The sequence below is a fragment of the Gordonia alkaliphila genome, from assembly GCF_039542465.1.
Lineage (GTDB): Bacteria > Actinomycetota > Actinomycetes > Mycobacteriales > Mycobacteriaceae > Gordonia > Gordonia alkaliphila.
This window is the reverse complement of record NZ_BAABIE010000003.1, coordinates 1-112762: the sequence shown is the minus strand read 5'-3', so window position 1 is coordinate 112762 and position 112762 is coordinate 1. Positions and strand designations below refer to the sequence as shown.

Sequence of the window (112762 nt, the reverse complement as noted above, 5' to 3'; positions counted from 1 at the left end):
TCGGCGTCACCGTGATCGCGGTGGACGAGCCGCACTACGGCGACGCGGTGACCCACGTGGCCGACGTCGCCGGCGCCGTCGCCGCGCTCGGCGACCTGGTGGAAGGGGACGCGGTGCTGGTCAAGGGCAGCCGCGTGGCCGCGCTCGAACGCGTCGCGCACGCCCTTTCCTGAAGTTCCCCGCCTTTTCCTGAAGTGCCCCGCTATATGCCAGCGACCGCTGGGAAAGGGGCGGCTACTGCACCGTGAAGGCGATGGCCTGATCGTCGCGGGTGCAGCGGGCCAGTTCGCCGCCGACGGTCGACGGTCCGCAGTCCCAGCCGGACACCGTCTGCGCCTTGCCGGTGGCGATGAGCGGGCTGTACTCCTTGGCGATCGACATGCTGGTCTCGCACGAGACGTCGCCCGCGACGACGCGGACGTGCAGGGCGCCGTCCGGGCCGCCGACGCGACCGCATTCGGAGTCGTCCTTGGCGGTGCTGGTGGTCGAGGGCGCCTTCTTGCTGGGGCCGCCGACCACCGGCACGCTGCGGTCGGCGGGCGGAGTCGCGACGCCGGAGTCGGCGGTCGGTGCCTGCTGCTCGTCGCCGCAGGCCGTCAGGGTCAGGCCCAGGGCGCACGCGAAGAGCGCGGTCGCGGCCAGCTTCGTCGTACGAGTCAGGTTCGTCGCGTTCATGCCTGCCACGCTATGGGAGAATCGGCCGAGTGACCACCAGTGAATTCGTCCGGCGCGCCACCCTCGACGGAACGGCCGGGCGCACCGGCACCATCGTCACCCCGCACGGCGAGATCGCGACGCCGGCCTTCGTGCCGGTCGGCACCAAGGCGACGGTCAAGACGGTGCTGCCCGAATCGGTGGCCGCGCTCGGCGCGCAGGCGGTGCTGGCCAATGCCTATCACCTGTACCTGCAGCCGGGCCCGGAGATCGTCGACCAGGCCGGCGGCCTGGGCGCTTTCATGAACTGGCCGGGGCCCACCTACACCGACAGCGGCGGTTTCCAGGTGATGAGCCTCGGCGTCGGGTTCAAGAAGGTGATCTCGATGGACGTCGAGGGCAAGCAGGACGACACCGCGATCGCGGAGGGCAAGGAACGCCTGGCGAACGTCGACGACGACGGAGTCACCTTCAAATCGCACCTCGACGGCTCGCGACACCGCTTCACCCCGGAGGTGTCGATGCAGATCCAGCACCAGCTGGGCGCCGACATCATCTTCGCCTTCGACGAGCTCACCACGCTGATGAACACCCGCGGCTACCAGGAGGAGTCGCTGGAACGGACCCGACAGTGGGCCATCCGCTGCCTCGCCGAACACAACCGGCTGTCCACCGAACGCTCGCACCGGCCGCAGCAGGCGCTGTGGGGTGTGGTCCAGGGTGCGCAGTACGAGGATCTGCGCCGCAAGGCCACGCGGGACCTCGTCGAGCTCAGCCGGATCGACCGCGAGAACGGCGGCAAGGGCTTCGGCGGCTACGGCATCGGCGGTGCGCTGGAGAAGGCCAATCTCGGCACCATCGTCGGCTGGGTCACCGATGAGCTGCCCGACGACGCCCCGCGGCACCTGCTGGGCATCAGCGAGCCCGACGACATCTTCACCGCCATCGAGAACGGCGCGGACACCTTCGACTGCGTCTCCCCGACGAGGGTGGCGCGCAACGGCGCCATCTACTCGTTCGACGGCCGGTACAACGTCACCAACGCCCGCTACCGCAGTGACTTCTCGCCGCTCGACGCCGAGCTGGACAACTACTCCACCCAGTACACCCGGGCCTACCTGCACCACCTGTTCAAGGCGAAGGAGGGCCTCGGGCCCACCCTGGCGACCCTGCACAATCTGTCGTTCACGGTGACGCTGGTCGACCGTGCCCGTCGCGCCATCGAAGAGGGCAACTACTTCGAGTACCGCGACGCCTTCCTCGCCCGCTACTACGCGGGTACCGCCGCCGCCCGCTAAGCAGCGGGGGCCACGAACGTCCAGGGCGTGCGGGGGAGGGCTTCGGGATCGAAGCGCCGCAACAACTCTCGGGCCGTGACCGGCTCGTCCGGGGCAGCCATCCCCAGCGACGTCGCCATCATGCTCACCACGCGGGGCGCGTCGTAGCCGAGCTCGGCGAGCTGGGCGAGGGTGATCGCGCCGTCGCGCTTGGACAGCCGAATGCCCTTGTCGTTCAGCACCATCGGCACGTGCGCGTACTCGGGGACCGCGTGCCCGAGGCGCTGGGCGAGGTACGCCTGGCGGGGCGCCGACGACAGCAGATCGTCGCCGCGGACCACCTGATCGATGTCGAAGGCGGCGTCGTCGACCACCACGGCCAGGTTGTAGGCGGGCGTGCCGTCGCCGCGGAGCAGTACGAAGTCGTCGACGTCGCCGGTGTAGCCGCCGTGCAACTGATCGTGCACGGTGAAGCCGGTGACGGCGGCGCGCAATCGGATGGCGGCCGGTCGGTCCCGGCGGCGTTCGACGCGTTCGGCCTCGGTGAGGTCCCGGCAGGTTCCCGGGTAGGCGCCCGGCGGTGCGTGCGGGGCCGACGGCGCATCGAGGACCTCCCGGCGCGTGCAGAAGCACTCGAAGGTCTCGCCGGCGGCGGCCAGGCGATCGACCGTGGCTCGGTAGGTCGCGAGGCGGTCCGACTGCGCCACCACCGGCAGCGACCAGTCCAGTCCGAGCGCGGCGAGGTCGGCCAATTGTCGTTGTGTCGCACCGGCTTTCACGCGGTCGAGGTCTTCCATGCGGATCCGGAAGTCGCGTCCGCTGGACCGGGCGAACAGCCAGGCCAGCAGGGCGGTCCGCAGGTTGCCGACGTGCAGATCACCCGACGGGGACGGGGCGAAGCGGCCGGCAGCAGTCATGGCGTTCGAGACTACCGGCCGCCCGCCGGCCGGTGAGTGGGGTCACCATCGGAGGGCGGTCCCCTAGGATCGAGACATCGATGTCCGCAGGCCTCATCGGCGATACCTTCCAGGAGACGGCATGACCTCGTCCACCACCGGACAGACCCAGCAAACAGGCGACGGCGCCACGCCCATCGGCGTGGTCGGCACCGGGGTGATGGGTGCGAGTCTGGCCCGGAACCTGGCGCGGAACGTCGAGGGCTCGGTGGCGGTCTTCGACCTGGACCAGGCCAAGATCGACACGCTGATCGCGACCCATCCGGGCGAGGACCTGGTCGGCTTCTCCGACATGCCCGACTTCGTCGCCGGGCTGTCGTCGCCGCGCGTGATTCTGCTGATGGTGCCCGCGGGCGCTCCGGTCGACGCGGCCGTGGCCTCCCTGACGCCGCTGCTCGACAAGGGCGACATCATCATCGACGGCGGCAACTCGCACTACCCGGACACGCAGCGACGGGTCGCCGGCTGCGCGGCCGACGGCCTCCGGTTCATCGGCATGGGCGTCTCCGGCGGCGAGCAGGGCGCGCTGCTCGGCCCGGCCATGATGGCCGGCGGCGACCCGAGCGTCTGGGCCGACATCAAGGGTCTGCTGGAGCCCATCGCGGCACGCGCCGACGACGGCCAGCCGTGCGTCGCGCTGGTCGGTTCGGGTGCGTCCGGGCACTTCACCAAAATGGTGCACAACGGCATCGAGTACGCCGACCTGCAGCTGATCGCCGAGTCGTACGCGGTGCTGCGCGCCGGTGGCCGCAGCGGCCGCGAGGTGGGCGAGATCTTCGCCGCGTGGAACGCCGGCGAGGGCCGCTCCTACCTGCTGGAGAGCGCCGCGACGGTGCTGGCGCAGGACGATCCGCAGACCGGCGCCGAACTCATCGAGTTGGTGTCCGACCACGCGAAGGGCAAGGGCACCGGCGCCTGGACGGTGATCGCGGCCGCTGAGCAGGGGGTCTCGGTCAGCGTCATCGCCGAAGCGCTGTTCGCGCGGTCGACGTCGTCGGCCACGGCCGAACGCGCCGTCTGGCAGCCCGATGCGGTGTCGACGACGCTGGTCGACGTGCCGGTGGACGTCGTCGAACACGGCTACCTCGCTGCGCGTTCGGTCGCCTACCAGCAGGGTCTGGCCCTGCTGGCGGTCGCCTCCGAGGAGTTCGGCTGGAACGTGGAGCTCTCGCAGGTGGTGCGCATCTGGCGGGCCGGCTGCATCATCCGCGCGCGGTTCCTCGATGCGCTGTCGAAGGCCTACGCCGACAATCCGGGGGCGACGTTGTTCCTGGCGCTGGAGCCGTTCCGCACCGAGCTGATCGAGCGCCTGCCCAGCCTCAGCACGGTCACCACGGCCGCGATGGCCGCGTGCGTGCCGGTCCCGGCGATGGCCGCCGCCCTCAACCACCAGGCGATGCTGATGACCGGCTCGCTGCCGACGGCGCTGGTGCAGTTGCTGCGCGACTTCTTCGGTTCGCACACCTACGAGCGCACCGACGCGCCCGGCCACTTCCACATCGTGTGGGAGGGCGACCGCAGCGAGGTTCGCAGCTGACCGCGGCGCTGAAGAAGACAACGGTGCGCGGGGTCGACGCGCGGCGGTAGCGTGAACGGTGTGGACCTTCCGGTGAACCCGCCCGTCGCCCCCATGCTGGCCAAGGCGGTCGCCGCCGTGCCGACCCAGCCCGACAGCGGGCCGGAGTGGTCGTACGAGCCGAAGTGGGATGGCTTCCGCGGCTTGATCTTTCGCGACGGCGACGAGGTGGTGATCGCCTCGCGCGGCGGCAAGGACCTCGCCCGCTACTTCCCGGAAGTGGTCGAGGCGGCACGCACCGAGTTGCCCGAACGCGTGGTGGTCGACGGCGAGGTGTGCGTGCCGAAGAGCTTCGGCGGCGTGGTCCGCCTGGACTGGGACTCGCTGTCCCAGCGCATTCATCCGGCGGCCTCCCGGGTGGCGAAGCTGTCGCAGGAGACCCCGGCGATCTTCATCGGGTTCGACGCGCTCGCACTCGGCGACCGCAACCTGACCGGCGAGGGCTTCGAGGTCCGTCGGGCGGGACTGCTCGACGCCGTCGGCGGCGGCGGGCCGGGATCGACGCTGCAGGTCAGTCGCGTCACCGCCGATCCGCAGGAGGCACAGGACTGGTTCACCGCGTTCGAAGGCGCCGGCCTGGACGGCGTCGTCGCCAAGCGGCTGGCCGGACTCTACGTGCCGGGCAAGCGCGAGATGGTGAAGGTCAAGCACAAGCGCACCGCCGACTGCGTGGTCCTCGGCTACCGCGTGCACAAGAGCGGCACCGGCCTGGGTTCCATGCTGCTGGGTCTGTACGGCGACGACGGCAACGTCCGCATGGTCGGCGGATCGAGCGCCTTCTCCGACGCCAAACGTGTTGAGCTGCAACAGCTTTTCGAACCCATGCGACTCGACCCGGACGCGGTGGCGCAGGGCGAGGTGAACCGCTGGCGGTCGTCGGAGTCGGGGGAGTGGATCCCGATCCGGCCCGAGCTGGTGGTGGAGGTGGCCTACGACCAGATGGAGAAGGCGCGCTTCCGGCACACGGTGAAGTTCCTGCGGTGGCGCCCCGATCGGGACCCGGAGTCGTGCACGTACGACCAGCTCGAAGTGCCGCTCACCTACGACCTGTACGACGTCCTCGAAGGAGCCTGACATGGCCAAGCCGCCCCCGGAGATGCTCGACGTCGACGGCGTCGAGGTGAAGCTCTCGAACCCGGACAAGATCTACTTCCCCGAGCTGGGCGCGGACGGCGGCCGCAAGCGCGACCTCGTCGACTACTACCGCACGGTGGCCGTCGGCGGTCCGCTGATGACGGCGCTGCACGGCCGGCCCACCTATCTGCAGCGCTTCCCGGACGGGGTGGAGGGCGACCAGATCTACCAGAAGCACCTGACGAAATATCACCCCGAGCACGTGCAGTCCACGCTCATCGTCTTCCCGTCGCGGCGTACCGGGCAGGCGTTCTGTCCGCAGATCCCGGCCGACGCGGTGTGGGCGGCCAACCTCGGGACGGTCACCTTCCACACTTGGCCCACGATCGCGCCGGACAACGACCATCCGGACCAACTGCGCTTGGACCTGGATCCGTTCGGGGACACCGCCTTCGACGACGCGCGCCGCGTCGCGCTCGACCTGCTGCAGCCGCTGCTCGCCGAGCTCGGCATGACCGGCTTCCCGAAGACCTCGGGCAGTCGCGGTGTGCACGTCTACGTGCCGATCGAGCCGGGCTGGGACTTCATCGCCACCCGGCGCGCGGTGATCGCCCTCGCGCGGGAGCTGGAGCGTCGTGCCCCGGACCGCGTCACGAGCTCGTGGTGGAAAGAGGAACGCGGCGACCGGATCTTCATCGACTTCAACCAGAATGCGCGCGACCGCAGCATGGCGTCGCCCTATTCGGTGCGCAAGAGCCCCAACGCGCGGGTCTCCACCCCGCTGACCTGGGACGAGCTGGTGACGGCCGAACCGGACCACTTCACCATCGCCACCGTCCCCGATCTGCTGGAACGGCGCGGCGATCCGTGGTCGGAGATGACGCGGGCCCGGGTCGGGTTGGAGCCGCTGCTGGAGATGGTGGCGCGCGACGACGCCGATGGCCTCGGCGACCTGCCGTACCCGCCCAGCTACCCGAAGATGCCGGGCGAGCCGCCGCGTGTGCAGCCCAGCAAGAAGGTCGCCGAGCACTGGGACGAACAGGGCAACCGGATCGAATAGTCGGTCAAGCGGCGTCGGCGAACTCGGCGGCCCGGCGTCGCAGCAGTGCCCGCGGCGGCAGGCCGCTGTGCGCGGTGAACTCGCGGCTCAGGTGGGCCTGATCGGCGTACCCGCAGGCAGCCGCCGTCTCTGCGAGGGGAACCCCGGCCGACAGCGCGGCCAGCGCGTGGTCGAAACGGAACAGCCGTGCCGCCGCCTTGATACCGAGGCCATACTCGGCGTGGAACGACGCCGTCAGTTTGCGCGCCGACCAGCCGGATTCCTCGACGAGCTGCGCCACGGTCACCCGGCCGCGGGTGGCCGCGAGCCGGGCCCAGACGTGTTCGGCGTCCGGATCGACGGGGACGTCCGGGTGCGGGCCGGACAGTGCGTCCGCCAGCAGAGCGACGGTGACCCGGCGCTGCGCGACAGCCGAGTCGTCGTCGACCGCGTCGGAGGGGAGGTCGGCCAGCGCACCGAGGCCGTCGTGCAAGCGGCGGGCCAGTCCGGGCCGGAGCGCCTCGAGTGGCAGATTCGCCGAGTACACGTCCCCGGCGCGGACGCCGAGCAGGGCGCGGACCGCGTGCGGTGGCAGGGCCAACTGCACCCCGACCTGGCTGCCGTCGTGATGGATCACCACCGGTCGCGGATGCATGCCGCCGACGGCCACGTCGAACGTGCGCGGCGCCTCGGTGTCGGTGCTCAAGGTCAGGCCGCGGCCCAAGTCGACGATGAGGGTGACGGTGGGGGACGGCAGCCCCAGGTGGGTGCCCGGGGCCGCGCCGAGGATCCGGTACGGCGTGATCGTCGTACCGCTCAGCCGGCGTAGGTGCCGAAGCTCCATGCGTTGCCCTCGGGGTCGGTGACGGTGAATCCTCGTGATCCATAGTCCTCGTCTTTGAGGTCTCGGACCAGGGGTGCGCCGAGTTCGCGGGCCGCGGCGTAGACGGCATCCGGGTCGGACACCACCACGTAGACATTGCCGCTGCCCGCTACCGACGGAAAGTCGGGCGCCGCAGAGTGGATCATGACGCGCCCGCCCTCGGGCCAGCGCATCTCCGAGTGCTGCACCTGGCGATCGCCGTCGCCCTCCACCAGGATCCCCGGTTCGAAGCCGAGGCGGGTGAGCCAGGCGCGGGCGGCGAGCGGGTCGTCGTAGGCGAGTCCGGGCCAGATGTTGCGGTCGAGTGCTGTGGTGTCCATGTCTCGAGTCTGCTCCGCGGGCGGGTAGTGGGTATTGAACGAATCGGCACGATCCGATGCTTCTGACGGTGACCGAGATCTCGGTGTGGTGGGCCTTAGGTCCCTGTTTGGCGGGGAGAAAGGTCGGTTAGGCTCAGCTAATGAAGTTCGTTCGTTCTGCGCTCATCAGTCTGCTCGCGATGTGCACCGCTCTGGCCGGTCTCGTGTGGGCATCGCCCGCGCAGGCGGCGCCGTCGGCCGCCATCGATGTCTATCTCGCCGACGGCGTCACCCCGGTGGGCCAGACGCAGCTGCACCCCGGCGACACCGTCGTGGTCAAGGGGCGCGGCTACGACCCGAACGCCAACACCACCGGCGGCCTCCCGGTCCCGGTGCCGCCCGGCGTCCCGCACGGCACCTTCGTCACCTTCGGGTCGTTCGACCAGAACTGGCGCCCGTCGAAGGGGGCGCCCGAGTCGGCGCGCACCACGGACCGCACGCAGACCAAGTGGGCCATCTCCGACGCTGCGCTGAACCAGGTGCCCAATGTGCCCTTCGATATGCGCCGCACGGTGCGCGTGGGCTCGGTGCCGCTGCACCGCGACGGCACCTTCACCGCGAAGATCAAGCTCACCACCCCCAAGGATGCACCGGCCGACGGGCGCTGGGGCATTTACACCTTCGGCGGCGCCGACGCGGTGAACGCGGCGCAGGAGCGTTTCGTCCCGATCAACTACTCCACCGAGCCGGGCCCGAACACGCCGCAGCCCGCGGTGAAGAACCTGGTGTGGGCGTACTCGCCGAACTTCTACTCCACCTTCGTCGAGTCCACGCAGGGCGCGGTGGCCGGTAGCAACGGCGCGGCCGCGGCCAAGGACGGCACGCTGTCGTACGAGCTTGAGTCCAACACCGTGCGCAACGGCAAGGGTGAACTCCGCTACCGCGGCACCGTCGTCGCCTACACGAAGTTCCACCTGTACGAGATCGCGCTGGTGGACCCGATCATCCGGGTCGACGGCACCAAGGCCGTGCTCAGCATGAAAACGTCGACCACTGATCAGAACGGCGTCGACGTGCTGCGTCGCGTCGACATCGCGGATCTGACGCTGACGCGCGCCCAGCTCGCTCGCCTCGCCGACAGCCAGGACGTCGTCGGTATTCCGGCGGCCTTCCGCGGCGGCATCACCCCGACGCTGCTCGCCGGACTGTCGCTGGGGGCCGCATCGCCGGTCAGCATCCTGTTCTGACCCGCTGAGCGCCGATTCGTGCCGCCCCGATACCGCTCCGCGGTGTCGGGGCGGTCTCGTCGGCGCAGGTGGATAAGCTCGGCATCGTGACCACTGAGCCCGAATCTCCGCCGCCGTCGATCGGCCTTCGCGACGCGGACGACGCCAAGGTGACGCCCGCGGTCCGGGCGGCCGCCGCCTGGACCTGGCGCCTGCTGCTGATCGGTGTCGGCGTGGTGGTCTTGGGCTGGCTGTTCAAGCGCTACGAGGACGTCACCTTCCCGATCACTCTGGCGCTGCTGTTCACCGCCATGCTGCGCCCGCTGGTCGAGTGGTCGGTGCGCAAGGGCGTGCCCCGGCTGGTGGCGGTGCTCGGCTGGGTGCTGCTGACCCTGCTCGCGGTCCTCGGGCTGCTGGCGTTCGTGGTGCAGCAAGCCGTTTCCGGCGGGCCCGAACTGGTCTCCGAGTTCACCAGCACGGTCGACGATGTGCGGAACTGGCTGCTCGACAGCCCGCTGCACTTCGACGACGCCCGGCTCAGCGCACTGGCCGGAGAAATGGTGCACTGGGCGCAGTCGCACGAGAGCAGCCTCGCGGTCAGTGCGGTCAGCACCCTCGAGTTCGTGGGCCGGATCGGCACCGGCGTGCTGCTGACCATCTTCCTGCTGATCTTCTTCCTGTACGACGGCCCTCGTATCTGGGGCTACGTCACCCGGCTGGTCCCGTCGGCCAACCGCGACCACGTGCGCGGCGCCACGGCCGCCGGCTTCACGACGCTGGAGTCGTACGTCCGCGCCACCGTCATCGTCGCGGCCGTCGACGCCGTGATCATCGGCATCGCGCTCGCGATTCTGAAGGTGCCGCTCGTCCTCCCACTGGTGGCGGTGATCTTCCTCGGTGCGTTCATCCCGATCGTCGGCTCGTTTGCCGCGGGCACCCTGGCCGTGCTCGTCGCGCTGACCACGCAGGGCTGGCTCAACGCGCTGATCGTGCTGGGCATCCTGGTGTTCGTGATGGCCTTCGAGGGGCACATCCTGCAGCCGTTCGTGCTCGGGCACTCGGTCCGCCTGCACCCGGTCGCGATCATCCTCGCCATCGGCATGGGCCTGATGCTGGCCGGCATCATCGGCGGCCTACTGGCCGTCCCGTTCGTGGCCTTCCTCGACACCGCGCTGCGGTGGCGCCCGGGCAAGACCGAGTACGACGAACCGCGCAAGGACAGCCGCCTCACCGCCTGGGTGCGCCGCGTGATCCTCCGCGGCTGGCGCTCGCCGTCGACCGTCCCCCCGACCCCCGAACCCCCCGCTCCCACCCCCGCCTAACCCCGCAGCTCGGCGCGCGTGTCGCGACCCTATTTGCGGGTCGCACGCGGAGCGAGGCGGGATTAGGGTCGCGACGTGCGAGTTCGCCGTCGAGTGCAACATGCCCCACAGTCCATCGGGCGTGTCGCGACCCTGTTTACGGGTCGCGCGCGGGGCTCGGGGAGCGAGGCGAGAGCAGGGTCGCGACTTGGCTGGGAAGGGGCTTGGGGGACGTGCCGGGTGGGGTTTTTGGGGGCGACGGGGTGCGGCTGAGGGGGTGAGGCGAGGGGCGGAGGATAGGGGACTCCGTCGCTTCGCTCCTCCTCGAATCGCTCTGCCCGTAGATGCAGATTGCCCCCACCCTCATTCTTCGGGCGGGGGCAATCTGCATGGCGGAGGATAGGGGAACCGTCGCTGCGCTCCTCCCGAATCCGCTCTGTTCGATGCGCAAAAACACGTTGGCCCCCCACCTTCGTTCCTCAGGTGGGGGCCAACGTGTTTGGCGGAGGATAGGGGATTCGAACCCCTGAGGGCTATTAACCCAACCCGCGTTCCAGGCGAGCGCCATAGGCCACTAGGCGAATCCTCCAGCGGTGATGATCGTAACGGGTGGCCGGGTATGAACTCAAAACGAGGCCCGCTACACTGGTCCACGGATCCCGCGCGGCGTGCATCCTGTGAACTCCCCCAGGGCCGGAAGGCAGCAAGGGTCAACGGGCTCTCTCGGGTGCGCGGGGTCCGCTTACTTTTTTAGCGGACACACACTCTGCCTGGTTTTTTTGAAGGGTTCCGGCGTTGAACTTCCACTCGATGAGTGCCGACCAGCTTCGCGACACCCAGGCCGACCTGCAGAAGCGCTACGAGGCGCTCTGTGCCGCCGGACTGTCGCTGAATCTCACTCGCGGTAAGCCCGCCCCCGATCAGCTCGACCTCTCCGAAGAGCTCCTCGCGCTGCCCGGCGTCGGCAACCACACCAGCCCCGACGGCACCGACTGCCGTAACTACGGCGGTGTGGCCGGTCTGCCCGCGCTGCGCGAGATCTTCGGCGAACTGCTCGGCACCGGCGCCGACCGGATTGTCGCCCAGAACAACGCCAGCCTGCAGATCATGCACGACCTCACCGTCTTCGCCCTGCTCGGCGGCACCCCCGACTCCGAGCATCCGTGGTCCAAGCACGACAGCCCGATCAAGTTCCTCTGCCCGGCGCCCGGCTACGACCGCCACTTCGCGATCACCGAGCAGTACGGCATCGAGATGATCACCGTCCCGATGAACCCGGACGGTCCCGACGTCGAGGCCTGCGCCGAACTGGTGGCCGACGACCCGTCGATCAAGGGCATGTGGGTGGTCCCCACCTACTCCAACCCGACCGGCTACTCGGTGAGCGAGGAGGTGGCGCGCGCGCTTGTCGCCATGCCGACCGCCGCCCCCGACTTCCGGATCTACTGGGACAACGCGTACGCGGTGCACACGCTGGTCGAGGAGACGCCGACGCCGCTCCCGATCCTCGACCTCGCCGCCGAAGCCGGACACCCCAACCGCGTGTACGTCTTCGGTTCCACCAGCAAGATCACCTTCGCCGGCGGCGGCGTCGCCTTCTTCGGCTCGTCGCCGGAGAACCTCGACTGGTACACCGGCCACGCGTCGATCGCCACGATCGGTCCCGACAAGCTCAACCAGCTCCGTCACCTGCAGTTCTTCGGCGACGCCGACGGGGTGCGCGCCCACATGGCCCGCCATCGCGCACTGATCGCGCCCAAGTTCGAACTGGTCCTGCAGATCCTCGAAGACCGCCTCGGCGCGTCGAAGATCGCGCACTGGACCGAGCCCGAGGGCGGCTACTTCATCAGCCTCGATGTGATCGACGGCACCGCCGCGCGTACCGTGTCGCTCGCCAAGCAGGCCGGCATCGCGCTGACCGGCGCCGGCGCCACCTTCCCGTACAAGAACGACCCGCACGATCGGAACATCCGGCTGGCCCCGACCTTCCCGCCGATCGACGAACTCGCCACCGCAATGGACGGTGTCGCGACGTGCGCGCTCCTGGCAGCGACGGAGAAGCTGCTCGACCTCGCCTGATCGGGTGACGGAGTGAAACTCGAACGGTCGACGCCGCTGCTGATCGTCTTCGGCGTCCTCGCAGCGCTCGCCGTGTGGGCGCAGCACACGATCATCCCGCTGACGCAGCCGCACTGGGGGCTGTTCGACTACCAATTCGACCTCGACGTCTACCGCGCCGGTGCGCAGGCGGTGCTCGACGGCGACGACCTCTACCGGGTCAAACTGCTCGGCCAGATGGACTTCACCTACGCGCCGATCTCCATCCCGTTCTTCATTCCGCTCGCGCTGCTGTCCACCGGATTCGCGCACGTGCTGTGGAGCGTCGGCGTCCTGGTGGCCCTCTACGGCGTGATCATCCTGGGCTTCCGCAGCCTGGGCCACCAGGTCACGTGGCGTCTGCATCTGATCGCGATCTTCCTCGTCGTCATCTCGACGCTGCTGGAACCGATCCGCACCACCATCTGGTTCGGCCAGATCAACGTCTTCCTCCTGCTCCTGATCCTGTGGGATCTGCTCCGCGGGCCCGACTCCGTGCTGCGCGGCGCCGGCACCGGCCTCGCGGCCGGCATCAAACTGACGCCGCTGCTGTTCGCGGTCTACTTGGTGGCGATCCGCCAGTGGCGGGCCGCGGCGACCCTGGTCGGCGCGTTCGCGGCCACCATCGTCGTCGGGTTCGCGATCATGCCGCGTGCCTCCTGGGCCTACTGGACCGACACGCTCTTCGACTCCGATCGCGTGGCGTCCCCGCAGACCGCGGGCAATCAGTCCATCCGCGGCGCGCTGGCCAATCTGGGCCACACCGATCACCCGAGCACGCTCGCGTGGCTGGCGCTGTCGGCCGTCGTGGCGCTCCTCGGCCTCGGCGCCGCCGTGCTCGCCCACCGGCACGGTTCGGAACTGCTGGCGCTGTCACTGGTCGGCATGACCTCCTGCGCGGTCTCCCCGGTCTCCTGGGGGCACCACTGGGTGTGGCTGCTGCCGCTGCTGATCGTGGCGATCCACCTGGTCCTCACGCTCCCCGGCGTTCTGGGCCGCGGTCTGGTGGCCGCCGCCGCGGGCGGCGGTTTCGCGATCTCGATCGCCTGGCGCCATCACCTGGACCATCCGATCTGGTATGTGAATCGGGCGGTCGACGAGGCCTACCTGACCGGCATGTTCTTCAAGGGTGTCGGCCACTGGTACCGGTTCTTCACCGTGCAGCCCTACAACGTGATTCTGGTGGTCACCGCGGTGGCCGTGATCGTCGTCTACGGCTTCGGTGTGGGCCGATCGACGCCGCCCGCAGACGCTGTCACCGGTCGCCGGTAGGGTTGCTCGCGTGGCTCTCTATCGCACCTACCGACCCGCGACATTCGCCGAGGTCGTCGGCCAGGAGCACGTCACCGATCCGTTGAGTCGTGCCCTCGACAGCGGCCGCATCAACCACGCCTACCTCTTCTCCGGCCCGCGCGGCTGCGGCAAGACGTCGTCGGCGCGTATCCTGGCCCGCTCGCTCAACTGCGAGCAGGGACCGACCTCGACGCCGTGTGGACAGTGCGCGTCGTGTGTGGCACTGGGACCGGGCGGTCCGGGCAACCTCGACGTGGTGGAGCTCGACGCGGCCAGCCACGGCGGCGTCGACGACACCCGCGAACTGCGTGATCGTGCCTTCTACGCGCCCGCCGAATCGCGCTACCGCGTCTTCATCATCGACGAGGCGCACATGGTCTCGTCGGCCGGCTTCAACGCGCTGTTGAAGATCGTCGAAGAGCCGCCCGAGCACCTCATCTTCATCTTCGCGACCACCGAGCCGGAGAAGGTCCTCACCACCATCCGCTCGCGTACGCACCACTACCCGTTCCGGCTGCTCGCGCCGCCGGTGATGCGCGGCCTGCTCGAGAGCATCTGCTCCCGCGAGGGCGCCGTGGTGGCACCCGAGGTGTTCCCGCTGGTCATTCGGGCCGGTGGTGGATCCCCGCGTGACTCGCTGTCGATCCTGGACCAGCTGCTCGCCGGCGCCGGACCGGACGGCGTCACCTACGACCGCGCCCTCAGCCTCCTCGGCGTGACCGACGTGGCGCTGATCGACGGCGCCGTGGATGCACTCGCCGCCGGCGACGGCTCGGCACTGTTCGGCGTGGTGGAACGCGTGGTGGATGCCGGACACGACCCCCGTCGCTTCGCGATCGACCTCCTCGACCGCTTCCGCGACCTCCTGCTGTTGCAGGCGGTGCCCGACGCCGCCGAACGCGGACTCGTCGAAGCGCCCGCCGACCAGGTCACGCGGATGCGTTCGGTCACCGAGTTCCTCGGCATGGCCACGCTCACCCGGTACGCCGAAGTGGCCCACGCGGCCCTCGGCGAGATGCGCGGCACCACCTCGCCGCGCCTGCTCCTCGAAGTGATGTGCGCCCGCCTGCTGCTCCCCGCGGCCAGCGCCGACGACGCCGCGCTGCTGCAGCGACTGGAGACCCTGGAACGACGACCCGCCGCCGCCGGTGCGGCCGCCGTCGCCGCGCCCGCGGCGAGTGGTGCGGCCCCGCTCGCGCCCGGACCGCCGCCGCCCGCGGCGGACGAGCCGCCGTCGCGCTTCGTCCGACCGTCCCAGCGACGCGCCGAAGCCGCGGTCGACGCGGCACCGGCCGCTCCATCGGTGGAAGGGGCGCCCGATGCGCCGAGAGTCGACGTGGTTCCAGCAGCTGCACCGTCGCCTACTGTTTCGCCTGATCCGGTGGCACCTGTGGCGCCGACCCCTGCGCCATCACCTGCGGCACCGTCGATGGAAGATGCGCATGTCGCGCCTGCTCCTGCGGTCGCACCTGGTCCGCCGGTACCTCCGGTGGCTGAGTCCCCGACCCCTGAACCGGCTGCCGACGAATCGCTGGCCGGTGCGCCCGCGACCGGCGAAGCGACCTCGGCCGCGACCCCGACCGCTGCGCGGGTAGACCCTGCCGCGAACGAGCACGCCGAGTCCCCGGTACCCGCCGAATCGGCGCCGGAGCCGACTCCGCGGCCGCTCCGCGAGCCCGCACCCGAGCCTCGCCGCGAACCGGTACTCGAACCGACGCAGGAACTCCGCCGCGAGACCGCGCCGGAGCCGGAGCCGCAACGAGCGCCGGAGCCGGAACTGCGCCGTGAACCCGCACCGGAATCCCGGCCCGAGCCGACGCCGGAGCCGGAATCCCGCCGGGCACCCGCGCCGGAGCCGGAGCCGTACTCCGAGTCGTACGCCTCGCCGGACCCCTACGACGACATCCCGCCGCCGGAGGAGCCCGACTACGACGCTCCGCCCCAAGGCGTGGTGCTGCCGCGCCGCACCGCACCGAGCCGGACCGTCGAGCGGCCCGTCGCACCGACGCCCGCGCCTGCGCCCACGCCGGAACCCGAGCCCGAACCCGAGCCGGAGCCGGAACCCGCGCTGACCGTGCAATCGGTGTCGGCGCGCTGGAACGACATCCGGGCGGCCGTGCGCGAACGCCCCGCGGGCAAGGTTCTGGAGCCGATGCTCTCGGCGGCGACCGTGCAGGCCGTCGGCGACGGCACCGTGGTGCTGGGCCACAACAACCCGCCGCTGGTGGGCCGACTGTCCGACCCCGCTCGCCTGCAGATGTTCGGCGAGATCTTCGCCGAACTCTTCGGCGGCACCTGGGCGGTCCAGGTGATTCATGCGACCGGTCCGGCACCGGCGGCGCAGTCGTCGCGTGCGGCTGCACCGGCGGCTCCGAAGCGGCAGACCTTCGTCCGGCCCAGTCAGCCCGCGCAGGCGGGCGGGCGGGGCGGCGCCGATCACGACGGTCCGCCGCCGCCGGAGGCTCCGCCCGAGCCCGAGGAACCGCGACCGGCCGAGCCGGTGCCGGACGAAGAACTCACCGACGCCGAGCGCGACGAGATGGTCGCGCACGCCCGTCACAGTGCACCCGACGAGCGACTGGACCCCGATCAGGTGGCCCTGGAGATCCTCAAGTCCGAGCTGGGCGCCCGCCCCGTCGACAACGGCAGCTGACCGCCACCGTCGCCGGCGTCTCGATCAGGGCGTCCACCACGGGCGCAGCGGTGTGTTCGGGCGGTGGTCGTCGGTCTTGACGGCGAGCACGTGGTGCAGTTCCACCATCTCCATCTCGAAACCCATCCGGCAGCCGGCCATGTACAGGCCCCACTGGCGGGCCGTGCCTTCGCCCACTTCAGCGACGGCGGCGTCCCAGTTCTCCATCAGGTTCTTGTTCCAGTCGCGCAGCGTCATGGCGTAGTGCTCGCGGAAGTTCTCCTCGTGGAGCACTTCCAGGCCGCCGATGTCCTGCGCCGCGGTGATGATGGTGCCCACCCCGGTCAGCTCGCCGTCCGGGAACACGTAGCGGTCGATGAACGGACGCGCTTTGCTGCGCGCACTGTTGACCGGCCGCGTGATGCAGTGGTTGAGCAGCAGCCCGCCCGGACGCAGTTTGTCGCGCATGAACTCGAAGTACGGCGGGTAGTTGGCGACGCCGATGTGCTCGGTCAGACCGATCGAGCTGACCGCGTCGAAGCCGCCCTCCACCACGTCCCGGTAGTCGCTGTGGCGCACCTCCGCGAACTCGCCCAGACCCTGATCGACGATGCTCTGCTGCGCCCACTTGGCCTGCTCCACCGACAGGGTGACGCCCAAGGCGTGCACGCCGCGTCGTGCGGCGTACCGCACCATGCCACCCCATCCGCAGCCGATGTCGAGGAGCCGATCGCCGGGCTGGAGCGCCAGCTTCTCGAAGATCAGCCGGTACTTGTTCTCCTGCGCCTCCTCGAGGGTGGCGTCGCGGTCGCCGTAGACCGCGCACGTGTAGGTCATGGCCGGGCCGAGCACCATCTCGTAGAAATCGTTGGAGACGTCGTAGTGGTAACCGATGGCGTCGGCGTCCCGCCCGCGGCTGTGGCGCAGCCCTTCGGCGATGCGGCGCCACCGTGGCAACGCCTCCTGCTGCGGCGGCGGGATGAGCTTGAAATGCTCCCGGCCCAACGACTTCGCGATCGCAGCCAGCTGCACCGCACTCGGCTTGCTGAACTTCAGGTCGCCGGCCAGCGCCTGCAACGCCCCGTAGGGGTCGCCGGGGTGACTGCCGATGAGGGCGAGGTCGCCCGACACGTAGGCGCGGGCCAGACCGAGCTCGCCGGGCGCGGTCACCAGGTAGGTGGTACCTCGCGGGGTCAGCAGGTCGAGGCCGTACTCCGCGTCCTCCGGTCCCGCGCTGGAACCGTCGTAGGCGGTGAACCGGATCGCCAAATCCTTGCCGAGGAGAGTGGAGAAGATCTGTGCCAGGTTCATGCGCGCTTCACTGCTTTCTCGTAGAGACTCAGCAGCCGTGCGCGGGGATCGTACTTGTCCTTGAGCGTTCGGTAGGCCGTTGAGCCGTACAGTCGATCGAACTCCTCCTCCGGGTAGAACGACTCAGAGTAGAGAGATTTGTGGCCGCCCAACTCGCTGACCTTGAGCTCGATGCGGCGGTTGGCGTATCCGGGCTCGCCGGGCGTCACCGGCACACCCGACCAGAATCCGACGTTGGTGTAGGCGTGCCCCCGTTGCAGCGGGTACAGCGACCACGGCTGGTCCGGATCGGTGACGGCCTCTGCGGCCGGCGCCTCGTCGTCGAAGGCCAGCTTCAACGGGCACAGCCACACCGGCTCGATCGGGATCTCGTCGAGGAACCAGTTGATGAAGTCGGCGGTGCGTTCGATGGGGACTTCGATGTCCTGCACCACGCGTTCGCTGGGCGGCTCGCCCTTGCGTGCGTTGAGCTTGTCGCCGATGTTCCAGCGGTGGTCGTAGCCGATGAGCTTCCAGTAGAAGCTCGAGCGCAGGTAGCGCTTGGGCCAGAACCGGCGGATCCGCGGGTTCTGGGCGCCGAACGCGCGCGAGCACCAGAACCAGTCGGTGTCCCAGCGCCAGAGGTAGTCGCTGATGGTGAGACGGTCCCGTTTGGGCTCGTCGACGTCGTCGTGCTGGATGGACCGGTAGAAGATCTGGTCGTCGGTGTAGTCGCTCACCGGTCCGGGTTCGTCGGTCTGCCGCCCCAGCACCAGGTAACACTCGTCCCGGGCGAAGACGACGCCGTCGAGGTAGTCGACACGTTCGCCGCGGTAGTCGTGCGAGTCGACGATGGTGATCATCGCGGCCTGCAGGTCCTCGATCGACCGGAATCGCACGTGCCGCAGTTCCACGTAGGGCGGGACCGGTTCCAGGTCGATTTCCAGGCGCACCGAATAGCCGAGGGTGCCGTACGAGTTGGGGAAGCCGTAGAACAGGTCGGCATGTTCGTTGTCCGGCCGTGCGACGACGAGATCGCCTGTGGCACTGAGGATTTCCATCTCGCGCACCGACTCGTGGGGGAGTCCGTTGCGGAACGACGTGCTCTCGATGCCCAGGCCGGTCACCGCGCCGCCGAGGGTGATGGTCTTGAGCTGCGGAACCACCTTCGGGGCCAGCCCGTACGGCAGCGTCGCGGCCACCAGATCCTCGTAGGTGGTCATCCCGGCCACCTGCGCCGTGCGGGTGACGGGATCCACCGAGATCACGCGCTGCAAGCCGGAGACGTCGAGGCCGGGCGCCGAGGTCTCGGCGCGTTTGCGGAACAGGTTCGACGTCTTCTTCGCCAGGCGGACGCCCGCCCCGTCCGGGATCGCGCGGTAGCTCGTCAGCAGGCGTTTCACTCCCCGGTCGAATGCCGCAGTGCCGTACTCGAGTCGCGCAGAAGTCACCCGACCACCGTAGCGCGCGGCTCGGTACCCTGGAGTCGACCCGGTACTAATCGGGTCATTCCCCTGCTAAGTCGCATTTTCGGGTGCGGCACAAGGAGTTTCCGCCGTGGGCCAGGTTTCTGCCACCTCTTCCATCGACATCGCCGCCACCACCGAGCAGGTGCTTGCCGCGGTGTCCGACTACCAGTCGGTGCGCCCCGAGGTCCTCCCCGCGAACTACCGCGACTACCGCGTCGACGCCGGCGGAACCGGCGCGGGCACCGTGGTGCACTGGATCCTGCAGGCCACCGAGAAGCGTTCGCGCGATGTCCTCGCCGACGTCACCGTCAGCACCGACACGGTCACCGAGACCGACCGCAACTCGACGCTGGTCACCGTTTACCGGGTCCGCCCCGCCGGCGCAGGCACCCGCCTGGAGACCACCACCAGCTGGAAGGGCGCCACCGGCATCGGCGGCGTCTTCGAGCGGACCTTCGCGCCCAAGGGCCTGGCCCGGATTCAGGCCGAGCTGCTCGGAAACCTCAAGCGCCATTTGGAAAGCTGAACCGCTGAGCCGACGAGGGCGCCGCCGTACCAAACCGTTGCCGCCGCGCAACGGAGTGGATGCGACGCGCGTGGTGCTGCGGCCGGACCTGTGGCCCGGCCGCACGCCCACCGTCGCCGAGGCACTGCTGGCGACGCCCACGCTCGCCGGGCTGTCGCTCGACGAACTGCGCGCCCAGGCCACCGCCGGTGAGGTGGTCGACCTCGACGGCGCCCCCGTCGACCTGGCCGGCCCGGTCCTGCGCGCCACGCCGATCTACCTGTACCGCGGTCTGCCCGCCGAGTTCGACGTGCCCTTCGACCTGCCGATCCTCCATCAGGACCGGTCCCTGCTGGTGGTGGACAAGCCGCATTTCCTCGCGACGATGCCGCGCGGGCAGCACGTGACGCAGACGGCGCTGGTGCGCCTGCGTCGACTGCTGGGCGAGGATCACCTCGCGCCCGCGCACCGTCTGGACCGGCTCACCGCCGGGGTGCTGCTCTTCACGCGCAAGCCCACCGAGCGCGCCGCGTACCAGTCCCTGTTCGCAGATCGCCTGGTGCACAAGGAGTATCGCGCCCTCGCCGCGGCTTCGCGGCCGGAGCTGGCCGAGGGCGTGCGCATCGAGAATCGCATCGAGAAGACCTCCGGTGACCTGCGTGCGCGAGTGGTCGACGGCCCGGTGAACGCGATCAGCGAGATCACTCTGCTGCGTGTGCGCGACGACGGTTTGGGCGAGTACCGCCTGCTCCCGCACACCGGCCGCACTCACCAGTTGCGCCTGCACATGGCGGGTCTGGGCGTGCCGATCCTCGGCGACCCGCTCTACCCCGACGTCGATCCGGAGCTGGCTTCGGCGCCCGAGCGCGGCGACTTCTCACGGCCACTCCACCTGATCGCGTCGTCGCTCCGGTTCGTCGATCCGATCACCGGCGCGCAGCGGCACTTCACCTCCGACCGGCGCTGACTACGGTGGCGGACATGGCGATCATCGGTTCCTACGAGCACCACCCGGACTTGGGCTGCGAGGCCGTGGTGTTCCTGGACTCCGAGTCCGACGCCTGCTTCCAGATCCAGCGAGACCTGCCGGGTGGGCGCCGCCCGGACGAGCACTGTGTCACCACCGGGGCGAGTGCCCCGGTCTACGGCGGGGTGACGCAGTGGCGGCGCGTCGAGGACCGCTTCGAGTTCGCGCTCAACCGCCGGGCCACGGCGCTGTTCGCCGACGACGTGCTGTCGTTCGAGGTGGAAGCCGCCGCCGGTCAGACCGTCGACGAACTGGCGGCGCAGCTCACCCGGATTCTCGGCTGACCTAACCTGGCAGCATGACCGAGGCCTTCGACCCCCAGCAGCTGCAGGAACGACTCGTCGCCGTGCAGCAGGAGATCATGTCCGCCGAACTGACCGGCCGCAGCAGCGGCGGGGAGGTCACCGTGATCGGCGACGGCGTCGGCAACGTCGCCGCCGTCCGCATCGATCCCGCGCTCGATCGCGACGACCTCGACGGCCTGCAGAACCACATCGTCGACGCGCTCGCCGACCTCGCGCAGCGTCGGGCCGGGCTGGTGGAGCAGAAGATGACCGGGCACTCCAGCGGTTTCGCCGAGCCGGACTTCGGCTTCGGCGGCGACGGGTCCGTCCCGCGGACCCCGGACGGCCTCATCGACCTCGGCTGACACGCGTCGGCTCGGCGCGCGGACCGTCGTCGGTCCCAGCGACTACTCTGGAGGGCGTGACTGACGCATTCGATCCCAGCGCCCTCCTCGGTGGCGGCGGCGAGAACCCGATGGCAGGCCTGCTCGCCCAGGCACAGGAGATGCAGGCCAAGCTGTTGGCCGCACAGCAGGAGATCGCGGCCGCGGTCGTGACCGGACAGGCTGGAAACGGCCTGGTCACGGTGACCGGTAACGGCACCGGCGACGTGACCGGGGTGAACATCTCGCCCGAGGTGGTCGACCCGGAAGACGTCGAGACCCTGCAGGACCTGCTCCTCGGTGCGCTCGCCGACCTCGCGACGAAGCGGGACGCGCTGTCGTCGGAGATGCTCGGCCCGCTGGCCGGCGGCATGCCCGGCCTGGGCTGAAGCGCCACCGGCTGAACCACCACTGTTGAAGGGGCCTGATGTACGAGGGGCCGATCCAGGTACTGATCGACCAGCTGGCGAAACTGCCCGGGCTGGGGCCGAAGGGCGCCCAGCGCATCGCGTTCGCGCTGCTGGCCGGCGACAAGAGCGAGATCGACCGGCTGGTCGCCGCGCTCGGCGAGGTCCGCGACAACGTCGCCTTCTGCGCCGAGTGCGGCAACATCGCCGCCGCGCGACTCTGCCGCATCTGCAGTGACCCACGGCGGGACGCGACCAAGATCTGTGTCGTCGAAGAGCCGAAGGACATCTACGCGATCGAGCGGACCAAGGAGTTCGACGGCCGCTACCACGTGCTCGGCGGCGCCCTGGATCCGCTGTCGGGCATCGGTCCCGACCAGTTGCGGATCCGCGAACTCCTGCAGCGCCTGGCCAACCAGCCCGACGGCGTCGACGTCAGCGAGATCATCATCGCGACCGACCCGAACACCGAGGGCGAGGCGACGGCGACCTATCTGCTGCGCATGCTCAAGGACTTCCCGGGGCTGTCGATGACCCGCCTGGCCTCCGGGCTGCCGATGGGCAGCGACCTGGAGTTCGCCGACGAGCTCACGCTCGGCCGGGCACTGTCCGGGCGCCGTATCCTCGCGTAGCCTGAAACCCGTGTCGAAGAGTCGTACCCATGGCTGACGGCGGGACGAGTGACCTGGTCGCCGCCGCGCACCGGATCGCCGACACCGGCGATGTGGCCAGCGGTATCGTCGCGATCGACGGCCCGTCGGGTGCTGGCAAGAGCACCTTCGCAGACGCTCTGGTCGCCGGCCTCGCCGACCGCGGTCGTCCCGCGGTCCTGATCCGCACCGACGACTACGCCACCTGGGACGACCCCGCCTCGTGGTGGCCCGAGCTGGAACGCGACGTCATCGCACCCTTCCGCCGCAACCATGACGTCGCCTACCGTCCGCGCGTCTGGATCGACGGCGTGCCGCGTCTGGGACCGGTGCAACTGGTCCGCTGGGCGCCGCTGCTGATCGTGGAAGGCGTCACCGCGGCCCGCTCGGCCATCGCCGATCGGCTCGACCGCGCCTTCTGGATCGACGGTCCCGACAGCGCCGCCCGGCTGTCCCGCGCGGTCGGCCGCGACGGCGAGGAGTCCCGACCGCTGCTCGCTGCGTGGCAGCGCTTCGAAGAGGGCTGGTTCGCCGTCGACGGGACGCGCGATCGCTGCGACCTGGTGCTCCGGTAGCACGAAGAACCCGCTTGAAGCCCGTACCGGCGGGTGCCCGCTCGTTTGCTCCCGTAAGCTGTTGCGAGATTCTGAGGGGGAAGTTTGGGGCATATGTTCCGAAATCGATCGGTGTGCGGTGGTGCACCGTGAAATCGAAAGCACTGCTGAGCACCAACGTGCTGCTGGCGATCGCCGGGGTTCTCACCGTCGTCGTCGCGGTGGTGGCGTTCCTGGTTGTCCGTAGCGTCGATTCCGACGAAGCGAAAACAGCGGCACCGTCGACCTCGTCGACCGGCGACGATACCCCGGCGGCAGCCGGGTCGCCGAGTGCGAACGAGGACCCCGCTCCGGCTGGGACCGTACCCGGTGCGCCGGCTGAGGCCGGCGGTCCGATCCCGTCCGGGGCCACTCAGATCAGCACCATCAAGAAGCCGCGATACGGGTCGCCGGTGGCCGTGTTCAAGGTCCCGTCCGGAAACATCGGCTGCGGGATCGAGAGCACCGGCTTGCAGTGCCGGGTGTCCAGCTACAACAAGGACAAGCCGTACGGGCTCGACCGGCAGGGCGGCGCTATCGACACCATCACCATCAAAGGCGGCGTCGCAGACATGTCGTACCACGGTAGCGATGTTCCGCCCTGGGCTGTCGGGGCGTATGGGGCCGACGATCGACTTACTCCGCAAGTGGTCGGCTACGGCCAGACCGTGTACTACGGGCAATACGTGTGTCACTCGGCCGAGGTAGGTCTGACCTGCTGGGACAGCACCTCGGGTGCCGGGGCATTCATGGCGCGGGAGCGCACCGAACTGTTCACCGCCACCCCCGCGTCGTCGACCGGCGCCAACAAGTGCAGCTCGATGACGGGGGAGCAGGCGGTGGCTGCGAACGTCGCGAAGGTCCCGAGGTTCCGAGGCTGGGCGTGGGACCCCCGTCATGCGAGCGTCGAGAACTACGACTCGTGTCTGGCGCTGTCGTGGATCGTACTGCCGATCGAGGGCCCGACAGCGTCGTCGCCGTTCCAGCTCATGCTGTTTCACAACGGTGAGTACATCGGAACCGCGACCGAACGCGCACACGGCTTCGCGCCGAAGGTGACGCGCGTCGACGATTCGACGATCGACGTGGTGTGGACCTGGAAGCGGCCAGGCGAGACCACCGCCGGTGCCACCGGTCGGTCGACGGCTCAATTCCACTGGGATCAGGCGGCCGACAAAGTGGTCATGACCGGCGAAGAACCGGCCTGAGACCGCGCCGATGGGCGGCCGTCGCGAGTTCACCGTCATATAGCGGGCCCCCGTGGTCAATATGACCAAGGTGACCCGCTATATGTCAGTGACCGGGAAAATCAGCGGGCGGCGGCGAGGCGTTCGCGGCGCAGCCGGTCCACCTCGGGCAGTTCCAGCGGTGCCAGGGGGGCGCCGGTCGCCTGTGCCAGGAGGTAGTCGGCCAACTCGGGGTTCCGGGCCAAGAGCGGACCGTGCATGTAGGTGCCGAGAACGCTGCCCTGCACGACGCCCTCGACGCCGCCGCCGAGAGCATTGCCGGTGCCGTGGCGCACGGTGCCGAGCGGACGTGCATCGGCGCCCAAAGATGTTGCGCCGCGGTGGTTCTCGAAGCCGGTCAGCGGCTGGCTGAGGCCGTCGACCAGCGGGGCGGTGACCAGCTCGCCGATGGCGCGCTCGGCCATCGGGGACGTGGTGGCGTCGAAGAGCCCGACGCCGTCGACGCGTTCGCCCGCGGCGGTCTCGTACCAGTGGCCCAGCACCTGGATCGCCGCACAGATGGCGAGCACCGGACGACCGGCCGCGGCGGCGCGCTGCATGCCCGCGTGCTTGGTCAGATGGCGCGTGGCCAGCCGCTGCGCAAAGTCCTCGGCACCGCCGAGGGTGTACACGTCCAGCGAGTCGGGGACGTCGTCGTCGAGGGTGATCTGAACGATCTCGGCCTCGATGCCACGCATCCGGGCGCGTTGCCGGAGCACCAGTGCGTTGCCGCCGTCGCCGTAGGTGCCCATCACGTCGGGCAGCACCAGGCCGATGCGCAGGGTGGATTCACTCATCGGTCGTCCTTTGCCGGGGTGGACGGGAGGGGCGTGGCACCGGCGCGTTCCAGGGCGACGCCGAGGTCGCGGAAGGCCGTGTAGTTGGCGAGCACTTCCACCCGGCCCGGCGGGCAGGAGGCGATGGCCTTGAACGGATCGTCGATCACCACGTGTTCGGCGCCCGCGTAGAGCAGCCGCACGCTCAGGTCGGCGGCCCGTTCGCCGGAGGCGATGACCTTCATGGTCTCGAAGGCTTCGAAGCGGACGTCCCACAGCCACGACAGGTCTTCGCCGTCGGGAACCTGCCCGTTGACGGCGATCACCAGGGAGTCGGCCTCGGTGTCGATCATCGACAGCGCCTCCTGCCAGCCGGCCGGATTCTTGGCGAGCAGGGTGCGGACCCGGTGCTGCCCCAGCTGTACGGAGCCGTAGCGACCGGCCACCTCGCCGACGGTGCCGACGGCAGCGGTCGCGGCGGCCGGATCTGCGCCCATCGCGACGGCGGCGGCGACCGCTTGGGCGGCGTTGCCGCGATTCGCACGGCCCGGCACCGCCAGGGTCATCGGCGCCTGAAAACCGTTGGGACCGTAGAGGTTCTCGTCGTCGTACCACCAGTCCGGAGCGGGCCTGCGGAACTCGGCGTCCCCGGTGGAGTACCAGTCGTCGCCGCGACGCACGATCGGTTCGCCGGTGCGCGGGCAGCTCACCGAGTCGCCCACCCAGCCGGCGCCGGCGGCCACCCAGATCACGGAGGGCGCGTTGAACGCCGCGGAGGTCACCAGGACGTCGTCGCAGTTGGCCACGACGACGGTCTTCGGATGGCGGTCGATACCCGTGCGCAGGCGGCGTTCGATGGCGTTGATCTCACCGACCCGATCGAGCTGGTCGCGAGAGAGGTTCAGCAGGATCAGCACCTGGGGATCGGTGGCGTCACTGACGTGCGGGACGTGCAGCTCGTCCACTTCGAGTGCAGCGATCGGGGCGGTCCGGGCCAGGGACAGGGTGGCGATGATCCCGGCATCCATGTTGGCGCCGTCGGGCTGCGTCGCCACGTCGCCGAGATCGGTGAGCGCGGCCGCGGCCATGCGCGTGGTGGTCGACTTCCCGTTGGTGCCGGTGATCAGCATCGTGCGCTTGCCTGCGGCGAGGCGGGACATGATCTGCGGGTCGATCTTCTCGGCGACGAGGCCGCCGATCATCGAGCCCTTGCCGCGGCCGGCGGCGCGCGAAGCCCAGCGTGCGGAGGCGGCCGCGGCGAGGGCGGCCCGGGTGCGAAGTGGCAGGCGCATACGCAGAAGTCTAGGGCCCGGGGTCCGGCGGTGCTGTCGGCAGCCGCCCCGGACCGCGGTGATAGCGTCGGCGCTGTGAGCCATGCAACAGTCGTCCACCTTTCCGCTTCCGACCGCGTGCAGCGCGGCCTGTTCCGAGCCGCCGGGCGGATTCCTGCCTCGGTGCTCGGCCTGGCGAGTCGGGTCACCCAGGTCAACTCCGCTGGGGAGCGGCTGGCTCCGGAGATGGCGCTGGTGGCGTTGGTGACCAGCAAGGTGCCCGGGATGGCGATGACCGGCCCGCCGCCGGTCGCGGCGCGCAAGAACATGGATGCGTCGGCGGCGTCGTTGGCCGAGACGTTCCCGCCCTTCGCGGTGGAAGAGGACCTGGCCTTCGACGGCCCCGGCGGACGGCTCGAGGCCACCCGCTATCGCGCCGAGCCCGGGGCCGCGCAGGGCCTGATCGTGTACTTCCACGGCGGCGGCTTCGCGCTCGGTTCGCGGCGCAGCCACGACAGTGCGGTCCGCCGCCTCGCGGTGGAATCGGGTGTCGACGTGCTGTCGATCGAGTATCGGCTGGCACCGGAGGACCCGTTCCCGGCCGCGATCGACGATGCGCTCGCCGCCTGGCGCTACGCCGTCGAGCAGGCCCCGACGTGGGGGATCGATCCGACGAACATCGTGGTCGCCGGCGACTCGGCGGGCGGCGCGATGGCGGCAGTGGTGGCCCAGCTGACGCGCGGGGAGGCCGTGGTGCCGAAGCTGCAGCTGCTGATCTACCCGGTCACCGACATGGCCGCCGAGACCGAGTCTCGTCGTGAGTTCAACGAGGGGTACTTCCTCACCGGCGCCGACATGGACTACTACACCGAACGCTATGTGACCGATCCCGCGCAGCTCGCCGACCCTCGTGTGTCCCCGCTGCGCGCCGACGATCTGACCGGCCTGCCGCCGGCCTACGTCGTCGTCGCAGGCTTCGATCCGCTGCGTGACGAGGGCATCGCGTACGCCGAGGCGATGCGCGCGGCCGGGGTGTCGGTGACGCTCGAGCGTGCGGGTTCGATGATTCACGGGTTCGTCAATATGACCCTGATTTCGCCGGACGCACGGGAGTACATGGCGCGCATGGGTGCCGCGGTTACCGATTCGCTGAGCTGACGCCGAGTCAGCGGTCCCGCATCTTCACCGCCAGGTAGGCGGCCGACAGCACGATGCAGATGGTGAAGGTGCCGATCAGCATCGCGTTGGTGGAGACGCCTGACAGTTGATCCAGGAATGAGCCGGATTCCTGCGCGTAACTGCTGTAGGTCGGGTCCGAGACCATCGACCGCCCATACTGCATGAGCGCCAGCACCGTGGCGAACAGCGAGGTCAGGGCGATGCCGAGCAGGATGACTTCGCTGATCAGAGCGGCGGTGCGCTGATTCCGCGACGTGAGCTCGGCCAGTCGTTCGCGGGCTGCGGTTCCTTTCGCCTCGGCGGGTTGCACGACCAGGTCGCTGAACTCCCAGTGGGTGAGGATCTGCGCGATCGCGCTGCGCTCTCCGGGCGAGATCTTCTTGAGCAGCGCCGAGTGTTCCAGGTCGAGCACTCGGAGCCGATTGGCGGACTCGTTGAGCGTGGTGCGCACCGCCGAAACCTCGCGGTGGCGAACGTTGTCGTACGAGCGGCCCAGCGCAACGGAGAGCTCCTCGTCGGCGATCTCGGCGGCGGCGTAGATGTACTGGCAGTAGCGCATCGGACGGATCTCTTGGGAGTCGAGAAGGGAACTCGATCGGGCCTGTGCGATTCGGTAGACGTACCGCATCCAGTTCGCCACCTGGTTTCGGTCGCCGCTGCAGAACTGCGCGATCTCTGCGTCTTCGATGCCCTGGGCGCCGAGCCATTCGGCGACGGACGTGTGCGGCACCACCTCTGCGTCGAGGATCATCGCGCCGGATGTCCAGCGGGGCGAGAGCTGCGCCGTCGCACTGGTCTTCGCCGGGAGTTTAGCGAGGATGCCCGCATCGAAAGCCAGCGAACTGAGGCTGGCCAACAAGAACTGCACGGTGCCGCCGACGCTCTCGAGAACGCGTTCGTGGATGTCGACCAGGTCACCGTTGAGGGCGGTGAAGTCCGGTTCCTCGATGCGCCACACGCATTCGAGGAGTGCGGTGCCGTGGGGATACACGGACAGTCGTAGGTGTTCGACGATGGTGTCGCCCTCGGAGAACACCGAACTCGGCGGTGTCAGATCGAAGACGGCGACCTCGCTGCGGTGCCGGAAGCCGCTGGTCGATTCGGGCTCGAAGTCGCGGTTCTCGGATCCGGCTCGTGGGAAGCGGGCAGCGTCGAGGTTTTTGTTCTTGGGAAACTGGTCGCGGACTTGTCGCCAGCTCGCCTGGTAGTTCGACGGCTGGTACTCACTGCGGCCGAGTTGCTCTCGGTACGGCGTGGCGAAGGGGGATACCGAATAGAAGATCACGAGTCGGCCCCGAACGTCAGGCGGGTGATCGGGGCAACGGCGACCGTCCCTTCGGTGGGACCGGGACCGAACTTGATCAGTGCCTCGCCGTCACCCGGAGTCGGCAAGCCTTTCGGGACGGTGCAGCGGGTCCCCGGTGCGCCCCAAGCGAGGACGGTGACCGCCGTGCCGTCCACGGGCGTGACGACTGCGCCGGCCCCGGTACGGATGGGTGCCGCGCCATCGATGATGCGTGCGGAGTCCAGTCCGCAGTCGCCTCCGCTCGCTTGCGCCGCGAGTAGCGGGTATTTGTCGCCCCTGCGGAAATCTCTGAGGGCGGCATTGATCTTGTCGATGACATCGCTATTGGTCGACTTCGGGAAGATCATATGGAGCGGAGTGGTGTTTGCCACGGTGATTCCGAGTGGTTCGAAATATTTCGGTTCGAGGGTGGCGAATTCGTGAGCGCTTGCGGGGAAGGTTGAAGAATTGAGAATGAACTCGCCCTGTGCGCGGCCCTCGATCACGAAGTCGACCTCTCCGTTCGCGAGCGCCACAAAGGCCTCGTTGGCTGTGAAGTCGGTGTTTCCGAGCCGAATGTTCTGTGCTTTAGTGGCGAATGTCGAGGCGGCGCTAGGCCAATAGTCGTATCCGCTGAGGAAGACGGTGCTCATGGATTTCAGGTCCTCGGCCGTCAAGCGCTGCGCATCGACATGGTCGCGACGATAGAAGACCACGTACTCGACCGAGAAGAAAGGATCCGAGAATCGGTACTTCTCATCGCGCTCGGCGCTCTTCACGATCGGGAAGGCGGTGAATGCTTCGTTGTTCGCCACCCGGCTGTAGGCGATTTCCCAGTTGGTGAACTTCAGGTCGACCTCGTAGCCGGCCGCGCCCAGCGTCGACTTGACCAATTCTCCGGCCGGCCCGCCGTTGTCGGCGTTCGTGAGAGTGGTCGGCCCCCACTGCTCGGTCAGTGCAATCACGCGTCGCGCGGGAAACAGTGCCTCCATGTTTACCCGGGTGATCACCACCAGGCCGATCACCAGTAGCGCCACGATGGGTAGTATGATCGCAATGCGCTTCGCGCGGTCTTTTTCGCGTAGCTCGGCCAGAGTGGGGATTCGTAGCGGAGCCGATGTGTCTGACACGATCGGAATGTACTGTCGGGGGAGGATGGATGTCAATTCAATGGCGTTCATCCCGATGGGTCTCGGGTAGGTGAGCGCCACCCGATTCCGATATGCGGGTGACGGTATGTCGGCGCTCTTTCTCATCGGTGTGGTGGTCCAGTATTTCGGCTACTCGCTCGCGGTCATGTTGGCCGACAGCACACCGATGTGGCTGATCGGCTCCGCCCGTGCATTCTTCTCCGGACTGATCTTTCTCGCTGTCGGACTGGTCCTCGCGCGTCGATCGGCGCGGATGTCGCGCGAGGGGCTGCTGTTGGGGATCGTTGCGTCGGTGATGAACATCGCGTCCTTCGGGGCCGCGGGAACCTTGCCCCTGGGTGTTGCCACTGCCCTCGAGTTCGTGGGGCCGATCGCCCTGGCTGCAGTGGCTGCACGGTCCGCGCGATCGGCGATCATGGTGATGTCCGGACTGGCCGGAGTGGTGGTGTTGTATCTCCGCGTGGGCGTTCCGCAGTTCGCAGACACCGCCGGGCTCGGTCTGCTGCTGGCCCTCGCCTCAGCGGCGCTCTGGGCCACCTATATCCGGCTCGGCCACTCGACGGAATCGGTGCAAGAACGCCTCGTCGGGTTCGGCATCGGTCTGGCACTCGGTGGGGTGAGTACCGGGTTGATCGCGTCCGGGGTCGGCGATGCGTCTCCCTGGACCACGATGACGCTCTCGACGTGGGGACAGTTGGTGGGCATCGCGGTGCTGGCCAGCGTCGTGCCCTACGTGATCGACCTCCTGTGCTTGAAGGTGATGTCGCCGCACACCTTCGCGATCCTCACGGTGACCCTCCCGGCTGTGGCCGCGCTGCTGGGTTGGTTGATTCTCGGACAGACACTCGGGTGGTGGGGGCTGCTCGGGCTCTGTCTGGTGGTGGTGAGCCTGCTGTTGCTGCGCACGGGTGACGGCGCCACCAGCCGTCAGGGCAGCGAGAGATAGACGGCGGTCTCGAGGTCGAGGTAGGCCGACAGCGCGCCGGGGTCGCCGAACGGCAGGATCTGGCTGCCCCAGATACCGGCCACGTCGGCGGAGCGGTCGATCCAGAAGTACAGGTTCGCCAGGCCCGCCCAGCCCAGTGAGCCGGCGCTGCGACCGGTGGGCGCGGGGTCGTCGTTGACCATGAACGAGTACGCCCAGGACTTGCTGAGCCCGGGGAAGAACTCGGTGCTGCGGGCCAGCGCCGGGGACGACGTGGCGAGCGGACCCACTTTCAGTTCGCCCAGCCCGTTCGCGGCGGCCGCCGCGACGGTCTCCGGGCGCAGCACCCGGCCGTGCTCGCCGTCGCCGTCGCGCAGCCACATTCGGAGGAAGCGCGTGAAGTCGGGCATCGTCGTATAGAGGCCGTGCCCGCCCATCTGGATCTCCGGGTCCTGCGGCAGCACGGCGCGCGTGGGCTTGAGGGTGCCGTCCGGGGTGCGCATGTGCACGGTGGCCCGTCGCTCGGCCATCGACGGCGTCATGGTGAAACCGGTGTCGGCCATCCCCAGCGGTGCGAAGATCCGCTCGGCCATCACCTCGCCGAGCCGGCGGCCGCGTACCGCCTCCACCACCAGCCCGGCCCAGTCCATGCTGGTGCCGTAGTTCCACCGGGTGCCCGGGTCGAAGAGCAGCGGGGTCATCAGCGCGGCCTTGGTGGCGCCGGTGATGTCCGGCTGCCCGGTCTCGGCCAGCAGCCGCCCGTACACCTCGGAGAAGAACGCGTAGCCGAATCCGGCGGTGTGCAGCATCAGCATGCGGGTGGTGATCCGGGTCGACGGCGCCCGCAACACCTGACTGCCGTCGTCGGCGAAGCCCTCGATCACCTGCAGCTCATCGAGCTCGGGCAGGTATTCGGCGGCGGGGGCGTCCAGATCGAGCAGTCCGTCCTCCACACACTGCATCACGGCGGTGCCGGTGACCGCCTTGGTGATTGAGTAGCCGGCGAACACCGTGTCGACGGTCATCGGCGCGTCGTCGCCCACCGAGCGCACCCCGGCCACGCCCTCGTACAGCGTGCCGTCGGCCCGCGTCACCGCCGCGACCACGCCCGGCACCCGCGCCTGCGGGTCGTCCGTGGTGGTCGCTCGGCGCAGCAGGTCGTCGAGTGCGGCGGTGCGTGCAGACATCAAAAAGCCTCCGGGGTCGGGCGGGGCGCAAGCGCGGTCATCCGCACTGTATCGCCTATCGCCCGACCCTGGAGGCTGTGATCTGCGGGGCGCTGGGGTCCTACGGGGCCCAGGTGCGGGCGCCCTCGGCGGCCGCTTCGACCTCTGCTTCGCCCGCGACGCGGTGCGCGCGGTTCACCGCGGAGACCACGGCGCGCAGGCTGGCGGTGGTGATCGACGACGCGACGCCGACGCCCCACACGGTCTCACCGTTGATCTCGGTCTCCACGTAGCAGGCCGCGTTGGCGTCGCCGCCCGCGGTGAGCGCGTGCTCGTAGTAGTCCAGGATCCGCACGTCGAAGCCGACGGTGCCCAGGGCGTCGACGAACGCGGCCAGCGGGCCGTTGCCCGAACCGGCGATCTCGCGCTCGGTGCCGTCCACCCGGACCACCGCGGTGATCGAGTCCTTGCCGCCGTCCTCCTCCGCGGCGTCGACCTTCTGGCGCATCCGCTCCAGTGGGGTGATCGGCTCCAGGTATTCCTGGGCGAAGACGTCCCACATCTCCTTCGGGTTCACCTCGCCGCCCTCGCCGTCGGTGATCTTCTGGATCTCGCGGCTGAACTCGATCTGCAGACGACGCGGCAGTTCCATACCGTGGTCGGCCTTCATGATGTACGCGACGCCGCCCTTGCCGGACTGGCTGTTCACGCGGATCACGGCCTCGTAGCTGCGGCCGACGTCCTTCGGGTCGATCGGCAGGTACGGCACCTGCCAGACGATGTCCTCGACGTCGGAGTCCTGCGCGTCGGCGTCGATCTTCATCTGATCCAGGCCCTTGTTGATGGCGTCCTGGTGGCTGCCGGAGAAGGCGGTGAAGACCAGGTCGCCGCCGTACGGGTGGCGCTCGGGCACGTTCAGCTGGTTGCAGTACTCCACGGTGCGACGGATCTCGTCGATGTCGGAGAAGTTGATCTGCGGGTCGACGCCGCGGGAGAACATGTTCATGCCCAGCGTCACCAGGCACACGTTGCCGGTGCGTTCGCCGTTGCCGAACAGGCAGCCCTCGATGCGGTCGGCGCCGGCCATGTAGCCCAGCTCGGCCGCCGCGACGCCTTCACCGCGGTCGTTGTGCGGGTGCAGGCTCAGGATGATCGAGTCGCGACGGGCCAGGTTGCGGCTCATCCACTCGATCGAGTCGGCGTAGACGTTCGGGGTGGTCATCTCCACCGTCGCCGGCAGATTGATGATCAGCGGCTTGTCCGGGGTCGGAGCGATCACCTCGGAGACGGCGTCGCAGACGTCGCGGGCGTAGCTCAGCTCGGTGCCGGTGTAGCTCTCCGGGGAGTACTCGTAGCGCCAGTTGGTGTCCGGGTACTGCTTCTCGGTCTGCAGGCACAGCTTCGCGGCGTCGGTGGCGATCTTGGTGATCGCCTCCTGATCGGCACGGAAGACCACGCGGCGCTGCAGGATCGACGTCGAGTTGTAGAAGTGCACGATCACGTTCGGTGCACCGTCGCATGCCTCGAAGGTGCGCTCGATCAGCTCCTGGCGGGCCTGGGTGAGGACCTGAATGGTCACGTCGGACGGGATGGCGCCGTCTTCGATGATCTCGCGGACGAAGTCGAAGTCGGTCTGGCTGGCCGACGGGAAACCGACCTCGATCTCCTTGTAGCCCATGCGCACCAGCAGGTCGAACATGCGGCGCTTGCGCGCGGGACTCATCGGGTCGATCAGGGCCTGGTTGCCGTCGCGCAGGTCGACGGCGCACCATTGCGGTGCGCGCTCGACCACGGTGTCCGGCCAGGTGCGGTCGGGCAGCGAGATGTGCTCCACCTCGTCGGCGAAGCTGCGATAGCGGTGCACCGGCATCGCAGAGTTGCGCTGCTGGTTGTAGGAGGGCTGGCCCGCCGGGATCGGCCCGTTGGGGGTGACGATGCGGCTTGGGCCGGAGGTGAAGGCGTCTGCTGCTGCCATGAGTGGTCAAGCTCCTTGGGAGTGAAGAAGGGGTTTGACCGGCGCGTCACTAGGCCCGCGACGGAGGGCCGGTCGAATCAGACCCCGCCGCGGCAACCGAGAAGAAGTGCACGCTGCATGGAACTCACCTTACGTCAGTGCCGCGGCCGGGATCAAAAAAGTCTCCGCGCGGAGCCGTACGACGTTCAGGCGAACGGCTCGCCCCATCGCCCGGCGAACGCGATCCGGTCCAGCGGGAGGCGTTCCCGCGGCCACGCGTCACGCTCGCGGATCGCTTGGCTGAGTGTGGTCGGATCGTCGGCGAGGCGCCCGATCGCCAGAATCGCCAACGGCCGGACGTCGTCGGGGATCGCGAACGCCTCGCGGGCCGTCGCCTTGCTGAACCCGGCCATCGGATGGCCGTTGAACCCGAGCGCCTGCGCCTGCAGGATCATCTGGCCCAGCGCGAGCCCCGCATCGACGGCACCGTACGCGTGCTTGTCCGGGTCGTCCGGTTCGTCGGTGGTGCACACGAGGACGAAGGCCGCCGAAGCCGGGGCCCAGGTCGCGTTGCCCTTGTTCAGCGAGTCGGTCAACGCTGCGAAGGTGGCGTCGCCGCGACGTCCGACGACGAACCGGACCGGCTGGATCCGCCCCCACGTCGGGGCCCAGCGCCCGGCCTCCAGGATCGTGGTCAGGTCCTCGTCGTCGATGGCGGCGGCGTCGTCGTAGCCGCGGGCGCTCCAACGGCCGCTGATCAGTGGGTGCATGGGTACCAGGGTTCCAGACGTGCGAAGGGCGCCGGCGTTCAGGCGGTGCCCTTCGGGCTGCGCATCACGTAGGCGACCACCGCGCTCAGCATGAGCAGGGCGACGCCCGCGGCCAGCGCCGCGGCGTGCATGCCGTTGACGAAGGCCTGTTTGGCTGCGTGCGCAGTGGCGCCGCTGGTCTGCTCCAGGGTCTTGCCGAACGAGTCGGCGAAGCGGCCGCCGCCCTGCGCGACGAACACCGCGGTGGCCAGCGAACCGAACAGCGCCAGACCGAGGGCGGTGCCCAGCTCGAAGCTGGTCTCCGAGATTCCGGAGGCGGCGCCCGAATGCGCCGGCGGCACCGAACCGACGACGACGTCGGTCACCAGAGCGAACTGGATGCCGTACCCGGCGCCGGCGACTGCGGTGAACGCCATGAACCACCACAGCGGACTGGACAGATCGAGGGCGACGATCCCCAGATTTCCGAGCGCGGCCAGCAGCAGTGCGCCGGTCAGCGCCCTGGGCACGCCGACCAGGGCGGTCACCCGCTCGGCGCCGATCGAGAACACGGCGATGGTGATCGCCATCGGGAGGCCGGCCAGCGCCGCCACCAACACGTCGCGTCCGACGGCCGATTGCAGATAGACGTTCGTCAGATAGGCCATGCCGGCCTGCGCCATCATGCCGACGAGGGCCACCGCGATGCAGGCGCTGAAGGTCGCGTTGCCGAACAGCCGCAGGTCCACGAGCGGGGCGGGCGTCCGTCGCTGATGGCGGAGGAAGAGGACGATCATCGTCGCGCCGAACAGCCCGATCATCGCGGTACCGGCAGACAGCCCCGTTGCCGCAGCGTTCTTCACTGCGTAGACCACCGGAAGGATGCCGAGCAGTGAGAGCACGACGCCGAGCAGGTCGAAGGGATGGGTCGCGGCGGACTTGTATTCGGGCAGCACAAACGGCGCGAGCAGGAAGAGCGCGGCGAGCACCGGCACGTTGATCAGGAACACGCTGCCCCACCAGAAGTGGTGCAGCAGTGCGCCGCCGGTCACCGGCCCGATCGCGGTGCCGCCGGCGAAGGCAGCGGTCCAGACTCCGATCGCCCGCGCCCGGTCGGCGTTGCGCGGGAACATGTTCGCGATCAGGGCGAGGCTGGCCGGCAGCAGGGTGGAGCCGCCGACGCCCATGAGCGCCCGGGCCGCGATCAAGAAAGCCGCGGACGGCGCGAAGGCGGCGGCCACCGACGCCCCGCCGAACAGCGCGGCCCCCAGGAGCAGGATCCGGCGGCGGCCGATCCGGTCGCCGAGATTGCCCATCGTGATCAGCAGCCCGGCGATCGCGAACCCGTAGACGTCGAGCATCCACAGCTCCTGCGTCGCGGACGGATCAAGGGCCTGCGAGATGGTCGGCATGGCCAGGTACAGGACCGAGAAGTCCATCGACACCAGGATCACCGGCAGCATCAGGACCACCAGGCCGAACCAGGCGCGCCGACCGCTCACCTGTGTCGGCATGGCGTTCTCCGGGGGTCGGTGGCCGTCAGATCGCGTATTGGAAGACGGTCAGCATGTAGGCGCCGAACCAGGCGCTCAGCAACACGATAGGACCCAGCACGGACGCCGCGACACCGGGCCGTTGCCGGGACAGCAGCGCGGCCAGTGGGATCAGCAGGACGAACGCTGGAAGCAGCAGTCGGGCCCGGCTCATCATCAGCCCGCTGGAGAGCAGGATCGACGCCACGACCAGCGCGCCGTACATCATGACCGGCCACGGCAGCCGGACGGCGAAAGACCAGGCGAGCAGGCTGAGGACGCCGAGCATCACCAGGGCGGTGGCCACCTGGGCGAAGTCGTGCGAGGCGGTCAGCGAATCGACGAGGAAACGCCACGCGGCCGCCCCGAAGTCCATCTTGGTGTCCCACCCCTGGGTCTGGATCTCGAACCACCCGGTGAGCGATCCGGTGTTCGCCGCCACCACGCCGAGGTAACCGAGATACCCGAGCGGGGCCATGACGACCGCGGCCCACGCACGCGGTCCGTCGCGCCGGGCGAGGAGGGCGGCCAGCATCACCACGGCGATCACCGCGATCCCGGTCGGCCGGACCAGGCCGATCAGCAGGGCCGCGCCACCGGCGGCGAGCCAGTTCCGCTCCAGCACCCAGACCAGGGCCCAGGCGGCGAGCGCGCAGAACAGGGCCTCGGTGTAGGCGAGGTTGAGGACCACCGACATCGGGGTCGCGGCGAAGAGCACCACCAGGAACAGTCCGGTGCGGCGCGGTTCTCCGTCGGGCCGGGCGCGCTGTGCGCAGAGCGTTCCGAGTCGGGCGACGCCGACCGCGGCCACGGACCCGAACAGCAGGTTGAGGGTGATCGCCGCCGCGAAGACGCTGACGCCGGGCACCTGCGCCAGGACGCCGACGAGCATCGGGTAGCCGGGGAAGAAGGCGTAGGCCGTTTCCGGCGTGTGCAGGCCCTGCGCGTCGGTGAGCGACTCGGGCACGCCGCCGTAACCGTGCTCGGCGATCGCCAGCATCCATTGGCCGTCCCACTTGGTGAGGACGGAGGACAGGGAGAGGTCGTGCCGGGCGGAGAAGAGGGAGAGCACCGCGACCCCGACTCCCCGGACGGCGAGGTAGACGAGCACGAGCACCCCCCAGGGCGGCAGCGTGCGGTGGGCGGGCGCGGCGGTCGGCGTTGCGCTCGTCATCGCATCGATCGTACGCATGCCCGGGTCGACGAACCGGCCCCCGGGCGGTCCGGCCGCGGTCGGTCAGTCGTCGGGCTTCGTCCCGGCCTCGAGCGCGGCGTGGACGGTGTCGTAGACCGGCAGGGAACCGGATCGGTCGACGGCTTCGAGGGCTTCACGGAATTGCGCCACGTCGCGGGCGATCCGCAGGGCCACGCCGCGCGCGCGGAGTTCCTCGGCCAGGTGCACCAGCATCTCGACGGCCGTCACGTCCACGGAGGGCGACGTCTCGGCGTCGATCACGATCGTCGTCGTGTCCGGGTCGACCTGCGCGAGGACGGCGTCGCGCACGTTGTCGGCGTTGGCGAAGAAGATCCCCGCCTCCACCCGGACGACGGAGGTGCCCGGCGGCGATTGCGCGTCGGGGTGGTTCGTCAGATCGACCCAGCGATCGCCGTCCTTGCCCAGTCGCGCGACGTGGGGTCGGGACACGCGGTAGAGCAGCACCAGCAGCGACACGGTGATGCCGATGAACAGTCCGGGCAGAGTGTCGAACACGAGGACGCCGATCATCGCGGCGACGGCGGAGATGAAGTCGACCCGCGTGGCATGACCGTAGATCCCGGCCAACTGCGACGTCCAGACGGCGTAGAGCCGGCGCAGGGCCGCGAAATCGACCAGTTCGACGACCGCGGCGATCACCACGGCGGCGAGGGTGGCCTCGGGGAGCTTCTCGAACAGGCCGGTGAGGAAGAGCAGGGTCACCACGGTGAGTACCGCGACCGTGAGGCCGCTGACCTGCGAGCGGGCGCCGGCCCCGCCGTTGACCGCGGTCTTGGACAGGCTGCCGTTGACGACCATGCCCGAGCACAGTCCGGCGCCGGCGTTCGCCGCGCCCATGCCGAGCAGTTCCCGGTTGGCGTCGATGGTGTATCCGGACTTGGCGGCGTAGGTCTTCGCCGCTCCGAGTCCCTCGGCGAACCCGATGAGCAGCACGCCGAGGGCCGGACCGACCAGGGCGAGGTAATCGCTGAGACCGATGTCGGTGGGCAGTCCGACGTCGGGGAGGCCCGCATCGATGTGGCCGACGACGGCGACGCCGTGCGCGTCGAGGTGCAGAAGGTGTACCGCGACGATCCCGGCGACGACGGCGACCAGCGACCCGGGGAGCAGGGGCAGCCAGCGTTTGAAGGCCAGCACGCCGGCGAGACTGAGGATGCCGATGAGAGCGGTCCGCCAGTCGACGTCGCCGAGCCGGGTGAGCACCGCCCAGAGCTGCCCGAAGAAGTTCCCCGAGCCCTTGTCGACGCCGAGCAGCTTGGGAACCTGTCCGATGATGATGGTCAGGGCGAGGCCGATGATGAAGCCCTTGAGGACCGGCTCGGAGATGAACGCGGCGATGAAACCGGCCCGGAACAGGCCGGCCAGCACGCCGACGATGCCGGTCACCACGGCCAGCGCCGCGCTCATCGCGGCGAAGCGGACGGGGTCGCCGGCCACCATCGGGCCCACGATCGCCGCGGACAGCGCGGCGGTGGCCGACATCGGTCCGACCACCAGGTGACGCGAGCTGCCGAACACCGCGTAGAGCACGAGCGCCGGGACCGCTGCGTACAGGCCGACGACGGCGGGGACTCCGGCGATCGAGGCGTAGGCCAGCGCTTCGGGGACCAGCACCGCCCACACGGTGAGGCCGGCGATCAGGTCCGGACGCAGGTAGCTCTTGCGGTACCGGGGCATCGACGGGAAGAAGACGCGCCCGGTCATTCAGCCGCCCCCGCCGTGCGCGGTGCCGGGCTGCGCCGAGTGCGCATCGTCGGCGGTCTCGTCTTTCTCGTCGTCGGGGACCTTCATGGTCATGAGCGAGCCGGCCCAGCGCGTCGCCGGATCGATGTCGATCAGCAGCGCCTTCGCGAACAGGGTCAGTGGGATCGCGAGGATCGCTCCGAGCGGTCCGATGACCCATGTCCAGAACGCGAGCGACAAGAAGGTGAGAGTCAACGAGAGGTCCACGGCGTCGCCGACGAACTTCGGCTGGATGAACGACTGGATCACGACATTGATGACGCTGTACACCGCGATGACCGCCAGCATCTTCTGCCAGCCGCCGTCGAGCAGTCCGAGCAACGCGGGCGGGAAGAGACCGATGATGAAGCCGATGTTCGGAATGTAGTTGGTGATGAACGAGATCAGCCCCCACAGGATCGGCAGGGGGATGGACATCGCCCAGAGCGCGGCCGAGTCGAGCACGGCGACGATGAGTCCAAAGACGGTCGACACCAGCAGGTAGCTGCGGGTCCCCGAGGCGAAGCTGTGCAGCGCGCCGGTGATGTCTGGGCGGGACCGTCCGACCAGCGCCAGCCGGGCCGGGAAGGACATCGCGTCAGCCGCCATGAACACCAGCAGAATGATGAGGAAGATCAGCGCCGAGGCCACCCCGAGTGTTCCCGAGAGGATGGTGCCGAGTCCGCTCAGCAGGTTGTGGGCGTCCAGTTTGCTGAGCATCGTCTGGGTGTGGTCCGGATCGATGCCGTGATCGTGCAGGAACGCCGTGAACCGGGCGGTGAGATCGTCGAGCCGGTCGGCGTATTCGGGGAGGAGTGTCGCCAGTCGGGCGATCGCGAAGGCCATCGCGAGGAACAGCCCGATCATGATCCCGTAGACCAGGAGAACGGTGACGACGAAGGCCGCCCAGGTGGGCCAGCCGCGCCGGCGCAGATACGCCGGCAGCGGCTGGACGGAGATGGTGAGGACGAGGGCGAGGAACACGGGGCCGACGATCGAGGAGATGGCCTTGACACCGGCGACGGTGACGACGGCTCCGGCGATCCCGAGGAGCACGATCACTCCGCGAGGCATCGCCCATGCGCCCGTCGTCGGAGTCTGCGACATGCCACGAGTATTCGCCGCGGTGCGGGTCGTCCGTATCACCCGACGTGGGTGATACGGGTGGCGGTCGCCTGCGGCACGCTTAGGACCAGACTCGATCCAAGGAGGCGGTCGTGGCCACCCTCATCCCGGTTTCGCAGCGGCGCGACGTGGCCGACATCTCCGACCGCCTCGATCTCGCCGCGGGCGATCGCCAGGCGAAGACCTCGGCGTTCTGGACCATGCTGACGTTGTCCGGGGTGATCGCGGTCTGCGGCATCGCGACCGACAGCACCGCCACCGTCATCGGGGCGATGATCGTGGCGCCGTTGTCGACTCCGATCCTCGGCCTCGGGCTCGGCATCGTGACCGGGCGGTTGGCGTTGGTGCGGGGCAGTGCGGTGACGATTCTCGGCGGCGTCGCGGTGGTGGTCGTGATGGGCGTGCTGATCGCGCAGATCCTTCCGAATCCGGCCGGGGTGCTGTCCAATTCGCAAGTTCTCGGCCGGACCTCGCCGGCCATCGCGGACCTGCTCGCCGCGTTGGCCACGGGGCTCGTGGGTGCGATCGCCATCACCCGGCGGGATGTCGCCGACGTGCTGCCGGGGGTCGCGATCGCCATCTCCCTGGTGCCGCCGCTCGGGGTGGTGGGGGTCTGCCTCGGCTCCGGCGCCTACTCGCTGGCCGTAGGCGCGCTGGTCCTGTTCGCCTCGAATGTGCTCGCGATGGTGGTCACCGGTGTGCTGGTTTTCAGCCTCGCGGGCTATCGCTCCGCGGGCGAGGGCAGGGCAGGAGTCTGGCGGGGACGCCGCATCCAGCTGGTGTTCGCCTGCGCGCTGCTGGTGATCGCGGTTCCGATGACGATCAACTCCCTGAACACGTTGTGGAGCCGCCAGATCGCGGATGCCGCCGATTCCTGGCTTCAGGCGCACGGAGTGTCCGGTCAGGTCACCGGGGTCACGCTGACCGCGAACTCGGCGACGGTGCGGTTGACGGGGCCGGAGCAGCTGCCGCCGGTCGACGAGCTGCAGCGCAGCGTCGACGCTCTGGTTCCGTGGGAACCCCGGCTGGTGGTGGACTACACCGTCGGAGGTCGCAAAGAAGCGGGCTGACCGACGCGACGGACGACGATGTGCCATGCGATACCACCCGCCGAAGGTGATCCGCCCGCGCCGCGATTCCGTAACGTCGGAGGCCCGATGCCAGACCGGTCAGAGCAACGGAGTGGAAAGGATTCTCGAATCATGTCTCACACACCCAAGCCGGTGAGCCGAGTGATAGCCGAACAGAACGCAGCGCTGCTCAGCCAGTTGCCGTTCGGTGATCGGCAGGACTTCGACGATGCGACGCGCGGACTGGTCGCGCGGCGGGAACCCAACGCCGTGACCGCCGAAGACGGCACCGTGCTGTGGGACAACGACACGTACTCGTTCCTGTCCGGGGACGCGCCGGACTCGGTCAATCCGAGCCTGTGGCGGCAGTCGCAGCTGGCGGCCGTCGACGGACTGTTCGAGGTGGTGCCGGGCATCTATCAGGTCCGCGGCATGGATCTTTCGAACATCTCGATCATCGAGGGTGACGAGGGGATCGTCGTCATCGACACCCTCCTGTCGGAGGAGACGGCCGCGGCCGCGCTTGAGCTGTACCGTGCGCACCGGGGCGACCGACCGGTGAAGGCAGTGGTCATCACGCACTCGCACGCTGACCACTTCGGCGGAATCCGCGCCTTCGTCTCCGAGGAGCAGGTCGACTCGGGCGAGGTGAAGATCTTCGCGCCCGAGGGCTTTCTGGAGCACTCGGTGTCGGAGAACGTCTTCGCGGGCACGGCTATGAACCGTCGTGCCGCCTACATGTACGGGGCCGCCCTCGCCCGCGGGCCGAAGGGACAGGTCGGTGCCGGACTCGGCCAGACGCTCTCGGTGGGAACGGTCACTCTGCTTCCCCCGACCGACATCGTCACCACAACCGGCCACACCGAGACGGTCGACGGCGTGGAGATGGTCTTCCAGATGGCTCCGGACACCGAGGCGCCGTCGGAGATGCTGATCTATCTGCCGCAGTTCAAAGCCCTGTGCGCTGCAGAGGACGCCACGCACACCTTTCACAACCTGCTGACCCTGCGCGGCGCGGTGGTGCGTGATCCGCACGGCTGGGCGAAGTACCTCACCGAGACGATCGACTTGTTCGGTGACGAGGTCGAGGTGGTCTTCGCCTCGCATCACTGGCCGACCTGGGACAACGAGCGCGTCGTCGAGTTCTTGCGGACCCAGCGCGATCTGTACGCCTACGTGCACGACCAGACGCTGCGGCTGATGAACAAGGGGCTCACCGGACCCGAGATCGCGGAGGAGATCGAACTGCCGCCCACCCTGGAGAACGCGTGGTCCGCGCGCGGCTACTACGGCTCGCTCAGCCACAACGTGAAGGCCATCTACCAGCGCTATCTCGGGTGGTTCGACGGCAACCCGGCGAGCTTGTGGGAACACACTCCGGTCGAGCAGTCCAAGCGGTACGTGAAGTTCATGGGTGGCGCCGATGCGGTGCTGACGAAGGCGAAGGCGTCGTTCGACGAAGGAGACTTCCGCTGGGTGGCACAGGTGGTGAACCACGTCGTCTTCGCCGAACCCGACAACGCCGCTGCCCGTGATCTGCTGGCCGACGCCTACGAGCAGCTCGGATACGGTGCGGAGAACGGTACGTGGCGCAACTTCTACCTGTCGGGCGCCACCGAGCTTCGTGACGGGCAGTTCGGTACACCGACCGAGACGACGGCGCCTGACGTCATCGGTCAGCTCACCCCGACCATGCTGTTCGATGCGATCGCCATTCAGGTGAACGGCCCGGCCGCCTGGGACGAGAAGCTGTCGATCGACGTCGTTCTGACCGACCTCGACCAGCGCTACCGGCTCCGCCTGGCGAACGGTGTGCTGACCTACACGGCGGCGGCGCAGGCAGAGGGCCCCGATGCCACTCTCACGACCACGAAGGCGGCGTTGCTCGCCCTGGCGGCGGGGCGACTCACTGCAGGAGCACTGACGGAGTCGGGCGCCGAGTTGGCGGGCGATGTGACCGTACTGGAAAGACTGGGCGCCGTTCTGGACCCCGGCGACAAGAACTTCGCGATCGTCACGCCGTAGGAGCGGGAGCGATGCGAGTCATCTGTCTGGGCGGCGACGGGTTCTGTGGCTGGCCGACCGCGCTGCATCTGTCGGCGTCGGGTCACGAGGTCACCGTGGTCGACAACTTCGCTCGCAGGCGCGCCGACGAAGAACTCGGTGCCGGATCACTGACACCGATCGCATCGCTGGAGACCCGGCTCGCCGCCTGGACGGAGGCGACCGGGCTCCGGATCGGATTCTCGTGTGTCGATGTCGCCGCCGACTACGAGTCCCTCGTCGGGCTGCTGACCGAAGCGAAGCCGCACGCAGTAGTGCATTTCGCCGAACAGCGATCGGCGCCGTACTCGATGAAGTCGCCCGCCCATCGTCGTGCCACGATCGACAACAACGTCGATGCCACGCACAACCTGCTCGCCGCGCTCGCCGAGACCAGGCAGGACGTCCACGTGGTGCACCTTGGAACGATGGGCGTCTACGGGTATGAGTCCGTGCCGATGGACATTCCGGAAGGCTATCTGGAGGTCACCTATCCCGACCGGGACGGGCTGCTTCATCACCGGGAGATCCTCTACCCGACACGTCCGGGAAGCGTCTATCATCTGTCGAAGTCGCTGGACCAAGTGATGTTCCAGTTCTACGCGTAGAACGACGGCATCCGGATCACCGATCTGCACCAGGGCATCGTCTGGGGCACACAGACCGACGAGACGTGCCGGGACCCGCGACTGATCAACCGCTTCGACTACGACGGCGACTACGGCACAGTGCTCAACAGGTTCTTGGTGGAGGCCGCGGTGGGTCACCCGCTCACGGTGCACGGCAGCGGTGGACAGACCAGGGCCTTCATCCACATCCGTGACTCGGTTCGCTGCATCCGAATGGCCGTGGAGTCCGGCGATGCCGTCGACGATCGGGTGCGAGTGATGAACCAGATGACTGAGACGCATCGCGTCGCCGATCTGGCGCGGCTGGTCGCCGACGAATTCGGCGCGCAGATCGGTACGGTGATCAACCCTCGTCTGGAAGCGGACGCGAACGAGCTCTCCGCCCGGAACGACAGTCTGCGTCTGCTCGGACTGGATCCGATACCGCTGAGCTCGGGTCTGCTCGCCGACGAGTACGACCTCGCTCTGCGGTACTCCGATCGCGTGGATCGTGATCGCATCCCGTGCCGGTCGTACTGGAACGAGGGTCGCCGAACCGCGGCGGAGGCCGGCCGCACATGACCGAGGGCGCTGATCCGGGCAACTCGGCGGACGGCGCCGAGGACTACTTTCCGGGCGAACGGCGGCGGGTGGTGCCGAAGGCGGCGTGGCTGGTTCTCGCGATCGCGCTGGCGACGCTGCTCGTGCTCTTGGTCAGCCGCCCGTCTTGGTTCACCCACGACATCGACGATCAGAGTCTGCGCGTCCCCGCCGATCGGCACTTCAGCAAGTCACTGGCGACGGCCGGTGATCCTGACGGGATCTGGCTGTCTGACGAGAACCCGTCACGAACCTTCGCCGTGCGACTACCGGTAGACGTCGACACCGATCAGGCCCGGCTCCGACTCGTCGGATCCAGTCGCGTGCCGGACACGAGTACTGCGTTCTTGAGCGTCTCGGTCAACGGCCAGCTGATCGACCGGGCGAAGATCGCGTCCGGGGACGACACCATCGACCGGTACGTGGAGATCCCCGACGGCGCCACAGGTGACGGCGAACTCCGGATCCGGATCTTTGTCGACGGCGAGCGGCACGAGGAGCGCTGTTCGGCGGACCACAGTGCGGGGATGCTGGTCCATCTGGACCCGGCGAGCCTGGTGGAGGCGGCGCTCAGCGCCCCGGTGGCGAGTGTGCGCGACGCGGTGGCCGGCTGGGGGCGGGCCATGGTGGTCGCCGTCGGCGATCACGATCCGGCGTGGCTGACCGCCGCAGCCCAGGTGGGGATGGCACTGACGCGGCACGGATACGGTGTGGAGTTCACCGACGCCGTGCCGGACGCAGACGCCCGGGACACGCTCCTGGTCGGCCCGGCGAACGTGCTGTCGGACCGCTTCGGGTGGACAGGCGAGGGCGACGGGCGCGGGCCGCTCGAGGTCGGACGGATCGGCGATTCGCCGGTAGTGGCCGTCACGGCGCCGCAGGGCGCCCTCGCGGCGCGCTTTCTCGGCACTCCGACAGTCATCACCGCCGACTCTCCGTCGAGTGCACCGACCGCCGTCGCCCCGGCACAACAGTCGACCGGCGATCGGGTGGGCGTCGAAGTGCTCGGTGCCGATTTGTCGGCGACGACGATCACCGAGACCCGGACCTGGCGGGTTCCGTTCGCGCTGGCCGATCTGCCCGGAGGACGGATACCGTCCTCCTCGGCGGTCTCGGTCGAGCTCCCGGCGTCACCGGACGACATCACGTGGATTCTGACGACCGAGCTCAACGGCGTCCTGGTCGGAAACGTGCCGCTCAATCCGACCCGTGGGGAAGTTCGCGTACCCCTTCCCGCGACGGCGATGCGGGTGAACAACTCCCTGGCGTTCACGGTCAGCCGAGACCGCAACCTGGGTGGTTGCGATGTGCGCGTGACGGAGTACCCGATCCAGCTGAACCAGGCGTCGGCGCTGGAGATCGGCGACGATCGAGGGGTGGGGTTCACGGCGGTGCCTCAGCAGTTGAGCGCCGGAGCCGCGGTGTACGTGCCGGGCCCGGGCAGCGAGGACGTGATCGCTGTGCTGAACCGGTCCGTACCCGTCGTGGCGGAGTTCGTCGCCGCCCAGGTGTACCCGGACTTTCGGTGGAACACCGCTCCCGACGGCCGCGACGCGTTCATCGTTCTGGGCGATGCCGACGCGGTGTCCACGCCGCTGGTCCTCCGGGACGGCCGGCTGATCAGTCTGTCCTTCGGCTCCCTGCTGGACGTGCCGTCGTTCAGCGAGGGGTTGCTGGTCCAGACTGCGCGCGGGGATGCCGGTGGACGAGGCCTGTCGCTCACCGGAGCCGGCGCGATGTCGGCACCGCCGAACACCGTCTTCGGGCGTACGGACGTGGAGGTCATCACGGCGCAAGGGCGCTTCACCGTCGAGCCCGACGGCGCGGTGGTCACCGAATCTCCACCGCGGCAGAGTCCGCCGTGACCGGTGGCCGCGCGGCGGCCGATCACGAGGCGCAGATGCCAGTCCGCGACTTCTTCCGATCGGTCGACAGTGCGCCCAGGGGCTATTCTGTCAGTCGGCCGGCGAGCGGTACCAACGGCTTTCTGGTCACCTTCGTCGGGATCTCGATCCTGATGATGTGCGCGCGCCTGCTCGCGCACTACACCGGGTTCGCTCAGGTGCCGACGGACCTGGTCGTTTTCGCCGACGGCCGCGGCGATGTCGCGTTCCCGCTGCGGTTGTTCCTGGTGATCTTCTTCTTCACCTATGCCGTGTACGCGTATACGAACCTCTGGCGGCGGGCGTTTCTGGCGTTCTCGCTCCTCGGTAAGTTCGCCGCGTTCTGCATCGTCGTCGACACCGCCGGGTGGCTGCTCCACGAAGCTGGAATACTCACGATCTCGGTTTTCGGCGGCCAGATGATCTCCGGTCTGGCCGCGCTAGCGATCTTTCCGCACACGGTGCTCCGTCAGGCGCACCTTCCGGAAACGATCGAGCCACCTACCGGATCCCGGATCTCGCTGGGATCCTTCGCGGTGCTCGCGTGCTGCCTGCTGCTCTCCGCCGTCGGCGCGGTGCTCGCGCTGCGCGTGTTCACGGCGGCAGTCGACCAGCTCAAGGACTGGGCGATTCTCGGGGGCATCGGCGCCGGGGTGTTCCTCATGCAGCAGTTGCTGGCGGCGAGCACCGCGCTCGTCGGGTTCCGCCGGCTGCGCCGCACCCGCGATGTCGAGCTCTCCCCTCCGGTCGGAGTCCTGGTGCCGGCGCACAACGAGGCGCACAGCATCGGCGCCACGATCGCCGCAGTCGATGCCGCCGCGGCGAGCTACCCCGGTGACATCGGCCTCTACGTGGTGGACAACGCGTCCACTGACGGCACGCGCGCGGTCGCGGAGTCGGCGATGGCATCGTGTGCGCACGTCACCGGGCAGGTCTTGGACTGTCCCGAGCCAGGCAAAGCGATCGCGCTGAATCTCGGAATCGAACGCATCACCGAAGAGTTCGTCGTCCGCATCGATGCCGACACGGTGATCGGCGACGACTGTCTTCGTAAGGCGATGCGTCACTTCGCGGCTGCCGACGTCGGCTGCGTGGGTGGAATACCGATGCCTCTCGAAGAACGGACCTGGATCGACAAGTGCCGGCTGATCGAGGTCTATATGCGGCACGGCTTCTATCAGATCTCGCTGGATGCTTACGCCGGTGTGATGGGGATACCGGGCATGTTCGCCGTCTACCGCCGCGACCAGCTGCGTGCCGTGGGCGGGATCGTCGAGGGCATGAACGGCGAGGACACCGACATCTGCATGCGCCTCGCCGCGGCCGGCTACCGGAACGTCGCTGATCCGCATGCCGTCTACTACAGCGAGACGCCGGCAGGGTTCGCGCATCTGCGGGAGCAGCGGACTAGATGGTTCCGGAGCATCTATCACTTGGCGGGGCGGAACCGCGCCATGATCTTCGACGGTCGAACGATGGTCGGCACCTTCGTGTTGCCGTTCAACCTCGTCAACGCCGCGCGCCGGGCGATGCTCGCCCCGCTGCTGCTCTTCACGTTGCTCGCCGTCCTGGTCTTCCAGAGCGCATACCCGACGCTCCGCTGGCAACCGATCGCGGCGACCTTGCTGGGGATGTCGATGTTGCTGACGGTGACCGTCTGCCTGTGCTGGCGCCGCTCCTCTGTGAGATACATTCCGCTGTTCATCGCCTTTCGGGTCCTGCGCAGCTACTTCACGCTCGCCGCAGCGCTCAGCCTCCGCTATCCGCCCATGCGGCCTCGCCGGCCCCGATGGGCGAGGAAGACGATCACAACAAGCCGAGATGCCGGGCTCGGGCGACGGCTTCGCGCCGGCCGGTGGCGCCGAGCTTCTGGTAGATCGACCGCTGATGGGTCTTGACCGTGTTGACCGAGACGTACAACGCCTCGGCGATCTCCGCCGTGGTCATCGAGCCGATCAGGTACTGCAGCACGTTTGTCTCGCGGCTGCTCAGCGGAACGAAGAATCCCTGATCCGGATCTGCCCGGCGCGAGGAGCGGTCAGGTGTCCGAGTCAACAGATCGTGTGCGAACTGTGGGTGGCGCGTTCCCCTCTCGATTCGCTCGGCGAGCAGCCGCCGAATCGGGGCGGCGCGATCGAGGAACGGCCGGCGCAGGTTCTCCGCTGCGGCCAATCCGAGTGCCTCTTCCAGCGACTCCAGGCGCAGATTGTGCTCGACCCGTGGGTCGTCGATCCGCTGCAGGCATGCGAAGAGGCACCGGCGGAGCGAACCTGGTGGGGCAGCGGGCAACTGCTCGAGAGCGTGATTGCGGGCAGGCGCGGGGCTCGGGCCTTCCTCCGCGAGCAGGGATCGGAAGTAGTCTGCCGCCGCATTGATCGGGGCCGGAGCCGTTGCCGCCGACGGGGCGGCGGGCATTGCGTCGCCGATCGCCGTCAGCGCGTCGGCCACCAGGCCGTCAGCAAGGTTCAGGCGAGCCCGCAGCACCGCGATCGCAAGGCTCATGTGCGGTTCGACCGAAGAAGACTCGGCGAGGTCGAGCCAGCGTGCGGCGCTGTCCCGCTCATCGCGGTCGAAGGCGACCCCGGCCAGGGTCAGGTACGCTCCCGCCGCCTGCGCGGCCCGCGCGAGTCCCCCCCTACCGAACCGCTCCACGACACGCTCAGCTGTCTGCCCGGCTACGGTGAGGTCGCCGCAGGCCCAATGCAGGAGCGCGGTGTGCGCCTGCGCGTTGAGGATGGGCAGAACCACGCGGCTCCCGGGATCCTCGGCGGCCGCGTCGTGCAGGGTCGCCGCCGCCGTGTGGTAATCGCCGAGCCAGAGTTCGCACGTCCCCTGATTGCTTAGCAGGAGAGTCCGGAGCGAGGCCCAGTCGCTCAAGCCGAGTTCGGACAGTGCCCCCGGGCTCTTCGGCAGCCGGCGGCAGCCGTCGAGTAGCGCTTCCAGATCGCTCGACCAGCGGCGAGTTCCGATGTGGATCAGCTCGATGAGGAAATCGAGGCGGCGACGGCGGGTGGCGGGGAGTCGCGGCATCCGTGACCGAGATGCGGCGACCAACTCGGTGACCCCGCCGGAGATCCCCGCCATCGTACGGGCGGCGGCCAGTCCTACCGCCAGTTCGGGCTCGACGAGTACCGCTTCCTGTGGAACGGGTTCGAGCAGTGTCAGCAACGCCGTCGGCGATCTGCGAACAGTCCAGGTCACCACGTGCCTGCCGACCAGTTCTCCGGCGGTGCTCCATTCCTCGGCTGCCACCGAATGCCGCAGGGCCGTGAGCGGCTCTCCGTGCCGACGGAACCACGCGGACGCTCGGATGTGCTGGGTGCGTCGGGTGCCGCGAACGCTTATTCGCGAACGCAGGAAATCCAGGAGCAACGGATGAAGGCGGTACCAGCCCGCCGAGCCGATCTCGTCGACGAACGCGTTGACGTGCTGCATCTGAGCGAGCAGGTCCGCGCTGTCGGGTCCGCAGCCCAGCGCCGTCGCCAGATCCGCGCACACTTCGTCCACCACACAGACCCGGTCGAGGAAGTCTCGCCACGACGGCGGCACCTGCTCGTAGACCTCGTGCAGCAGGTACTCGGCGATGTATCCGGCGTGCCCGGAGAGGCTTTCGGCGTAGGCGTGCGGATCTGCCGCTTCGCGCATGCCCAGGGCTGCCAGACGCAGGCCGGCAGCCCAGCCTTCCGTCCGCCTCACCAGTGCTCGGACGTCGGCCTGCGAAACGCAGATCCCGAGCATGCCGAACAGCTCGGCGGCGGCATCGTCGTCGAACCGGATCTGGTCGACGGTCAGCTCGTCCAGGATCCCGTCGAGGCGCATCCGATGCAGGGGCCAGGGCGGATCGTGTCGGGTGATGGCCAGCACATGCAGGTGCGGTCCCGCCGAACCGATCAGTTCGAGGAGCTGCGAATGAAGTTCGTCATTGCTCACCAGATGCAGATCGTCGAGCACGAGAACCACCTCGTCGTTCCTCGATGCGAGCCACGTCGCGATCGCCGAAGGGGCTTCCGCGGGGATGTGGGTGATGAAGTCACGGATGCGCGCGAACTCGGCTGAGCTGCTCGGAAGCGTCCGCGCCAGGTCACGGGCGACCGCTGCCCACAGTTTGACGGGATCGTTGAACCGCGCGTCCAGGCTGACCCAGGCGGCGGTGATCTGCCGGTCACGCAGCCAGGACGCGACGGCGAGGGACTTGCCGTATCCCGCGGGGGCGCAGACCACGGTCACCAACTGGCGGCGGGCCTCGTCGAGCCGCTCGAGGACCGTTGTGCGCAGGACCACGTTGCGGGCCACCGGACCTCCGGTGAGCGACTCTGCCAGAGCCCCGCCAGTCGGGCCGAGATCCATTGCACCCCATCGTGTCGTCCGTCAAGTAGGCGTCAGGGTAGCCGAGGCGCCCGGCGATCGCCCGCAGAGTCCGCTCACGGCAGGCGGCGGCTCCAGGGCGAGACGCTGGTTCGGGGCGCGTACGTCCCGACCGGTACAGTGGCCGGGAAAGCAAGACGTGCAAAGACCGAGTACAGGAAGGCCCCGACGTGGCACTGGTGGTCCAAAAGTACGGTGGCTCGTCGGTGTCGGATGCGGAGCGGATCCGACGCGTCGCCGAGCGCATCGTCGCGACCAAACGAGAGGGCAACGACGTCGTCGTCGTCGCCTCGGCGATGGGTGACACCACCGACGAGCTCCTCGATCTCGCCGAGCAGGTGAACCCGAAGCCGCCGCAGCGCGAGATGGACATGCTGCTCACCTCTGGCGAGCGCATCTCCAACGCGCTGCTCGCGATGGCGATCGAGGCGCTGGGCGAGGACGCGCAGAGCTTCACCGGATCGCAGGCCGGCGTGATCACCACGTCGAGTCACGGCAAGGCCAAGATCATCGACGTGACGCCGGGACGGGTGCGCAGCGCGCTGGACGACGGCAAGATCGTGCTCGTCGCCGGCTTCCAGGGCGTCGCCCAGGACACGAAGGACGTGACGACGCTCGGCCGCGGCGGCTCGGACACCACGGCGGTCGCGCTCGCCGCGGCGCTGGAGGCCGACGTCTGTGAGATCTACACCGATGTCGACGGCATCTACACGGCCGATCCGCGGATCGTGCCCGACGCCCGCCACCTCGAGACGGTCTCCTTCGAGGAGATGCTGGAGATGGCCGCCTGCGGCGCCAAGGTCCTGATGCTCCGGTGCGTGGAATACGCGCGCCGTTACAACGTTCCCGTACATGTGCGCTCGTCGTACTCGACCAAACCCGGCACCATGGTGTCCGGATCGATGGAGGACATCCCCGTGGAAGACGCGATTCTCACCGGTGTGGCACATGACCGCAGCGAAGCTCAGGTGACGATCTTCGGTATCGACGACACCCCGGGCAACGCGGCGCGGATCTTCCGTGCCGTCGCCGACGCCGAGATCAACATCGACATGGTGCTGCAGAACATCTCGAAGGAGGAGACCGGCAAGACCGACATCACCTTCACCCTGCCCCGTGAACTCGGCCAGCTGGCGATCGAGAAGCTCAGCGCACTGCAGGACGAGATCGGCTTCTCCAAGCTCGTTCTCGACGAGAACATCGGCAAGGTCTCGCTGGTCGGCGCCGGCATGAAGAGCCACCCGGGCGTCACCGCGACCTTCTGCGAGGCGCTCAGCGAAGCCGGCGTGAACATCGAACTGATCTCCACCTCGGAGATCCGCATCTCGGTGCTGTGCCAGGAAGAGGAGCTCGACGACGCCGTCCGCGCCCTCCACAAGGCGTTCGATCTCGGCGGCGACGAAGAGGCCGTGGTGCACGGCGGAACGGGTCGATAGACATGGTGAGCCTCGGAGTGGTCGGCGCGACCGGCCAGGTGGGCGGCGTGATGCGCCAGCTCCTGCAGGATCGGAACTTCCCCGCCGACCAGGTGCGGTTCTTCGCCTCGCCGCGTTCGGCGGGCAAGACCCTGCCGTGGAACGGCGGCGAGATCGTCATCGAGGATGCGACGACGGCGGACCCGACGGGTCTGGACATCGCGCTGTTCTCCGCGGGCGGCACCATGTCGAAGGTGCAGGCCCCGCGCTTCGCTGCGGCCGGTGTCACCGTGATCGACAACTCGTCGGCGTGGCGCAAGGACGACGACGTGCCGCTGGTGGTGGCCGAGGTCAACGGCGAGTTGGCGCAGAACCCGCCCAAGGGCATCATCGCCAACCCGAACTGCACCACGATGGCCGCCATGCCGGTCCTCAAGCCGCTGCACGCGGCCAAGGGTCTGCGTCGCCTGGTGATCTCCAGTTACCAGGCGGTGTCCGGCAGCGGGCTGGCCGGTGTCGAGGAACTCGCGACGCAGGTCCGCAAGGGGATCGACGGCGCCGAGCAACTCGTCTACAACGGTTCCGCGGTGGACCTGGGCGAGCCGGTCAAGTACGTGGCGCCGATCGCCTTCAATGTGGTGCCGCTGGCCGGCGACTTCGTCGACGACGGCTCCGGTGAGACCGACGAGGACCAGAAGCTGCGCTTCGAGTCGCGCAAGATCCTGGGCCTGCCCGACCTGCTGGTGAGCGGGACCTGCGTGCGGGTGCCGGTCTTCACCGGGCACTCGCTGTCGATCAACGCCGAGTTCGACGAGGCGGTGACCCCCGACGAGGCGCGCGCCATTCTGGCCGAGGCGGCCGGCGTCACGGTGGTCGACGTCCCGACTCCGCTCGCCGCGGCCGGTAGCGACGTCTCGCTGGTCGGTCGGATCCGCCAGGATCCGGGTGCCCCGGACGGTCACGGTCTCGCGCTGTTCGTCGCGGGCGACAACCTGCGCAAGGGTGCGGCGTTGAACACGATTCAGATCGCCGAACTGCTGGTCTGAGTCGACCCGTCCCCAACTTCACAGCAAGTGGCCGTGCGCCCGTCGAGTGAGACTCGGCGGGCGCACTGCGTGGTGTTGGAGGGCGCTAGCACGGATCAGTATGTGTGTCCTCTAGTATCGTTAAAATGAAACCAGGTCGGGGATTCATCTCAAAGTACATGTCAACGAGCCGTCGTCGGCCACTGCGAGGTCTGGGGGCGCTGGTGCTGAGCACCGCCCTGGTCGGTGCGACGGCCGCGGTGACGGCGGCGCCCGCTGCGGCGGTCGGCGACTTCTATCGCCCGCCGGCCTCCTATTCGGCCACGCCGGGCAGCGTGATCCGCACCGCGGCCACGCCGCTGCTGCTGCAGACTCCGGGCCTGCCCAACCAGTGGCCCGGTAATGCCAAGAAGATGATGTACACGTCGACGCTGCAGAACGGGAAGCCCACCGCGGTCACCGGCTACGTCGTCGAACCGACCGCCCCGTGGCAGGGCAAGGGCCCGCGTCCGACCGTCGTGATCGGTCCGGGCACCGTGGGCCAGGGCGACCAGTGTGCCGGGTCCAAGATGCTGGCACTGCCGATGAGCTTGGATCCGTTCAAGCCCAGCATCGGGGTCAACTACGCCGGACTGGAGATGCACCTGCTGCTGCTGAACGGCGTGCGGGTGGCGGTGACCGACTACGTGGGCATGGCCACCCCCGGCGTTCACACGTATGTGAACCGGGTCGAGTCCGGTCGGGCCATGCTCGACGCCGCGCGCGCCGCGCTCACCATCAGCAAGGCACCCGAGGACGCGCCGGTGGCCTTCTCCGGCTACTCGCAGGGCGGCGGCGCCGCGGCGTCGGCCGCTGAGCTCGCGCAGGACTACGCCCCCGATGTGAACGTGAAGGCCACCTACGCGGGCGCGCCGCCGGCCGACCTGAGCAAGGTGATCGATCAGATCGACGGCACGTTCATCGCTGGCGGCATCGGCTACGCGATCAACGGCCTGCAGGCCCGCTACCCGGCCCTGACGCCGATCCTGCGCAAGGAACTCACCGCGCAGGGTCGCCAGGTGCTGGCGAACGCCGCCACCCAGTGCATCGGCGACACCGGTCTGGCCGCGGGCTTCCAGCGCTCCGCGCAGTGGACGCGCGACGGCAAGCCGCTGTCGGCCGTGATCGCGCGCCGGCCCGAAGTGCAGCAGATGCTCGACGACCAGCGGATCGGTCGGCTCAAGCCAAACGCACCGGTGCTGATCTCCACCGGCGTGCACGACGACGTGATCCCCACCGGGCAGGTCAAGCAGCTGTACCGCGACTGGCGGGCACAGGGCGCCGACGTGCAGCTGACGACCAGCTACATCCCGCCGATCGTCCCGGGCCTCGTGGTGAATCACGCTCTGCCGATGCTCCAGTTCCTGTTGCCCGGCACCAGCTTCATCCTGGGAGAGTTCCACCGCTGACCCCGAGAGGGGCACTACCTCGCACCCCGCGCGGTGCGATGTGATGAACTGCCGTCATGGCAAAACTGAGGTTCCGTCCGGTCGCGGCGGTGGTCACTGCGGTGGCCGCCGCCGCGACTTTCGCGTTCTCCGGCTCCGTCGCGGCACCGGCGTCGGCCGAGCCCAGCGGCATACCGGGCCTCGGCCCCAAGTGGACCTCGCTGATGCACGGCGACCTGGCGTCCACCGACAGCACCGCGTTCCGCGGACCGGGCAAGACCGCGCACCTGGCCGCCTCGAGCGTCCCGGGCGGGCCGTGCGCGGCCACCTTCATCGGCTCCGATCAGATGCCGGTCTCCCTGTGCACCAACGTGATCGCCGGCAGTCCGCCGCAGTTCGCCACCCCCGTGGTGACCCTGTTCGACAAGAACACGGCGGCCGTCCTGGCCAAGCTCCCGTTGACCAAGGGCGGTCTGCTCGGCGGCGTCTACGGCTACCTCGACGACCGCAACCGCGTGGTGGTGGCCGACGGCAGCGGCGCCATCCTGCGGGTGGCGCACCGTCGTACCTCGGGCGGCTGGCAGCTGTACGTCTCCGAACGGATCGACATCTCCAAGCACCTGCGCGGGGACGCGGTGACCGGCCTGGCCCCGGATCACACCGGGCGCATCTGGTGGGTCACCACCCGCGGCCTCGTCGGCACGGTCACCGGCAAGAAGGTGGCCTCCATGCACCTGCCACGCGGCGAAGAGCTCGGCAACGGGCTGTCGGTGCGACCCGGCGGCGTGTCCGTGCTGACCACCCACGCCCTGTACGAGATGTGGGCCGGCGCCGACGGCGTGCCGACCACCACGTGGCGTCGTGCCTACGACCGCGGTGCGGCCCGCAAGCCCGGCCAGCTCACCTGGGGTTCGGGCACCACGCCCACCTACTTCGGGCCGGGCGGCACCGACTGGGTCGCGATCGTCGACAGTGCGGCCGTGCCGCGCCTGCACGTCTTCCGCAGTGATGACGGCACCCCGGTCTGCTCGATGCGGGCCTTCCCGACGGCCAACCAGGGCACCGAGAACTCGCCGATGGCGACCGGCAACACCCTGGTGATCCCGAGCACCTACGGCTTCCAGTACCCGCCGATCGCCGAGAGCGGCGGCCCGGCGGCGCCGCTCTTCGCGCCCTTCGTCGGCGCGATGACCAGGATCGACGTGGCGCCGGGCAAGTGCACCCGGGTGTGGGAGAGCCACGACCGGATGGCCACGCTGCCGCGCCTGTCCACCGCCGACGGCCTGATCCACTCGCTCGGCTACGGCCCGTACCGCGGCGGACCGCAGCAGCTGGGTCCGGTGAACTACGTGGCCGTCGACTTCCGCACCGGCAAGCGCGTCGTGACCCGTGAGATCGGCATCGCGCCGATCGACGAGCCGCTGCAGCTGACCGGCATGATCGCGCCGGACGGCTCCCTCTGGCAGGGCACGCTGGGTCGGATGGTGAAGATCTCCCGATGACCTATCCGAGCTCGTGGGGGCAGCCCGGCGACGGTGAGCCCATCCCGACTCAGGCCGAACTCGACGCGCAGGACCTGGCCGAGCTCGCCGCCAATCGCGAGCGGTCGGATCTGACCTCGCACTATCCGCGGCCCAAGTCCGATCCGGGTCCGCCGCCGTGGACGCTCACCACCGGGGCGGTGTACGCGTGGTACCTGGCGGCGGCGAGCGCTCTGGTGTGCATCGTCTACGGATTCGCGACCCTCGGCAGCGAGATGGACCGCCTCGAGGCGCGTCTGAAGCCGCAGATGGCCGACGTCACCACGATCGACGCGGATGCCACGGCGTCGTCGATGGCGAGTTTCTGGCCGCCCGCGCTCCTGGTCGGCTGGGTGATCGCCCTGGGCATCACCTACCCGCTGCTGATGAGCATCGCCAAACACCACAGCCGCAATCTGCGCAGCATCTACGCCGCGGTGAGCGTGCTGGTGATCCTATTCGTGCCACTGGTGGCCGACCTGCTCTTCGCCTACCCCGAGGTGTCGATCGCCTACCGCGTCTTGAGCTGGGTGTCGGTGGGCGCGCTGATCGCGTCGGTGGTGCTCACCTTCATCGGCGGGGCGGGCCGCTGGCTCCCGGCGTCGACCCGCATCAAGCCTTCTCGGGTCTGGCGCGAGTAAGCGCTCCACGGGGTACGTTCGGATGCGGAACTGATCGACGCCCGCCCGGCGGTGACACCGCCGACGGTGGGATCAACGCATGGAGGCGAATCTGATGACCGTGAATCCCGTGTACCGAGTGTGGTCGATGTCCACCGGTGGTGGCCGCGACGGCGAAGTGGTGTCCGAGACCGGCCGCATCGACATGGAACTGCGTCCGCCGGTGGAGATGGGCGGCAGCGGCGACGGATCCAACCCGGAGGAGCTGTTCTCGGCCGGTTACTCCGCGTGCTTCAACGGCGCCCTGCACCTCAAGGCCAAGGAAGCCGGCGTCACCCTGCCGGAGGGCACCACGGTGAAGATCACCGTGGGCATCGGTGCCGACGACGCCGACGGCGGACTGGGCCTGGCGGCCGACATCCACGTCACCATCCCCGGCATCGATCCCGCTCAGGCCGACGATCTCGCAGCCCAGGCGCACAGCATCTGCCCGTACTCGAAGGCCACCCGCGGCAACATCGCGCACACGGTCACCACGAGCGTCTGATCCGCCCCCGATGCCGCTGCCGCATGGCGCTCGTCACGCGGCAGCGGCGGACCGGTACCGTGGGTGACCGTGAACACTCCGGCAATCATCGCTGCCCTCGGCCTCGTCTCTGCGGTCCTGGCGACCGTCGCCTATGTGCGGTACCGCCAGCGCGAATCCTCGTCGCTGCTGCGCAACGTCGAACTGGCCCGCGGCCTGCGTGAACTGGCCGACGGCGACCCCGTCCGCCTCGCCAGCGTCGACGAGTTCGAAGTGGGCCTGTACCAGCGACTGTTCTACGTCTCCAGCGTCGGGCCCCGCGCCCGCAGCGCCGCCTGGGCGCTGCTCGCGACCCTGCTCTCCGCCACGGCCGTGCTGTTCTTCGACAGCCTCGACGGCTCGGCCGCCGACGTCTTCTGGATCGTCTCGGCGATCCTCACCTTCTGCTTCGGCGTCGCGGTGATCGTCTACACGGCACTGGCACTGTACGGCGCCGCGACCACTCCGCGTGTGTCGTTCGCTGACTCCTACTCCTCGGACGGGGATGAGGTCGACGAGTACTAGCCTCCGCACGCCCGCGGCCCGCAAGGCTGTCCGCGCCTCGTTGGTGGCGGGCGGCCTGGTGGTGATCGCTGCCATCGTGGTGGCATCCGTCGGCGGCAGCGGCGGGGGCGGAGGCGTCCGCACGCCGCCCGCGTCGACTCCGGGGGAGACCCGCGTGCTCGCCGAGCCGGGGGTGCCCGACGAAGTGCTGGTGAGCCGACTGTTGTTGACTTCCTCGCCGTCGGCGCTGGTGGTCTCCGCCGACGCCGCACCTGCCGATCGCGCGCGGGCAGTGGAAGTCAGTAGTAGTCGCCGCGTGCCGCTGTTCGTGGTCGCACCCGAGCAGACCGCGGTGGTCGCCGACGAACTGCGTCGACTCGACGTGCAGACGGTGGTCGCCGTGGGCGCGGAGATTCCCGACTTCGAGCTGCCGCAGACCACCGATGAGGCCCGGCTCGGCGCGGGCGTGACGGCGTCGGACCGGTCGGACGCCGTGGTGCTCACCACCGAACCCGCGGCCGCGGTCGACGCCGAACTCGGCGGTGCCGAGGCCATCGTGGTCCCGGTCGCCGACCCTCGGGCCAGCGGCGCCTCGGTCGCCGCGGTGAAGGAGGCGGGCGATGCGGCCGTGATCGGCGTGGGAGCGGCGTTCGGCACCACCGAGCGGTTCGTTGAGCGCGTGCGGCTGGCCCGGACCGTGCCGGAATTGCCAGGCGGCGGCCAGTTGATGTTCCCGTCGCGCCGCGTGGTCGCGCTCTACGGTTCGCCGGGATCGGCGGAGCTGGGACCGCTCGGCCGACAGGATCTGCCGGCCACCGTGCGCCGCGCACAAGCGCTCGCCGCCCAGTACGACAAGCTTTCGTCCGCGCCCGTGGTGCCCGGCTTCGAGATCATCGTGACCGTGGCCTCCGCCGAGCCCGGGTACCGCGGGGCGTACACCAACGTCCTCGATCCCACGGTGATCGAGCCGTGGGTGGACGCGGCCGCGCAGGCCGGTATCTACGTCACCCTCGATCTGCAGCCCGGGCGGATGGACTTCCTCAGCCAGGCCCAGATGTACCGGAGCCTGCTGGAACGGCCGAACGTCGGACTGGCCCTCGACCCGGAGTGGCGGATCAAGAACGACCAGGTCCACCTGGAGCAGATCGGTTCGGTGACGCCGGCCGAGGTGAACCGCACCGCGGCCTGGTTGGCCGACCTGGTGCGGAGCAAGGGCCTGCCGCAGAAGGCGTTCGTACTGCACCAGTTCGACGCCGACATGCTCGGCGACCGGACCCGCCTGGACACCTCGCACCCGGAGCTCGCGGTGGTCCTGCACGCCGACGGCCACGGCACGCCCGCGGTCAAGATGGGAACCTGGAACCGGATGATCGCCGGATTGCCGCCGAACATCTGGATGGGGTGGAAGAATTTCTACACCGAGGACAAGCCGATGTTCAGCCCGGCCGCGACGATGGACGTGCGACCGACGCCGTACTTCATTTCGTACCAGTAGGCGGTCGGCCCCACAGCCGGTCCCAGGCGAGAGGAACCACCATGACGTTCACCGCAGAGCAACTCGGTGCGGGGCCGGCGCAGGGCAGACGAGATCCGATCGCGATCCTCGTCGACCAGGAGAAGAACCGGCTCACCGACCTGATCCCGGTACGCCATCAGCGCATGGCGACCACCCCTTTCACCTTCTATCGGGGCGCCGCGGCGCTGATGGCCGCGGACCTGGGGTCGGTGCCCGACAGCGGGATCCGCACGCAGCTCTGCGGGGACGCGCACCTGAGCAACTTCGGACTGTTCCTCTCGCCCGAGCGGCAGATGGTCTTCGATCTCAACGACTTCGACGAAGCGCACCCGGGCCCGTTCGAATGGGATGTCAAGCGGTTGGCCGCGAGCATGGTGGTGGCCGCACAGGCCAACGGTGCCGATGACCGGGCGGCTCGACGGGCGGCCCGGTGGGCCGCACGCGCCTACCGACGCACCATGGTCAAATCCGCGGACAAGAGCGTGCTCGACTGCTGGTACGCGCGGGTCGACGCGGACGAGGTACTGGCCGAGATCGGTGACCGTCTGGACACGGCAGCCACCGCGAAGGCGCGCAAGGTGCTGAAGAAGTCGCGTCATCGCAACAGCGAGCAGGCGCTGACGAAGCTCTGCGAGCTGCGTGACGGCACACTCCGGATCAAGTACGATCCGCCGCTGCTCATTCCCGCAGAGGAAGCCTTCGAAGGCACGCCGGAGGAGCAGATCAGGACGATGTTCCTGGATCGGTTCGAGGTGTACCGCAAGGGCCTCGCGCCGCACCTGGGGGCACTCCTGGACCAGTACACTTTTGTCGAAGCCGCGCGAAAGGTCGTGGGTGTGGGCAGCGTCGGCACCCGCTGCTGGGTTCTGCTGTTCGTCGGCAAGAAGAATCAGGATCCGTTGTTCCTGCAGCTGAAGGAGGCTCAGCAATCGGTCTTGGCGCCCTACGTGGAGCCGGTGGCGTTCGCGAACGAAGGCCATCGCGTGGTGATCGGCCAGCAGTTGCTGCAGGCCTCGAGTGACATCCTGCTCGGCTGGTTGAGCACGCCGGTCTTCCAGAGCGACGAGCGGGGCGTCGCCAGCAGCACCGCGGGCGACTCGGACTTCTACATTCGCCAGCTGCGCGACGGTAAGGGCTCGGTGGTGGTCGAGGACATGCCCGACGACCGGCTGGCGATGTACGGGGAACTGTGCGGGAAGGTCCTGGCGCAGGCACACGCGCGTAGCGGTGCGCGCGGCGAGATCGCGGCCTACGTCGACGGACTCGGTAGGTCCTTCGACCGGGCCATCGCGGACTGGTCGCTGCGCTACTCCGCGATCAACGAGGCCGACCATGACGCGTGGGTCACTGCCATCGCCGACGGCACTCTCTCGGGGGCCACCCTGGGGTCCTGACGTGAGCGCCGAAAGAGGTCTCTGACCAGCCGATTTCTTCCCCGGTCGGCGCATCAGGTACTCTCGTTGAGGTTGAACACGGGGTATGGCGCAGCTTGGTAGCGCGCTTCGTTCGGGACGAAGAGGTCGTGGGTTCGAATCCCGCTACCCCGACGCTTTGGTTGAGAAGCAGATGAGGCTCTGACTGAGAAATCAGTCAGAGCCTCCTCGTTTTCCCGGGCTGCTTCGGCGGCACTCTGCCGTCTGGTGCAGTCGCCTGGTGACTGCACCAGACGGCAGCGCTTCGGGATCACTTACGGGCCGCGGTGTGCCCGCAAGAGCTGGCGCCTCGATGCTTCAGACCACCGAGAAGCCATCGGGGAGTGGGGCGCGGCCGGTCAGCGCGCGTAGGAAGGGCGCTGCCGCACCGAGCTGCACGGCGGTCCGCGCCGCCAATTGGGTGGTCTCGTTCGCGACGTCCATCGGAAGCCGGAGGTCGACGCCGGTGGCCGCGGCGATGTCGAGGCTGTGCACGGCGAGCTCGAAGGTCCGGGTGGGCAGGTAGGCGTGCAGGCGCATGCCCAGTCCGCCCATCACGCGGATCGGGCGGTCGGCGCCGTCGCCCAGCCTCTCCAGCACCGCCGCGACCTGCGCGGCGACGGCGGCCGCGGGGTCTGTCCCGAGTTCCAGGCCGGCCTGTCGGCCGCGTTCGACGATGCCCGTGACCCGGCCGGCGGCGATGGCTGCCCGGGCTCGGGCGTAGTACTCCTCGGGGCTCTCCACGTCGATTACGGTCGCGGGCCGGTCGAGGTACTCGGCGACGGTGCTCATCGCGCGACTCGTGTGCCCCACCAGGGACCGCAGATCCCAGTCACCCAGTCCCGGGCCCTCCCACGCGGGCGCCGGAAGCCTGCCCACCAAGGCCGAGAACTGTTGTGCGGCAGCGGAGAACGTGGTCAAGGCCGTCATGGTCGTACCCCTCCCGCGGGGGCGAAAAGACCCCGGCGGGGTGGGCCCGTCGGGGTCTCTTCACACCCCGCAACTTCCGCAATGAGACTTCCGAGATGAGACTTCCGCAGTGGGGTGATCTGGACACCGGAGTGTGTAGAACCAATTGAACCTGAAAGTATCGTTTCGAGCACCCGGAATGGGGAATATCGTCGCGCGACCGGGGCCTTCGCGATCAGCTGATCGTGGTCGCGAGCTGCGGTAGGGACTGGTCGACGATGTCCTCGTCGCCGCCTCCGCTGCGGGTCGCGGTGAGCGTCAGCAGGGACGCCTCGGGCCGACAGTAGAAGCGGGCGGGTGCATAGGGCGACGTACCCAGGCCTGCGCTGACGTGCAGTTTCATCGTCGAACCCCAGTTGGACACGCCCTTGACGCGCGACCGATCGAGATGGCAGTTGGTCACCAGCGCGCCGTAGCCGGGGACGCAGAGCTGGCCGCCGTGGGTGTGCCCGGCCAGGACCAGGTCGTAGCCGTCGGCGGCGAACTCGTCGAGTACCCGCGGCTCGGGGGAGTGCGTGAGACCGAGCCGCAGTTGTGCGAGTGGGTTCGGGCGTCCGGCGATCGTCGAGTACCGGTCGCGGCCGATGTGCGGATCGTCCACGCCGGCGGCGGCTACGCGCACGCCGGCCACTTCCAGCTCGCGCACCGTGTGGGTGGTGTCGAGCCAGCCGCGCTCGGTGAAGGCGGCGCGCAGGTCCTGCCACGGCAGCGGTTCGCCGTGCTGACGTTTGTGGTCGGTCTTGAAGTACTTCAGGGGATTCTTGGCGGTCGGGCCGAAGTAGTCGTTGGAGCCGAAGACGAACAGCCCCGGCCGGGACAGGAGACCGCCGAGCGCCTGCACCACGGCAGGCACCGCGCCCGGGTGCGCCAGGTTGTCGCCGGTGTTGACCACCAGGTCGGGCTCCAGCCTTTCGAGGCCGCTGATCCACGACTGCTTGAGGACCTGTCGCGGCAGCATGTGAATGTCGCTCAGGTGCAGTACGCGCAACGGCGACGAGCCGGGCTCGAGCACCGGCAGGGTCAGGTGGCGCAGGGTGAACGCGTTGCGCTCGATCACCGTCGAATACAGCAGGCCCGCCGCTGCGGCACCGGCGGCGCCGACGGCGACGCGGCCGGTACCGCTCAACAGTTCGGCGGAGCGGCGAGAGGGAAGACCCGGGACAAGAGGCATGAAGACGAGGATACGCGTCGATTTGCCCGCTGCCCGCCCGTCTCCGCGGCCCGATCAGCCTTCGGGTACCTCGATGACCACCGGACCCACTCCGGGCACGGTGACGGTCTTGGACGTCGGTGTGCCGCCGCCGCTGCTCTCGTTCTTGCCGTTGCTCACGTAGATCGCGATCTCGGTGCCCGGCATCGCGCTGTCCGACGGCGCGGTGAAGACCACGGTGCCCTTCGGCTTACCGCTGTCGACCTCGAGTTCCTTCACCTTGAACCCGGCCTCCTGGAGTCGGGAGACCGCCTGGCTGGCGGGCAGGCCCGCCACATTCGGGATCCGGCCGCGACTGCTGCCGCGGACGAACTGCGGATCGTTGGGCGCCATGCGGACCGGACCGAACTTCTGCGCCACCGGGCCGATGGCGCCGAACCAGGTGCGGGCCGGTTCCATGCCGCCGTAGACGTTGCCGTCGTAGCACTGCCGCAGCGGCGAGGTGCAGATCCCGGACGGGTTCGAGCCGTCGTTGTAGATGTAGGCCGCGGCGGCGAGCTGATTGGTGAAACCGAGGAAGGCGGCCGAGCGGTGCGCCTCGGTGGTTCCGGTCTTACCCGACATCGGCAGGGTCCAGCCGGCCGACGACGCGGCCGCTGCCGACGTGCCCGCGCCCCGGTCGTCCTCGCTCATCGCGTTCGCGAGCGCGTTGGCCAGACCGCGTTCGACGACCTGTTCGCACTGGGGCGGGTTGAACGGCACGTTGGTCATCACCGGCTTGCCGTCCTCGCCCATCACGACGTTGCTGTAGGAGTCGCGCTTGACCTGTTGGATGGAGACCACCGGGCTCGGCGGGCACCACACGCCGCCGGAAGCGAGCGTGGCCGCGACATTTGACAGCTCGAGGGCGTTGACCGGGAAGGGCCCGAGGGTGAACGACCCGAAGTTGCCGTTCTTGATGTAGTCGGCGAGGCTCGTCTCGCCGTGACCGGACGATCCCGGTGCGGTGTACGAGCGGAGGCCGAGACGCACCGCCATGTCGACGGCCGGCTTCACGCCGACCTGCTGCAGCATCTCCACGAACGTGGTGTTCGGCGACTGCGCAAGCGCCTGGGTGAGACTCAGCGCAGGCGGGTAGGGGCCGGCGTTCTTCACACAGTAGGCGTTGGCGGGGCAGCCGAAGGCGCCGTTGCTGTTGCCCATGCCGTAGACCGCGATGCTCGGCGGCACGTTCAGCACCGCGCTGGTGCCGAGGCCCTTCTCCATCGCCGCGGCGGTGGTGAAGATCTTGAAGACCGAACCCGCGCCGTCGCCGACGAGCGAAAAGGGCTGCGGCTGAACGGTTTGCCCGAGGTTCTGCTTCAGGCCGTAGTCACGGCTGGAGACCATGGCCACGACGTCGTGCGATTGGGTGCCCGGCCGGACGATGCTCATCACGTTCGCGAGGCCCTCGACGGTGGGCGAAGCCTGCGCCTGTGCGGAGCGCAGCGCGTTGGCCTGCACCTCGGGATCGAGGGTGGTGCGAATGGTGTAACCGCCGCGCGATACCGCCGAGCGGCTGATCCCGTTCTCGGCGAGGTACTGGAGCACGTAGTCGCAGAAGAAGCCGTTGTTGTCTGCGGAGATGCAGCCCTGCGGCACGGTGCGCGGCTGGGGCAGCACGCCGAGTGGCTGCTTCTTGGCCTCGGCCAGCTGCGGCGCCATCTGCGGGAAGTTCTCGATCATGGTGTCGAGCACTGTGTTTCGCCGCGCCGTGGTGGCCTGCGGGTCGGTGTACGGATTGAGCGCCGAGGTCGACTGCACCATGCCCGCGAGCATCGCGGACTCGGCGATGTTCAAGTCGCGGGCGGGCTTTCCGAAGTAGGTCTGGGCGCCGGCTTCGATGCCGTAGGCGTTGTTGCCGAACGGGACCATATTGAGGTAGCGCGTGACGATCTGCTTCTTCGCGTCCTGTTTGGCGGCGGGCTCGTCGAGGCCCTTCTCGCGCATCGCCTGTTCGACGAGCGACTTCTCGAGCGTCATCGCCATGCGCGCCTCGCGCAGCTTGCGCGCGGGCGTGGACTCGACCGCGGCTTCGCGATCGGCGTCGGTGCGCGCGAGGACGAGGAGTTGATAGTTCTTGATGTACTGCTGGTCGAGCGTCGACGCGCCCTGCTGGACTTCGCCTGCCGACGAGTTCTTCAGCGCCGCGCGGATGGTGCCGCGCCAGTCCACGCCGTCGTGCTCCAGGAAGCGGCGGTCCTCCACGGAGATGATCGCGCGGATCATGTCCTGGGAGATGTCGTTGTAGCCCACCGTGATTCGGTACTGGTCGTAGAGCAGTGCCATCGGCTTGCCGTTGACGTCGGTCACCGTCGTCACCTCGGGCACCGTGCCGTTGAGTAGCTCCGACGAGGTGTTCTCCATGGTCGCGGCGGCGCGGTTGGACAGCATGGCCGTGCCTGCGACGAACGGGAACATGAGACCGGCGACGAGAACGCCCGCCAGCACTAGGGCCAGCGCAAGGCCGGGGAGCTTCGTGGAGTTGCGCACTCGGCCAGGATACGTGCCGCCGCCTCCCGCGCACCGAACCCGTCCGTCACCGCGAGGCGTCTGCGTGTCGCTTGCAATCGCATGTACCACTTTTCGAAACCGTGACTTGCTTTTGTCGCGAAGGCCTCAATAGATTGGGAAACGTGACTTGTCTAACACTTCAGGGGGAGTGGGAGACAAAGCACGAGCAAGATCTTATGCACGCCCCGACCGGCGGGGAGTGTCGATGGGTTTGTGAAAGGCGGAGTACCGCAATGACTTTGGCCCCTCTTTCCAGCGGAGATTCAGAAGCTCGTCTTGCGTGGGTCGCTCAGGCCCGCTGTCGCGGAGGTGATCCGGACGACCTGTTCGTTCGGGGTGCGGCGCAGCGAAAGGCCGCGACCATCTGTCGGCACTGCCCGGTTCAGCTCGAGTGCGGTGCGGATGCGCTCGACAATCGCGTCGAGTTCGGCGTGTGGGGCGGCATGACCGAGCGTCAGCGTCGCGCACTGCTGCGTCAGCATCCCGATGTCACGTCGTGGTCGGCGTTCTTCGAGGCTCAGCGTCGCCGCCAGCGACTGGCCGCGGTACCCGCGACCGCGGTGCACTGAACCCCGTACTCGTCTTCCCCGGCGGCGTCGCATTGCACCGACGCCGCCACCTCCCATAGCGTCGGCAGCATGACTGACCAGCCGTCGCGACCTTCGTCCGAGCAGCCCGACGACGATCCGGTGCCCGAGACGGCGAATCCGTACGGGCCGAGCACACCCGCGCCCGGTTCGCCGACACCAGGTTCCGTGCAGGCGCTGCCGCAGCCGCTGCTGACCGCGGTGCGCCTGATGTATGCGGGTGCCGTGGTGCAGGTGGTGGTCGGCGTGGTGATGTTCATCTTCATCAGCCGGCTCCGCGACAGCGAAGCGGTGCAGCGCGCCTACTCCGAGTACGCGGACCAAGTGGGCGGCGACGCCCAGGCGCTGATCGACGGTGCCGTCACCAGTTGGCGGATCGGCGTCGCCGTGGTCACGGTGGCGCTCACGGCGTTGTGGCTGCTGATGGCCTGGGCCACGCGGACCGCCAAGCGCTGGGCGCGGCCCACCGCCACCGGACTCGGCGTGCTGGCGCTGATCGGGTCGATCTACACCGTGCTCGGCCAGTTCAACGTGGTCGCCATCGTCACCGGCCTGCTGGCCGCCGCCATCCTGTACCTGCTCTACCGGCCGGACAGCACCGCCTACTTCGCGACGGCCGCGGACGCGCGACGGCCCTGACCGGCGGAGCCGGGGAGACTATCCCCGGTTGGTGATCTGCTCGGACACGGCGCGCAGCGCCTCGGAGTCGGCCACCTCGAACGGCAATGCCGGCACGCCCACCCAGGGCACGCTCGGGTTGGCCGAGGTGAAGCGCTGCAGCATGTGCAGCTCGCGCTGGGCCGTTGCCGCACGATCGACGTGAATCGCCAGCACGCCGCGTGCGAGGTCGTCGGTGGCCCGCTCCTGTGCGGCCTGGGCGGCAGGCGTGGAGATCGACGTCAGGTTGGGATGCGTCCGATTGACGATCAGCCCGCACAGCGGCATGGAGTCCTGCGCCAGGCGGTTCACGAAGAAGGCGGCCTCGCGCAGCGCATCCGCCTCCGGCGTGGCCACCACGACGAAGTTGGTGCCCGGCTGCTTCAAGAGTTCGTACGTGCGGGCGGCGCGCTCCTGGAAGCCGCCGAACATCGAGTCCAGCGACTGCACGAAGTCGGCGACGTCGCGCAGGATGTCGGCGCCGATGATGGTGGCGATGCCGCGCATGGCCAGGCTCATCGCGCCGGTCACCACGCGACCCACGCCGCGTCCGCCGCCGATCAGCATCTTCATCAGACGCCCGGACAGGAACGAGCCCAGGCGCTGCGGGGCGTCGAGGAAGTCGAGGGCGTTCCGCGAGGGCGGGGTGTCCACGACGATCAGATCCCAGCGGTTCTGCTCCAGCAGACGACCGAGCTTCTCCATCGCCATGTACTCCTGCGTGCCGGAGAACGACGACGCGACGGTCTGGTAGAACGCGTTGTTCATGATGATCTCGGCGCGCTCGGGGGTGGAGTGCTCCACCACCATGTCGTCGAAGGTGCGGCGCATGTCGAGCATCATCGCGTCGAGCGTGCCGGTGCCCTCGGTGGGCACGGGCTGCGGTTCGTTGGTCAGTTCGGTCATCCCGAGCGACTGGGCGAGGCGGCGTGCCGGGTCGATCGTCAGCACCGCGACGGTGCGACCGCGCTCGGCGGCGTAGAGGGCCATGGCGGCCGCGGTGGTCGTCTTACCGACACCGCCTGAGCCGCAACAGATCACCACACGGGTCGTCGGATCGAGCAGGACCCCGCCCATCTCCAGATCGGACATCAGACGCCGGCCTCCTTCATGGTGCGGGCGAGTTGGTAGAGCGCTCCGAGGTCGACGTGCTCATCGAGCTCGGGCAGTTCGATCTGCGGCGCCGGTACTTCGTCGAGATCGGCGCGGGCCACCTGCTGGGCCTGGAGCCGGATGGCGTAATCGATGGTCTCGGTCAGCAGCCCGGCGAAGTCCTCGTCGGTGGTGGCCAGACCGGCGTCCTCCAATGCGGTGCGGAGTGCGGGTGCGTCGACGCGACCCTCGGCGATGTCGTCGAGCTGATCGTCGGGAAGGTGGTGCGGGCGAACACGATTGACGAAGACCGCGCCGATGTTCAGGTCCTTGGCGACGAGCTCGTCGACGGCCTCGACGGTCTCCTGGATCGGCATGGCCTCGAGCAGGGTGCACAGGTGGACCGCGGTCTGCGCCGAATGCAGCAGCGTCACAACGCCTTCGCTCTGGTTGCGAATGGGGCCGGTCTTGGCCAGGTCGCGCATCGCAGCGGTGACGTCGAGGAAGTTGCCGATGCGGCCGGTCGGCGGCGAGTCGACGACGACGACGTCGTAGAGCAGCGCGCCCTTCTTGTCGGTGGCGATCACGCGTTCCTTGATCTTGCCGGTGATCACCACGTCGCGCAGTCCGGGAGCGACGGTGGTGACGAAGTCGATGGCGCCGACCTTCTTGATGGCGCGCCCGGCGAAGCCGAGGTTGTAGAACATGTCGAGGTACTCGAGCAGCGCGTGCTCGATGTCGATGGCGAGTGCCCATACGCCGCCGCCGTCCTCCGCGGTGGCCACCTGATGGTCGGTCGGCGGCAGCGGGGGTACGTCGAACCGCTGCGCGATCCCTTGGCGCCCTTCGACTTCCACGAGCAGCACCTTCTTGCCCTCGCTGGCCAGCGCGATAGCCAAGGCGGCGGCCACGGTGGTCTTACCGGTGCCGCCCTTGCCCGACACGAAATGCAGTCGGGCGTTGCGGGCATGCTCCGGCCACGTGCCTCCAGGCACGGTCAACGCATCAGTCGTCACGTGCCTCACCTTATCGACCGCACTGTCGAGAGCGAGAACCAACCGATAAGGTTGGGCTTATGAGCGATCTGACCACCTGGGAATATGCGACCATTCCGCTGCTGACGCACGCGACCAAGGACATCCTCGACACATGGGGTTCGGACGGGTGGGAGCTGGTCAGCGTGCTGCCCGGCCCGACCGGCGAGCAGCACGTCGCGTACCTGAAGCGACCCACCAACTAGTCATGGCGCAGACCTGGAACGCGCGACTGGCCGAACTCGGCATCTCGCTGCCCCCGGTCGTCGCGCCGGTCGGCAGCTACACCCCGGCGCTGCGGGTGGGCGACCTGGTCTACACCTCCGGCCAGCTGCCGGTGGTCGACGGCGAACTCGCGCTGCGCGGAAAGGTGTCCGACGGTGCCGAGGGCATCGTGACCCCGGAGCAGGCGCAGGCCGCCGCACAGCAGTGCGCGCTGAACGCGCTGGCTGCGGTCGATGCCGTCGTCGGCGTCGACGCGATCGTCCGCATCGTCAAGGTGGTGGGTTTCGTGGCCTCCGCGCCCGGCTTCACCGGGCAGCCCGGCGTGCTCAACGGGGCGTCGAACTTCCTCGGCGAGATCTTCGGTGACGCCGGGGTTCATGCGCGATCGGCCGTCGGCGTGGCGGAATTGCCGCTCGGCGCTCCGGTCGAGGTGGAATTGATCGTGCAGGTCCGGTGACATGACCGCGTCTGTGCAGCACCCCGCCTACGGTCAGGTCCGGCCGGTCACCGACTTCGCGTCGGTGCTGCTGCGGGACAACCCCGGCCTGATGGAGCTCGACGGCACCAACACCTGGATCCTGCGCGCCCCCGACAGCCCCACGGCGGTGGTCGTCGATCCGGGACCGCCGCGGTCGGGCAAGCATGTGCGGGCCGTCGCCGACGTGGCCGGCGAGGTGGAGCTGACGCTCATCACGCACCGGCACTTCGATCACACCGGCGCGATCAAGCGGATGCGCAAGGAGACCGGCTCGGTGCACCGTGCGCACTCGGACGAGTTCAGTCACGGCGCGCCGCGGCTGACCGACCGGGAGGTGATCGAGGCCGCGGGCCTGAAGATCACCGCGATGCACACACCCGGCCACACCGCCGACTCGATGAGTTTCCTGGTGGAGTGGGAGGGGCAGCGCGCAGTGATCACCGGCGACACCATCCTCGGGCACGGCACCACGGTGCTCGACCCGCAGGACGGCGGCCTCGGCGACTACTTCCATTCGCTCAACCGGCTGATCGTCGACGCTTCGGACGCGGTCCTGCTGCCCGGGCACGGCCCCGACCACGCGGAACTCGGTCCGGTGGCGCGGTTCTACAAGTCGCACCGCGAGGAGCGACTGAACCAGATCCGACAGGCGCTCGACGACCTGCGGATGACTCCGCAGGAAGCCAAGCCGATGAAGGTGGTCCGCAAGGTCTACTCCGACGTCGACCGCAAGCTGTGGCCGGCGGCCAAGATGAGCGTCAAGACGCAGCTCGAGTACCTGCGCGCGCTGTAGCCAGACAACGCGGCAGCACCGACGAACGACGAAGGGAGTACATCCGCCGAGGCGGATGTACTCCCTTCGTGGTCTGCGGGGTCAGCGAGCTCGTCGCGCCAAACGCTCGGAGTCGGCGATCAGCACGCTCTTGCCTTCCAGGCGGAGCCAGCCGCGCTGCGCGAAGTCGGCCAGGGCCTTGTTCACGGTCTCGCGGGAAGCGCCCACCAGCTGAGCGATCTCTTCCTGCGTGAGGTCGTGCGTCACGCGGAGCGCACCGCCCTCCTGGGTGCCGAAGCGCTGTGCCAACTGCAGCAGCTGCTTCGCGACACGGCCGGGGACGTCGGTGAAGATCAGGTCGGCGAGGTTGTTGTTGGTGCGACGCAGGCGTCGGGCCAACACGCGCAGCAGCTGCTCAGCGATCTCCGGGCGGTCCTTGATCCACTTGCGGAGCGCATCGCGGTCCATGGTGGCGGCGCGGACCTCGGTGACGGTGGTCGCCGACGACGTGCGCGGGCCGGGGTCGAAGATGGACAGCTCGCCGAACATGTCCGACGGTCCCATGATGGTCAGCAGGTTCTCGCGACCGTCCGGGGAACGACGACCGAGCTTCACCTTGCCGGTCAGGATGATGTACAGGCGGTCACCGGGTTCGCCCTCGTGGAAGATCACGTGTCCGCGGGGGAACTCGACCTCCGTCAGTTCGGTGGCTAGCGCTGCGACCGCGGCAGGCTCGACCCCCTGGAAAATACCCGCCCGGGCCAGAATCTCGTCCACCTACGAACCTTCCTCGTTCTCATTCTCGTCGCGACTGACATGGATGCCAGTGATCCACGCTACTCGATGGATGAGTGTAATTGTTGCAGCTGTCACTTGCGCAAGGGATTGCGGTGAACGTCCGGTGTCAGTTCTCATCCTCGCGCGCGCCGCTGCGGCGACTGCGGAGTTCGTCGAGTGCGGCGGGCAGCCCGGTCTTGGCCAGGTTGCTCACGTCGGTCTCGTCGGCGCTCTCCAGGAACTCGTCCACCTGGGCGCGGCCGACGGACAGCCGATCGAGACCGGCTTGGACCTTCTCCATGACGAGCGCGAAGAGCAGCAGGAGAAACGGGAAGACGATCACGGCCAGACCTTGCATACCTTCCAACTAACCACCACCCTCCGTCTGGAGGAAACCAGGACGGCCGTCGTCATTCAGTTGTGACCTGGGAAGGTGCGCCAGGCGGGCGGCCGCCCACCACCGGTAGCCTGGGACGTTGTGAGCAGAAGGAAGCCGGAGACCCGACTTGGGCTGGTTCGTCGTGCGCGGCGGATGAACCGCACGATGCAGGTGGAGTTCCCGGAGGTGTACTGCGAGCTCGACTTCACCACGCCGCTGGATCTGTCGGTGGCCACCATCCTGTCGGCGCAGTGCACCGACGTGCGGGTCAACATGGTGACCCCCGCGCTCTTCGCGCGCTATCCGGACGCCTGGGCCTACGCCGGGGCGGATCGGACCGAGCTGGAAGAGATGATCCGGTCGACCGGCTTCTACCGGAACAAGGCGAACTCGATCATCGGCCTCGGCCAGGCCCTCGTGGAACGGTTCGACGGCGAGGTCCCGAGCACGCTCAAGGAACTGGTGACATTGCCCGGCTTCGGCCGGAAGACGGCGAATGTGGTGTTGGGCAACGCTTTCGGTGTGCCCGGCCTGACGGTGGACACCCACTTCGGGCGGCTGGTGAACCGCTGGGAGTGGACCGCCGAGACCGACCCGGTGAAGGTGGAGCGCGCCGTCGGCGAGTTGTTCCCGCGCAAGGAGTACACCGACCTCTCGCACCGCATCATTTTTCACGGTCGCCGTATCTGCCATGCGCGTAAGCCCGCGTGCGGGGTCTGCCAGCTGGCATCGGACTGCCCGTCGTACGGACAGGGGCCCACCGAGAAGGCCGCGGCGGCGGCGTTGGTGAAGGGCCCGGAGACCGAGCACCTGTTGGCATTGGCCGGAGTCGAGGCATGAACGTTCTGAAGACCCCCGCGGGTAAAGCGATGCTCGCGTTCGTCGTGGTGATGGCGGCACTCATCTTCGCGCTGTGGCCGCGCAGCACGGAGACGCCGACGCGTTCGTCCGGCACCCCCGGGGCGCCCAGTCAGGGCGTCACCGACCAGGACGTGCCCGAGGCGATGCTGGCGCAGGCCCGGACCGACGCCGGTCTGGCGCCCTGCCCGCAGAGCACCGCCCCGGTGCCCGACGGCGCGGCGTTGAAGAATGTCACCGCCGTGTGTCTGGCCGACGGCCGACCGGTCAACCTGGGTCAGGCCACGGCCGGGCGTCCGACGGTGATCAACATGTGGGCGGTGTGGTGCCTGCCGTGCCGCAAGGAACTGCCGTACTTCGACGAACTGTCCCAGCGCGCCGGCGACCGCTTGGACGTGCTGGCCGTGCACGCGATCGACGGCGCGACGAAGCCGTACGCGATCCTGCAGTTCATGAAGGAAGTGGGCCTCACCCTGCCGGCCGTCGCCGATACCGACGGCTCGGTCGCCAAAGCGCTGAAGGCCCCGCGCGTGTATCCGTCGACGATCCTGGTCCGGGCCGACGGCACCGTCGCCGTGACGCTGCCCAAGGTCTTCACGTCCTACGACGAGCTGGCGACCCTGGTGCGCGACGAACTGGGCGTGGACGCGACCGGAGGCCAGTCGTGAGCAAGCCGTCGGGCGACTACGGGGCGCTGGTGGATCGGGACCTGATCCCGTCGTGGCTGCACGCCGTGACCGACGATCCGGCGGTGGTCAACGAGTCGGTGCTGCGCCGCGGCGGGGACCGCGCGCGCTGGGCCTCGGCGTTCCGCGCGCAACGGGCCGCAGCGGTGCTGGTTCTCTTCGGGGGCGCGTTCGAGGCGGCCGCCGACCATCCGGGCGGTCTGCCGGCCGATGCCGACGTCCTGCTCACCGAGCGGGCCGCCACCATGCGCACCCACAGCGGTCAGATCGCCTTTCCCGGCGGCAGTCGCGATCCCGGTGACGACTATCCGGTCGGCACCGCGATGCGGGAGGCCCGCGAGGAGACCGGGCTGCGCGCCGACGGTGTCCGCGTGGTGGCCAGCCTGCCGACCTTCCCGGTGCCCTCGGGCTTCGAGGTGACCCCGGTGATCGGGCATTGGACGCAGCCGAGCTGGGTGGGTGTGGTCGACGAGGCCGAGACCGCGCGCGTGGCGCGGGTGAATCTGCGCGAACTGCTGCACCCGAGCAACCGATTCCAGGTGAGCCGCTCCATCATGGGTGCGACCGCCTACAAGGGGCCCGCCTTCCTGTACGACGGCATGCTCGTGTGGGGTTTCACCGGCGGGCTGCTCGCAGCGATCAGCCAGTCGGCCGGCTGGGATGTGCCCTGGGACACCGACGACGTTCGACCCCTCGAGCAGATGATTGCCGAGACCGGCGGCCGTCAGGCCTCCGGCTTCCCACTCAACCCCGACGGCCACGCGGCTCCCGAGGACCGGGGCCGCGTGTGAGCGGTGCCGTCTGGGTGGATGTGATCATCCTGGTCGTCGCGCTACTGGCGGCGGCCAGCGGCTATCGCCAGGGCGCAGCGGCGTCGGCGATGGCCTTCTTCGGCGTGGTCATCGGTGTGCTGGCCGGTGTGCTGCTTGTGCCGCACCTGGTGGCCCCCATCGCCGACCCGCGGGGCCGGATGCTGACCGCCATCGTGCTGCTGCTGGGTCTGGTGATCCTCGGCGAGATCGCCGGCATGGTGGTGGGGCGCGCCGCCCGCAGCGGCCTGCAGTCGATCCGGTTGCGCCGCGTGGACAGCCTGGTCGGCGCGGGCCTGCAGTTCGTGGCCATCCTGGTGGCGGCCTGGCTGCTGGCGACCCCGATCCGGAACGCCGCCTCCGACAGTTCTTTCGCCCAGTCGGTGTCCGGCTCCAAGGTGATCGACGTCGTCGACGGAGTGGCGCCGGATTGGATGCGTGAACTCCCCGCCGACTTCACCGCACTGCTCGACAATTCGGGCCTCAAGCAGGTGATCAGCCCGTTCGGTGAAGCCGAAGTGGCCACCGTCGATCCGCCGGATCAGCAGCTCGACGGCACCGCCGCGGTCGCGAAGGTCCGCCCCAGCGTCTTGAAGATCCTCGGCGTGGCGCGCAGTTGCAGCCAGGCGATGGAGGGTTCGGGCTTCGTGATCAGCCCGGAACGCGTGATGACCAATGCGCACGTGGTGGCCGGTGCTGACGAGGTGTCGATTCAAACCGCCGGCGGCCGAGACCTGGCCGCCACCGTCGTCTGGTTCAACGACCGCAACGACGTGGCCGTGCTCGACGTCCCCGGCCTCAAGGCGCCCGCGCTCGATTTCGCGGAGCAGCCCGCCTCCTCCGGTGACGACGCCATCGTCCTGGGCTACCCGGAGAACGGCCCGTTCACGGTGACCCCGGTGCGCGTGCGCAACACCATCAACCTGGTGGGGCCGGACATCTTCCAGCGGCCGGACAAGGTGAAGCGGCAGGTGTACACCGTCCGCGGGAGCATTCGGTCGGGCAACTCGGGCGGTCCGATGATCGCGCCCGACGGCTCGGTGCTCGGCGTGGTCTTCGGCGCTTCGGAGAACGTCGCCGACGACACCGGGTTCGTCCTCACCGCCGAGCAGGTGGCCGCCGATCTGAGCGGCTCGGAGAAGCGGACCACCGAGGCGAGCACCGCGACCTGCCTACCGCGCTGATCAGCGGTCGAGCAGGTCGAGCAGCGCCGCGTTGACGTGCTCGGGGTTCTCCTCGTGGACGAAGTGCCCGGCGTCGGGCACCTCGCGGTACTCGAAGTCCGACGACCAGTGGCTGCTCGCGGCCATCACCGAGTCGACGATGTAGCGGTCCTCGCGGCCGCGCAGCGCGAGCACCGGGATGTGCAGCCGCTTGTTCATCAGGTCCATGAAGCGGTAGCCGTCGGTGCGGAACTGCGAGCGGAACGCCCAGCGGCGGTATTCGAGGCTGGAGTGAGCCACGCCGGGAATGGTGATGGCGAGGCGATTGCGAGTCACGGCCTCGTCGAAGTCCGGGGTGTCGCGCCACTGCGTGCCGGACCGTGAGCGGAAGTAGTCCTCCAGGTAGGCGCCGCCGTCGCGGGTGAGTCGTCGTTCCCCGAGGCGGGGCAGCTGGTCGTGCAGGAACGGCCCGAGGAAGGCGTCGCGCTCACGGCGGTTGGTCCACACCGACTGGCGCAGCGCGCGCGGATGCGGGGACGCCAGCACCGCGATGTGGGCCACCGATCGGGGATGCAGCGTGGCCGTCGCCCAGCACACCAGGCCGCCGTCGGCGTGGCCGACCAGGGTGGCCTGGCTGTGGCCGAGGGCGCGGATCAGGCCGTGCGTGTCGCCGGCGAGCGTCCAACCGTCATAGCCGCGCGGCGGCTTGTCGGAGTCGCCGTAGCCGCGGAGGTCGACGGCCACCACGCGGTAGCCGGCCGCGCTGAGGGCGCTGAACTGGTGCCGCCAGCTCCACCAGAACTCGCCGAAGCCGTGCAGGAGTAGGGCCAGGGGCCGGTCGGCGATGGATCCGGCCACCGCTTCGACGGCATGGAACCGCAGGCCGTTCGCGCGGACGTCGAAGTGATGCCACGGCCCGTCGAACCGGACCTCGGTGGCATCGGGCAGGACGGTCTGCGCGGCCAGGGTCAGCTCCGGGAGGGGTCGTGCGCCGCCGGGATCTGCGGGTGCGCGTGGGCGGTGCCATGCGGGTCGGCGGGTGCGCCGCGGCCCGGGAGGATCGCCACCGTCTCCTTGACCGATTCGATGGTCTTCTCCGGCTTGCGGAGTCGACGGAACAGGATGTAGCCGACGATGATGGCGCCGATCGAGACGGCCATCAGGATGGCGAAGACGATCAGGAACGCGGCCCAGGTGGGCAGCCAGACGTCGAGCAGGAACCCGAGGAAGACGAAGAAGAACAGGCTCGCGTACAGCAGCAGGACGGCGGCGCCGACCAGCAGGCCGGTGCCGGCGCCCGCCTTCTTGGCCTCGCCGATGAGTTCGCGCTTGGCCAGGGCCACCTCGGCGCGGAAGAGCGTGGAGGCGCTCGCGGTGGCATCCTTGACCAGATTGCCGATGGTCGGCTGGCCGTCGGCGCCGAGGTTCGCATCCGACATCGGGATCGACGGCACCTGCGGAGCGTTCTTTGGCTCGCTGGGCCAGGTGTCCTGATTGCCGCTCACGAATTCTCCTTGGGTCGACGTATTCCGCTTCATGTTGCCATGCCCGTGGTCGGTGCGGGGATGCAGATCGGCCGAGAGCCCGTCCCGGGTGGTCTCGGCCGATCCGTCCCTACGACGGTGCGGGCGGGTGAATCAGCCGCGCTGGGAGCGGATGGCCTCGAAGACCGACGGATCCACCAGGGTCGAGGTGTCGCCGAGTTCGCGGCCCTCGGCGACGTCCTTGAGCAGGCGGCGCATGATCTTGCCCGACCGCGTCTTGGGCAGCTCCGGCACGATGTTGATCTCCCGCGGCTTGGCGATCGGGGAGATGTCGACGGCCACCTGATTGCGCATCTCGGCGATCAGCTCGTCGCCCGGCGTGGCGTGCTCCATCAGGATGACGAAGGCGACGATGCCCTGGCCGGTGGTCTCGTCGGCCGCACCGATCACGGCGGCCTCGGCCACCGCGGGGTGTGCGACGAGGGCGGACTCCACCTCGGCGGTGGAGATGCGGTGGCCGGAGACGTTCATGACGTCGTCGACGCGGCCCAGCACCCAGAGGGCGCCGTTCTCGTCGTACCGGGCGCCGTCACCGGCGAAGTACCAGCCCTGCTCGGCGAAGCGCGACCAGTAGGTGTCCTTGAAACGCTGTGGGTCGCCCCAGATACCGCGGAGCATGCCCGGCCACGGCTGGTCGAGGACCAGGTAGCCCTGCTCGCCGGTAGGCAGCTCGTTGCCGTTGTCGTCGACGATCTTGGCGCTGATGCCGGGCAGCGGGCCCATCGCCGAGCCCGGGGTGCAGGTGGTGACGCCGGGGAGCGGCGCCAGCATGTGGCCGCCGGTCTCGGTCTGCCACCAGGTGTCGACGATCGGGCAGCGGTTGCCGCCGATGACGTCGTAGTACCAGCGCCACGCCTCCGGGTTGATCGGTTCGCCGACCGTGCCGAGGAGGCGGAGCGACGTCAGGTCGTGGGCGCCGGGGATCTCGCGGCCCCACTTCATGAACGTGCGGATCAGCGTCGGCGCGGTGTAGTAAGTGGTGACGCCGTACTTCTCGATGATGTTGAAGTGGCGGTGCTCGTCCGGCGAGTTCGGGGTGCCCTCGTAGACGATCTCGGTGGCGCCGGCCGACAGCGGTCCGTAGACGATGTAGGTGTGGCCGGTGACCCAACCGATGTCGGCGGTGCACCAGAAGACGTCGCGGCCCTCCTTGTGGTCGAACACGTTGTGGAAGGTGTAGTTGGCCTGGGTCAGGTAGCCGCCGGAGCTGTGGACGATGCCCTTCGGGCTGCCGGTGGTGCCGGAGGTGTACAGCAGGAACAACGGATGCTCGGCGTCGAACGCCTCCGGCTCGTGGACCGGCGAGGACTCCTCGACCGTGTCCTCCCACCAGACGTCGCGGCCGTCGACCCACGGCAGATCCGGGTCGTGATTGGTGCGACGCACCACGATGACCTTCTCGATCGACGGTGCGGCGTCGTCGCCGGTGCCGAGCGCCTCGTCGACGGCGGCCTTCAGCGGGGCCGGCTCGCCGCGACGGTACTGGCCGTCGGTGGTGACGACCACCTTGGCGGCGGCGTCGTCGACGCGAGCGCGGAGCGCGGCCGACGAGAAGCCGGCGAAGACCACCGAGTGGGTCAGGCCCAGCCGGGCGCAGGCCAGCATGGTGATGATGGCCTCGGGGACCATCGGCATGTAGATGGCCACGCGGTCGCCGGTCTGCAGGCCGATGGCGGTGAAGTAGTTGGCGGCCTTGGAGACCTCGTCCTTGAGCTGGCTGTAGGTGATGTCGCGGGTATCGCCGGGCTCGCCGATCCAGTGGATCGCGACGCGATCGCCCTTGCCTGCGTCGACGTGGCGGTCCACGCAGTTCACGGCCACGTTCAGCTTGCCGTCGGCGAACCACTTGGCGAACGGTGCGTCCGACCAGTCCAGGACGGTCGAGAACGGGGTATCCCAGGAGAGCTGTCGTGCCTGCTCCGCCCAGAACTCGTTCGGGTCGTCCTTGGCCCGCTGGTACATCTCGGCGGTGGCGTTGGCCTGCGCCGCGAACTCCGCGGACGGGGGATAGACCTGATCGGTATTCGACATCGTGGCTGCCTTTCGGTTGCGCGAATAGGGCTGGCGGGGCGTGCTCGCCGGGTCGTCGTGCGCTGACCCCGTGTGTCGCGTGTCTATGCGACCGCTGGTTGTGAGGGTAATCACCCGACGGATCGAGCGTAACCGCGCGTAGGTTGCGGGTGCGATGCGCGCGATGAACGGTAGTTCTCAGTCGATCGGTGGCCGACGGCGGGCTGCGGTTCGGGGGACCGGCGGCCGCGGTGTGCGGCGGCACTAGGCTGGGGGTGTGAGTTCTGATCCGTTGGTGCCGCTGCTCGACCTGCCCGGCGTCGCCGCCGCGGCCGAGGAGGCCGCCGAAGCGTTGGCGGCCGTGCATCGGCATCCGGTGAATCTGCGCGGTTGGGACAAGACCTCGCGCGAGTCGTCGTGGCGGGGCGGGCGCAGTTCGGCCGCGATGGAGGGGGCCACCACCGAGCTCAACCGCGAGCACGACTTCGACGATCCGGTGATGTCCGGGGCGATCCGGGTGGCACAGGCCCTCGACCCCGACGACCTCGACCGGGAAGTGGCCGTGTTCCGGCGCGCGCCGATGCAGTCGTTGGCGCGGTTGCATTCGTTGGCCGCCGCCGAGTTGGTGGAGCCGGAACTGCTGGGCCGACCGCGCGACGAACCGCACATCGCGCAGCGACTGGATCTGCTGGGGCAGCTCATCACCGGCGCCACCGCGGTGCCCGCTGCCGTCCTGGCCGCCGTGGTCCACGGCGAGATTCTCGCGCTGCAGCCGTTCGAAGCCGGCAACGGCGTGGTGGCCCGCGCAGCGTCGCGCCTCGTGTCGGCGACCACCGGGCTGGATCCGCATCTGCTGGGCGTGCCCGAGGTGACGTGGCTGGCGCGCCTCGGTGACTACCGGGAGACTTCTGCGCTCTTCGCCACCGGCGACCCGCAGGCGCTCGCCGACTGGATCGTCCTCAGCTGCCAGGCGATGGTCGCCGGCGCCGCCGAGGCGAAGTCGATCGCCGACGCTGCGCGCTGAGCCCTGCACGATCCCTGAGCTTGTCGAAGGGTCCGCACAGTATTGCGGGCGACACCCAAATGGAGTGCCGCCCGCGAGCACGGACGCAAGTTACCAAGCGTGCAAGGTGGGTTGTGGGTATCGCCTCGGCGAGGGAAAGAGGTCTTCGGCTGAGCCGGGACGTCCTCAATGTCGCAGGCGCACAACGCTTCTGCCAATGCGGCGCGCTCCGCGTGGGTGCTTGCCGCCCGTGCTGGGAGCTGCCTTTCGGGGGTTCGGACCTTCTCTTCCGGTCCGAGCTTTGCCTGGGGCGGCTCCGTACCTATTTTCTACACGGTGACGCGCGTCACAGCAAGCGTTTGGGAAAAGTCAGGCCGCCGCGTGTCGTCGATGGGCGTATCGATAGGCCGCTGCGGCCGCGACGGCGCCGATGCCGGCGATCGCGAGGGTCCAGCCGCTGGGGCAGGGGTGGTGCCACTCGATCTTGGGGGCGGGGTTGGCGAATTCGAGGATCTCCCAGTCGTGTTTCAGCGCGTGTGCCCGCAGGGCGCGGTCGGGGTTGACCACCGCGGGGTGGCCGGCGGCCTCGAGCATGGGGAGGTCGGTGGCCGAGTCGGAGTAGGCGTAGCAGTCGGCCAGGTCGTAGCCGCGCTCGAGTGCCAGTTCGCGCATGGCGTTGGCCTTCTCCTGGCCGTAGCAGTAGAACTCGATCGCGCCGGAGTAGTGGCCGTCGACGATCTCCAATGTCGTCGCGCGCACCAGGTCCACGCCGAGCAGCTCGCCGATCGGCTCCACCATCTCGATGCCCGACGCCGAGACCAGCACTACGTCGTGTCCGGCGGCCTTGTGCTCGGCGATGAGGTCGGCGGCCTCGGTGAAGATCACCGGCCGGACCACGTCGTCGAGCGTCTCGGCGACGATCGAACGCACCGTCGCGGCCTCCCAGCCTGCGCACATCTGGGTGAGGTACTGGCGGAGGCGGTCCACGTGCTCGGCGGGTTCGGAGATGAGGAGCAGTTGGACCTGCGCGATCGCGGAGTGGAGCAGCGCGCGACGAGTCAGCAGCCCGCCGTCGTAGAACGGGCGCGTGAAGGCGAGGGCGCTCGACCGGGCGATGACTGTCTTGTCTAGGTCGAAAAATGCTGCCGTGCGCGTGGGCGTCGTCGAGTCCACGGCACTGAGAGTACGTTCAAATCGATGCGTTGCGTTGGGAACGCCGGTATTTCTGAAACATCGATAGTTCAGGTTGCAAGGACACAGGGGCGGGTGTATGTTCGCTGTTATCCGGCTACGGTCGGTGTCTTCAGCCCGACCCCCCGGGGCTGAAGATAGATGGCCCCGACCTCCTCCCCCCTGGTCGGGGTCATCTGCTGTGCGGGGGTCTTGTCGTCGGTGTGTGCGGGCGGCTGTCGTCGTCGGTGCGCTCCTATCGGTTCTCCGCAATTCGGTATCGCGGGTTTTGCGACGTTTCCGTTCCTGATGCGATCTCGCCCACGTCGCGACATGGGGCGTGAGCCGGCCGCCTCTCCCGGTGGGGTGTTACTCAGCGCACGTTCTTGTTACGCTCTCGCAAACCAAGCAAACGCTCGGTACATGGTCAGGGGTTGGGAATTTGGTGCGGAAACTGCTCGGTGCGATCTGTGCGGCGGTACTCGTCGTCTTGGGTTTGGTCGCGACGGGGCCGGCTGCGGCCGCGCCGCCGGACAAGCTGCCGGAGAACTACAACTTCTTCGGCGGGATTCCCTACGAACTGCAGCATCCCGGCGGTGACCTGCCCGGATCCAACGACTTCACGTGCAAGCCGTCGCCGGAACATCCGCGACCGGTGATCCTGGTGCACGGAACGGGTGGCGCGAAGACCACTAACTGGGGCTCGTACGTGCCGATGCTGCGCAACCGCGGCTACTGCGTCTTCGCCCTGACCTACGGCGCTCTGCCCGGCCTGCCGTGGCCGGCCACCGCCGTCGGCGGCATGGACCGCCAGGAAGTCAGTGCGGGGCAGTTGTCGCGGTTCGTCGACAAGGTTCTGGCCGCGACGGGTGCGGAGACGGTTGACCTGGTCGGTCACTCGCAGGGCACCTACATGCCCACCTACTACGTGAAGTACCTGGGCGGCGCGGACAAGGTGACCAACTACGTCTCGCTGGCGCCGCTGTGGCGCGGTACCGGCGACATCGGTCCGATGGCGAAGGCCTTCGGCGAGCAGAACATCCCGATGCCGGTGTGCGTCGGCTGCGGCGGCATGCTTCCGGGTTCGGCCATGAACAAGAAGATCTGGGCCGGCGGCAGTCCGTACGTGAAGGGCATCAACTACACCAACATCGCGACGAGGTACGACGAAGCGGTCATGCCCTACACGGCGGGTCTGGTGCCCGGTCGGGCCGGTGAGAACGTCACCAACATCGTGGTGCAGGACAGCTGCGAGCAGGACTACAGCGATCACATGGCGATCGCCGGTTCGCGCCGCGCGGCCTACATGGTGCTCAACGCACTCGACCCGGAGCGCCCGGTGAAGGTGCCGTGCACGTTCGTGCCGCCATTCACCGGCTAAGCGGACTGTCACGACCTGTGTTAACGCTGAAAGCGCAGACGGCGCCCTCCTCGGCCGGTAGTTGTGTTGGCACCAACCAACCACTTCCCGTAGGAGAACCATGTCCGGCATGCGCCCCGATCTGTCCGGTGTCGACCCGCTGACCTGCAGTTGCAGAACAGCTGGCAGGTCGTGGTCGGCTTCTTCGCGCTGGCCAAGCTCGGGGTGGTGGCGCTGCCGCTGAACCTGCTGCTGTCGCCGAGCGACGTCGCCTATCAGCTGGACGACAGCGGGGTGCAGGCGGTGATCACCGAGACGCCGTTCCTGCCGGTTATCGGTGCCGCGCTGGCCGAGGTCGACGGCGCGTCGGTGCGCGAGGTGATCGTCGTCGGCGAGGCGCCGTCCGAGGTCGCCGGGCTGCCCGCGCTGTCGTGGGATGCGGTGCTCTCCGCCGATACCTCGACGGTCGAGACGATCGTCGAAGACCGCGACATTCTGCACTGCCTGTACACGTCAGGCACCACCTCGCGACCCAAGGGTGTCGTGACAAGCCATGTGGCCGTGCACGTTTCGAACCTGTCGTCGGCGCTGGGTCTGGGTCTGCGCCCGGACACCGACTACCCCGTGCAGCCGATCGTGCTGCCGCTGTTTCACGTGACCGCGCTGGACGCGCTGCTGCTGCCGACGCTCATGGTCGGCGGCACCGCGGTGCTGTTGCGCGGCTTCGATCCGGCGGCCGTCGTGCAGACCTTCGTCGATCATCGGGTCACGCACCTGACGATGCTGCCGATGATGTGGGGCGCGGTGATCGGGCAGCCCGCGCTGACCGACGAGAACACCGCGCACCTGATCACCGGCCTGTACGCGATGGCGCCCATGCCGGCGCCGCTGCTCGTGGCGATCATGGACGCCGACGGAAACCTGCTGCCGCCCAACGAGATCGGCGAGATCGTCTACCGCAGCCCGCAGTTGATGACCGGCTACTGGAACAACGCCGCCGCGAACACCGAGGCCTTCGCACACGGCTGGTTCCACGGCGGCGACATCGGCTACCTCGACGACGAGGGCGTCGTCTGGTTCACCGACCGGGCCAAGGACATCATCAAGACCAGCGGTGAGAACGTCAGCTCGGTGGAGGTGGAGCGGGCACTGCTCGGGCACCCGGAGATCGCCGAGGCCGCGGTGGTGGGCCGGGCCCATGACCACTGGGGTGAGGCGGTGACCGCCGTGGTGGTGCTGGTGCCGGACGCCACCGTCACCGGTGAGCAGCTGCGCGACTGGGCCAAGGAGCAGCTGGCCGGGTTCAAGGCGCCCAAGCAGGTGCTGGTGGTCTACGCCCTGCCGAAGACGTCGACCGGCAAGATCCAAAAGAATCTCGTCCGGACGATGTAGCGCGCGGAGCCCGGCCGGTGGATAAGTCCGGTCGGGCGCCGGGGCGCTGTGGACACCGTGTTGGCGGCGTCTCGGCGCCGCGCCCACGCTGGGCGTATGAGCGAGACGCTGCTGGTGTTGGCCGAGTCGGCCGTGCACGACGACGCCGCCCGGTGCGGTGCGGCGGCGGGCTACCGGATCGTGCGCGGGAATCCGGCGCAGTGCCGGAGCGACTGGCTGCGGGCGACGGCCGTGGTGGTCGACGGTGCCGCCTTGGAGGTCTTGGCGCAGGTGCGGCCACCGGCCCGGCCGGGAGTCGTGGTGGCGGCCGGTGTCGGCGCCGATCCGGCGCTGTGGCGCGCGGGGCTGTCGGTGGGCGCACAGGGCGGGTACGTGCTGCCCGACGACGAGGCGGCACTGGTGGCGGCGCTGTCCGGACTGCGTCGGCCACGCCGCTCGGCCGCCGCCGTGGTCGCGTTGGTCGGTGGGCACGGCGGTGTCGGGGTGAGTACATTCGCCGCGGTGCTCGCGCGTACCGCGAGCCCGTCCGAGACGGGGGTCCTGCTCCTCGACGTCGCCCCCGGCGGCGCGGGCCTGGACCTCCTGTTGGGTGCCGAGGACCTGCCCGGCCTGCGCTGGTCGGACATCACCGGTGAGACGGGAAGCATTCAGGGACAAGCGCTGTCGGCGGCGCTGCCGCGTGTCGGCGACCGCCTGCGGATCCTCACGCAGCGGCGGGACGACGGCGGTCCGCTGTCGGCGGAGACGGTGCTCGCGGTGGTCGACGCGGCGCGCTCGGACGGCGGTCTGGTGATCGCCGACCTGGGCCGCGCGAGCGATCCGGCGGCGGCCGGGGTGCTCGACTCCGCGGATCTCATCGCGGTGCTCACGGGCGCGTCGGTCCCCGGGGTGTCGGCGACGCGAAAGCTGTTGGCGCGGATCGGTATTCGGTCCGAGATGCGGTTGGTGGTCCGCCTGCCCGCGCCGGGCGGGCTGGCCGCGGAACAGGTCGCGCAGGCGGTGGGCGTACCACTGGTGGCAGCGCTGCGCAGCCGCTCGGCGCTGGCGCGCACAAGCGAGGAGGGCGGGATCCGCGCGGTGCCGCGCAGTCCGGAGGTGCGTGCCGCGACCGCCGTGCTGGTGGCGCTGGACGCGCTGCGCGGGGGTCGACGATGACCACCGATCCCGCGCTGCGGAATGCTCAGCTGTTGGATCGGGTGCGCGAGCAGTTGGCGGCGCGCTCGGTGGAACCGGACGCCGAGACCATCGCCGAGGCGGTGCGCAGCGAGTCCGGCGGACTGCTGTCGGACACGGATCTCCTTGCGGCACTGCGGTATCTGCAGACCGAACTGGTCGGGGCGGGACCGCTGGAGCGGCTGCTCGCCGATCCGGCGGTGACCGACATTCTGGTGACCGGACCGGATCGGGTGTGGATCGAGCGGGGCGCAGGCCTCGAGCGGGTACCGGTGGCCTTCGAGGACGAGGCGAGTGTCCGTCGACTGGCGGTGCGCTTGGCCTCGGGAGCGGGTCGTCGTCTCGACGACGCGCAGCCGTGGGTGGACGGCCGCCTCTCGGGTATCGGCAGGCACGGCTATGCGGTGCGGCTGCACGCGATGATTCCGCCGCTCGCACTCGACGGCACCTGTATCTCGCTGCGCGTGCTGCGGTCGGCGACCATGGACTTCGCGGCCCTCGTCGCCGGCGGCGGGATCCCGGAGCAGGTGCGCGGACTGGTCACCGAGGTGATCGCGCACCGCAGGGCCTTCCTGGTGGTGGGCGGTACCGGCGCGGGTAAGAGCACCCTTCTCAATTGCCTTCTGGGGCAAGTGGATCCGGCCGAGCGTCTGGTGATCGTCGAGGATGCGCCGGAGCTGGACCCGCAGCACCCGCACGTGGTGCGGCTGGTGGCGCGCGCCCCGAACGTGGAGGGGATCGGTGAGGTCTCGGTCCGCACCCTGGTCCGGCAGGCGCTGCGGATGCGGCCGGACCGGATCGTCGTCGGCGAGGTGCGCGGGCCCGAGGTGATCGATCTGCTCACCGCCCTCAACACCGGCCACGAAGGCTGCGCCGGGACGCTGCACGCGAACTCGGTGGCCGAGGTGCCCGCCCGGATGGAGGCGTTGGCCGCGCTCGGCGGCATGGCGCGCACCGCCTTGCACAGCCAGCTGGCCGCGGCCCTGGATGTGGTCTTCGGCGTGGCGCGACGGCCGGACGGGCGGCGCGGGCTCATCGAAATCGGCGCGGTGGAACCGGCCGCCGATGGCACCGTGGCGATCCGTCCGGTGTGGTCGCGTACGGACGAACCCGGCTGGCTGTCGTGACGGCGGCCCTCGTCGTGTGCTGCGTCGCCGTCGCGCTGCTGGTGTGGCCGTCGACGGCCGCGGCCCGACGGGTCGAGCGGTTGATCGGAGCGTCGTCGGATCGTCGGCAGCGACCGCGTGCCGAGTTGCTGGCGGTGGTCGCCGTCCCGGTGGTCGGCGCGCTGGTCGGTCTCGGTGCCGGGATCGCTGCGGTCATCGTCGTGGCCGTGGGTCTCGTCCGTCGACGCCGGGCCCGTCGAGACCGTCAGCGTGCAGAGCGCGATGCCGCGCTGTGCCGCGCGCTGACGGTGATGGCGGCGGAGATGTCGGTCGGCGCGCCGATGGTGCGCGCCTGCCGGGCCGCGGCCGAGGAACTGTCGGGCCCCGGGACGCCCGCGGCCGACGCGGTGGTGGCCGGTGAACTGGTGCGGATCGCGGCGCGCGTGGAGTTGGGCGGCGGGGTGGACCCGGCGGCGGTGCCCGCCGATCCACCCGGGCTCCGGCGCGTCGGCGAGGCCTGGGCGATCTCCGTGCAGCACGGCCTGCCGATGGTGGCGCTGCTGGAGGCGTTGCGGGCGGATCTGGTGCAGCGCAAAGACTTCACTGCGCGCACCGACGCCGGTCTGGCTGGGCCGCGCGCCACGGCGATGGTGCTGGCGGGATTGCCGCTGCTCGGGCTGGGCCTGGGGCAGCTCATGGGGGCGGCACCACTGGCGGTGCTGCTGGGTACGCCGCTGGGCTCGATCCTGCTGGTGCTCGGGGTGGGCTTGGCCGCGGCCGGGGTGCTCTGGGCCGACGCGATCGTGGCGAAGGCGAAACGATGAGCGCCGCGATCGGGCTGGTGGCACTGGCCCTGCTGCTGTGGCCGGGGCCCGGTGCAGCGCTGCGACGCGTGGTTCCGTGCGCTCCGGACGGCGATCAGCGCTCGATGTTCCACGGTGAGCCGCGATGGCTGGGGCGTCGTCGATCGGCGCCCGACCCGTTCGCGGTGGCGGCCGGCTACGACCTCTTCGCGGTGTGCCTGAAGGCCGGTCTGCCGGTCGCGACCGCGGCGACGGTGGCTGCCGAGCACAGCCCCGAACCGCTCGGCGGAGCGCTGGCGCATGCGGCGGAACTGCTGGCGTTGGGCGCCGATCCGGGGCAGGCCTGGGCGCGGGACGAGCTCACAGGCGGGGCCGATCCGGGCGAGCACTTCCGCGAACTCGCGACCCTGGCGCGACGTGCCTCGCGGGCGGGGTCGTCGTTGGCCGACGGGGTGGCAGCACTCGCCGAGGCGACTCGCGAGCAGGCGCAGACGCAGGCATTGGCGCGGGCCGAGCGGGCGGGCGTCACCATCAGCGGACCGCTGGGTCTGTGCTTCCTCCCGGCGTTCGTCTGCCTGGGCATCGTGCCGGTGGTGATCGGCTTGGCGAGCGGCATGCTCGGGCAGTGGTGACCGCCTCGCGCGGCGTGTCATGGAACCCGCGAGGGGGTCGCGAGCGTCTAAAGGTCGAAACGAGTATCAACCATTTCATCGAGGGGGAATCTCATGAAGAATCAGCACTTCGGCGGCCGATTGTTGGATCGGGCGGGGGCCGAGTTCGGGCGGCTGATCAGCGACGATGCCGGAATGTCGACGGCCGAATACTCCAGTCATTAGTATTCATACCCCGGTAGGCTCGGGCGGCATGGGAACGCCGAGAGCATTGATCGTCACCCGTCTGTCCCGCGTCACCGACGCGACGACGTCACCGGAGCGGCAGCTCGCCGCGTGCCGGGAGCTGTGCGAGCAGCGCGGCTACGACATCGTCGGAGTCGCCGACGACCTCGACGTATCTGCCGGTGCGACAACACCGTTCACGCGCCCGAAGCTCGGCCCTTGGCTGAACAGCCGGTGCAACGAGTTCGACGTGCTGGTCTTCTACCGTGTCGACCGGATTGCCCGCCGACTGTTCGACCTCTCGGAGCTAATCCAGTGGGCGCAGCGCCACGACGTGACATTGGTGTCGGCCACGGAAAGCCATTTTGACCTGTCGAATGACTTCGGCGACATCATTGCATTGCTCATCGCCAAGGTCGCTGAAATGGAACTTGAGGCCATCAGCGCCCGCAACGCCTCGGCGTCGCACCACAACATCAGGTCGGGCAAGTGGCGCGGCGGGATCGCTCCGTGGGGGTACATCCCCGGGAAGGGCGAGGACAAGGTATGGCGCCTAGTCCAGGACCCTGTGCAGGTGGCGATCATCCATGAGGTCGTCGAGAGAGTGCTCGCGGGAGAACCTCTGAGGCCTATTGCTGCTGATCTGACGGCTCGCGGCGTGCTGACACCGAAGGATCGCATGAACGAGATCAAGGGTCGGGAGGTCAAGGGCTACGCGTGGGCGTCGCAGAGGATGAAGGAGTCCCTGACCTCTCGCACCATGCTCGGTCAGGTCGTGACCCGCGACCCTGTGCTCGACGCCAAGGGCCAGGTCCAGCGCGACGCGAAAGGCCACCGGGTGCTCGGCCCCGAGTTCGTCGTCACCGGCGACGACGGTCGGCCGGTGGTGCGAGCCGAGCCGATCCTGACGAGGGAGATCTTCGACCGGGTCGGCGCGGCGCTGGCGGCGCGCTCGGTCGATCGCACCGCGACGGCGGCGTCGGGCTTGCTGCTGCGGGTGCTCTTCTGCGGCGAGTGCGGCCGGCCGGCCTATCGGCTCAAAGGTGGACCGGGGAGGCAGCCGCGCTACCGGTGCGCCTACGCGCAAGACAGGCGGGGTGCGGCAGGCATCGACGGCCCGTGCGACAACAGGAGCGTGCCGCTGCAGTGGGCAGACGACGAGGTCGAGAAGCACGTGCTAGATCGACTCGGAGACATGGAGCGGATGACGAGGGTGTGGTTCTCCGGCAGCGACAGTCAAAGTGAGCTGGCCGAGGTTGACGAGCTGTTGGCCGACCTTGTCGACCAGATCGGCGCAGGCGTGTTCAAGCGCGGCACCCCGCAGCGGAAGCGTCTGGACGCGCGCATAGCCGCCCTCACCGCGCGGCAGGCCGAGTTAGCGAGCAAGCCGATCGAGGAACCGGGTTGGACGTACGAGGGCACCGGGGAATCTGTGAGGGAGTGGTGGGAGCGCAGTGATCAGCCGACGCGAACGGCCTGGCTGCGGGAACACGGTGTTCGGGCGTCCTGGCGGTCGCACACGTTGAACGGCCGCACGACGATCGATGATTTTGACATTGCGATGGGAGCGCCTGATCTGGATGCTGGCGCTCTGCCGGGCGCTATCGCCGGCCTCGCGGAGGCGCGGGGGCGTGGAGCGTGGGGTGATCCGGGGCTCGTCGAAACTATGGCGCAGGTGTACTGGCGGCAAGGGGTGCCGGTGGTCTACGAGGAGCAGTAGCACAGGGGTTGGACACGTTGGACATGTTGGACGTCCCCAACCCCCGAAATCAGGGATTCCCGTGAGGATCCCGAGAATCGGCCGCCGACTCGCTTGCGCCCCTCGGTCTCAAAAATGCACCATGAACTGCAAGTTAATCTAAATTTAACCTTAGATATTCATTCGTATCATGCGCGAGGCTGCCAGGGGTTGGACACTTTTCGCGGTGGATGTCCAACGCGTCCAACATGTCCAACCCTTCATGGGCGAGACCTCAGCTTTCCGGCCTTGACTCCGCCGCGCGGACGGCCCCGGGCGGAACCTTTCCCACCCTCTCCGTATGTGTGATGTAAATCACATTCGCTTGGGTGGTGTCACCTCGGCTTTCCGCTGGAGCCAGAGCGCAGGTGTGTTATCACCCGCGGTTTCGACTTCTTCTCTAAACGCGCATTGTTGATTGCGGCAACCTGATGACGTCACCATTTACCCCTTTGACCTGCCGTTTTGCGTGGGACACGGATGGACACCGATGGTCACCCGGGGCATTGTGGGGACAGGCGATGAGCGCCGGACGATAAGGGAGGTAGGCAATGACAACGCAGAGCACAGCGCGCGTGGAGTGGGTTGGGCCGGCGGAATACGCCCGGTTGCACAAGCTGCACGTCAAAACGGTCTACCGCCGACTCCGGGCAGGGCACATCCCTGGCGCGGAGCAGCCTGAGGCTGGCCACGCATACCGCATCCCGGTCCGTATCGGATAGCGGAACCACACACACAGCAGGACGAGGCGACGCCTCGTCATCCCGTCCTGCCCACAGCAAGGAGATAGATCATGTCGTACGCGAACACCGACAGCGTCAACCTGGACCTGCTCGACGATCTGGACGCCGCCTTCGAGGGCGGTGGAACCGTGTCAGCGTTTAATGCCGACACCGAGCCCGGGACCGTCGTCAGCGGAATCGTCCTCAGCGTGATCATGCGGCAGGCACGCGACTTCCACACCGGCGATCCCGCCACGTGGCCGGACGGCAAACCGAAGCGCGAGGTCGTCGTGACCATCGAGACCGAGCACGGAGAGCGGAATGTCTACATCCAGACCTGGGGGCGCGCGAAGCAGCGCTTGAGCGCGGGGATCGGAGCTGCCGGACTGACGAAGATCTCGCAGGGCCTGCGCCCGGGGAACACGTTGAGCGTGCGGTTCAACGGCAAGAAGGAGGCGGTCAGCAAACGGGGTGACACCTACAGCTACCGCGACTACGAGTACGGGTTCGTACCTGCCACGCCGGCGCCTTCCGTCGATCCCGCCTTCGCGCCGCCGCACTGAAGCGAGTAAGAGGCGGCATCCATGCCGGGATGCCGCCTCTTTCCGTTCACTCCACACACAAGGAGCCTTGCCATGCTCGATCTCGACGCGGCGTTTGAGGACGGCGCCGACATCGACGAACTACCCGATAATAGCAGTTCAGAGGACGCTGGCGCGGGTCCCGCAGATACCTCGACTGGGTACGGCGCTGCCGCACCGACCTATTGGGCACGCGGGTGGCGTTCTATCTTGCCGCTGCCTCGTGGCCAGAAATTCCCGCCGCCGACAGGCTATACCGGCGACGGTGCATCCGCGCCGAGCTACGCCGACATCTTCGCGTGGTGTGAGGACCATGCGACCGGAAACCTGGCGCTGGCCATGCCCGACGGCGTCGTAGGCATAGACGTCGATGCCTACGACGCCAAGCAAGGGTCCGCCACCCTGGCCGCGGCCGAAGCCGCCTGGGGCGAATTGCCGCCGACGGTGCTCTCGACGTCACGGGCCGACGGTGTGAGCGGCATCCGGCTGTACCGCGTTCCCCCTGGCACGCGGCTGCAAGGCCAGCTCACTATGGACGGCACTTCCGACGTCGAAATCGTCCAAAGACACCACCGGTATGTGCTGGCGCATCCCAGTGTTCACCCGACGACTGGCGGCCTGTACCGGTGGCTGGACGTTGACGGGAGTGAGATCAGCATCCCGGCGGTCGATGACTTGGCGATGTTGCCAGACCGGTGGGTCACCGAACTGAGGGCGGCGACAGTCCCGCTCACCAATGGCCAGAGCGTCGATGTGCCGGCGATCCTGAGCACGCTGCCCGATGGGGCGCCCGACGCTGCGGTGTCCAAGCGCCTGAACGAGGCCTTGACCGATTTGCAGGTGGGCGGTAGTCGTCACGACAGCACGGTGAAGCACGTCCTGGCCCTGTTGCGGCTTGCTGAACAGGATCACCAAGGTGTCCGCGACGCCCTTGATGTGCTCTACAAGGCGTTCGTCGACGCGGTTGCCGGTGACGGCCGCACGTTCGGCGCTGCACGGGCCGAGTTCAAGCGGATGCTGACCAATCCGCGCGGGCATGACCTGATCGCCGCAACCCCGACCATCGATTTCGCCGAGCTGGACGAGCTGGGCGACCTGGTAGAGGCCGGGCCCGCTTCGCCGCCTCCCCCGCCTCCGGCGGGCGGCGGTTCCGGGGCCGAGCCCGAGTCCGACGATGAGTTCTGGGAATCGCGGGATTCCCTCAGGGCTGTCCGGGACGCGGCACGGAACCGGATGGCCGCTCCGTGGGGCGTCCTGGGAGCCACGGTTACCCGGGTGATCTGCACCGTTCCGCACACGGTCACCCTGCCGGCGCTGATCGGCGGGCGCGGTTCACTGAACTTCTTCGCCGCCCTCGTGGGCCCTTCGGGCGCCGGCAAGGGTGCCGCCGAGGCCGTGGCGCGCGAGCTCGTGCCCCACGGCCCGGAGATCGGCAGCGTCGAAGTCGGTTCGGGTGAAGGTCTCGCGCATCAGTTCGTCCGGCGCGCCACGCCTGTGGAAAGAGCCACAAAGCAGGCCGAGATCGACGGAAACGGGATGATCTGGTTGCGCCGGTCGGTGGCGCTGGGAGTCGCGGAAGTGGACACGCTCGGCGCGCTCGGGCAGCGATCGAGCGCGACGCTGATGAGCAAGCTGCGAAATGCCTGGTCGGGCGAGGAGCTTGGATTCGGATACGCAACAGCCGACAAGGCTTTGACCACCGGCGCGCATGGCTACCGGCTGGCGATGACTGTGGGCGTCCAGGCCGAGCGTGCCGGGGCACTGCTGGCTGATTCAGCCGGAGGCACACCGCAGCGCTTCATCTGGATGCCGGTGACGGACCCCGCCATTGCACGTCGGACTGGTGGCCCGGTGGCGATTGCTCCGCTGGCGCTGCCGTCCGCATGGCCCACCGACCCGTGGACCATGCCGGTCCCGGCGGTAGCTGCCGACACCGTCCTGGACGCGCATGTGGCGCGCATGCGGGGCGAAGGAGATGCGCTGGACGGGCACGCCCTATTCACCCGCCTCAAGGTCATGGCGGCGCTCTGCGCGATCGACGGACGGATCGAGCCCAACGAGGAGGACTGGCAATTGGCTGGCGCTGTGATGGTCCGCAGCGACGTGACGCGGCAGGCGGTGGCGGACGACCTGGCGGCTGCCGAGCGGACCTCCGCCGCTGAACGAGGCTCGGTCCTGGGCGTCGAACGCGATGCGGCCGAGGGCTCAGCGTACGAGGCCAAGTTGAACCGCGTTTGCGCGGTGATCTTGCGCGGAGTGGCGCGGCTGGAGGCTGCCGGTAAACCCGCGACGGAGTCCAGGATTTCTCGCCTGATCGCTGGCCGGGATCGGTCGATGAAAGGCGATGCGATGGAGGCCTTGATTCTGCGCGGCGCGCTGACGCGGGATTCGGCGACGGGGAGCTTCAGTGTTTCTGCCGGGGGTGACGCCGCTGCCCGATAAGCGAGGTGAGAGAGAAATCGAAGGACGACTTTTCAGAGGAGCAAGAGATGAACACCCACGACTACGACCAGATCATCACCGACGCCGCGACGGGGGCGCGGCTCCGCCTGACGCTTGTGCGCGCAGTGGAGGCCGCGAGCGGTCTGCCCTGGGATGCGGCACGCCTGGGCTGGCGGGTCATCGGCGTGTGCGTAGACGAGGAAGCCGCAGGTATCTGTGTGTGCGGTCAGACCGGCCTGCGTTACCTGTACACCATCACCGACAATCGGTCCGGTGCCGAGTTGTACCCGATCGGCAGCGGCTGCATCGCACACTTCGGTGACCTGACGATGGCGTCGGCGGCATCGGACTTCGCGGACATAGCCCTGATGAGGGCGGCGATCACGATACGCGGCACGCTCGACCTCACGCGCGATCTCACCCGCCGTAAGCTGGCCCTGCTGCACTGGTCCGGTCTCCTCAATGCGCGTGAGGTCGAGTTCCTGACATCGATGTTCAACCGTCGCCGCCCAATGACGCCGAGTCAGGCCCGGTGGGTCGAGTCGCTCCTGGGCCGCGTCTCCCGTCAGCTGCGGAGCCCTGACCGGATCACTTCACCCGAGGGAGTGGCGGTCGCATGATCGCGGACACAATGAAACCCGTCGAGACCTACGGCCGGCGGCTCTACGCGAGCGTGTTGGTGTTCGTCTCTTTGCTGTCGGTCGCCGGCAACGCGGTCTATGCGTACGCCGCGCCTCCAGTGACCTCGACGTCACTGTCGCCGGGGTGGGCGGCGGCGGCACACATGATCCCGCCGGTGACATTGCTATTGGTCACGGAGGTGCTCGCGATGGCCAGCACGAAGTTCACCGGAAGGGGTCGTGCGTGGGCCTTGGCCGGCGTGGTGGTCATCGCCGCAGCGGCGTTCGCGCTGTCGTTCGACGCGTTGTTCGTAGTCGCCCAGATGGCGAAGGTTCGCGTCGAGCTGGCGTGGTTGGTGCCGGTGATGCTCGACGTTGCGATCGTCGTGTGCACCGTCCTGGTGCTCATGGCGAGCCGTCAGATACAGCGTGACCGGGTCGCGGGCCTGGGCTCGGTCGACGCTCCGACCGAGCCGGTCGCCCTGACGCCGAACGAGCTGGTCGCTCTGACTCCGGTCGTCCGGTCGGCCGAGCGGCCGACCGATCCCGGGGGCGGCCCGACCGAGCCGGTCGTTCACGGTGCGGCCGAGCCGGTCGCCCGACCGGACGAGTTCCTGACCGACCGCCCGCACGAGCCGGTCGAGCTGGACTCGACCGACGACCTCGACCGGTCGTCCGAGACCAGCTCGACCGAGTGGATCGACCTGGCCGAGCGTGTCCGGTCGACCACGTCGATCACCGCCGACACGGCCGACTTGGCGCGGGTGCTGGAGATGGACGCGGCCGGAGCTTCCCGCGGCGAGATCGCAGGGGAGGTCGGTCGGGCGAAGAGCACCATCGGCGGATGGATCAAGACGGCCGCCGAGGTAGCTCCTGAGCGCCCTCAGCTCACGGCTGTCGGCGACTGACCGCACCGACCACAAAGACCCCGCCTGCCACTGGCCGGCGGGGTCTTGTGCTCTACCCGTGCGAGACCCGTCGATGCCCCTCGACGGCTGGTGCCGATGTCATCGAGCAGGCCCCGGGTCCCGACGTCACCCCCGCGGCGTCGGTGTCGGGGCTGCGCCAGCCAAGCGCGTCGATCTGGGCCTCGACGTGGCCAGCCCGCGGAGCGCCATTGTGGTTAGCGGAAACGACCATCCCGAAGAGGCGATTCCCGGCTCAAACCGGCGCTACCGCGCTAGCTAGAGGGGGTTTCGACCGCCGCGTCACACGCGTCGCGGGGTTGCGCACCCCTGCGATGGCGTCTGACCTGCGGTAACGGATTTTCGGCCGAGGGGGTTGCGCGCCCCCTCGCGGCCCCGCTATAGCCAATTTGCTAGCGCTATAGCGTAAGCAGAGGGGGGTTGCGCACCCCCGCTGACCTGCGGCGATTCGGAAACAGTCGTCGCGACGGGCCCTGGAGCCCCGAAATGACTGAAACCGTGAAAATGGAATAAGAGCGGGTGACGCCACCCGCCGTTACCCCGCAAAAACGCACCAGCTCCTCGGCCACCACGCCGACCACACGCGACGGGCCGCCCCGGGCCCGTTCTATCGGCGTTGTGGGGTAAGCCGAATCGCTGTGACCAGCGGTTTCGACACAGCGGGTTGGGCCGCGCAGCGGCCACCCGGCCCGCAGGGCCGCTTTGCCCCGCAGGGCGCCAGGGGGAAGGGCGAGCGCAGCGAGAGTTTGGCGAGCGCAGCGAGTCCAAACGTCCCTTCCTACGGCGCATAGGAAGGGCTGCGTAACACCTTGTGGTCTATACCCCATAGGGGTATTGTGAACAGCACGGATACCCCCGTTTCGGGCCGATCCCTCGCCGCAGGCGAGGTCCAGGATCGAAGGCCCGACCGAGGGCGCACAGCGCCTGATTCCCACCTGGTGAACGAAGGGAGACCCCCATGGCTGACGTCAAGGCCACGCGCGCCTCGCGCGCGTCGATGAGCTGGGCGACGGTGCAGAGCCAGGGAGCCAGCGGTGATCAATCGGCGCGGCGCAACATCACCTTTGAGGCTCAGCGCAAGACTGCGGGACCGGCCGCCATTGCGCTCTACGCCCGCAAGAACCCTGCGATCAACCCCGCTCGGACGCGCTTGAACGTCGACATGGTGAACGATGGCGCCGGCGGCTTCCGCGAGACTGGTGACATCGAAGAGGTTGTTCGGTACGGCGACGAGCGGGTTGCCCGGGTGGCGGCGAAGCTCAGTGTCGGCAACCGGGTGGCCACGACGACCGTCTACCACGCCCCCTGGGCGTACCTGGAGCCCGACGGGACCACCTACCAGGCGGTGGACAAGAACGGCGATCCCAAGTTCTTCGCGTCGGGCCCCCGCGAGGGCGAACCGGTCATGCTGCCCCGCTACCGGGTGAAGCCCGAGCACCGAGACGAGATGGACCGCTACTTCGCGGCGTGCCTTGAGGCCCATGCGGACATCGCCCCGGGAGGTCACGACGCGATCCACGGGTACAGCATCAACCTGGACGAGAGTCGGCCTCACCTGCAGGTGCTCGGTGACCCGTTCACGGCGGCGCCCAGCAAGAAGAATCCAGACGCGCTGAAGAACGGCTACAGCAAGGCTTTCGGCCGTCACCCCAGCGACGGGCTTGTCCCGTCGCTCGACGGCGAGGGCCAGCCTGTGCTGCTCGCCGACGGTTCCGCCAAGCTGGTCAAGGACACCGCGAGCACGAAGATGCGGCGCTACCACGCCGAGTTCAAGCAGCGGATGATCGACCAGGGCTTCGCGGTCTGCCGCGAACGTGATGAAGCCCGCCATGATCGTCATTTGGAGCTGGGCGACTTCAAGGACCTCCAGCACGACCGGGCGGCGGTTGAGGAGACCGCTGAGTGGCTGGCCGACGAACGGGTCGCTGCCAGCCTCGACGTCGCGGCCGAGTTCGAGGCGCTCGCGGAGCGGGCGCAGGAGCTGAGCGGCGACGAGTTCGAGGTGCGGGTTGAGGAAGCCCGCCTCAACGATCGCCAGCTCCGTCTCACGGCGCGGGAGACACACATCGACACGGAGGTCGCCCGCCGCACCGTGGTCAAGGCCGAGCAGCTCGATCGTCAGCTCGCCGAGGTCCCCGAGGTGAAGCGCAAGGCCAGGGATGAAGGTCTCGCCGAAGGCAGGACCGAGGCCCAGGCCGAGCGTGACGCCGCAGCCGCCGAGCGCGAGGCGGCCGAGCGGGCGCGCCTGACCGCCGCTGAGCACGAGCGGGTTACCAGACAGGCTCGCGAGAAGGCCCTAGCCACCGAGCGGGAGATCGCCGAGCGGCTGGAGGCGACGCCGCGCTACGACCCGCAGGCCGCGGAGGCCCGCGCCCCCGCCGAGCTGATTCGCAATCTTAAGGGCTTGCGCGACCAGACAGGCGAGCCAGTCCTCGCGGTGGCGCACCGAATGGGGCTGGAGAACGCCGAGCGCCAGGGGGGCCGCCCCGGCGGCGTGTCCAAGGAGATGTTCATGACCGAGACAGCGCATCAGCGCGCGGCCCGCAGTCGACGGGCCGCGGACGGTTACGCCGAGCGACTCGGGCAGCAAGCCCAGCAAGACCGCAAGCGCGGACAGCGACAGTAGTAGTTAGTCAAAGGAGCACGGAGATGACTGAGCTGAGCCACGAGAGCGAGGCCCGGCTGGCTGACCGGCAGGCCGACCGCCTGGAAGCCCAGGCCGCCGACCGGGAGGACCGCTCGGCCCGGTGGTACGGCGGCGGGAGCCACGCCTACGTGCTGTCGATGGATACCGCGGCGCGCTACCGCGCTGAGGCCCGGGCGCTGCGAAGCCGGGCGGCATATCACCGCGAGCAGGCCGCTCGCGGCACGAAAGGATGAGTGAGATGGCAGAGGTAGAGGTTGACGTCGAGCGCGTGCGAGCGATCCGCGGGCTGATCGAGAAGGGCGGCACCGCGGCGGTAGAGCATCGTTTCGGGGCCGAGGCTCTCGGCACCGAGGAGTTTCGGGTCGCGCAGAAGCAGACGCGTCAGACCCGCGCACGGCAGCGCGCCGCGGCCGAGCGCCGGATCGCCGAGGTTGAGGAGCAGCGCAATGCCGCCGACGCCCGGCGCGACCGGGCCGAAGCCCGGCGGCGCGAGCAGTTGGAGTCGCAGCGGCGACTCCACGCCGAGGCGGTGACCGACGGTCAGCGGCCCGCCCAGCGATCCGGCCAGGTGCCGGCCGACCGCGACAACGGCGCCCCTGGGCAGGATCGAGCCGACCTCGCCCGTGCGCGCATGGCGGCGTCCCGTGAGCGGGTCCATGCGATGAACGTGATGGCGGCCGAGCGCCGCACCGCTACTCAGCGCGGCCAGCGCATGTAGACCCGACCGCGCAGACAACAAGACCCCGGTGGCATCAGCCACCGGGGTCTTGTGTTGGCCGGCTACCGGGGCCGGTCGACCCTCAGCGTCGTTGAGTCGATGTCCGGCAGCTTCACCAAATGCCCGGGCGTGCCGGCGATGAGCAAGCGACCGTGGCCGCGCGGCGGCAGCAGCGCGGCCGCACTGATGGCGTCCACCTTGTCGCGGCCACCCGAGGCGTGCCCGGCCACATCGGTGGACGCGGTGCCGCGCTCCAGCTGGCCGGCCGCCCAGCTGGCCTGTTCCAGGAACTCCTTCTCCGCAGTACCGGGCGGGAGGATGAGCACTTCCGGGAAGAGGTCTCGCAGCTCGCGCAGGCCGGCGGCACCCCAGCGGCGCTCGAACTGCGATGAGGCCTGCACCGCGGCCATGATGCGGACACCGAGGCCACGGGCTTCACCGATCCAGTTCGACAAGCGGGGCAACGGGCTCGTGTTCGGCAGCTCGTCGACAATCATCAGCAGTGCGGGCAGCTTGCCGACCCGCTTGCGCCAGTGGTTGACGAGCGAGGTCAGCGTGGCCGAGGCGGCCGGTGCCGCGGCACCGGTCAGCGGCGAGACGATGAAGAGGGACGCCCCCTTCTCCTCCAGCATCTCGGGCGTGAACCGAGGAAGACTGCCGTCGCCGGCGACCGCGTCCATGAGCCAGCTCGTGAGCGCGACCTGCATGTTGATACCGATAGAACTGCGCTGCTCGTCCGGGCGGCCCTTCGACGCGATGAGGCCGAGTTCGTGGCGGGAACCGATGCTCTGCAGCCGGTGGATGGCGGTGTCCCACGAGGGTGTCTCCAGGTCCAGCGGCGCGCCCGGATCCGGGTCCAGGCCGCCGGGCGGGGTCTCGATCATGCAGGCCTGCAGCGCCCACCGAATCCCGCCGCCGTCGAGGTCGGCGTTCTGCTCCGCGTCGTAGTAGGTCGTCGCGGCCCGCAGGATGGCGGCCAGCGCCGGCAGTGCGAGCGATTTCCAGAAGTCGCCGTCGCCTCCTCCGCCGCCCTGTCCTGAGCCCGAGGCGAGCGGTCCGACCTCCTGGAGCAACGACGCAAGTTCCATGGCGCTGTCGTCGTTGTGGACCAGGGCCACCGGATCACTAGCCACGCGGGTCACGCGAGCACCGGCCAGCTCGGCATCGTCGACTTCGCCACTCAGGTCCATCAAGTAGCAGGGCCCGTACGTCGCGCGGGTCGGCGCGCAGAGTCCCGCGAGGTCGGCCTTGCTGCTCACGATGACCGCGGGGCGACGGCCCCACTCCAACGCGGCCACTGACAGGACGGTCCGGCTCTTGCCGGACCCGGTGACCCCGGTGACCAGCGCGTGCGGCATGCCAGTGCGGCGGTGCCGGCCGGTCTGAGGATCGAGGCCTACGTACGGCTCGTCCGGCGGCGGTGCCGTCGAGGCGGGTGCCCCGGCGGCCGTCTTCTTGAACACGCCGGCCATCACTTCGCCCACCGCTGCGCGATCGCCCGCCGCGCCCCTGCGGAGACGCGCGCAGCGGCCTCCTCACTCTCACGCTCCATCGCCGCGTCCAGCCGGTCAGCGTGCTCCAGAGCGAAGCGCATCAACCCCCGGCCGAACAGTCCGGCGCTAATCCCACGCGCGCCGGCCGCCTGCCGCAACTGGTCCAGTTCCGCGCTGGTCAGCGGAACGACTTGTCGTGAATCCAAAACGCTCATTCCTCAGATCCTCTCTATCGGTGCAGGTCAAACCTGCTTTTGTGTTGACGACGATACCCCACGGGGGTATGGTTTGACGAACACGATTCGATACCCCCACTGGGTAACAGGAGGACGCGATGGGACATCAGGGAGGCCGCAGAATCAGCGGCCGGATGATCGGGGCGGGGGTAATCGCCGCCGCGGTCTTCGCGGCTGGGGCGGCGTGCGGCGGCGCGCTGTCGGGCGATCACGACCAGGCGCGGATCGAGGCGTGCCTGCCGATCCAGACCGCGACGCAGCTCGCCGAGTGCCTGCGATGAGCGAGCGGGTGGCAGCGGTCCAGCGGTACGTCCGGGCCAAGGCGGACGCGTTTGCCGCGGCACGGGGCGAGTCGCGCTGGGAGTCCGAGCGCGCTGAGCATCTGCGCGATGGTGCGAGAGCAGATACTTCGCGCATGCGTCGGGCAGATCTGCTGACCCGCGCCGCCTGGCGCGCCCAGCGCGGCGGGGCCGGTCTGGCCGGCGCCCCGGTGCACCAGCAGATTCCTGCCCGCGCCTGGCGCCGGTGGACGACCGCGCCGGGTGGCGAGCGGCGTCGCCGCGGGCTTCTCGGGTTCGCGGCACTGGCGACCGCCGGACTGATCGGAATTGGGCTGGGGATCGGCTACGGGGCCTACAGAGCCCTGGAGTGGTCCTCACCCCGGATCGGGCGTCTGTGGTGGTGGCCGTGGGCCGCTGCGGCCGCGCTCCTGGTGATCGCACGATGGCTCTTCACGGACTGGCCGGTGCTCGGTTTCTGGGTGGGGGTCGGGCGCTACTTCCCCAGCTCGTTCATCGGATTCGGCGGCTGGGCTGGCTGGATCTCACTGCAGGTGATCGCGGCGCTCGGCATGGTCGCGTTCCAGATCTGGGCGTGGGGCTGGGCGGGCGTGCCGAAGAAGGCGGTGGCCCCGGCCAGCAAGAACAAGGACGGCTCGTGGCGGGTCACGCCTGATAGCGAGCGACTGGACTTCGCCGTCTACGGCGCAGACGACGCGTACGTGCCGCCGGCCGAGCCGGAGGTACCGACAGCGACAGAACCAGAGGCCCCGTCGTACTGGGGCGCTCTGAGCAATGACGAAGACAGCAACGACAGCAACGACAACAAGGAGAACTGACATGACGATTGATTTCCGACTGCGCCAGGCGCGCAAGGTGATCGGCGGTACCGGTCGCGTAGCGGCGGCCGTTGAGATCGGCCGCGAGGATCGCGAGCGCGCACTGCTCGGGCTGAGCCGCACCGCCTTCACGGTGGCGCTGATCGAGGCCACCGCGGGTGTCGACCAGCAGCCCGAGCTGTGGGCGGCGATGCTGGCCGACGCGCGCCGCGAGCTGGCCGCGTCCCCGATCCCGGCGTCTGATCGTCACGGCCACATCGAGTGGCTGATGAACGAGTACCTGCGCGAATTCCCCAACAGCTCCGAGATCCACGCCCTGGACTGGGTCCTCGGTGATCTCGACGCCGGTATCGCCGCTCCGATGCCCGTCAAGACCGAACTCGACCTGTACGCGGAGGAACTCCTCGCTGACGCAGACGACAACGAGGAGAACTGAGATGGAAGCTGAGGACTTCGAGGCTTCACGCCGGGAGCAGACGCTCGCGGCCGCGACCGGCATCGCAGCGATGGAGGCGTTCTACGCCGTCGACACGACGGCCTCGGCCTGGCCGGACCAGCTCGCGGCTGCGCGCAGCGCGTTCTACGCGAAGAACCGCACGACCGACGATGTCGTGGAGCCTCTGCGTCGGATCGCCGAAGAGATCAATCTGCTGACCGAGGGGCATGGCTCGATCGTCGTGCACCTCGCGATCGAGAACAAGGAGAAGAAGGCATGAGCACGAACCAACCTGTCCAGGTCCACATCCAGACCGGCACTGGCGAGATCTTGCGGATCGTCGCCACGCTGCTGCTGTTCGGCGGCGCGGGGGCGATCGCTTGGACCGTGGCGCAAGGGCCGAACGCCGAGATGGCCGCCAGCGGCCTCTCGATGATGATCGTCATGATGGTGAAGCTCTCTTACGCTCGCGGGCGGATCTCAATCCCCAAGGGCGACAACGGGACTGATGAGTTCGCCGTCACCAAGGGCGTCGTCTCGCAGGTCGCTGGTGAGTACGCGGCGTGGATGGCGAAGGCGAGCATGCCGGTCATGGCGCTCATCGCGGCCGGCTACGCGATCGGGTTCCTCATCCTGCGCGCCGGCGTCGCCGCTGCGCTCGGAGTGTTCTCGAACCTCTATGTGGCCGGGGGTGCCGCCGCGATGGCCGGCGCGCTCGTGGTCTTCCCGAGCTTGGTGCCGAACATGATCCGCGGCTTGAAGAGCAGGGGCGTCGTCACCGATCCTGTCGCAACTCCGGCACCCGCGCCTGCACCTGTGGCCCAGGCACCGGCACCGGCACCGGCTCCCGCGCCGGTCAAGAAGGTCGTCAAGAAGGTCGTGAAGGTTCAGGGGGTCGACAATGTCTGACGGTTACGAGGAGGTCGAAGTCGAGATTTACGAGCAGGCGGACGGCACCTTCGTCGACATCGACGGCAATCCTGTCGACGAGAACGGTGACCCGCTCCATACGGTCGATGACCCCGCTCCGGCGCCTGCGGCGCAGCCGCCGGCAGACGGTGGCGGTGCTGAGCAGAAGGTCGGCAAGGCCCCGAAGTTGTTGATCGCGGGGGCCGCCGTAGCCGCACTCCTGGTGGGCGGCGGCCTTGCGTACGGCTTGTCCGCCGTCGGTGACCAGAACACCGTCTCCGACGTGAAGGATGCGGCCTCAGCCAAGTCGTCACAGGCTCGCGCTGCGGTGAGCAGCAAGAAGAGCGAGGTGGTTAGCGATGTCGACGCGTGCACAGCCTCTGGCCTTGGTTCCGCGATGGTCAGTGGCTCGGGTACCCCGGCCATGCAGTTGGACGTGCTGTCGTCCGCGCCGCTGCCCGCCGCGTTCGTCGAGGCACAGACCAACGCCGATGGGGTCACCGGGCAGCTTGGTCTGCTGCAGTTGAGCAAGAACACCTGGGGCGCCTATGCCGAGGTCTTGCTGACCCGAGCCGAGAAGAAGGCCCGGGTCGACAAAGCTGGCTGGTGGAAGGCCGATGTGACCGTCGATGGTGACAAGGTCGCCGTCACCGGTGACCAGGCGTGGCCCGGTGGCGACGACGCGGGTGCGGGTTCGTGTCAGCCGGGCGCTGCCGGCGTCTACGCCGTGACGGGGAAGGTGCCGACCGACGCGGCGGGCCTGGTCGACGGACAGGCACAGGTCGACGCAATCCAGGGCGTCGCCGGGAGCGAAACACGTGCGCTCGCCGTGATGGGCGACTCGGTAGTCCTCGTCGAGCTGGCCGAGGTCCCGGACGCGGACGACCACGAGTAGACCGAGCAGACGTAGAGGAAGGGAAGACCCCCGCAGCCGATGGCTGCGGGGGTCTTCTGCTGGCGGGGCCACGAACCCCGCCCGGGAGGGGGTCAGGTTCGGCGCGCGACGATGACGCGCAGCTCGAGCATGTCGGCGATGACCGTTGTATGGAGAAGCTCTTCGTCACGCCAACGCAGGACGACGGCGATTTCCGCAAGCGCGTTATCGCCGGGCTCGCTGAGGTCAGTGCTGCGCAGCCCCGTGACGAGCCCGGTCAACTCCGCGCCGAGATCTAACAGAACGTCACCCCGCCGGAGTTCGTGAGCAGCAAGGATCTCGAAGCCAACCAGCTCGGGCTCGAAGCTCAACAGTCAGCCCTCCGCAACGTGTTCGTAGCCGACCAGTCGTCCGAATTGCATTGGTGCAGTCAGAACTTCGATGTAGTAGGTGGCGCGGGTGTTCGCATATTCCGGCCCCTCCCCCGTGAACGGCAACAGTTGACCTGCCGCCCAATCATCGAGCAGTTCTGCGTCGGCGAGCACGTCGGCGGCCGGGGCATCGACGGTGACAGCCATGTCGTGGACATGCTGTGCCGAGGGATAGACGTTGGTGACTCGGATCATGAGCGCGATTCGATCGATCGCCTCGGCACCGGCGCGCTGTTCCATGACTTCGGCGTACGGCATACCGCGAGCACCGGGAGCCAGATCACCGTTGGTGATGAGCGCTTCTATGCGGCGCGCTTGCGCTGGCGTGGTCATGCCGACTCCTTCCACGGCAGGAACGAGACAAGCCGCTCGCTGTCGATGCTCTCGCCGGCGACGTCGATGCCGACGGTGCGCAGGGCCTCGCGCGCGAGCTCCTGCGTTGTGCGGGCTGTGGGTGGTGCAGACATATGAAAAGGGCCTCCTCGGTTGGTTCCGAGGAGGCCCTTGGTGGCGGCTGCGCCGCCGCGAGTCGATCAGTCGTTGGCGTACGTGTACACGGTCTGGCGGGAGACGTTGAACTCCCGCGCGAGGTCGGCGACGCGCTCGCCAGCGGCCTTCCGGCGGACCAGCTCGGCAGCCTGGTCGGCGTCGAGCTTGGGCTTGCCACCCCGGTACTTGCCCTGGGCCTTGGCAATCGCGATCCCCTCTCGCTGGCGTTCGAGGATCAGCGACCGCTCGAACTCAGCGACCGCGCCCAGTAAACTCAACATCAAGTTGCTCATCGGCGAATCCTCGCCGGTGAACGTCTGCCCTTCCTTGACGAACCGAACCCGGACACCACCCTTATGCTCGATCTTGCGGCCGTCGATAGTCATGGTCCCGCCGGTGGTGAGGGCCCGGACGATTGCGCGCAGGTCGTCGAGGTTCCGAGCGAGCCTGTCCATCGAGTGCACGACCAGCTCGTCCCCCTTGCGGGAGTGAAGGATCGCCTCGTACAACTGTGGGCGGGCCGTGTCCTTGCCCGACGCCTTGTCCTCGAAGACCTCGTCGAGGGTCTCGCCGTCAAGCTGTCGGTCAGTCTTCTGGTCGACGGAGCTGACTCGTTTGTATCCGATCCGCTCGCTCATGCGACCGCCTTCGGTGCCCACGCGGCCGGGGCCGCCGCCAGGCCGTCGCGCCCGACGGCGTTCAGCACCGCGGCGAAGGAACGGGCGCGCAGTTCCTCGGGATCGAGGCCGGCGGTCATCACGAGCGCGGTCGGATCGGACTGGAAAGCCTCCAGCGCGTCCAGCGCCCGCCACACCGCGGCACTGTCCACCTTCGGCAAACTCTTGCCGCCGAGGCCCTTGAGCCGGCGGGCGACGATGGTGCGCTGGCCTTCGGTCAGTGCTTCAAGCTGGTCGCGGCGCTGGATCACGTCGCGGCCGGCGCGGTGGATGCGGATGCTGTAGCCGGCGTCGGCGGTGCCCTGGCCGGTGATGTGGGTGACTTCGTTCATGATGGCCTCCTGTCGTCCGCGTCTGTCGCGGCACTTCGTGTTTGTACAAACCAAGTCTATAACGTCGCCTTGATTGTGTCAAGTGATTGCCAAACCCACTTCGTTTTGACGGATAATCCGACATTCGGTGGCGTCAGGCAGGGGTACACCCTGGTGGAACCGGATGTATGGGTGCTGGGCTCCCTATGGGCGCGAGCCGACTCACGGCGCGGACGCTGGTCTAGGCGTTGGCCGGGACCGGAGTTGCCGTCTCGGTGCCGAAACTCCTAGGATTGACGTCCAGACGTCAAAAGCGGAGGTTCACAGTGGCAGAGCGTCAGCGGCCCGGCGAGGTGCGGGATGCGATCGTCGCCTACTTCGAGGAGATCAACGCGGACGCATCGGCGGCGGAGGTCTGCGCGGGGGTTTCGGCAAAGCTCGGCAGGGCGGTCCCGGCGTCGTCGGTGCGATCGTACCTTGGACTGAACACGCCAGACATGTTCGAGCGCGTCGGTCGGGGCCGCTACGCGCTGGCCAACCAGTCAGCGCGCGCACCCAAGACCGACACGGCAGAGTCGGCGCCGGTGGCGTTCGAGTTCGGGCAGGCCTCGCTGTACCAGGCCGACGCGCTCGACTGGCTGCGGGCACGCGAGCCGCGATCGATCCACGGGGTGGTGACTGATCCGCCGTACGGCCTGGTCGAATACACCAATGCCCAGCAGGCGAAGCTCCGCGCTGGCAAGGGTGGAGTTTGGCGCGTGCCGCCTTCGTTCGACGGGCACAAGCGGGCGCCGTTGCCTCGTTTCACCACGCTGTCCTCGGCGGAACTCGATTCACTCGAACGGTTCTTCCGCGAGTTCGGCGAGGCGCTGCTGCCAGCGCTCGTGCCGGGTGCGCATGTCGTGGTGGCAGCGAACCCGCTGGTCTCACATCTCGTGTCTTACGCCCTCGGGCGCGCCGGCCTGGAGCGCCGCGGCGAGATCGTGAGGTTGGTGCAAACAATGCGTGGCGGCGACCGACCGAAGAATGCCCACGAGCTGTACCCCGACGTGTCGGTGATGCCCCGGAGTATGTGGGAGCCCTGGCTGCTGTTCCGCAAGCCGGTCGAGGGGACCGTAGCGCAGAACCTGGCCGAGTGGGGCACCGGTGGCCTGCGCCGGGTGTCAGATGACCTGCCGTTCGGCGACGTCATCCGCTCGGCCCCTACCAACCGCAGGGAGCGGACCATCGCGGCCCACCCGTCGCTTAAGCCGCAGGCATTTCTGCGCCAGGTTGTGCGCGGGGTCCTGCCAATGGAAAAGGGCGTAGTCCTGGACCCCTTCGCCGGGTCGGGATCGACACTGGCGGCAGCCGAGGCTGTGGGCTACCAGAGTATCGGCGTGGAGCGAGACCCCGCCTACATCGAGGTGGCGAAGTCGAGCATCAAGGCGCTGTCGGAGTTGAAGGTCCAGTACCCGACGGTCTGATCAGTCCTTGTCCAGGTAGACCCAGCTCTCGCGGAGCTTGGCAATGCCGTCTCGATCGAGGGTCGAGGTCCGGGTACCCAGCTCACCGCGCTCGTTGCGGCGAAAGTCGTCGGGGACCACTTCGCCGAGATATACCTCGGTGAAGGTCAACGGATGCCGGTCGGTGGCGGGCTCGGTCGTGTTGTCCACGGTGTAGACGAAGACACACATCCACTGCTTGCGAGCGCCGTGGGTGTCCACGGCACCGCCTTTGTTGCGCGTGGACTTGATCTCCACACCTTCACTACCAGACTTGACCTTGTCGTTTGGGTAGACGCCGCGCACGAGCAGGTCAGGGTGACCGTTGTGATACGTGTTCACAGTCAGCGAGCGCGAGTGTTTGGCCAACGATTCGGTGAGCATGTCGGAGATCACGCCCGAGCAGATCGCGGGACGGAGCATGTCGTCCAGTCGGGGCAGGCTCCTGTCCTGGAAGTGGACGTTCACGTCGTAGAAGAAATCGTAGACATCCTGCATTGCGCCCTGGAAGTCAAGGACACGCAGGTTGTAGGGCAAGGACGGTGCGGGGTTGAACTTGTCGGTGTCGACCAGCTGCCTCGTAATCATGACGTCAGACTTTAGCTGACGGTGTGTCACAAGCCCGGGCGAACAGCAGGTCAGGCGTGGTGCGGACCGAACTCGTCGAGCGCTGCGGCAATGGCCCGATCCAACCGCTCCTGCACGTCGGCCGGCAGCTCGTCGACGGCGGCCACGGCCAGCTCGGCCTGCGCCAGCGCGTTAATCCGGTTGCCTATCCCCCGCGTCGCATGAAACTCCGCGTCAATCGCGGCCTGAGTCATCGACTCGTCGTCATTCACCGACCCAGTACACCGCACCCCGCAACCCACCGCAGCAGATCCGTGGCCGGCGGCGACGAAGGAGCCGCCTGCCACGGGTGCCCCCGGCAGGGGCGTCAGGTCTACGAGAAAAGGAAGAACCCGCACCCGACATGGGTGCGGGTTCAGGGTCAGCAGGAAGTAGTCAGGACGTACACCGGTGCGATCCCCAGCTCGTCGAGCAGGTCGAACGCGCCGATGCCGCGGTGGTTCGGGAACAGGGCGTCGAGCCGCTGGCCCTCCGACAGGGCCTCCCGTTCGGGGTCACCGGCACGCGCGGCGCAGACGGCATGGATGCGGTCGATCACATCGGTGCGGAGGCCCCCGGCTGCAGCGGTGAAACCGACTGTGGCACCTTGCGCTGCAGCGTCGGCGGTGACGCCGAGCAGCCAGGCTTCGGGGACGAGCTCGAGTGCGGCTGTCAGGTAATCCGTGCTGGCCATCAGTAGTTCCGGAACACGAAAACAGTGCCGCAGCCAGCAGTTTCGACGCTGTAGTCGGTCTCCAGATCACGAATCCACGCGTCCCAATGGAAGTAGCGTTCGACCTCTTCGGGTACGCCCTGCAGCAAGCCGGTGTCCTCGGCAAACTGAAACCCATAGTCGCGGAATGAGTTCCACTCGCCGCAGTACCGCTCGTGAAAGTCGCTGACCACCGGGAAGTCGGTGTCTCCCTCGGCGGAGTACGCGCCGGACCGGACCCAGGCACACAGCGCCGGCCACTGTGTCGCGCCGACTTCCTCGTAGATCTCGCCCCAGCGGCTCGCCTCGCTCAGCGAAGGCTCGCCCGTGGTCGGCAAGCCATCGACATCCATGCACGTAAATTCCTCGCAGCCCTCGGCCGCGGGGTCGATGTCGGACTCGGCGTGGATCTGCTCGGCGGTGATGCTGGCCGCGTCGACGGCGTCGACCCAGATGCCGACAAGGCGCCCTGCGGAGTAACAGCTTTCGCACCCGACCCAGACGCGGGGCGGGGACGTTTCGGTGGTTGTGGACATGACAAAGCCCTCCTCGAATCGGTCTCGAGGAGGGCTTTGTCGGCGGCTATGCCGCGGGGGCGGCGGGAGTCATGCAGGTTGGTCGCACTGCTCTGCGTACGGCGCCAGGTCGGTGGTCGATGTGATCCAAAAATACCCGGCCTTGTAGAGCTTGGCCGAACCGCGCATGAGCACCCAATACACGTTTTCATCGAACGCGTCAGGCAGGATCTGCAAGGCGAAATTCTGAGTTGGCTTGGTGCCTGCCGCGACAGACGGAATCGTGACGCCGTCCTTTGCCTCGATCCGGTAGTAACCCGACGTAAGTGTCCGCTGTTGCAGATCGAACGGCTTGGGGATCTGGCTGGCCTGATCGGGCGCATACGCGTTCGACGAGACGAGCTGCCCGCCTCGGGAGAGCACCGCGACGTTCATGCGCACCGTCTCGCGCGTCCAACCCTTCAACGGAGTCGCCAGATTCACGCCCACGTTCTTGTCCTGGTACTGGGCGAGGCCGACCGTGGTCGAAACGAAGTAGTAGGGGGTGTTGGCGGTGCTGAGGGTCTCGAGACCGGTGAGAGCGTCGAAGGCTGGCGGCAGGTCGATCGCCTGCTCCAGAAGGAAGGCTCGGGCTGGCCGAGCATCCGGATCCTTGAACCGCTCCACGGGCCAGTCGGCGCTCTTCCCGCTGTACAGACCCTTTCGGTCCATGCGCCCGCACATGAACTCGTTGCCGGCGGCGTCGGTGTACAAATCCCCGTCCTTTGTGGTGCCGCTGCTTCGGTCAGCAGCGGTGGAAGAACTGCCATCCCCGCCGCTACCGCTGGACGTGACTGCAACGATGACCAGAACAAGAACAAGAGTGAGGGCTGCAGCAACGGCGCTGAGAGTGATAATCCGCTGTCGCCCGGCACCCGTGAATCGGGCGAATCCGGACGGCTGTGGGGTTGCCATCGCGAGGTTGTGCAGCTCGGGCGGCGTCCACGGACGTGCGGCCGGATCGTTGAGGCGGGCGTCGTACGCTGCCTTCTTGCCCGGATCGCCGAGGACGGCACGGGCCTGCTCCAACGGGATACGCGCGGGCCCGGGCGGGGTCCGGTCAATGCGGTGCGACAGCTCAGCGGCAAGGTCGCGAGGTGACGCCGCGCGATCGAGGCCAAGAGCGGCGTAGAAGTCGACAGATGGTGGCATTTCGGGCATGGAGTACCCCTTCGAGGTGTGAGTGAGATCGACCGGCGTGCTCGTGTCGGTCGTTGAGAAGAGCCCCGGAAGCGCCGGAATCTAGGCGTCGCCGAGGGTTTCGGCCGCGTCGACGTCGGCCTCGGCCAGCTGGAAGAAGGCACTCGGGCGCAGGCCGAGTGCCACGCAGATGTCCCACAAGCGATCGCTGGCGATGCCGGCGTCACCGGCTTCGAGGCGGGCGACGGCGCTCCGGCTCATTGATGCGGCCTCGGCGAGTTCAGTCTGTGTCAGTCCTGCCGACTGGCGCGCGGCCACGAGCGCCGCGGCGAGCGCCTGCCTACGCACAGCCCGGACCCGCCGCTGAGCGGCGGTCAGTTGGGCGTCGGGTGCGGGCACGGCCCGATTGTTTCACGGCCCCCGTGGCACAGCCATGCATGATCGCCCCCCCCTGAGTCACTATGTAGCCGTACGGCTACATAGTGAATATGTCGGATGATCCGTCAAAACACAAGAACCAGAGTCGTTCGGCTGAACGACTCCGGTTGAGCCAGCTGCTACGGGCCTTCCCCGGGCCGCTCCGCGGCCACGGGGTGGTTGATCGCGCCGGGGTCGGCGACGAGCTGTGCCATGCGCAGCGAGACAATCCGGCGCTCGGCGACGTGGAGTTCGGCGGCGTCGGTTAGTCCGAGCAGATTGCCCTTGATGGCCTCACCAGTCCGGATCGGCCCGCCACGCGCGGCGGCGAGTTCGGCGAGGACAGCCTCCTTCTCCTGCTCGACGGTCGTCGCACCGCGAAGGACGCGACGCAGGGCGGCGAGGTCACCGCCGGTTATGCGGAAGCCGGCATGCGCCTGGATGGCAGCGACCCGCTCGATGATTCGGTCCTCGTTCACTTTCACAGCGAAGCTCCTTGATTCGACGTTGATGCGGCCAGCGGCCTGCCGCGTGCGGCCGGCCGCCGTATCCGTGGGCGCTCAGTCGTTTTCCCGAGTCAGCTCGCGCGCGATGATGGCCTCGACGGATGTGTCGTCGAGGATGTCGTCGACCATCTGGGCGATGGTGGCCTCGTCGGGGACGAAGTCCTCGTGGATGGCCGAGCCGACCGAGCCGATGAAGCTGGCGCGAGCCGGCGCGTCGAGGCGGGCCAGGGAGTCCGCGCAGGCGTCCTTCCAGTCGCGGCCGTCGGGCAGGGTGTAACTCATGATGGGGTCCTTACTGTTGCGGGTGGCGGCGGTATGCGGGGTTAGCGCCAAATCTAGGAAATAGCCCTGACCAGGGAGTATGTCGGGTGTAAAAACACACAGTCGAGTATGCCATAGGCACGGTCGCGGCCGCCGCGTTCGGCGCGATTCTGTACACCGTCATCAGCGGCGACAACGTGGTGAGTGCGTTGACCGGCATCATCAGCCGGGCACTGTCCACGTCGATTGGATGAGGACGTCGTGGTGTCGACGGCTTGCCGCGGACGAGACGGGGATGGTGACGGTCGAGGCCGCCTATGCGCTCGCGGCACTCGCGGTGTTCGTCGTGCTCGGCGTGGCGGCGATCGGCACCGTCGCAGCGCAACTGCGGTGCACCGATGCGGCTCGTGAGGTGGCTCGACTCTCCGCGGCCGGCGACAGTGAGGCCCAGGCGGTGGGTGCGCGGGTTGCGCCGAAGGGGTCGCGGATCGAGGTGCACCGTCAGGGTGAGCAGGTGGTGGCGATCGTCAGCGCGAAGGTTCCGCTGTTGCCGTTGTTCGACGTCTCGGCGCACAGCGTGGCGGCGATGGAACCGGACGGGGTCGAGGCGGCGACTGTGGGCGAATGACGACGGCTCGGTGACGGTGGCGGCGGCCCTGACGATGGCCGGGCTGGCGGCGTTGTTGATCGCGATCGTCTACCTGGGTGCGGGTGTGCTGGCCCGCCACCGGGCGCAGAACGCTGCCGACCTGGGGGCGCTGGCCGCGGCGTCGGCGCACGTGCGTGGGGACGAGCGGCCGTGTGCGCGGGCGCGGGAGATCGCCGACGCGCAGGAGGGGCCGCCGCGGGTAGTGCGGTGCGAGGTGGACGGCCAGGACCTGCTGATCGAGGTGGTGGTGCCGGTCCGCCTGGGGCAGTGGGGCCTGCGGTCGGCCACCGCCCGCGCCCGTGCGGGGCCGACGGAGTGACGCGGGGGTGGATCTCGCAGGTTCACTGGCACAGAGGACGCCTCCGTGGTCATAGTGACCAAGGAGGCCCCGTATATGCCAGTGAAGTCGGGGGAGCCGCGTCGTCGGCGCACCAGGAGACAAGGCGGCAGTCGGGCACAAAGGCTGACGCGGGTGTTGGTCGGTGCCGCGAACGGCGGCCGAGTGGAGTCAGGCGGGGTTGGGGACGTTTCGGAAGGGGGCGTCGGGTTCGTCGACCTCGCCCTGGGCGGCGAGGCCGGCTCGGGTGGAGAGGGCCTTGTTGCGCAGGAACAGCGAGAGGATGAAGCCGACGGCGGCGCCGATCTCGCGCAGGAAGTTGTTGGTCACCGACGTTCCACGATGATCTGCAGGTGTTCCGCGAGGCCGAGGTTCGAGGGAGTCGCCGCCTCCGCTCGATGGTTCCGGTGCGCAGGCCGTCTGCTTCAGCGAGGTAGCCGACTGTGCAGTCCGGGCCAGCCGCGTCGTCAGCCGATGTCGCCGGTCCATGACTCGGGCAGCAGGTTGAGCACGTCGTAGAGCGAAAAATTCCGGACCGGAATTTGATTTCTTCCCTCTACCTGCTTGTTTGAGGATCTACCGCCCCGATGGTTGACATCGCGCCCCTACCGTAGGCGCGGGGGCTTACCCGTAGAACACTAGGAAGTTCGGAGTGATGATGAGACGACCATTCACCCTTCTGCTCGCCCTGCTCGGCGCGCTGTCGATGACCGCGCTGTTGGCCGGTGGGCCAGCCGGGGCGAAGACCCACCAGACTCGCGAGGGGTTGGCGATCGCGTTGTCTGCGGTGCAGCAGTCGGCGAGTGCGGTTTCGCCGCTGGACTCCTCGCCCCTGTCCGGGCAGGCGCTGTTGTCCTCGAACGTGCATGCGGCGATCGGGAACATCGACGGCAAGAACGTGCGCGCCACACTCGAGGTCGGCTATAGGATCGGCTACCCGGTATCGGTCGCCCCCAACGGAGTGAAAGTCACCGCGCACACCCCCGAGCTCAAGCTCACCGGCGGGGTCAACGCCAAAGTCGCCCCGGAAGTCACCATCTCGGGCTCAGGAGGCGGCGCCAAGTTCGGCGACCTCGGAGCCCAAGCGGGCGTTGAAGCGAACGTGATTCCATCCGCAGACCTGGAGTTCGAGATCCAGGCCGGGAAGATCGCCACCGTCACCCTGGCTGAGGTCGCGTTGACACAGCCTGTGGCCGACATCGTCCTGTCCGGTGTGGAGCTCAATGTCACCAACGCGCTCGGCCCGATTAGCCTCGAAATTTCATCGGGGTGACGTCCTGGCCTGTGCGGTTTCGGATGGGGGCTGCGCGGCAGAGTATGCCTGGCGGGTACGACAAGGTGGCCGAGCGTCGGTGCGTCCGGGTTCCACATCACCGGA

112 protein-coding genes, 2 tRNA genes, 1 other RNA gene and 2 pseudogenes (1 of these 117 cut by a window edge) are annotated in these 112762 nt (G+C 68.7%); 71 read left to right on the top strand and 46 right to left on the bottom strand.

All coding sequences use genetic code 11. The annotated features are described in order from the left end of the window. Positions 1-173, top strand: partial view of a UDP-N-acetylmuramoyl-tripeptide--D-alanyl-D-alanine ligase gene (locus ABD989_RS04350; RefSeq protein WP_345312567.1) — the final stretch only. It extends 1144 nt beyond the left edge of the window; 173 of the gene's 1317 nt are visible here — the last part of the coding sequence; the start codon falls outside the window, past its left edge; its stop codon occupies positions 171-173. Between the two features lie 61 nt (positions 174-234). Here the strand turns inward: ABD989_RS04350 and ABD989_RS04345 are convergent, their stop codons facing one another. Next, positions 235-675 carry a hypothetical protein gene (locus ABD989_RS04345; RefSeq protein WP_345312566.1) on the bottom strand — a complete coding sequence of 147 codons (441 nt, stop codon included), beginning with the start codon at positions 673-675 and terminating at the stop codon, positions 235-237. Positions 676-704: 29 nt separating this feature from the next. Between ABD989_RS04345 and tgt the strand changes: the two genes are divergently transcribed. Further along, positions 705-1952 carry a tRNA guanosine(34) transglycosylase Tgt gene (gene tgt, locus ABD989_RS04340; protein ID WP_345312565.1) on the top strand — a complete coding sequence of 416 codons (1248 nt, stop codon included), beginning with the start codon at positions 705-707 and terminating at the stop codon, positions 1950-1952. Here tgt and gluQRS read toward each other — a convergent pair. After that, entirely contained in the window at positions 1949-2848 is a 900-nt protein-coding gene (gluQRS, locus tag ABD989_RS04335; protein WP_345312564.1) for a tRNA glutamyl-Q(34) synthetase GluQRS, read from the bottom strand. The genes tgt and gluQRS overlap by 4 nt on opposite strands. Before the next feature lie 121 nt (positions 2849-2969). Here gluQRS and gndA point away from each other — a divergent pair, with 121 nt between their 5' ends. From gndA to ABD989_RS04320, 3 genes are read left to right on the top strand one after another with little or no spacing between them, the layout of a single operon-like run. Then, on the top strand, positions 2970-4424 hold the full coding sequence (gene gndA, locus ABD989_RS04330; protein ID WP_345312563.1) for an NADP-dependent phosphogluconate dehydrogenase: 1455 nt from the start codon (positions 2970-2972) through the stop codon (positions 4422-4424). A gap of 60 nt (positions 4425-4484) precedes the next feature. After that, positions 4485-5537 carry an ATP-dependent DNA ligase gene (locus ABD989_RS04325; RefSeq protein WP_345312562.1) on the top strand — a complete coding sequence of 351 codons (1053 nt, stop codon included), beginning with the start codon at positions 4485-4487 and terminating at the stop codon, positions 5535-5537. Position 5538: 1 nt separating this feature from the next. Continuing rightward, the gene (locus ABD989_RS04320; protein WP_345312561.1) at positions 5539-6597 is read left to right on the top strand and encodes a DNA polymerase domain-containing protein; all 1059 of its coding nucleotides are present in this window, start codon (positions 5539-5541) and stop codon (positions 6595-6597) included. 4 nt (positions 6598-6601) lie between these two features. Here the strand turns inward: ABD989_RS04320 and ABD989_RS04315 are convergent, their stop codons facing one another. Both ABD989_RS04315 and ABD989_RS04310 read right to left on the bottom strand, forming a co-directional pair. Beyond that, on the bottom strand, positions 6602-7420 hold the full coding sequence (locus ABD989_RS04315; RefSeq protein WP_246993505.1) for a helix-turn-helix domain-containing protein: 819 nt from the start codon (positions 7418-7420) through the stop codon (positions 6602-6604). Continuing rightward, positions 7393-7779, bottom strand: a complete 387-nt coding sequence (locus ABD989_RS04310; protein WP_345312560.1) for a VOC family protein — start codon at positions 7777-7779, stop codon at positions 7393-7395. Before ABD989_RS04310 ends, ABD989_RS04315 begins: the two co-directional genes overlap by 28 nt. Before the next feature lie 140 nt (positions 7780-7919). Here ABD989_RS04310 and ABD989_RS04305 point away from each other — a divergent pair, with 140 nt between their 5' ends. Then, positions 7920-9005 (top strand): HtaA domain-containing protein, encoded by a 1086-nt coding sequence (locus ABD989_RS04305; RefSeq protein WP_246993509.1) that lies wholly within the window; start codon positions 7920-7922, stop codon positions 9003-9005. 86 nt (positions 9006-9091) lie between these two features. Then, positions 9092-10306 carry an AI-2E family transporter gene (locus ABD989_RS04300; RefSeq protein WP_345312559.1) on the top strand — a complete coding sequence of 405 codons (1215 nt, stop codon included), beginning with the start codon at positions 9092-9094 and terminating at the stop codon, positions 10304-10306. Between the two features lie 479 nt (positions 10307-10785). On the opposite strand, the gene ABD989_RS04295 is transcribed toward ABD989_RS04300, so the two are convergent. Further along, positions 10786-10874: transfer RNA gene (locus ABD989_RS04295), tRNA-Ser, on the bottom strand. A gap of 61 nt (positions 10875-10935) precedes the next feature. Between ABD989_RS04295 and ffs the strand changes: the two genes are divergently transcribed. The 4 genes from ffs to ABD989_RS04275 all read left to right on the top strand — a co-directional run bounded on the left by ffs (position 10936) and on the right by ABD989_RS04275 (position 16328). Then, positions 10936-11032: signal recognition particle sRNA small type (gene ffs, locus ABD989_RS04290), an RNA gene on the top strand. Positions 11033-11080: 48 nt separating this feature from the next. Further along, on the top strand, positions 11081-12364 hold the full coding sequence (locus tag ABD989_RS04285) for an aspartate aminotransferase type Ic (protein ID WP_345312558.1): 1284 nt from the start codon (positions 11081-11083) through the stop codon (positions 12362-12364). A gap of 12 nt (positions 12365-12376) precedes the next feature. Beyond that, positions 12377-13654, top strand: a complete 1278-nt coding sequence (locus ABD989_RS04280; protein WP_246993515.1) for a glycosyltransferase 87 family protein — start codon at positions 12377-12379, stop codon at positions 13652-13654. A gap of 10 nt (positions 13655-13664) precedes the next feature. Beyond that, complete coding sequence (locus ABD989_RS04275; RefSeq protein WP_345312557.1) at positions 13665-16328, top strand: DNA polymerase III subunit gamma and tau; 2664 nt, start codon at positions 13665-13667, stop codon at positions 16326-16328. 24 nt (positions 16329-16352) lie between these two features. Here ABD989_RS04275 and ABD989_RS04270 read toward each other — a convergent pair whose 3' ends face one another. Both ABD989_RS04270 and ABD989_RS04265 read right to left on the bottom strand, forming a co-directional pair. Continuing rightward, complete coding sequence (locus ABD989_RS04270) at positions 16353-17618, bottom strand: class I SAM-dependent methyltransferase (protein ID WP_345312556.1); 1266 nt, start codon at positions 17616-17618, stop codon at positions 16353-16355. Next, entirely contained in the window at positions 17615-19048 is a 1434-nt protein-coding gene (locus tag ABD989_RS04265; protein ID WP_345312555.1) for an FAD-binding oxidoreductase, read from the bottom strand. The genes ABD989_RS04270 and ABD989_RS04265 overlap by 4 nt, the downstream gene beginning before the upstream one ends. A 106-nt stretch (positions 19049-19154) precedes the next feature. Between ABD989_RS04265 and ABD989_RS04260 the strand changes: the two genes are divergently transcribed. The 8 genes from ABD989_RS04260 (at position 19155) to ABD989_RS04225 (ending at position 24123) form a co-directional block, all read left to right on the top strand. Next, positions 19155-19592: an SRPBCC family protein gene (locus ABD989_RS04260; protein ID WP_246993525.1), complete on the top strand. Its 438-nt coding sequence runs from the start codon at positions 19155-19157 to the stop codon at positions 19590-19592. A 37-nt stretch (positions 19593-19629) separates the two neighbouring features. Next, on the top strand, positions 19630-20538 hold the full coding sequence (locus ABD989_RS04255) for a pseudouridine synthase (protein WP_246993527.1): 909 nt from the start codon (positions 19630-19632) through the stop codon (positions 20536-20538). Positions 20539-20552: 14 nt separating this feature from the next. Beyond that, entirely contained in the window at positions 20553-20882 is a 330-nt protein-coding gene (locus ABD989_RS04250) for a hypothetical protein (RefSeq protein WP_246993529.1), read from the top strand. A gap of 14 nt (positions 20883-20896) precedes the next feature. Then, entirely contained in the window at positions 20897-21247 is a 351-nt protein-coding gene (locus ABD989_RS04245) for a YbaB/EbfC family nucleoid-associated protein (RefSeq protein WP_246993530.1), read from the top strand. 56 nt (positions 21248-21303) lie between these two features. Then, the gene (locus tag ABD989_RS04240; RefSeq protein WP_246993532.1) at positions 21304-21654 is read left to right on the top strand and encodes a YbaB/EbfC family nucleoid-associated protein; all 351 of its coding nucleotides are present in this window, start codon (positions 21304-21306) and stop codon (positions 21652-21654) included. A gap of 38 nt (positions 21655-21692) precedes the next feature. Continuing rightward, positions 21693-22304 carry a recombination mediator RecR gene (gene recR, locus ABD989_RS04235; RefSeq protein ID WP_345312554.1) on the top strand — a complete coding sequence of 204 codons (612 nt, stop codon included), beginning with the start codon at positions 21693-21695 and terminating at the stop codon, positions 22302-22304. A gap of 29 nt (positions 22305-22333) precedes the next feature. Continuing rightward, complete coding sequence (locus tag ABD989_RS04230; protein ID WP_246993536.1) at positions 22334-22897, top strand: uridine kinase family protein; 564 nt, start codon at positions 22334-22336, stop codon at positions 22895-22897. 128 nt (positions 22898-23025) lie between these two features. Then, entirely contained in the window at positions 23026-24123 is a 1098-nt protein-coding gene (locus tag ABD989_RS04225; RefSeq protein WP_345312553.1) for an LppP/LprE family lipoprotein, read from the top strand. A gap of 101 nt (positions 24124-24224) precedes the next feature. Here the strand turns inward: ABD989_RS04225 and ABD989_RS04220 are convergent, their stop codons facing one another. Further along, entirely contained in the window at positions 24225-24938 is a 714-nt protein-coding gene (locus ABD989_RS04220; protein ID WP_345312552.1) for a type 1 glutamine amidotransferase, read from the bottom strand. Further along, positions 24935-26209, bottom strand: coding sequence for a MurT ligase domain-containing protein (locus tag ABD989_RS04215; RefSeq protein ID WP_246993542.1), 1275 nt, complete (start codon positions 26207-26209; stop codon positions 24935-24937). Before ABD989_RS04215 ends, ABD989_RS04220 begins: the two co-directional genes overlap by 4 nt. 75 nt (positions 26210-26284) lie before the next feature. Between ABD989_RS04215 and ABD989_RS04210 the strand changes: the two genes are divergently transcribed. Further along, positions 26285-27346, top strand: a complete 1062-nt coding sequence (locus ABD989_RS04210) for an alpha/beta hydrolase (RefSeq protein WP_345312551.1) — start codon at positions 26285-26287, stop codon at positions 27344-27346. A gap of 7 nt (positions 27347-27353) precedes the next feature. Here ABD989_RS04210 and ABD989_RS04205 read toward each other — a convergent pair whose 3' ends face one another. Both ABD989_RS04205 and ABD989_RS04200 read right to left on the bottom strand, forming a co-directional pair. Beyond that, positions 27354-28652 (bottom strand): hypothetical protein, encoded by a 1299-nt coding sequence (locus tag ABD989_RS04205; RefSeq protein ID WP_345312550.1) that lies wholly within the window; start codon positions 28650-28652, stop codon positions 27354-27356. Further along, entirely contained in the window at positions 28649-29833 is a 1185-nt protein-coding gene (locus ABD989_RS04200; protein ID WP_345312549.1) for a substrate-binding periplasmic protein, read from the bottom strand. The genes ABD989_RS04205 and ABD989_RS04200 overlap by 4 nt, the downstream gene beginning before the upstream one ends. 136 nt (positions 29834-29969) lie before the next feature. On the opposite strand from ABD989_RS04200, the gene ABD989_RS04195 reads away from it, so the two are divergent. Next, positions 29970-30749 (top strand): EamA family transporter, encoded by a 780-nt coding sequence (locus ABD989_RS04195; protein WP_345312548.1) that lies wholly within the window; start codon positions 29970-29972, stop codon positions 30747-30749. Here ABD989_RS04195 and acmB read toward each other — a convergent pair. From acmB to ABD989_RS04160, 7 genes are all read right to left on the bottom strand, one after another. Next, the gene (acmB, locus tag ABD989_RS04190) at positions 30731-31915 is read right to left on the bottom strand and encodes a methyl acetate hydrolase AcmB (RefSeq protein WP_345312547.1); all 1185 of its coding nucleotides are present in this window, start codon (positions 31913-31915) and stop codon (positions 30731-30733) included. The two genes, ABD989_RS04195 and acmB, sit on opposite strands and share 19 nt — an antisense overlap. 100 nt (positions 31916-32015) lie before the next feature. Next, complete coding sequence (leuA, locus tag ABD989_RS04185) at positions 32016-33869, bottom strand: 2-isopropylmalate synthase (RefSeq protein ID WP_345312546.1); 1854 nt, start codon at positions 33867-33869, stop codon at positions 32016-32018. A 185-nt stretch (positions 33870-34054) separates the two neighbouring features. Beyond that, positions 34055-34618, bottom strand: coding sequence for a nitroreductase family protein (locus ABD989_RS04180; protein ID WP_345312545.1), 564 nt, complete (start codon positions 34616-34618; stop codon positions 34055-34057). 38 nt (positions 34619-34656) lie between these two features. After that, the gene (locus ABD989_RS04175) at positions 34657-36111 is read right to left on the bottom strand and encodes an MFS transporter (protein ID WP_345312544.1); all 1455 of its coding nucleotides are present in this window, start codon (positions 36109-36111) and stop codon (positions 34657-34659) included. Between the two features lie 25 nt (positions 36112-36136). Continuing rightward, on the bottom strand, positions 36137-37303 hold the full coding sequence (locus ABD989_RS04170) for a hypothetical protein (RefSeq protein WP_345312543.1): 1167 nt from the start codon (positions 37301-37303) through the stop codon (positions 36137-36139). Between the two features lie 63 nt (positions 37304-37366). Beyond that, entirely contained in the window at positions 37367-39049 is a 1683-nt protein-coding gene (locus tag ABD989_RS04165) for a SulP family inorganic anion transporter (protein ID WP_345312542.1), read from the bottom strand. Continuing rightward, positions 39050-40174 carry an AI-2E family transporter gene (locus tag ABD989_RS04160; RefSeq protein ID WP_345312541.1) on the bottom strand — a complete coding sequence of 375 codons (1125 nt, stop codon included), beginning with the start codon at positions 40172-40174 and terminating at the stop codon, positions 39050-39052. Between the two features lie 110 nt (positions 40175-40284). On the opposite strand from ABD989_RS04160, the gene ABD989_RS04155 reads away from it, so the two are divergent. The 5 genes and pseudogenes from ABD989_RS04155 (at position 40285) to ABD989_RS04135 (ending at position 48294) form a co-directional block, all read left to right on the top strand. After that, positions 40285-41262: a TIGR00341 family protein gene (locus tag ABD989_RS04155; protein ID WP_345312540.1), complete on the top strand. Its 978-nt coding sequence runs from the start codon at positions 40285-40287 to the stop codon at positions 41260-41262. Between the two features lie 132 nt (positions 41263-41394). Continuing rightward, the gene (locus ABD989_RS04150) at positions 41395-43287 is read left to right on the top strand and encodes an alkyl/aryl-sulfatase (protein ID WP_345312539.1); all 1893 of its coding nucleotides are present in this window, start codon (positions 41395-41397) and stop codon (positions 43285-43287) included. A gap of 11 nt (positions 43288-43298) precedes the next feature. Beyond that, a pseudogene (locus tag ABD989_RS04145) lies at positions 43299-44495 on the top strand (NAD-dependent epimerase/dehydratase family protein). Then, complete coding sequence (locus ABD989_RS04140; RefSeq protein WP_345312538.1) at positions 44492-46378, top strand: hypothetical protein; 1887 nt, start codon at positions 44492-44494, stop codon at positions 46376-46378. The pseudogene ABD989_RS04145 and the gene ABD989_RS04140 overlap by 4 nt, the downstream one beginning before the upstream one ends. Next, the gene (locus ABD989_RS04135; RefSeq protein WP_345312537.1) at positions 46375-48294 is read left to right on the top strand and encodes a glycosyltransferase family 2 protein; all 1920 of its coding nucleotides are present in this window, start codon (positions 46375-46377) and stop codon (positions 48292-48294) included. Before ABD989_RS04140 ends, ABD989_RS04135 begins: the two co-directional genes overlap by 4 nt. On the opposite strand, the gene ABD989_RS04130 is transcribed toward ABD989_RS04135, so the two are convergent. Next, the gene (locus ABD989_RS04130) at positions 48203-50743 is read right to left on the bottom strand and encodes a winged helix-turn-helix domain-containing protein (RefSeq protein WP_345312536.1); all 2541 of its coding nucleotides are present in this window, start codon (positions 50741-50743) and stop codon (positions 48203-48205) included. The two genes, ABD989_RS04135 and ABD989_RS04130, sit on opposite strands and share 92 nt — an antisense overlap. A 188-nt stretch (positions 50744-50931) precedes the next feature. On the opposite strand from ABD989_RS04130, the gene ABD989_RS04125 reads away from it, so the two are divergent. From ABD989_RS04125 to ABD989_RS04080, 10 genes are all read left to right on the top strand, one after another. Beyond that, positions 50932-52197 carry an aspartate kinase gene (locus tag ABD989_RS04125; protein WP_345312535.1) on the top strand — a complete coding sequence of 422 codons (1266 nt, stop codon included), beginning with the start codon at positions 50932-50934 and terminating at the stop codon, positions 52195-52197. A 2-nt stretch (positions 52198-52199) separates the two neighbouring features. Continuing rightward, complete coding sequence (locus tag ABD989_RS04120) at positions 52200-53222, top strand: aspartate-semialdehyde dehydrogenase (RefSeq protein ID WP_345312534.1); 1023 nt, start codon at positions 52200-52202, stop codon at positions 53220-53222. Between the two features lie 125 nt (positions 53223-53347). Then, on the top strand, positions 53348-54649 hold the full coding sequence (locus ABD989_RS04115; RefSeq protein WP_425556474.1) for a lipase family protein: 1302 nt from the start codon (positions 53348-53350) through the stop codon (positions 54647-54649). 56 nt (positions 54650-54705) lie between these two features. Then, on the top strand, positions 54706-56130 hold the full coding sequence (locus ABD989_RS04110) for a hypothetical protein (protein WP_345312532.1): 1425 nt from the start codon (positions 54706-54708) through the stop codon (positions 56128-56130). Further along, positions 56127-56789: a hypothetical protein gene (locus ABD989_RS04105; protein ID WP_345312531.1), complete on the top strand. Its 663-nt coding sequence runs from the start codon at positions 56127-56129 to the stop codon at positions 56787-56789. The genes ABD989_RS04110 and ABD989_RS04105 overlap by 4 nt, the downstream gene beginning before the upstream one ends. Before the next feature lie 94 nt (positions 56790-56883). Continuing rightward, positions 56884-57315 (top strand): Ohr family peroxiredoxin, encoded by a 432-nt coding sequence (locus ABD989_RS04100; protein ID WP_246993568.1) that lies wholly within the window; start codon positions 56884-56886, stop codon positions 57313-57315. Between the two features lie 69 nt (positions 57316-57384). Further along, entirely contained in the window at positions 57385-57858 is a 474-nt protein-coding gene (locus ABD989_RS04095; RefSeq protein ID WP_345312530.1) for a hypothetical protein, read from the top strand. Continuing rightward, complete coding sequence (locus tag ABD989_RS04090; RefSeq protein WP_345312529.1) at positions 57839-59332, top strand: hypothetical protein; 1494 nt, start codon at positions 57839-57841, stop codon at positions 59330-59332. The genes ABD989_RS04095 and ABD989_RS04090 overlap by 20 nt, the downstream gene beginning before the upstream one ends. Before the next feature lie 41 nt (positions 59333-59373). After that, complete coding sequence (locus ABD989_RS04085; protein ID WP_345312528.1) at positions 59374-60747, top strand: DUF2252 domain-containing protein; 1374 nt, start codon at positions 59374-59376, stop codon at positions 60745-60747. A 79-nt stretch (positions 60748-60826) separates the two neighbouring features. Beyond that, positions 60827-60900, top strand: a tRNA-Pro gene (locus ABD989_RS04080). 183 nt (positions 60901-61083) lie between these two features. Here the strand turns inward: ABD989_RS04080 and ABD989_RS04075 are convergent. The 3 genes from ABD989_RS04075 to ABD989_RS04065 all read right to left on the bottom strand — a co-directional run bounded on the left by ABD989_RS04075 (position 61084) and on the right by ABD989_RS04065 (position 65416). Further along, on the bottom strand, positions 61084-61695 hold the full coding sequence (locus tag ABD989_RS04075) for a maleylpyruvate isomerase N-terminal domain-containing protein (RefSeq protein WP_345312527.1): 612 nt from the start codon (positions 61693-61695) through the stop codon (positions 61084-61086). Between the two features lie 214 nt (positions 61696-61909). After that, positions 61910-62905: a metallophosphoesterase gene (locus ABD989_RS04070; protein ID WP_246993573.1), complete on the bottom strand. Its 996-nt coding sequence runs from the start codon at positions 62903-62905 to the stop codon at positions 61910-61912. A gap of 54 nt (positions 62906-62959) precedes the next feature. Beyond that, positions 62960-65416 (bottom strand): penicillin-binding protein, encoded by a 2457-nt coding sequence (locus ABD989_RS04065; protein ID WP_345312526.1) that lies wholly within the window; start codon positions 65414-65416, stop codon positions 62960-62962. Between the two features lie 254 nt (positions 65417-65670). On the opposite strand from ABD989_RS04065, the gene ABD989_RS04060 reads away from it, so the two are divergent. Further along, on the top strand, positions 65671-66006 hold the full coding sequence (locus ABD989_RS04060; RefSeq protein ID WP_246993575.1) for a WhiB family transcriptional regulator: 336 nt from the start codon (positions 65671-65673) through the stop codon (positions 66004-66006). 69 nt (positions 66007-66075) lie between these two features. After that, complete coding sequence (locus ABD989_RS04055) at positions 66076-66663, top strand: hypothetical protein (protein WP_345312525.1); 588 nt, start codon at positions 66076-66078, stop codon at positions 66661-66663. Between the two features lie 18 nt (positions 66664-66681). Here the strand turns inward: ABD989_RS04055 and bagB are convergent, their stop codons facing one another. Together bagB and bagA are read right to left on the bottom strand one after the other, a co-directional pair. Beyond that, positions 66682-67776 (bottom strand): ArsA family ATPase, encoded by a 1095-nt coding sequence (gene bagB / locus ABD989_RS04050; protein WP_345312713.1) that lies wholly within the window; start codon positions 67774-67776, stop codon positions 66682-66684. After that, on the bottom strand, positions 67773-68798 hold the full coding sequence (bagA, locus tag ABD989_RS04045; protein WP_372493152.1) for an ATPase BagA: 1026 nt from the start codon (positions 68796-68798) through the stop codon (positions 67773-67775). The genes bagB and bagA overlap by 4 nt, the downstream gene beginning before the upstream one ends. Before the next feature lie 50 nt (positions 68799-68848). Here bagA and sp36 point away from each other — a divergent pair, with 50 nt between their 5' ends. The 3 genes from sp36 to ABD989_RS04030 are packed head-to-tail and all read left to right on the top strand — an operon-like array spanning position 68849 to position 70303. After that, positions 68849-69013 (top strand): Sp36 family protein, encoded by a 165-nt coding sequence (gene sp36, locus ABD989_RS04040; RefSeq protein WP_246993578.1) that lies wholly within the window; start codon positions 68849-68851, stop codon positions 69011-69013. A 2-nt stretch (positions 69014-69015) separates the two neighbouring features. Beyond that, complete coding sequence (locus ABD989_RS04035; RefSeq protein ID WP_246993579.1) at positions 69016-69489, top strand: RidA family protein; 474 nt, start codon at positions 69016-69018, stop codon at positions 69487-69489. A gap of 1 nt (position 69490) precedes the next feature. Further along, positions 69491-70303, top strand: a complete 813-nt coding sequence (locus tag ABD989_RS04030; RefSeq protein ID WP_345312524.1) for an MBL fold metallo-hydrolase — start codon at positions 69491-69493, stop codon at positions 70301-70303. Positions 70304-70384: 81 nt separating this feature from the next. Here the strand turns inward: ABD989_RS04030 and ABD989_RS04025 are convergent, their stop codons facing one another. Both ABD989_RS04025 and ABD989_RS04020 read right to left on the bottom strand, forming a co-directional pair. Continuing rightward, positions 70385-71059, bottom strand: coding sequence for a Crp/Fnr family transcriptional regulator (locus ABD989_RS04025; protein ID WP_246993581.1), 675 nt, complete (start codon positions 71057-71059; stop codon positions 70385-70387). Between the two features lie 127 nt (positions 71060-71186). Continuing rightward, the gene (locus ABD989_RS04020; RefSeq protein ID WP_345312712.1) at positions 71187-71417 is read right to left on the bottom strand and encodes a hypothetical protein; all 231 of its coding nucleotides are present in this window, start codon (positions 71415-71417) and stop codon (positions 71187-71189) included. 174 nt (positions 71418-71591) lie between these two features. On the opposite strand from ABD989_RS04020, the gene nth reads away from it, so the two are divergent. The 4 genes from nth to ABD989_RS04000 are packed head-to-tail and all read left to right on the top strand — an operon-like array spanning position 71592 to position 74975. Next, positions 71592-72278, top strand: coding sequence for an endonuclease III (nth, locus tag ABD989_RS04015; protein WP_246996898.1), 687 nt, complete (start codon positions 71592-71594; stop codon positions 72276-72278). Beyond that, positions 72275-72964, top strand: a complete 690-nt coding sequence (locus tag ABD989_RS04010) for a TlpA family protein disulfide reductase (RefSeq protein WP_246993582.1) — start codon at positions 72275-72277, stop codon at positions 72962-72964. Before nth ends, ABD989_RS04010 begins: the two co-directional genes overlap by 4 nt. After that, positions 72961-73773: an NUDIX hydrolase gene (locus ABD989_RS04005; protein ID WP_246993583.1), complete on the top strand. Its 813-nt coding sequence runs from the start codon at positions 72961-72963 to the stop codon at positions 73771-73773. Before ABD989_RS04010 ends, ABD989_RS04005 begins: the two co-directional genes overlap by 4 nt. After that, positions 73770-74975 carry a MarP family serine protease gene (locus tag ABD989_RS04000; RefSeq protein WP_246993584.1) on the top strand — a complete coding sequence of 402 codons (1206 nt, stop codon included), beginning with the start codon at positions 73770-73772 and terminating at the stop codon, positions 74973-74975. The genes ABD989_RS04005 and ABD989_RS04000 overlap by 4 nt, the downstream gene beginning before the upstream one ends. On the opposite strand, the gene ABD989_RS03995 is transcribed toward ABD989_RS04000, so the two are convergent. From ABD989_RS03995 to acs, 3 genes are all read right to left on the bottom strand, one after another. Then, on the bottom strand, positions 74976-75902 hold the full coding sequence (locus tag ABD989_RS03995; RefSeq protein WP_372493284.1) for an alpha/beta fold hydrolase: 927 nt from the start codon (positions 75900-75902) through the stop codon (positions 74976-74978). A 20-nt stretch (positions 75903-75922) separates the two neighbouring features. Next, positions 75923-76459, bottom strand: a complete 537-nt coding sequence (locus ABD989_RS03990) for a phage holin family protein (RefSeq protein WP_246993585.1) — start codon at positions 76457-76459, stop codon at positions 75923-75925. A 132-nt stretch (positions 76460-76591) separates the two neighbouring features. After that, positions 76592-78529 carry an acetate--CoA ligase gene (acs, locus tag ABD989_RS03985; RefSeq protein ID WP_246993586.1) on the bottom strand — a complete coding sequence of 646 codons (1938 nt, stop codon included), beginning with the start codon at positions 78527-78529 and terminating at the stop codon, positions 76592-76594. A 256-nt stretch (positions 78530-78785) separates the two neighbouring features. Here acs and ABD989_RS03980 point away from each other — a divergent pair, with 256 nt between their 5' ends. Beyond that, a complete protein-coding gene (locus ABD989_RS03980) occupies positions 78786-79532 on the top strand; it encodes a Fic family protein (RefSeq protein WP_345312523.1) in 747 nt (248 codons plus the stop codon). A gap of 348 nt (positions 79533-79880) precedes the next feature. On the opposite strand, the gene ABD989_RS03975 is transcribed toward ABD989_RS03980, so the two are convergent. Continuing rightward, positions 79881-80684: an HAD family hydrolase gene (locus ABD989_RS03975; RefSeq protein ID WP_345312522.1), complete on the bottom strand. Its 804-nt coding sequence runs from the start codon at positions 80682-80684 to the stop codon at positions 79881-79883. Positions 80685-81135: 451 nt separating this feature from the next. Here ABD989_RS03975 and ABD989_RS03970 point away from each other — a divergent pair, with 451 nt between their 5' ends. The 14 genes from ABD989_RS03970 to ABD989_RS03905 all read left to right on the top strand — a co-directional run bounded on the left by ABD989_RS03970 (position 81136) and on the right by ABD989_RS03905 (position 97745). After that, positions 81136-82062 (top strand): esterase/lipase family protein, encoded by a 927-nt coding sequence (locus ABD989_RS03970; RefSeq protein ID WP_425556482.1) that lies wholly within the window; start codon positions 81136-81138, stop codon positions 82060-82062. Between the two features lie 150 nt (positions 82063-82212). After that, positions 82213-83433 (top strand): class I adenylate-forming enzyme family protein, encoded by a 1221-nt coding sequence (locus tag ABD989_RS03965; protein WP_345312520.1) that lies wholly within the window; start codon positions 82213-82215, stop codon positions 83431-83433. Positions 83434-83529: 96 nt separating this feature from the next. Then, the gene (ssd, locus tag ABD989_RS03960) at positions 83530-84588 is read left to right on the top strand and encodes a septum site-determining protein Ssd (RefSeq protein WP_246993591.1); all 1059 of its coding nucleotides are present in this window, start codon (positions 83530-83532) and stop codon (positions 84586-84588) included. After that, the gene (locus ABD989_RS03955) at positions 84585-85733 is read left to right on the top strand and encodes a TadA family conjugal transfer-associated ATPase (protein ID WP_246993592.1); all 1149 of its coding nucleotides are present in this window, start codon (positions 84585-84587) and stop codon (positions 85731-85733) included. Before ssd ends, ABD989_RS03955 begins: the two co-directional genes overlap by 4 nt. Next, on the top strand, positions 85730-86536 hold the full coding sequence (locus tag ABD989_RS03950) for a type II secretion system F family protein (protein ID WP_246993593.1): 807 nt from the start codon (positions 85730-85732) through the stop codon (positions 86534-86536). The genes ABD989_RS03955 and ABD989_RS03950 overlap by 4 nt, the downstream gene beginning before the upstream one ends. Then, on the top strand, positions 86533-87147 hold the full coding sequence (locus ABD989_RS03945; protein WP_246993594.1) for a type II secretion system F family protein: 615 nt from the start codon (positions 86533-86535) through the stop codon (positions 87145-87147). The genes ABD989_RS03950 and ABD989_RS03945 overlap by 4 nt, the downstream gene beginning before the upstream one ends. Positions 87148-87379: 232 nt before the next feature. Beyond that, positions 87380-89071, top strand: coding sequence for a recombinase family protein (locus ABD989_RS03940; RefSeq protein ID WP_345312519.1), 1692 nt, complete (start codon positions 87380-87382; stop codon positions 89069-89071). Positions 89072-89882: 811 nt separating this feature from the next. Next, positions 89883-90374, top strand: coding sequence for a hypothetical protein (locus ABD989_RS03935; protein WP_345312518.1), 492 nt, complete (start codon positions 89883-89885; stop codon positions 90372-90374). A gap of 72 nt (positions 90375-90446) precedes the next feature. After that, positions 90447-92834, top strand: coding sequence for a bifunctional DNA primase/polymerase (locus ABD989_RS03930; RefSeq protein WP_345312517.1), 2388 nt, complete (start codon positions 90447-90449; stop codon positions 92832-92834). 47 nt (positions 92835-92881) lie between these two features. Further along, a complete protein-coding gene (locus ABD989_RS03925) occupies positions 92882-93454 on the top strand; it encodes a hypothetical protein (RefSeq protein ID WP_345312516.1) in 573 nt (190 codons plus the stop codon). Beyond that, the gene (locus ABD989_RS03920; protein ID WP_345312515.1) at positions 93451-94362 is read left to right on the top strand and encodes a DUF2637 domain-containing protein; all 912 of its coding nucleotides are present in this window, start codon (positions 93451-93453) and stop codon (positions 94360-94362) included. Before ABD989_RS03925 ends, ABD989_RS03920 begins: the two co-directional genes overlap by 4 nt. Before the next feature lie 976 nt (positions 94363-95338). After that, positions 95339-97006, top strand: a complete 1668-nt coding sequence (locus ABD989_RS03915; RefSeq protein WP_345312514.1) for a coiled-coil domain-containing protein — start codon at positions 95339-95341, stop codon at positions 97004-97006. Between the two features lie 23 nt (positions 97007-97029). Then, on the top strand, positions 97030-97260 hold the full coding sequence (locus tag ABD989_RS03910; protein WP_345312513.1) for a hypothetical protein: 231 nt from the start codon (positions 97030-97032) through the stop codon (positions 97258-97260). 5 nt (positions 97261-97265) lie between these two features. After that, complete coding sequence (locus ABD989_RS03905) at positions 97266-97745, top strand: hypothetical protein (RefSeq protein ID WP_345312512.1); 480 nt, start codon at positions 97266-97268, stop codon at positions 97743-97745. Positions 97746-97807: 62 nt separating this feature from the next. Here ABD989_RS03905 and ABD989_RS03900 read toward each other — a convergent pair whose 3' ends face one another. Both ABD989_RS03900 and ABD989_RS03895 read right to left on the bottom strand, forming a co-directional pair. Next, complete coding sequence (locus ABD989_RS03900; protein WP_345312511.1) at positions 97808-99229, bottom strand: TraM recognition domain-containing protein; 1422 nt, start codon at positions 99227-99229, stop codon at positions 97808-97810. Then, positions 99217-99453, bottom strand: coding sequence for a hypothetical protein (locus ABD989_RS03895; protein ID WP_345312510.1), 237 nt, complete (start codon positions 99451-99453; stop codon positions 99217-99219). Before ABD989_RS03895 ends, ABD989_RS03900 begins: the two co-directional genes overlap by 13 nt. Positions 99454-99572: 119 nt before the next feature. On the opposite strand from ABD989_RS03895, the gene ABD989_RS03890 reads away from it, so the two are divergent. The 6 genes from ABD989_RS03890 to ABD989_RS03865 all read left to right on the top strand — a co-directional run bounded on the left by ABD989_RS03890 (position 99573) and on the right by ABD989_RS03865 (position 102831). Further along, complete coding sequence (locus ABD989_RS03890; RefSeq protein ID WP_345312509.1) at positions 99573-99755, top strand: hypothetical protein; 183 nt, start codon at positions 99573-99575, stop codon at positions 99753-99755. A gap of 134 nt (positions 99756-99889) precedes the next feature. Continuing rightward, positions 99890-100591 (top strand): hypothetical protein, encoded by a 702-nt coding sequence (locus tag ABD989_RS03885; protein ID WP_345312508.1) that lies wholly within the window; start codon positions 99890-99892, stop codon positions 100589-100591. A gap of 1 nt (position 100592) precedes the next feature. Continuing rightward, positions 100593-101027 carry a hypothetical protein gene (locus tag ABD989_RS03880; protein WP_345312507.1) on the top strand — a complete coding sequence of 145 codons (435 nt, stop codon included), beginning with the start codon at positions 100593-100595 and terminating at the stop codon, positions 101025-101027. 1 nt (position 101028) lies between these two features. Then, positions 101029-101307, top strand: a complete 279-nt coding sequence (locus ABD989_RS03875; RefSeq protein ID WP_345312506.1) for a hypothetical protein — start codon at positions 101029-101031, stop codon at positions 101305-101307. Continuing rightward, positions 101304-101936, top strand: coding sequence for a hypothetical protein (locus tag ABD989_RS03870; RefSeq protein WP_345312505.1), 633 nt, complete (start codon positions 101304-101306; stop codon positions 101934-101936). The genes ABD989_RS03875 and ABD989_RS03870 overlap by 4 nt, the downstream gene beginning before the upstream one ends. Further along, the gene (locus tag ABD989_RS03865) at positions 101929-102831 is read left to right on the top strand and encodes a hypothetical protein (RefSeq protein ID WP_345312504.1); all 903 of its coding nucleotides are present in this window, start codon (positions 101929-101931) and stop codon (positions 102829-102831) included. Before ABD989_RS03870 ends, ABD989_RS03865 begins: the two co-directional genes overlap by 8 nt. A 92-nt stretch (positions 102832-102923) precedes the next feature. On the opposite strand, the gene ABD989_RS03860 is transcribed toward ABD989_RS03865, so the two are convergent. The 5 genes from ABD989_RS03860 to ABD989_RS03840 all read right to left on the bottom strand — a co-directional run bounded on the left by ABD989_RS03860 (position 102924) and on the right by ABD989_RS03840 (position 104739). Further along, positions 102924-103181 (bottom strand): hypothetical protein, encoded by a 258-nt coding sequence (locus ABD989_RS03860; RefSeq protein WP_345312503.1) that lies wholly within the window; start codon positions 103179-103181, stop codon positions 102924-102926. A gap of 3 nt (positions 103182-103184) precedes the next feature. Then, positions 103185-103574: a hypothetical protein gene (locus ABD989_RS03855; protein WP_345312502.1), complete on the bottom strand. Its 390-nt coding sequence runs from the start codon at positions 103572-103574 to the stop codon at positions 103185-103187. Beyond that, on the bottom strand, positions 103571-103708 hold the full coding sequence (locus ABD989_RS03850; RefSeq protein ID WP_345312501.1) for a hypothetical protein: 138 nt from the start codon (positions 103706-103708) through the stop codon (positions 103571-103573). The genes ABD989_RS03855 and ABD989_RS03850 overlap by 4 nt, the downstream gene beginning before the upstream one ends. A gap of 66 nt (positions 103709-103774) precedes the next feature. Continuing rightward, a complete protein-coding gene (locus ABD989_RS03845; protein ID WP_345312500.1) occupies positions 103775-104368 on the bottom strand; it encodes a recombinase family protein in 594 nt (197 codons plus the stop codon). Next, positions 104365-104739 (bottom strand): hypothetical protein, encoded by a 375-nt coding sequence (locus ABD989_RS03840; protein WP_345312499.1) that lies wholly within the window; start codon positions 104737-104739, stop codon positions 104365-104367. The genes ABD989_RS03845 and ABD989_RS03840 overlap by 4 nt, the downstream gene beginning before the upstream one ends. Positions 104740-105044: 305 nt before the next feature. Between ABD989_RS03840 and ABD989_RS03835 the strand changes: the two genes are divergently transcribed. Continuing rightward, positions 105045-106184, top strand: coding sequence for a DNA-methyltransferase (locus ABD989_RS03835; protein ID WP_345312498.1), 1140 nt, complete (start codon positions 105045-105047; stop codon positions 106182-106184). Here ABD989_RS03835 and ABD989_RS03830 read toward each other — a convergent pair whose 3' ends face one another. From ABD989_RS03830 to ABD989_RS03795, 8 genes are all read right to left on the bottom strand, one after another. Beyond that, positions 106185-106790: a hypothetical protein gene (locus ABD989_RS03830; RefSeq protein ID WP_345312497.1), complete on the bottom strand. Its 606-nt coding sequence runs from the start codon at positions 106788-106790 to the stop codon at positions 106185-106187. It lies immediately after the preceding gene. Between the two features lie 50 nt (positions 106791-106840). After that, on the bottom strand, positions 106841-107041 hold the full coding sequence (locus tag ABD989_RS03825; RefSeq protein WP_345312496.1) for a hypothetical protein: 201 nt from the start codon (positions 107039-107041) through the stop codon (positions 106841-106843). A 149-nt stretch (positions 107042-107190) separates the two neighbouring features. Beyond that, the gene (locus tag ABD989_RS03820) at positions 107191-107502 is read right to left on the bottom strand and encodes a hypothetical protein (protein ID WP_345312495.1); all 312 of its coding nucleotides are present in this window, start codon (positions 107500-107502) and stop codon (positions 107191-107193) included. Then, entirely contained in the window at positions 107502-108056 is a 555-nt protein-coding gene (locus tag ABD989_RS03815) for an antirestriction protein ArdA (RefSeq protein WP_345312494.1), read from the bottom strand. The genes ABD989_RS03820 and ABD989_RS03815 overlap by 1 nt, the downstream gene beginning before the upstream one ends. A 69-nt stretch (positions 108057-108125) precedes the next feature. Next, positions 108126-109235 (bottom strand): J domain-containing protein, encoded by a 1110-nt coding sequence (locus ABD989_RS03810; protein ID WP_345312493.1) that lies wholly within the window; start codon positions 109233-109235, stop codon positions 108126-108128. Positions 109236-109316: 81 nt separating this feature from the next. Continuing rightward, positions 109317-109613 carry a helix-turn-helix domain-containing protein gene (locus ABD989_RS03805; RefSeq protein ID WP_345312492.1) on the bottom strand — a complete coding sequence of 99 codons (297 nt, stop codon included), beginning with the start codon at positions 109611-109613 and terminating at the stop codon, positions 109317-109319. Between the two features lie 158 nt (positions 109614-109771). Further along, complete coding sequence (locus ABD989_RS03800) at positions 109772-110116, bottom strand: hypothetical protein (protein WP_345312491.1); 345 nt, start codon at positions 110114-110116, stop codon at positions 109772-109774. 75 nt (positions 110117-110191) lie between these two features. Beyond that, on the bottom strand, positions 110192-110419 hold the full coding sequence (locus tag ABD989_RS03795) for a hypothetical protein (protein ID WP_345312490.1): 228 nt from the start codon (positions 110417-110419) through the stop codon (positions 110192-110194). A gap of 98 nt (positions 110420-110517) precedes the next feature. Between ABD989_RS03795 and ABD989_RS03790 the strand changes: the two are divergent. The 3 genes and pseudogenes from ABD989_RS03790 to ABD989_RS03780 form a co-directional block, all read left to right on the top strand. Beyond that, positions 110518-110652, top strand: a pseudogene (locus tag ABD989_RS03790) (DUF4244 domain-containing protein); the annotation flags it as partial. A 41-nt stretch (positions 110653-110693) separates the two neighbouring features. Then, positions 110694-111026, top strand: coding sequence for a TadE family type IV pilus minor pilin (locus ABD989_RS03785; protein ID WP_246993596.1), 333 nt, complete (start codon positions 110694-110696; stop codon positions 111024-111026). 10 nt (positions 111027-111036) lie between these two features. Further along, positions 111037-111366 carry an Rv3654c family TadE-like protein gene (locus ABD989_RS03780; RefSeq protein ID WP_246993597.1) on the top strand — a complete coding sequence of 110 codons (330 nt, stop codon included), beginning with the start codon at positions 111037-111039 and terminating at the stop codon, positions 111364-111366. 189 nt (positions 111367-111555) lie between these two features. Here ABD989_RS03780 and ABD989_RS03775 read toward each other — a convergent pair whose 3' ends face one another. Continuing rightward, positions 111556-111714: a hypothetical protein gene (locus ABD989_RS03775; RefSeq protein WP_246993598.1), complete on the bottom strand. Its 159-nt coding sequence runs from the start codon at positions 111712-111714 to the stop codon at positions 111556-111558. A 325-nt stretch (positions 111715-112039) separates the two neighbouring features. Between ABD989_RS03775 and ABD989_RS03770 the strand changes: the two genes are divergently transcribed. Then, entirely contained in the window at positions 112040-112657 is a 618-nt protein-coding gene (locus tag ABD989_RS03770) for an MspA family porin (protein ID WP_345312711.1), read from the top strand. Positions 112658-112762: the final 105 nt, after the last annotated feature.

Excerpts from the sequence above, each read along its gene's own strand:
- ABD989_RS04345 (WP_345312566.1), bottom strand. The coding sequence starts at position 675 with ATGAACGCGACGAACCTGACTCGTACGACGAAGCTGGCCGCGACCGCG.
- gluQRS (WP_345312564.1), bottom strand. The coding sequence starts at position 2,848 with ATGACTGCTGCCGGCCGCTTCGCCCCGTCCCCGTCGGGTGATCTGCAC.
- gndA (WP_345312563.1), top strand. The coding sequence starts at position 2,970 with ATGACCTCGTCCACCACCGGACAGACCCAGCAAACAGGCGACGGCGCC.
- ABD989_RS04320 (WP_345312561.1), top strand. The coding sequence starts at position 5,539 with ATGGCCAAGCCGCCCCCGGAGATGCTCGACGTCGACGGCGTCGAGGTG.
- ABD989_RS04315 (WP_246993505.1), bottom strand. The coding sequence starts at position 7,420 with ATGGAGCTTCGGCACCTACGCCGGCTGAGCGGTACGACGATCACGCCG.
- ABD989_RS04310 (WP_345312560.1), bottom strand. The coding sequence starts at position 7,779 with ATGGACACCACAGCACTCGACCGCAACATCTGGCCCGGACTCGCCTAC.
- ABD989_RS04305 (WP_246993509.1), top strand. The coding sequence starts at position 7,920 with ATGAAGTTCGTTCGTTCTGCGCTCATCAGTCTGCTCGCGATGTGCACC.
- ABD989_RS04270 (WP_345312556.1), bottom strand. The coding sequence starts at position 17,618 with ATGAACCTGGCACAGATCTTCTCCACTCTCCTCGGCAAGGATTTGGCG.
- ABD989_RS04250 (WP_246993529.1), top strand. The coding sequence starts at position 20,553 with ATGGCGATCATCGGTTCCTACGAGCACCACCCGGACTTGGGCTGCGAG.
- ABD989_RS04245 (WP_246993530.1), top strand. The coding sequence starts at position 20,897 with ATGACCGAGGCCTTCGACCCCCAGCAGCTGCAGGAACGACTCGTCGCC.
- recR (WP_345312554.1), top strand. The coding sequence starts at position 21,693 with ATGTACGAGGGGCCGATCCAGGTACTGATCGACCAGCTGGCGAAACTG.
- ABD989_RS04230 (WP_246993536.1), top strand. The coding sequence starts at position 22,334 with ATGGCTGACGGCGGGACGAGTGACCTGGTCGCCGCCGCGCACCGGATC.
- ABD989_RS04220 (WP_345312552.1), bottom strand. The coding sequence starts at position 24,938 with ATGAGTGAATCCACCCTGCGCATCGGCCTGGTGCTGCCCGACGTGATG.
- ABD989_RS04215 (WP_246993542.1), bottom strand. The coding sequence starts at position 26,209 with ATGCGCCTGCCACTTCGCACCCGGGCCGCCCTCGCCGCGGCCGCCTCC.
- ABD989_RS04200 (WP_345312549.1), bottom strand. The coding sequence starts at position 29,833 with ATGAACGCCATTGAATTGACATCCATCCTCCCCCGACAGTACATTCCG.
- ABD989_RS04195 (WP_345312548.1), top strand. The coding sequence starts at position 29,970 with ATGTGGCTGATCGGCTCCGCCCGTGCATTCTTCTCCGGACTGATCTTT.
- acmB (WP_345312547.1), bottom strand. The coding sequence starts at position 31,915 with ATGTCTGCACGCACCGCCGCACTCGACGACCTGCTGCGCCGAGCGACC.
- leuA (WP_345312546.1), bottom strand. The coding sequence starts at position 33,869 with ATGGCAGCAGCAGACGCCTTCACCTCCGGCCCAAGCCGCATCGTCACC.
- ABD989_RS04180 (WP_345312545.1), bottom strand. The coding sequence starts at position 34,618 with ATGCACCCACTGATCAGCGGCCGTTGGAGCGCCCGCGGCTACGACGAC.
- ABD989_RS04175 (WP_345312544.1), bottom strand. The coding sequence starts at position 36,111 with ATGCCGACACAGGTGAGCGGTCGGCGCGCCTGGTTCGGCCTGGTGGTC.
- ABD989_RS04170 (WP_345312543.1), bottom strand. The coding sequence starts at position 37,303 with ATGACGAGCGCAACGCCGACCGCCGCGCCCGCCCACCGCACGCTGCCG.
- ABD989_RS04165 (WP_345312542.1), bottom strand. The coding sequence starts at position 39,049 with ATGACCGGGCGCGTCTTCTTCCCGTCGATGCCCCGGTACCGCAAGAGC.
- ABD989_RS04160 (WP_345312541.1), bottom strand. The coding sequence starts at position 40,174 with ATGTCGCAGACTCCGACGACGGGCGCATGGGCGATGCCTCGCGGAGTG.
- ABD989_RS04150 (WP_345312539.1), top strand. The coding sequence starts at position 41,395 with ATGTCTCACACACCCAAGCCGGTGAGCCGAGTGATAGCCGAACAGAAC.
- ABD989_RS04140 (WP_345312538.1), top strand. The coding sequence starts at position 44,492 with ATGACCGAGGGCGCTGATCCGGGCAACTCGGCGGACGGCGCCGAGGAC.
- ABD989_RS04130 (WP_345312536.1), bottom strand. The coding sequence starts at position 50,743 with ATGGATCTCGGCCCGACTGGCGGGGCTCTGGCAGAGTCGCTCACCGGA.
- ABD989_RS04120 (WP_345312534.1), top strand. The coding sequence starts at position 52,200 with ATGGTGAGCCTCGGAGTGGTCGGCGCGACCGGCCAGGTGGGCGGCGTG.
- ABD989_RS04115 (WP_425556474.1), top strand. The coding sequence starts at position 53,348 with ATGAAACCAGGTCGGGGATTCATCTCAAAGTACATGTCAACGAGCCGT.
- ABD989_RS04110 (WP_345312532.1), top strand. The coding sequence starts at position 54,706 with ATGGCAAAACTGAGGTTCCGTCCGGTCGCGGCGGTGGTCACTGCGGTG.
- ABD989_RS04105 (WP_345312531.1), top strand. The coding sequence starts at position 56,127 with ATGACCTATCCGAGCTCGTGGGGGCAGCCCGGCGACGGTGAGCCCATC.
- ABD989_RS04100 (WP_246993568.1), top strand. The coding sequence starts at position 56,884 with ATGACCGTGAATCCCGTGTACCGAGTGTGGTCGATGTCCACCGGTGGT.
- ABD989_RS04090 (WP_345312529.1), top strand. The coding sequence starts at position 57,839 with ATGAGGTCGACGAGTACTAGCCTCCGCACGCCCGCGGCCCGCAAGGCT.
- ABD989_RS04085 (WP_345312528.1), top strand. The coding sequence starts at position 59,374 with ATGACGTTCACCGCAGAGCAACTCGGTGCGGGGCCGGCGCAGGGCAGA.
- ABD989_RS04075 (WP_345312527.1), bottom strand. The coding sequence starts at position 61,695 with ATGACGGCCTTGACCACGTTCTCCGCTGCCGCACAACAGTTCTCGGCC.
- ABD989_RS04070 (WP_246993573.1), bottom strand. The coding sequence starts at position 62,905 with ATGCCTCTTGTCCCGGGTCTTCCCTCTCGCCGCTCCGCCGAACTGTTG.
- ABD989_RS04060 (WP_246993575.1), top strand. The coding sequence starts at position 65,671 with ATGACTTTGGCCCCTCTTTCCAGCGGAGATTCAGAAGCTCGTCTTGCG.
- ABD989_RS04055 (WP_345312525.1), top strand. The coding sequence starts at position 66,076 with ATGACTGACCAGCCGTCGCGACCTTCGTCCGAGCAGCCCGACGACGAT.
- sp36 (WP_246993578.1), top strand. The coding sequence starts at position 68,849 with ATGAGCGATCTGACCACCTGGGAATATGCGACCATTCCGCTGCTGACG.
- ABD989_RS04035 (WP_246993579.1), top strand. The coding sequence starts at position 69,016 with ATGGCGCAGACCTGGAACGCGCGACTGGCCGAACTCGGCATCTCGCTG.
- ABD989_RS04030 (WP_345312524.1), top strand. The coding sequence starts at position 69,491 with ATGACCGCGTCTGTGCAGCACCCCGCCTACGGTCAGGTCCGGCCGGTC.
- ABD989_RS04020 (WP_345312712.1), bottom strand. The coding sequence starts at position 71,417 with ATGCAAGGTCTGGCCGTGATCGTCTTCCCGTTTCTCCTGCTGCTCTTC.
- nth (WP_246996898.1), top strand. The coding sequence starts at position 71,592 with ATGAACCGCACGATGCAGGTGGAGTTCCCGGAGGTGTACTGCGAGCTC.
- ABD989_RS04010 (WP_246993582.1), top strand. The coding sequence starts at position 72,275 with ATGAACGTTCTGAAGACCCCCGCGGGTAAAGCGATGCTCGCGTTCGTC.
- acs (WP_246993586.1), bottom strand. The coding sequence starts at position 78,529 with ATGTCGAATACCGATCAGGTCTATCCCCCGTCCGCGGAGTTCGCGGCG.
- ssd (WP_246993591.1), top strand. The coding sequence starts at position 83,530 with ATGAGCGAGACGCTGCTGGTGTTGGCCGAGTCGGCCGTGCACGACGAC.
- ABD989_RS03955 (WP_246993592.1), top strand. The coding sequence starts at position 84,585 with ATGACCACCGATCCCGCGCTGCGGAATGCTCAGCTGTTGGATCGGGTG.
- ABD989_RS03945 (WP_246993594.1), top strand. The coding sequence starts at position 86,533 with ATGAGCGCCGCGATCGGGCTGGTGGCACTGGCCCTGCTGCTGTGGCCG.
- ABD989_RS03940 (WP_345312519.1), top strand. The coding sequence starts at position 87,380 with ATGGGAACGCCGAGAGCATTGATCGTCACCCGTCTGTCCCGCGTCACC.
- ABD989_RS03935 (WP_345312518.1), top strand. The coding sequence starts at position 89,883 with ATGTCGTACGCGAACACCGACAGCGTCAACCTGGACCTGCTCGACGAT.
- ABD989_RS03930 (WP_345312517.1), top strand. The coding sequence starts at position 90,447 with ATGCTCGATCTCGACGCGGCGTTTGAGGACGGCGCCGACATCGACGAA.
- ABD989_RS03925 (WP_345312516.1), top strand. The coding sequence starts at position 92,882 with ATGAACACCCACGACTACGACCAGATCATCACCGACGCCGCGACGGGG.
- ABD989_RS03920 (WP_345312515.1), top strand. The coding sequence starts at position 93,451 with ATGATCGCGGACACAATGAAACCCGTCGAGACCTACGGCCGGCGGCTC.
- ABD989_RS03915 (WP_345312514.1), top strand. The coding sequence starts at position 95,339 with ATGGCTGACGTCAAGGCCACGCGCGCCTCGCGCGCGTCGATGAGCTGG.
- ABD989_RS03910 (WP_345312513.1), top strand. The coding sequence starts at position 97,030 with ATGACTGAGCTGAGCCACGAGAGCGAGGCCCGGCTGGCTGACCGGCAG.
- ABD989_RS03905 (WP_345312512.1), top strand. The coding sequence starts at position 97,266 with ATGGCAGAGGTAGAGGTTGACGTCGAGCGCGTGCGAGCGATCCGCGGG.
- ABD989_RS03895 (WP_345312510.1), bottom strand. The coding sequence starts at position 99,453 with ATGAGCGTTTTGGATTCACGACAAGTCGTTCCGCTGACCAGCGCGGAA.
- ABD989_RS03890 (WP_345312509.1), top strand. The coding sequence starts at position 99,573 with ATGGGACATCAGGGAGGCCGCAGAATCAGCGGCCGGATGATCGGGGCG.
- ABD989_RS03885 (WP_345312508.1), top strand. The coding sequence starts at position 99,890 with ATGCGTCGGGCAGATCTGCTGACCCGCGCCGCCTGGCGCGCCCAGCGC.
- ABD989_RS03880 (WP_345312507.1), top strand. The coding sequence starts at position 100,593 with ATGACGATTGATTTCCGACTGCGCCAGGCGCGCAAGGTGATCGGCGGT.
- ABD989_RS03875 (WP_345312506.1), top strand. The coding sequence starts at position 101,029 with ATGGAAGCTGAGGACTTCGAGGCTTCACGCCGGGAGCAGACGCTCGCG.
- ABD989_RS03870 (WP_345312505.1), top strand. The coding sequence starts at position 101,304 with ATGAGCACGAACCAACCTGTCCAGGTCCACATCCAGACCGGCACTGGC.
- ABD989_RS03865 (WP_345312504.1), top strand. The coding sequence starts at position 101,929 with ATGTCTGACGGTTACGAGGAGGTCGAAGTCGAGATTTACGAGCAGGCG.
- ABD989_RS03855 (WP_345312502.1), bottom strand. The coding sequence starts at position 103,574 with ATGACCACGCCAGCGCAAGCGCGCCGCATAGAAGCGCTCATCACCAAC.
- ABD989_RS03850 (WP_345312501.1), bottom strand. The coding sequence starts at position 103,708 with ATGTCTGCACCACCCACAGCCCGCACAACGCAGGAGCTCGCGCGCGAG.
- ABD989_RS03845 (WP_345312500.1), bottom strand. The coding sequence starts at position 104,368 with ATGAGCGAGCGGATCGGATACAAACGAGTCAGCTCCGTCGACCAGAAG.
- ABD989_RS03840 (WP_345312499.1), bottom strand. The coding sequence starts at position 104,739 with ATGAACGAAGTCACCCACATCACCGGCCAGGGCACCGCCGACGCCGGC.
- ABD989_RS03830 (WP_345312497.1), bottom strand. The coding sequence starts at position 106,790 with ATGATTACGAGGCAGCTGGTCGACACCGACAAGTTCAACCCCGCACCG.
- ABD989_RS03820 (WP_345312495.1), bottom strand. The coding sequence starts at position 107,502 with ATGGCCAGCACGGATTACCTGACAGCCGCACTCGAGCTCGTCCCCGAA.
- ABD989_RS03815 (WP_345312494.1), bottom strand. The coding sequence starts at position 108,056 with ATGTCCACAACCACCGAAACGTCCCCGCCCCGCGTCTGGGTCGGGTGC.
- ABD989_RS03810 (WP_345312493.1), bottom strand. The coding sequence starts at position 109,235 with ATGCCCGAAATGCCACCATCTGTCGACTTCTACGCCGCTCTTGGCCTC.
- ABD989_RS03795 (WP_345312490.1), bottom strand. The coding sequence starts at position 110,419 with ATGAGTTACACCCTGCCCGACGGCCGCGACTGGAAGGACGCCTGCGCG.
- ABD989_RS03785 (WP_246993596.1), top strand. The coding sequence starts at position 110,694 with ATGGTGACGGTCGAGGCCGCCTATGCGCTCGCGGCACTCGCGGTGTTC.
- ABD989_RS03770 (WP_345312711.1), top strand. The coding sequence starts at position 112,040 with ATGATGAGACGACCATTCACCCTTCTGCTCGCCCTGCTCGGCGCGCTG.